Source organism: Kyrpidia sp. (assembly GCF_023512215.1).
Lineage (GTDB): Bacteria > Bacillota > Bacilli > Kyrpidiales > Kyrpidiaceae > Kyrpidia > Kyrpidia spormannii.
This window is the reverse complement of record NZ_JAILZZ010000001.1, coordinates 1-113644: the sequence shown is the minus strand read 5'-3', so window position 1 is coordinate 113644 and position 113644 is coordinate 1. Positions and strand designations below refer to the sequence as shown.

Annotated in this window: 116 protein-coding genes and 3 tRNA genes (1 of these 119 cut by a window edge); 21 read left to right on the top strand and 98 right to left on the bottom strand. The window is 59.6% G+C overall.

Going from position 1 to position 113644, the window contains the following annotated elements; all coding sequences use genetic code 11:
• Positions 1-482: the 5' portion of a DsbA family oxidoreductase gene (locus K6T64_RS00595; RefSeq protein ID WP_288008165.1), read on the bottom strand. 124 nt of this gene lie to the left of the window's left edge; 482 of the gene's 606 nt are visible here — the first part of the coding sequence; the start codon lies at positions 480-482; the stop codon falls past the left edge of the window.
• 341 nt (positions 483-823) lie between these two features.
• Between K6T64_RS00595 and K6T64_RS00590 the strand changes: the two genes are divergently transcribed.
• Positions 824-2302 carry an FTR1 family iron permease gene (locus K6T64_RS00590; protein ID WP_288008163.1) on the top strand — a complete coding sequence of 493 codons (1479 nt, stop codon included), beginning with the start codon at positions 824-826 and terminating at the stop codon, positions 2300-2302.
• Positions 2303-2322: 20 nt separating this feature from the next.
• Entirely contained in the window at positions 2323-2745 is a 423-nt protein-coding gene (locus K6T64_RS00585; RefSeq protein ID WP_288008161.1) for a hypothetical protein, read from the top strand.
• A gap of 566 nt (positions 2746-3311) precedes the next feature.
• On the opposite strand, the gene K6T64_RS00580 is transcribed toward K6T64_RS00585, so the two are convergent.
• The 14 genes from K6T64_RS00580 to nifB form a co-directional block, all read right to left on the bottom strand.
• Positions 3312-3566 carry a nitrogen fixation protein NifZ gene (locus K6T64_RS00580; RefSeq protein WP_100667703.1) on the bottom strand — a complete coding sequence of 85 codons (255 nt, stop codon included), beginning with the start codon at positions 3564-3566 and terminating at the stop codon, positions 3312-3314.
• Between the two features lie 97 nt (positions 3567-3663).
• Positions 3664-4008, bottom strand: coding sequence for a nitrogenase-stabilizing/protective protein NifW (locus tag K6T64_RS00575; protein WP_100667702.1), 345 nt, complete (start codon positions 4006-4008; stop codon positions 3664-3666).
• 137 nt (positions 4009-4145) lie between these two features.
• A complete protein-coding gene (locus K6T64_RS00570; protein ID WP_288008157.1) occupies positions 4146-4949 on the bottom strand; it encodes a HesA/MoeB/ThiF family protein in 804 nt (267 codons plus the stop codon).
• Positions 4907-5377, bottom strand: a complete 471-nt coding sequence (locus K6T64_RS00565) for a DUF269 domain-containing protein (RefSeq protein WP_100667700.1) — start codon at positions 5375-5377, stop codon at positions 4907-4909. Before K6T64_RS00565 ends, K6T64_RS00570 begins: the two co-directional genes overlap by 43 nt.
• Before the next feature lie 107 nt (positions 5378-5484).
• Positions 5485-5871 carry a nitrogen fixation protein NifX gene (gene nifX / locus K6T64_RS00560; RefSeq protein WP_100669310.1) on the bottom strand — a complete coding sequence of 129 codons (387 nt, stop codon included), beginning with the start codon at positions 5869-5871 and terminating at the stop codon, positions 5485-5487.
• Positions 5872-5915: 44 nt separating this feature from the next.
• Positions 5916-7244 carry a nitrogenase iron-molybdenum cofactor biosynthesis protein NifN gene (gene nifN, locus K6T64_RS00555; RefSeq protein ID WP_288008154.1) on the bottom strand — a complete coding sequence of 443 codons (1329 nt, stop codon included), beginning with the start codon at positions 7242-7244 and terminating at the stop codon, positions 5916-5918.
• Positions 7232-8635, bottom strand: a complete 1404-nt coding sequence (gene nifE / locus K6T64_RS00550; RefSeq protein WP_288008152.1) for a nitrogenase iron-molybdenum cofactor biosynthesis protein NifE — start codon at positions 8633-8635, stop codon at positions 7232-7234. The genes nifN and nifE overlap by 13 nt, the downstream gene beginning before the upstream one ends.
• 33 nt (positions 8636-8668) lie before the next feature.
• Positions 8669-10234 (bottom strand): nitrogenase molybdenum-iron protein subunit beta, encoded by a 1566-nt coding sequence (gene nifK, locus K6T64_RS00545; protein WP_288008150.1) that lies wholly within the window; start codon positions 10232-10234, stop codon positions 8669-8671.
• Positions 10235-10245: 11 nt separating this feature from the next.
• Positions 10246-11685 carry a nitrogenase molybdenum-iron protein alpha chain gene (gene nifD, locus K6T64_RS00540; protein WP_288008148.1) on the bottom strand — a complete coding sequence of 480 codons (1440 nt, stop codon included), beginning with the start codon at positions 11683-11685 and terminating at the stop codon, positions 10246-10248.
• Positions 11686-11736: 51 nt separating this feature from the next.
• Positions 11737-12648, bottom strand: a complete 912-nt coding sequence (gene nifH, locus K6T64_RS00535; protein ID WP_288008146.1) for a nitrogenase iron protein — start codon at positions 12646-12648, stop codon at positions 11737-11739.
• A 124-nt stretch (positions 12649-12772) separates the two neighbouring features.
• Complete coding sequence (locus K6T64_RS00530; RefSeq protein ID WP_288008144.1) at positions 12773-13525, bottom strand: winged helix family transcriptional regulator; 753 nt, start codon at positions 13523-13525, stop codon at positions 12773-12775.
• 46 nt (positions 13526-13571) lie between these two features.
• The gene (locus K6T64_RS00525) at positions 13572-14738 is read right to left on the bottom strand and encodes a cysteine desulfurase family protein (protein WP_288008284.1); all 1167 of its coding nucleotides are present in this window, start codon (positions 14736-14738) and stop codon (positions 13572-13574) included.
• A gap of 26 nt (positions 14739-14764) precedes the next feature.
• On the bottom strand, positions 14765-15940 hold the full coding sequence (locus K6T64_RS00520) for a homocitrate synthase/isopropylmalate synthase family protein (protein WP_288008142.1): 1176 nt from the start codon (positions 15938-15940) through the stop codon (positions 14765-14767).
• A 62-nt stretch (positions 15941-16002) separates the two neighbouring features.
• Positions 16003-17430 carry a nitrogenase cofactor biosynthesis protein NifB gene (gene nifB / locus K6T64_RS00515; RefSeq protein WP_288008140.1) on the bottom strand — a complete coding sequence of 476 codons (1428 nt, stop codon included), beginning with the start codon at positions 17428-17430 and terminating at the stop codon, positions 16003-16005.
• 365 nt (positions 17431-17795) lie between these two features.
• Here nifB and K6T64_RS00510 point away from each other — a divergent pair, with 365 nt between their 5' ends.
• On the top strand, positions 17796-19217 hold the full coding sequence (locus K6T64_RS00510; protein WP_170085567.1) for an NAD(P)/FAD-dependent oxidoreductase: 1422 nt from the start codon (positions 17796-17798) through the stop codon (positions 19215-19217).
• A gap of 36 nt (positions 19218-19253) precedes the next feature.
• Positions 19254-19391: a hypothetical protein gene (locus tag K6T64_RS00505; RefSeq protein ID WP_198592172.1), complete on the top strand. Its 138-nt coding sequence runs from the start codon at positions 19254-19256 to the stop codon at positions 19389-19391.
• A 13-nt stretch (positions 19392-19404) separates the two neighbouring features.
• Here the strand turns inward: K6T64_RS00505 and K6T64_RS00500 are convergent, their stop codons facing one another.
• The 4 genes from K6T64_RS00500 to K6T64_RS00485 are packed head-to-tail and all read right to left on the bottom strand — an operon-like array spanning position 19405 to position 23098.
• Complete coding sequence (locus K6T64_RS00500) at positions 19405-20109, bottom strand: ATP-binding cassette domain-containing protein (RefSeq protein WP_288008136.1); 705 nt, start codon at positions 20107-20109, stop codon at positions 19405-19407.
• 48 nt (positions 20110-20157) lie between these two features.
• Entirely contained in the window at positions 20158-21045 is an 888-nt protein-coding gene (locus tag K6T64_RS00495; RefSeq protein WP_288008134.1) for an ABC transporter permease, read from the bottom strand.
• A gap of 35 nt (positions 21046-21080) precedes the next feature.
• Complete coding sequence (gene modA, locus K6T64_RS00490) at positions 21081-21920, bottom strand: molybdate ABC transporter substrate-binding protein (RefSeq protein ID WP_170085564.1); 840 nt, start codon at positions 21918-21920, stop codon at positions 21081-21083.
• Positions 21920-23098, bottom strand: a complete 1179-nt coding sequence (locus K6T64_RS00485; protein ID WP_288008131.1) for a substrate-binding domain-containing protein — start codon at positions 23096-23098, stop codon at positions 21920-21922. Before K6T64_RS00485 ends, modA begins: the two co-directional genes overlap by 1 nt.
• A 265-nt stretch (positions 23099-23363) precedes the next feature.
• Here K6T64_RS00485 and K6T64_RS00480 point away from each other — a divergent pair, with 265 nt between their 5' ends.
• Positions 23364-23600, top strand: a complete 237-nt coding sequence (locus K6T64_RS00480) for a ferredoxin family protein (protein WP_013075670.1) — start codon at positions 23364-23366, stop codon at positions 23598-23600.
• A gap of 202 nt (positions 23601-23802) precedes the next feature.
• Here K6T64_RS00480 and K6T64_RS00475 read toward each other — a convergent pair whose 3' ends face one another.
• The 19 genes from K6T64_RS00475 to K6T64_RS00385 all read right to left on the bottom strand — a co-directional run bounded on the left by K6T64_RS00475 (position 23803) and on the right by K6T64_RS00385 (position 41280).
• On the bottom strand, positions 23803-24606 hold the full coding sequence (locus tag K6T64_RS00475; RefSeq protein WP_288008128.1) for a DnaD domain-containing protein: 804 nt from the start codon (positions 24604-24606) through the stop codon (positions 23803-23805).
• Positions 24607-24781: 175 nt separating this feature from the next.
• Positions 24782-26263, bottom strand: coding sequence for an AAA family ATPase (locus tag K6T64_RS00470; RefSeq protein ID WP_100669306.1), 1482 nt, complete (start codon positions 26261-26263; stop codon positions 24782-24784).
• 9 nt (positions 26264-26272) lie between these two features.
• Entirely contained in the window at positions 26273-26812 is a 540-nt protein-coding gene (locus K6T64_RS00465; protein ID WP_288008123.1) for a molecular chaperone TorD family protein, read from the bottom strand.
• Positions 26813-26945: 133 nt separating this feature from the next.
• The gene (locus K6T64_RS00460; RefSeq protein ID WP_288008121.1) at positions 26946-27476 is read right to left on the bottom strand and encodes a hypothetical protein; all 531 of its coding nucleotides are present in this window, start codon (positions 27474-27476) and stop codon (positions 26946-26948) included.
• Positions 27473-27646, bottom strand: coding sequence for a YpmA family protein (locus tag K6T64_RS00455; RefSeq protein ID WP_100667683.1), 174 nt, complete (start codon positions 27644-27646; stop codon positions 27473-27475). Before K6T64_RS00455 ends, K6T64_RS00460 begins: the two co-directional genes overlap by 4 nt.
• 341 nt (positions 27647-27987) lie before the next feature.
• A complete protein-coding gene (locus K6T64_RS00450; RefSeq protein WP_288008118.1) occupies positions 27988-29286 on the bottom strand; it encodes an amidohydrolase in 1299 nt (432 codons plus the stop codon).
• Positions 29287-29358: 72 nt separating this feature from the next.
• Positions 29359-30390, bottom strand: a complete 1032-nt coding sequence (gene mtnA, locus K6T64_RS00445; RefSeq protein ID WP_288008117.1) for an S-methyl-5-thioribose-1-phosphate isomerase — start codon at positions 30388-30390, stop codon at positions 29359-29361.
• A gap of 91 nt (positions 30391-30481) precedes the next feature.
• Positions 30482-31372 (bottom strand): beta-1,2-mannobiose phosphorylase, encoded by an 891-nt coding sequence (locus tag K6T64_RS00440; protein ID WP_170085557.1) that lies wholly within the window; start codon positions 31370-31372, stop codon positions 30482-30484.
• Between the two features lie 72 nt (positions 31373-31444).
• The gene (gene ligD / locus K6T64_RS00435) at positions 31445-32323 is read right to left on the bottom strand and encodes a non-homologous end-joining DNA ligase (protein WP_288008114.1); all 879 of its coding nucleotides are present in this window, start codon (positions 32321-32323) and stop codon (positions 31445-31447) included.
• Positions 32324-32368: 45 nt separating this feature from the next.
• Positions 32369-33265 (bottom strand): ATP-dependent DNA ligase, encoded by an 897-nt coding sequence (locus K6T64_RS00430; RefSeq protein ID WP_288008112.1) that lies wholly within the window; start codon positions 33263-33265, stop codon positions 32369-32371.
• A 77-nt stretch (positions 33266-33342) separates the two neighbouring features.
• Positions 33343-33972: a redox-sensing transcriptional repressor Rex gene (locus K6T64_RS00425; RefSeq protein WP_100667678.1), complete on the bottom strand. Its 630-nt coding sequence runs from the start codon at positions 33970-33972 to the stop codon at positions 33343-33345.
• A 139-nt stretch (positions 33973-34111) separates the two neighbouring features.
• On the bottom strand, positions 34112-35419 hold the full coding sequence (locus K6T64_RS00420; RefSeq protein WP_288008110.1) for a tetratricopeptide repeat protein: 1308 nt from the start codon (positions 35417-35419) through the stop codon (positions 34112-34114).
• Between the two features lie 74 nt (positions 35420-35493).
• Complete coding sequence (gene panD, locus K6T64_RS00415) at positions 35494-35889, bottom strand: aspartate 1-decarboxylase (RefSeq protein WP_170085553.1); 396 nt, start codon at positions 35887-35889, stop codon at positions 35494-35496.
• Complete coding sequence (panC, locus tag K6T64_RS00410) at positions 35864-36745, bottom strand: pantoate--beta-alanine ligase (RefSeq protein WP_170085552.1); 882 nt, start codon at positions 36743-36745, stop codon at positions 35864-35866. The genes panD and panC overlap by 26 nt, the downstream gene beginning before the upstream one ends.
• Positions 36742-37560: a 3-methyl-2-oxobutanoate hydroxymethyltransferase gene (gene panB / locus K6T64_RS00405; protein ID WP_100667674.1), complete on the bottom strand. Its 819-nt coding sequence runs from the start codon at positions 37558-37560 to the stop codon at positions 36742-36744. The genes panC and panB overlap by 4 nt, the downstream gene beginning before the upstream one ends.
• A 247-nt stretch (positions 37561-37807) precedes the next feature.
• Positions 37808-38794, bottom strand: a complete 987-nt coding sequence (locus tag K6T64_RS00400; RefSeq protein WP_288008106.1) for a biotin--[acetyl-CoA-carboxylase] ligase — start codon at positions 38792-38794, stop codon at positions 37808-37810.
• Complete coding sequence (locus K6T64_RS00395) at positions 38791-40059, bottom strand: CCA tRNA nucleotidyltransferase (RefSeq protein WP_288008104.1); 1269 nt, start codon at positions 40057-40059, stop codon at positions 38791-38793. Before K6T64_RS00395 ends, K6T64_RS00400 begins: the two co-directional genes overlap by 4 nt.
• Before the next feature lie 70 nt (positions 40060-40129).
• On the bottom strand, positions 40130-40933 hold the full coding sequence (gene dapB, locus K6T64_RS00390) for a 4-hydroxy-tetrahydrodipicolinate reductase (RefSeq protein ID WP_100667671.1): 804 nt from the start codon (positions 40931-40933) through the stop codon (positions 40130-40132).
• Positions 40930-41280, bottom strand: coding sequence for a nucleotide pyrophosphohydrolase (locus K6T64_RS00385; protein ID WP_170086863.1), 351 nt, complete (start codon positions 41278-41280; stop codon positions 40930-40932). Before K6T64_RS00385 ends, dapB begins: the two co-directional genes overlap by 4 nt.
• A 155-nt stretch (positions 41281-41435) precedes the next feature.
• Between K6T64_RS00385 and ylbJ the strand changes: the two genes are divergently transcribed.
• On the top strand, positions 41436-42692 hold the full coding sequence (gene ylbJ, locus K6T64_RS00380; RefSeq protein ID WP_100667669.1) for a sporulation integral membrane protein YlbJ: 1257 nt from the start codon (positions 41436-41438) through the stop codon (positions 42690-42692).
• A gap of 47 nt (positions 42693-42739) precedes the next feature.
• On the opposite strand, the gene K6T64_RS00375 is transcribed toward ylbJ, so the two are convergent.
• Positions 42740-43504, bottom strand: a complete 765-nt coding sequence (locus K6T64_RS00375) for an undecaprenyl-diphosphate phosphatase (RefSeq protein WP_288008283.1) — start codon at positions 43502-43504, stop codon at positions 42740-42742.
• A 148-nt stretch (positions 43505-43652) separates the two neighbouring features.
• Here K6T64_RS00375 and K6T64_RS00370 point away from each other — a divergent pair, with 148 nt between their 5' ends.
• Both K6T64_RS00370 and K6T64_RS00365 read left to right on the top strand, forming a co-directional pair.
• Positions 43653-44693: a YkvI family membrane protein gene (locus tag K6T64_RS00370; RefSeq protein WP_100667667.1), complete on the top strand. Its 1041-nt coding sequence runs from the start codon at positions 43653-43655 to the stop codon at positions 44691-44693.
• Between the two features lie 85 nt (positions 44694-44778).
• On the top strand, positions 44779-45606 hold the full coding sequence (locus tag K6T64_RS00365; RefSeq protein ID WP_232070064.1) for a YitT family protein: 828 nt from the start codon (positions 44779-44781) through the stop codon (positions 45604-45606).
• A gap of 82 nt (positions 45607-45688) precedes the next feature.
• Here the strand turns inward: K6T64_RS00365 and K6T64_RS00360 are convergent, their stop codons facing one another.
• The 7 genes from K6T64_RS00360 to K6T64_RS00330 all read right to left on the bottom strand — a co-directional run bounded on the left by K6T64_RS00360 (position 45689) and on the right by K6T64_RS00330 (position 52336).
• Entirely contained in the window at positions 45689-46468 is a 780-nt protein-coding gene (locus K6T64_RS00360) for a c-type cytochrome (protein ID WP_100667665.1), read from the bottom strand.
• Between the two features lie 42 nt (positions 46469-46510).
• On the bottom strand, positions 46511-47182 hold the full coding sequence (gene qcrB / locus K6T64_RS00355) for a menaquinol-cytochrome c reductase cytochrome b subunit (RefSeq protein WP_013075693.1): 672 nt from the start codon (positions 47180-47182) through the stop codon (positions 46511-46513).
• Between the two features lie 3 nt (positions 47183-47185).
• Positions 47186-47731 (bottom strand): Rieske (2Fe-2S) protein, encoded by a 546-nt coding sequence (locus K6T64_RS00350; RefSeq protein ID WP_100667664.1) that lies wholly within the window; start codon positions 47729-47731, stop codon positions 47186-47188.
• Positions 47732-47978: 247 nt separating this feature from the next.
• The gene (locus tag K6T64_RS00345) at positions 47979-48455 is read right to left on the bottom strand and encodes a hypothetical protein (RefSeq protein WP_133121258.1); all 477 of its coding nucleotides are present in this window, start codon (positions 48453-48455) and stop codon (positions 47979-47981) included.
• A gap of 173 nt (positions 48456-48628) precedes the next feature.
• Positions 48629-49210: a YpiB family protein gene (locus tag K6T64_RS00340; RefSeq protein ID WP_288008095.1), complete on the bottom strand. Its 582-nt coding sequence runs from the start codon at positions 49208-49210 to the stop codon at positions 48629-48631.
• 134 nt (positions 49211-49344) lie between these two features.
• Complete coding sequence (locus tag K6T64_RS00335) at positions 49345-50700, bottom strand: helicase-associated domain-containing protein (RefSeq protein ID WP_157935432.1); 1356 nt, start codon at positions 50698-50700, stop codon at positions 49345-49347.
• Positions 50675-52336: a DNA repair helicase XPB gene (locus tag K6T64_RS00330; protein ID WP_288008091.1), complete on the bottom strand. Its 1662-nt coding sequence runs from the start codon at positions 52334-52336 to the stop codon at positions 50675-50677. The genes K6T64_RS00335 and K6T64_RS00330 overlap by 26 nt, the downstream gene beginning before the upstream one ends.
• Before the next feature lie 230 nt (positions 52337-52566).
• Between K6T64_RS00330 and K6T64_RS00325 the strand changes: the two genes are divergently transcribed.
• From K6T64_RS00325 to K6T64_RS00305, 5 genes are all read left to right on the top strand, one after another.
• Positions 52567-53742 carry an ABC transporter substrate-binding protein gene (locus K6T64_RS00325; RefSeq protein WP_100667659.1) on the top strand — a complete coding sequence of 392 codons (1176 nt, stop codon included), beginning with the start codon at positions 52567-52569 and terminating at the stop codon, positions 53740-53742.
• 84 nt (positions 53743-53826) lie between these two features.
• On the top strand, positions 53827-54705 hold the full coding sequence (locus K6T64_RS00320; RefSeq protein WP_100667658.1) for a branched-chain amino acid ABC transporter permease: 879 nt from the start codon (positions 53827-53829) through the stop codon (positions 54703-54705).
• Positions 54706-54714: 9 nt separating this feature from the next.
• Positions 54715-55686 (top strand): branched-chain amino acid ABC transporter permease, encoded by a 972-nt coding sequence (locus K6T64_RS00315; RefSeq protein ID WP_170086861.1) that lies wholly within the window; start codon positions 54715-54717, stop codon positions 55684-55686.
• Positions 55673-56440, top strand: coding sequence for an ABC transporter ATP-binding protein (locus tag K6T64_RS00310; RefSeq protein ID WP_288008087.1), 768 nt, complete (start codon positions 55673-55675; stop codon positions 56438-56440). Before K6T64_RS00315 ends, K6T64_RS00310 begins: the two co-directional genes overlap by 14 nt.
• On the top strand, positions 56440-57144 hold the full coding sequence (locus tag K6T64_RS00305) for an ABC transporter ATP-binding protein (RefSeq protein WP_170086860.1): 705 nt from the start codon (positions 56440-56442) through the stop codon (positions 57142-57144). Before K6T64_RS00310 ends, K6T64_RS00305 begins: the two co-directional genes overlap by 1 nt.
• A 58-nt stretch (positions 57145-57202) precedes the next feature.
• On the opposite strand, the gene aroA is transcribed toward K6T64_RS00305, so the two are convergent.
• The 9 genes from aroA to aroC form a co-directional block, all read right to left on the bottom strand.
• Positions 57203-58504 (bottom strand): 3-phosphoshikimate 1-carboxyvinyltransferase, encoded by a 1302-nt coding sequence (gene aroA / locus K6T64_RS00300; RefSeq protein ID WP_288008085.1) that lies wholly within the window; start codon positions 58502-58504, stop codon positions 57203-57205.
• 66 nt (positions 58505-58570) lie between these two features.
• On the bottom strand, positions 58571-59689 hold the full coding sequence (locus K6T64_RS00295; protein ID WP_288008083.1) for a prephenate dehydrogenase: 1119 nt from the start codon (positions 59687-59689) through the stop codon (positions 58571-58573).
• A 13-nt stretch (positions 59690-59702) separates the two neighbouring features.
• Positions 59703-60524 carry a tryptophan synthase subunit alpha gene (gene trpA / locus K6T64_RS00290; protein WP_288008082.1) on the bottom strand — a complete coding sequence of 274 codons (822 nt, stop codon included), beginning with the start codon at positions 60522-60524 and terminating at the stop codon, positions 59703-59705.
• Positions 60521-61723: a tryptophan synthase subunit beta gene (gene trpB / locus K6T64_RS00285; RefSeq protein WP_288008080.1), complete on the bottom strand. Its 1203-nt coding sequence runs from the start codon at positions 61721-61723 to the stop codon at positions 60521-60523. Before trpB ends, trpA begins: the two co-directional genes overlap by 4 nt.
• The gene (locus K6T64_RS00280) at positions 61707-62348 is read right to left on the bottom strand and encodes a phosphoribosylanthranilate isomerase (protein ID WP_288008078.1); all 642 of its coding nucleotides are present in this window, start codon (positions 62346-62348) and stop codon (positions 61707-61709) included. Before K6T64_RS00280 ends, trpB begins: the two co-directional genes overlap by 17 nt.
• Complete coding sequence (gene trpC / locus K6T64_RS00275; RefSeq protein ID WP_288008076.1) at positions 62345-63142, bottom strand: indole-3-glycerol phosphate synthase TrpC; 798 nt, start codon at positions 63140-63142, stop codon at positions 62345-62347. Before trpC ends, K6T64_RS00280 begins: the two co-directional genes overlap by 4 nt.
• Positions 63139-64203 (bottom strand): anthranilate phosphoribosyltransferase, encoded by a 1065-nt coding sequence (gene trpD, locus K6T64_RS00270; RefSeq protein ID WP_288008282.1) that lies wholly within the window; start codon positions 64201-64203, stop codon positions 63139-63141. Before trpD ends, trpC begins: the two co-directional genes overlap by 4 nt.
• Positions 64204-64339: 136 nt before the next feature.
• Positions 64340-65473, bottom strand: a complete 1134-nt coding sequence (aroB, locus tag K6T64_RS00265; RefSeq protein WP_288008074.1) for a 3-dehydroquinate synthase — start codon at positions 65471-65473, stop codon at positions 64340-64342.
• Complete coding sequence (aroC, locus tag K6T64_RS00260; protein WP_288008072.1) at positions 65470-66630, bottom strand: chorismate synthase; 1161 nt, start codon at positions 66628-66630, stop codon at positions 65470-65472. The genes aroB and aroC overlap by 4 nt, the downstream gene beginning before the upstream one ends.
• Positions 66631-67096: 466 nt before the next feature.
• Between aroC and K6T64_RS00255 the strand changes: the two genes are divergently transcribed.
• Entirely contained in the window at positions 67097-68515 is a 1419-nt protein-coding gene (locus K6T64_RS00255) for an RluA family pseudouridine synthase (RefSeq protein ID WP_483306118.1), read from the top strand.
• Here K6T64_RS00255 and K6T64_RS00250 read toward each other — a convergent pair.
• From K6T64_RS00250 to K6T64_RS00205, 10 genes are all read right to left on the bottom strand, one after another.
• The gene (locus tag K6T64_RS00250; protein ID WP_170085535.1) at positions 68475-69620 is read right to left on the bottom strand and encodes an acyl-CoA dehydrogenase family protein; all 1146 of its coding nucleotides are present in this window, start codon (positions 69618-69620) and stop codon (positions 68475-68477) included. The genes K6T64_RS00255 and K6T64_RS00250 overlap by 41 nt on opposite strands.
• Before the next feature lie 23 nt (positions 69621-69643).
• A complete protein-coding gene (locus tag K6T64_RS00245; RefSeq protein WP_288008069.1) occupies positions 69644-70801 on the bottom strand; it encodes an acyl-CoA dehydrogenase family protein in 1158 nt (385 codons plus the stop codon).
• Positions 70802-71033: 232 nt separating this feature from the next.
• Positions 71034-72620: an AMP-binding protein gene (locus K6T64_RS00240; protein WP_288008067.1), complete on the bottom strand. Its 1587-nt coding sequence runs from the start codon at positions 72618-72620 to the stop codon at positions 71034-71036.
• A 1-nt stretch (position 72621) separates the two neighbouring features.
• Positions 72622-74193, bottom strand: a complete 1572-nt coding sequence (locus K6T64_RS00235; RefSeq protein WP_288008065.1) for a class I adenylate-forming enzyme family protein — start codon at positions 74191-74193, stop codon at positions 72622-72624.
• Positions 74194-74242: 49 nt separating this feature from the next.
• A complete protein-coding gene (locus K6T64_RS00230) occupies positions 74243-75814 on the bottom strand; it encodes an acyl-CoA carboxylase subunit beta (protein ID WP_288008063.1) in 1572 nt (523 codons plus the stop codon).
• Between the two features lie 82 nt (positions 75815-75896).
• Positions 75897-76331, bottom strand: a complete 435-nt coding sequence (locus K6T64_RS00225; RefSeq protein WP_170085532.1) for a MaoC/PaaZ C-terminal domain-containing protein — start codon at positions 76329-76331, stop codon at positions 75897-75899.
• The gene (locus K6T64_RS00220; protein ID WP_288008057.1) at positions 76318-76680 is read right to left on the bottom strand and encodes an AtuA-related protein; all 363 of its coding nucleotides are present in this window, start codon (positions 76678-76680) and stop codon (positions 76318-76320) included. Before K6T64_RS00220 ends, K6T64_RS00225 begins: the two co-directional genes overlap by 14 nt.
• A 3-nt stretch (positions 76681-76683) precedes the next feature.
• Positions 76684-78042 (bottom strand): acyclic terpene utilization AtuA family protein, encoded by a 1359-nt coding sequence (locus K6T64_RS00215; protein WP_288008281.1) that lies wholly within the window; start codon positions 78040-78042, stop codon positions 76684-76686.
• 25 nt (positions 78043-78067) lie between these two features.
• Entirely contained in the window at positions 78068-78853 is a 786-nt protein-coding gene (locus K6T64_RS00210; protein WP_288008050.1) for an enoyl-CoA hydratase/isomerase family protein, read from the bottom strand.
• Positions 78854-79121: 268 nt separating this feature from the next.
• Complete coding sequence (locus K6T64_RS00205; protein ID WP_288008043.1) at positions 79122-79754, bottom strand: copper amine oxidase N-terminal domain-containing protein; 633 nt, start codon at positions 79752-79754, stop codon at positions 79122-79124.
• Positions 79755-79993: 239 nt separating this feature from the next.
• On the opposite strand from K6T64_RS00205, the gene K6T64_RS00200 reads away from it, so the two are divergent.
• Positions 79994-80599 carry an MFS transporter gene (locus K6T64_RS00200; protein WP_288008040.1) on the top strand — a complete coding sequence of 202 codons (606 nt, stop codon included), beginning with the start codon at positions 79994-79996 and terminating at the stop codon, positions 80597-80599.
• On the opposite strand, the gene K6T64_RS00195 is transcribed toward K6T64_RS00200, so the two are convergent.
• Entirely contained in the window at positions 80533-81435 is a 903-nt protein-coding gene (locus K6T64_RS00195) for a thermonuclease family protein (protein WP_288008037.1), read from the bottom strand. The two genes, K6T64_RS00200 and K6T64_RS00195, sit on opposite strands and share 67 nt — an antisense overlap.
• A gap of 286 nt (positions 81436-81721) precedes the next feature.
• On the opposite strand from K6T64_RS00195, the gene K6T64_RS00190 reads away from it, so the two are divergent.
• A complete protein-coding gene (locus K6T64_RS00190; RefSeq protein ID WP_288008035.1) occupies positions 81722-82030 on the top strand; it encodes a hypothetical protein in 309 nt (102 codons plus the stop codon).
• 238 nt (positions 82031-82268) lie between these two features.
• Here K6T64_RS00190 and K6T64_RS00185 read toward each other — a convergent pair.
• Together K6T64_RS00185 and K6T64_RS00180 are read right to left on the bottom strand one after the other, a co-directional pair.
• Positions 82269-82344 (bottom strand) — tRNA-Gly (locus tag K6T64_RS00185).
• Positions 82345-82391: 47 nt separating this feature from the next.
• On the bottom strand, positions 82392-83198 hold the full coding sequence (locus K6T64_RS00180; protein ID WP_288008033.1) for a CheR family methyltransferase: 807 nt from the start codon (positions 83196-83198) through the stop codon (positions 82392-82394).
• Positions 83199-83255: 57 nt separating this feature from the next.
• On the opposite strand from K6T64_RS00180, the gene K6T64_RS00175 reads away from it, so the two are divergent.
• Positions 83256-84191: a patatin-like phospholipase family protein gene (locus K6T64_RS00175; RefSeq protein WP_288008031.1), complete on the top strand. Its 936-nt coding sequence runs from the start codon at positions 83256-83258 to the stop codon at positions 84189-84191.
• Between the two features lie 2 nt (positions 84192-84193).
• Here K6T64_RS00175 and ndk read toward each other — a convergent pair whose 3' ends face one another.
• The 24 genes from ndk to K6T64_RS00055 all read right to left on the bottom strand — a co-directional run bounded on the left by ndk (position 84194) and on the right by K6T64_RS00055 (position 104979).
• Positions 84194-84637 carry a nucleoside-diphosphate kinase gene (gene ndk / locus K6T64_RS00170; protein ID WP_041305484.1) on the bottom strand — a complete coding sequence of 148 codons (444 nt, stop codon included), beginning with the start codon at positions 84635-84637 and terminating at the stop codon, positions 84194-84196.
• A gap of 176 nt (positions 84638-84813) precedes the next feature.
• Positions 84814-85797, bottom strand: coding sequence for a polyprenyl synthetase family protein (locus K6T64_RS00165; protein WP_013075740.1), 984 nt, complete (start codon positions 85795-85797; stop codon positions 84814-84816).
• 81 nt (positions 85798-85878) lie between these two features.
• Positions 85879-86958 (bottom strand): cyclic dehypoxanthinyl futalosine synthase, encoded by a 1080-nt coding sequence (mqnC, locus tag K6T64_RS00160; RefSeq protein ID WP_100667633.1) that lies wholly within the window; start codon positions 86956-86958, stop codon positions 85879-85881.
• Positions 86958-87776 (bottom strand): menaquinone biosynthetic enzyme MqnA/MqnD family protein, encoded by an 819-nt coding sequence (locus tag K6T64_RS00155; protein WP_100667632.1) that lies wholly within the window; start codon positions 87774-87776, stop codon positions 86958-86960. The genes mqnC and K6T64_RS00155 overlap by 1 nt, the downstream gene beginning before the upstream one ends.
• The gene (locus K6T64_RS00150) at positions 87776-88744 is read right to left on the bottom strand and encodes a hypothetical protein (protein ID WP_288008023.1); all 969 of its coding nucleotides are present in this window, start codon (positions 88742-88744) and stop codon (positions 87776-87778) included. Before K6T64_RS00150 ends, K6T64_RS00155 begins: the two co-directional genes overlap by 1 nt.
• Complete coding sequence (locus K6T64_RS00145; protein ID WP_288008021.1) at positions 88731-89378, bottom strand: UbiX family flavin prenyltransferase; 648 nt, start codon at positions 89376-89378, stop codon at positions 88731-88733. Before K6T64_RS00145 ends, K6T64_RS00150 begins: the two co-directional genes overlap by 14 nt.
• Positions 89379-89448: 70 nt before the next feature.
• The gene (locus K6T64_RS00140; protein ID WP_100667630.1) at positions 89449-90234 is read right to left on the bottom strand and encodes a demethylmenaquinone methyltransferase; all 786 of its coding nucleotides are present in this window, start codon (positions 90232-90234) and stop codon (positions 89449-89451) included.
• Between the two features lie 3 nt (positions 90235-90237).
• Positions 90238-91083, bottom strand: a complete 846-nt coding sequence (locus K6T64_RS00135; RefSeq protein ID WP_288008018.1) for a heptaprenyl diphosphate synthase component 1 — start codon at positions 91081-91083, stop codon at positions 90238-90240.
• Between the two features lie 163 nt (positions 91084-91246).
• The gene (locus K6T64_RS00130) at positions 91247-91708 is read right to left on the bottom strand and encodes a hypothetical protein (RefSeq protein WP_100667628.1); all 462 of its coding nucleotides are present in this window, start codon (positions 91706-91708) and stop codon (positions 91247-91249) included.
• A gap of 63 nt (positions 91709-91771) precedes the next feature.
• Complete coding sequence (mtrB, locus tag K6T64_RS00125; RefSeq protein ID WP_100667627.1) at positions 91772-92017, bottom strand: trp RNA-binding attenuation protein MtrB; 246 nt, start codon at positions 92015-92017, stop codon at positions 91772-91774.
• A gap of 147 nt (positions 92018-92164) precedes the next feature.
• A complete protein-coding gene (locus K6T64_RS00120) occupies positions 92165-93748 on the bottom strand; it encodes an acetate--CoA ligase (RefSeq protein WP_100667626.1) in 1584 nt (527 codons plus the stop codon).
• Between the two features lie 162 nt (positions 93749-93910).
• Positions 93911-95389: a stage IV sporulation protein A gene (gene spoIVA / locus K6T64_RS00115; protein WP_100667625.1), complete on the bottom strand. Its 1479-nt coding sequence runs from the start codon at positions 95387-95389 to the stop codon at positions 93911-93913.
• A gap of 141 nt (positions 95390-95530) precedes the next feature.
• Positions 95531-96361: a lipoate--protein ligase family protein gene (locus K6T64_RS00110; RefSeq protein WP_483306117.1), complete on the bottom strand. Its 831-nt coding sequence runs from the start codon at positions 96359-96361 to the stop codon at positions 95531-95533.
• 7 nt (positions 96362-96368) lie between these two features.
• Positions 96369-96752: a glycine cleavage system protein GcvH gene (gcvH, locus tag K6T64_RS00105; RefSeq protein WP_100667623.1), complete on the bottom strand. Its 384-nt coding sequence runs from the start codon at positions 96750-96752 to the stop codon at positions 96369-96371.
• A gap of 60 nt (positions 96753-96812) precedes the next feature.
• Positions 96813-97862 carry an NAD(P)H-dependent glycerol-3-phosphate dehydrogenase gene (locus K6T64_RS00100; RefSeq protein WP_100667622.1) on the bottom strand — a complete coding sequence of 350 codons (1050 nt, stop codon included), beginning with the start codon at positions 97860-97862 and terminating at the stop codon, positions 96813-96815.
• 12 nt (positions 97863-97874) lie between these two features.
• A complete protein-coding gene (plsY, locus tag K6T64_RS00095; RefSeq protein WP_100667621.1) occupies positions 97875-98483 on the bottom strand; it encodes a glycerol-3-phosphate 1-O-acyltransferase PlsY in 609 nt (202 codons plus the stop codon).
• A gap of 39 nt (positions 98484-98522) precedes the next feature.
• On the bottom strand, positions 98523-99857 hold the full coding sequence (der, locus tag K6T64_RS00090) for a ribosome biogenesis GTPase Der (protein ID WP_288008005.1): 1335 nt from the start codon (positions 99855-99857) through the stop codon (positions 98523-98525).
• Between the two features lie 36 nt (positions 99858-99893).
• Complete coding sequence (locus K6T64_RS00085) at positions 99894-100436, bottom strand: DUF3189 family protein (RefSeq protein ID WP_288008003.1); 543 nt, start codon at positions 100434-100436, stop codon at positions 99894-99896.
• On the bottom strand, positions 100390-100872 hold the full coding sequence (locus tag K6T64_RS00080) for a hypothetical protein (RefSeq protein ID WP_288008001.1): 483 nt from the start codon (positions 100870-100872) through the stop codon (positions 100390-100392). Before K6T64_RS00080 ends, K6T64_RS00085 begins: the two co-directional genes overlap by 47 nt.
• Positions 100829-101461, bottom strand: coding sequence for a hypothetical protein (locus K6T64_RS00075; RefSeq protein WP_288007999.1), 633 nt, complete (start codon positions 101459-101461; stop codon positions 100829-100831). The genes K6T64_RS00080 and K6T64_RS00075 overlap by 44 nt, the downstream gene beginning before the upstream one ends.
• A 150-nt stretch (positions 101462-101611) precedes the next feature.
• Positions 101612-102763: a 30S ribosomal protein S1 gene (gene rpsA, locus K6T64_RS00070; RefSeq protein WP_288007997.1), complete on the bottom strand. Its 1152-nt coding sequence runs from the start codon at positions 102761-102763 to the stop codon at positions 101612-101614.
• A gap of 177 nt (positions 102764-102940) precedes the next feature.
• On the bottom strand, positions 102941-103564 hold the full coding sequence (locus K6T64_RS00065) for a lysophospholipid acyltransferase family protein (RefSeq protein WP_288007995.1): 624 nt from the start codon (positions 103562-103564) through the stop codon (positions 102941-102943).
• A gap of 3 nt (positions 103565-103567) precedes the next feature.
• Positions 103568-104251, bottom strand: a complete 684-nt coding sequence (cmk, locus tag K6T64_RS00060) for a (d)CMP kinase (protein WP_288007993.1) — start codon at positions 104249-104251, stop codon at positions 103568-103570.
• A 239-nt stretch (positions 104252-104490) separates the two neighbouring features.
• Positions 104491-104979 (bottom strand): hypothetical protein, encoded by a 489-nt coding sequence (locus K6T64_RS00055; protein WP_288007991.1) that lies wholly within the window; start codon positions 104977-104979, stop codon positions 104491-104493.
• A gap of 124 nt (positions 104980-105103) precedes the next feature.
• On the opposite strand from K6T64_RS00055, the gene K6T64_RS00050 reads away from it, so the two are divergent.
• Positions 105104-105838, top strand: coding sequence for an N-acetylmuramoyl-L-alanine amidase family protein (locus tag K6T64_RS00050; protein WP_288007989.1), 735 nt, complete (start codon positions 105104-105106; stop codon positions 105836-105838).
• Between the two features lie 26 nt (positions 105839-105864).
• On the opposite strand, the gene ypeB is transcribed toward K6T64_RS00050, so the two are convergent.
• From ypeB to K6T64_RS00035, 3 genes are all read right to left on the bottom strand, one after another.
• Complete coding sequence (gene ypeB, locus K6T64_RS00045; RefSeq protein ID WP_288007987.1) at positions 105865-107220, bottom strand: germination protein YpeB; 1356 nt, start codon at positions 107218-107220, stop codon at positions 105865-105867.
• Between the two features lie 27 nt (positions 107221-107247).
• Complete coding sequence (sleB, locus tag K6T64_RS00040) at positions 107248-107973, bottom strand: spore cortex-lytic enzyme (protein WP_483306116.1); 726 nt, start codon at positions 107971-107973, stop codon at positions 107248-107250.
• 429 nt (positions 107974-108402) lie between these two features.
• Entirely contained in the window at positions 108403-109632 is a 1230-nt protein-coding gene (locus K6T64_RS00035; RefSeq protein WP_288007986.1) for a Glu/Leu/Phe/Val family dehydrogenase, read from the bottom strand.
• Between the two features lie 207 nt (positions 109633-109839).
• Between K6T64_RS00035 and K6T64_RS00030 the strand changes: the two genes are divergently transcribed.
• The 3 genes from K6T64_RS00030 to K6T64_RS00020 all read left to right on the top strand — a co-directional run bounded on the left by K6T64_RS00030 (position 109840) and on the right by K6T64_RS00020 (position 112588).
• Positions 109840-111099: an MFS transporter gene (locus tag K6T64_RS00030; protein ID WP_100667608.1), complete on the top strand. Its 1260-nt coding sequence runs from the start codon at positions 109840-109842 to the stop codon at positions 111097-111099.
• Between the two features lie 52 nt (positions 111100-111151).
• Positions 111152-111982 (top strand): phosphosulfolactate synthase, encoded by an 831-nt coding sequence (gene comA, locus K6T64_RS00025; RefSeq protein ID WP_288007984.1) that lies wholly within the window; start codon positions 111152-111154, stop codon positions 111980-111982.
• 138 nt (positions 111983-112120) lie between these two features.
• Entirely contained in the window at positions 112121-112588 is a 468-nt protein-coding gene (locus tag K6T64_RS00020) for a DUF441 domain-containing protein (RefSeq protein ID WP_100667607.1), read from the top strand.
• A gap of 60 nt (positions 112589-112648) precedes the next feature.
• Here the strand turns inward: K6T64_RS00020 and K6T64_RS00015 are convergent, their stop codons facing one another.
• From K6T64_RS00015 to K6T64_RS00005, 3 genes are all read right to left on the bottom strand, one after another.
• Complete coding sequence (locus K6T64_RS00015; RefSeq protein ID WP_100667606.1) at positions 112649-113245, bottom strand: adaptor protein MecA; 597 nt, start codon at positions 113243-113245, stop codon at positions 112649-112651.
• Between the two features lie 176 nt (positions 113246-113421).
• Positions 113422-113496: transfer RNA gene (locus K6T64_RS00010), tRNA-Gly, on the bottom strand.
• Positions 113497-113567: 71 nt separating this feature from the next.
• A tRNA-Thr gene (locus K6T64_RS00005) sits at positions 113568-113643 on the bottom strand.
• Between the last annotated feature and the right edge of the window lies 1 nt (position 113644).

The window sequence follows — 113644 nt, the reverse complement described above, 5'->3', positions numbered from 1 at the left end:
ATTCGCGCATGTGCCGCGCGCTGGAAATCCGCCTGTAACTGCATGCGATACTTCTCCTGATCCAAAGCATTCCAATAGCCATCCCCGGACAGCCCGGCGGCTTCTGCACATTCTGTCAGAACTTTGCGGTCCGACACATCCAATCCTTTCAAAAACCGGGCATCAAAGACCTGCTGGTGATACGGCTCCTCAACGCCCTGTTCCCGGGCGTAATACATACCGGTGAGGGCATCCTGGGTGTCAACTGCCCTCATGAGGCGGATGTCGAGGCCCAGATCTTCAGAAGCCGCCTGGACATAGCGCTTCACGCCCTCCCGGTAGTCATCCGGTTTTGGCGGGGGAGAAGCATCCTCGGGCATTGCCCAGGCCACCCATTCGATGGACACACCGGCCCTGTTTGCGGCCTCCCGCAGGCGATATCGACCGATATAACAAAACACGCAATTATAATCGAAATAAGAAGTGATTCGCATGGTGAACATCGCACCCCCGTTTCTGCCTGTGCCCTGGGTATACTTTCGGCAGGGCACTTTCTTCTCGATAGCTTCACTTTACCCAAATTGCGGACGGGTGGCAAGATGGGGTCGCCACAGTCCTCATTACTCCGTCGCTCTGCGATAAAGATCCCCCTTGTACCCTTTCTCCGAGCATGATATAGTGATATACGCATGGGAAAATTGTAATTCTCAGTATCGAAAGAAGAGAAGGAACTCTATCTTTTTTGGTTCCTAAATGAGAATAATTTTCATATTCAATTCCGCTTGCCGAAGGCGAAGGCTCGTGAGAGTCCTTTTCCAACATAGAAAAAGAGAGGTGTGCAGGATTGATCAAGAGAATCCTGTTGGCCATGTGTTTTCTCTTCGCCCTAGCCATCCCTTCAGCTTTGCACATTGCGGCCGCTCCAGCGGACGATATGCGGCAGGCCCAAGACTGGGTCGCCCAAGCCCTTGATCGGGCGCGACAAGGGGACCTGGACGGCGCCAGGGAAAGCTACCGCCAGTTTACGGAAGTTTGGCTGGCCAAGGAAGATGGGGTGAGGGAGACCTCTCGCCAAGCATACAAAGACATCGAGGACGCTATGGGGCAGGTGCAACTATCCTTCGCCCAGGGAAAACCAGATCAAGTGGAGCACTCCCTGACCGCCGTGCAGGATACCTTGCGTAAATTCATCGAGGGCGGTTACTCGGCTGATGAACCGCGTTCCACGAGCGGTAAGGCCAAGGTGGCCACCTTGGTGAACCTGTTGCAACAAGCCCAGGAACAAATCCGCCAGGGCCAGGCAACCCAGGCGGCCGAAACCATCGATCGCGTGCAGATGTCGTGGATCGACGTGGAAGGATTGGTCCTGGCCAAATCCCCAGACGTCTACGGGCCGATGGAGCAGGATATCGTCACCGCGAAAGCTCTTTTGACCAAAAATCCTCCCGACATCGAGGATGCCCAGCAGGTGATCGAGCGCATGGAGAATCGGCTCGCTCCGCTGTCCGGCACCACCTCTTATACCTTCTTTGACGCCGCTCTGATCCTGCTTCGGGAAGGGTTAGAGGCGATGCTGATAGTCGTCGCTCTCCTGGCGTTTTTGCGTCGGTCCGGTCATCCGGACAAACAGAGGTGGGTCTGGACGGGCGTCGCGGGAGGGATCGCGGTCAGCGTTATTCTGGCTGTTCTGGTCCAAATTCTTTTCACCAGCGGCACCTTTGGCGACAACAATGCGCTGATCGGCGGATGGACCGCTTTGTTTGCCGCCGTCATGTTGCTATATGTCAGTTATTGGTTGCACAGCAACGCCAACATCGCGAAGTGGCAGCAGTATATTCGGGAGAAAACGGACCGCGCCCTGGCGAGGGGCAGTCTCGTCTCCCTGGTCGTGTTGTCGTTTTTAGCCGTCTTTCGAGAGGGGACCGAAACGGTACTCTTTTACATCGGCATGGTCCCCTCCCTCGGCATCGGGGGCCTCTTGCTAGGACTGGGCGTGGGGGCCGCCATGTTGCTCATCCTCGGTGGGCTAATGTTTGTGGCAGGTCTGCGCATCCCCGTGCGACCCTTTTTCTTGCTCTCAAGTATCCTTGTGTTCTACCTATGCTACAAGTTCGTCGGTGTGGGGGTAAATAAGCTCCAGGCGGGGGGGATCCTGCCGGCCACGCCGGGAACCTACCTGCCCAGCATCGACGTTCTGGGCATGTACCCGACCTGGCAAAGCACCATCCCACAATTGGCGCTGCTGCTTGCCGCAGTGGGTTGGCTCGTGTGGACACGGATTAAAGATCAACGTCTCCGCCGGAACATTTCTGCGGAACATTGAAACAAGGAGGATATCGAGACATGCGTTACTGCATCATTCCCCTCGCCATCGCGGCCTTGATCGTAGCAGCCGGTTGCGGAGCATCCCAGGGACAACCCGCCGGCACCGCTTCCGAAAGCCCTGAAAAACAGACTGAAGCCCCGTCCAAAGTCAGCGTGGCAGATGGCAAAACCCGTATGGAGAAATACCTCCAGGACTTCAGAGATGCCCTGACAGCCCAAGACCGAAATCGGGTCAGTCAATCCGCCAAGGAAATAGAAGAGGCATGGGAGTCCTTCGAAAACACGGTGAAGTCACAGACGCCGGATCTCTACAGCAAAATCGAAGACCCTCTGGGCATCGTCCAGGCGGGGAGCAAGGAAGAACCACTCGATGTCAAAACCCTGTCCGATGCGGCCACGAAACTGGAGAACGTTCTCAAAGAACTGCCCGCATCACCATGAATCTCGGGGAGAACAACAAGAAAAAAGGGGATTCCGCTTCTCTCAGCAGGCAAGTTTTCAGTCGGGCTGACGACGACAAACGGCCTTCTTCTGCTGGTTTTTTGAGTCCGATAATGTACATTATGTAAACTAAAAAAGCGGGGCAATACGTTTCAAGGTCTTTCACCCATTTTTCGGGTGAAGCGTAAACGCGGCAGATTCGGTTGTTTGACCTTTCACCCAGGTTACATTGACCGGCACTGACCTTGTTTCCAGCGGGAAAACGAGGTCCGGTAATTTCAGCACAACCGGGGAATTGGCGCCGGCGCCTGAAGAGACTGTTAAAGAGTTATCGAAAGTCACCGTGACACCGTGAATAGCCTCGTGACCCGTATACTGGATTTGAAGATCATACAGAACGCACACCGAACAACTGAATACGTCGCAACCTTTAAATCCCCCAAATATGGGGTCTGCGTGTTTATTCAGAAAACTGTTTCACCGAGATCTATACCACATTTTCATCAAAACATAATGACGCGCCGCCCATCCCCTTCCTTCTGGCGAGGTCGGCGGCGCGCCGTTCTTCATGTTTGGGCTGACTCGTCGACAGCATCGATTTTCTTCAACTCCGACTCCAGGCACCCGACGATGCGTCCGGTGGATAAAAAATAAACCGCATAAACGAGTCGATCCTGCAAAAACCATCCCCGGTCCACCACCACGCCGCGGTCGCCTCGCCGGGCGAGGATCGCTCCCCGGGACTCCATGGGGTACGTCCCGTCATTCCGGATATCCCTTACGCATTCCACGACGTCTTCCAAATTCAAAACCGATCCCATGTTCCATCCCACTCCCTTTCACAGGACCGACGTTTGATTGTCGTCCTCGAATGTGTTCCCAGCGGTGGACGGAGTTCATGGGGCCTGCCCCTGGCGTCTACCGATAACACGCATTTACCGAGGAAGTGGAGCACATCTGAGAGCAGCCGGCGCAACCGGTCCCGGCCTGGGCATCTTTGAACACCGAAAAAAGCCCCGCCTCCTGGGGGGTGCGCATCTGGAGTTCCCGGTAAGCCCGGATCAATGCTTCCCGGTACACCGGCCACCTTTCTTCCCAGCAAAGCGCCGCACACTCCTTCCCCATCTCGTTGAGAAGCTCCCCGTATCGCCGAAGGATGTGCAGTCGCTTCGCCCCAAGTACATTCCGGTCGTAGGCCACATCAAAAAAGGCAAAATAGTCCTCGGCGTCTGTCAGCTGCAAAAACTCCTCTTCGGTCTTCATGGCGTCCTCCCACCTTTGCCTTCAGCTGAAACTTGGTACCTTCCACGTGTGGGGTACCTGCGGGCGTCTACGGGGCAGAACCGCGGCCACAACGAGGTGTCCATTTTAGTCCTTCTGTTTGGGCCGCGCCTTGAGGCCTAGGCCCGCACATGAGGCCGGTCCCCGCATACCGGGCAATAGGGGTTTCTGGCCACCTGGATCACGTGGGTATCCATATAGAGTAGATGCAAAGAGAACAGCGTTCCCATAGAGAGCCCTCTCCCCCCGCCCGCCACCCGTTTTTGTGTGATCCATTTGACAGCTTCGGAAGCTGCCATGGCTCCGGCTGCCCCGGCTACCGCGCCCAGCACCGGAAACCCAAGGGGCTGCCACGCCTCGGCTGCGTCCCTCGCATGAAGGCACTCCAAACACGGTCCGAGTTTGGGAATGACCCAAAACAGGAAAATCTCCCACCCGTACATGGCCGCTTCCATCATGGGCACGCCCTGGCGGACACAAAGTTCGTTGAGTTTAAACCGTTCTTCCATATCGTACCGGGCATCGATGACCAGATCGGCCTGTTTCAACCAGGGGTCGAGGCTCACCTCCCCGACCTTGCCCTGAATGGTCGTCACTTTCAAGTCGGGGTCAAAGGCTCTCAGCGTTTTCTCTGCCTCCTCCACCCTCGGCCGGCCGAGGCTTTCCCAATTCATCAAGGTCTGCCGATTCAGATCGGGCAACTGGACCACGCCATCGTGCAGGAGAATGAGATGTCCAACCCCGGCGGCCGCCAGATACAAGGCGCAGGCGCCCCCGAGCCCCCCGATCCCCGCAACGAGCACCGTACTCTCCTTCAACCTTTGTTGGCCGTTTTCACCGATCAAGGGCAACTGACGGGCGTATCGGGAAGAGGAAGACGTCACGACGGTAACAGATGAGCGATCTTCGAGCACGTCTCCCATCGCGCCAACCCCTCCTTCACGATGGACTGCCCCAAAGCTTCTAACTGGTCCAGATTGTCAAACAGGTACCTTCGCGGGACATCCCTCAACCCTTCGCTCCACACGACAAACCAATCGGTGTAGAGCACGACTTGGCCGAATCCCTCGGGATCCAACTCCATGGCTACATTGATCACCTGGCCATTCTCGATCAATCGCTCCAACCGGCTGGCCACGGCCTCATAAAACAGATGCACCCTCTGGCGAACCGCGTCCGTCGTCTCCAACGCCAATTCTGCCATCAGATCCCTTTTTCCGCCTTTTCGCACATAATCTTGCAGAATATCCGCATCGGGCTTCCCGTCCAGTACCCCGTACGTGTCCCGGGCCCGAACCAACCGAGCCAATTCCGTCACAAATGAGCCCCGCTGCTCTCTCACCACCGCCACACTCCGTCCTCCTTCCTCTCCGCCGCGTGCCGCTACACCCGTTCCCCGCGTGGATAAAGGGGCTTCTCCTCCTGGACGCGGGCAACGAAGGCTTCACTCTTGGATGCTCACGGACCGGACGAATTCGCAGCACCGGCTTCACTCATCAGGATTTTCCGCAACCAAGGCGGAGGGTTGTGGGTGAGAACCCGGTGCATGTCTGCGAGGATCGACACCAAGGGCTCGCCTTCCCGCACCTTGACCGGGTGAATCCGTGCCCGGGTCACCCGGGCTGCCGCCGCCGCCCCGATGGCGTTGACATAGAGGATTGCGCAATCCCGGATGGCCTCGATCCGTCCATCGATTCGCTGCACCTCCTCCTCCCCGTCTTCGATCATCCGCCTTTCCAAAAACCGCGAACCCTCCGTGCCGATTTCGTAAATATCAAAAGACTGTGCATGGCCAAAATGACAATTGACCGTCACGCCATCCTCGGTGGCAAAAGCCACTTTCACGTCCATCACCCCCAAAAGACCCGTTATGCCCTCTGACCCAGGCATCACTCGCTCGGATGCACTTCTTCCCTCTGCATCAACCGGGAACCGACCCGGGCGAGCCACTCCCACAGCCCTCGATACCCCACCGATGCTTCATTTGGAACTCCGAGTCGGTCCCATACCGGCAAACCGCCGGAAAGAAACGGCACCCCCGTCCTCCGGGCAACCCTGGCGCCGTGGGAATTGCTCACCCAAAGATCCACCGAACATCCTTCCCAACGGGCCACACACTCTTCCAAATCCCCGTAATCCCCCTCTGGCCACCATGCTGAATACCCAAAGGCCTTCGGATCGTCCGCCGCCACGGCGGCGACCACCGACGCCCCCATCCCGACAAAGGCCGCTTCGGTCATGCAGAGCCAATCGGGTTCTCCTGCGAGCACCACCCGGATCCCCGAAAATAGCGCGTGCACATCAAGCATGCGGTCCATCAGGCGATCCCGCTGGATCCGCATCGACTCAGGGACCTTGCCGCCGCCAATTCGCAACAGCAACTCCAAGAAATCGTCCACCGCGTCCAGAGTGTTGAGATGCGGGATATTCACATGCCTGCCCTTGGCCCGGGCCGCCACGTCCTCCCCTGCCCGCTGGGCGGTGCGGCCAAAAGAGAACGTATACGCCGACCAACTCATCCGGGCCAGGTCGGACAGCGAAGTCCCCCCGTCCAGTCCGTCCAGCTCGCCATCGCCCAAATGTCCGTCCATGGACGTGGAGAGATCCGGCAGAGCGAGGGGCAAAAGCCCCATCGCCGCCACCATGTTCTTAACCTCCTCGACATCTCCCGGCCCATAGCCCGGCCCAAAAATCAAATTGACCTGTCCGGGTATCCAAGGCTGCCCGTCTCCCCGGGGCGGGACACATGCCTTTACCACCGCTTCCACCGCCGCGCGGTACCCCGTACTGAGTCCTCCGCGAAAATCCGGCGCGTGCACCACGACCACCGGCGGACCGCCCGGGTGGCTGACTCCGTATTCGATCACCGCGCCTTCCACGTCGTCCCCCGAGGTTTCCGTCAGTGCGGTGGTGATCATGCCGATCACCGAAGGGTTTTGTTTGCGAATCGTATTGTCCAGAGCTTTAAAGACCGCATCCTGGGCTCCGAGAATCACCGTCTCCTGGGACAATGCCGTTGTCCCCAGGGGAATCGGCTCCCGAAAATGCCGGGTGAGCACATTTTTTGCAAAAGCTGCACACCCCTGAGACCCGTGCAAGATGGGCACCGCCCGGTCGATGCCGAGAAACACCAGCGCCGCTCCCAGGGGGGCGCTCATTTTCAGTGGGTCGATGGACAGCGGCTTTTTCTTCGCCTGTCCTGGATTCAAACCTTGCATATCGCCCATTCCTCCGCAGCCGATTCCGCCTCCACGCCGCCCTTGCGGAACCGCCCGTCTCCCTCGGCAATTTGACGATACACCGGGTGGGTCAACTCCAACGCGAGATCCTGGGCGAGCCGGCGCATCCCCTCGTAACCCGCGTAGGGACGGTGGCGCTCTTGATTCACATCGATAAACGGCACCCTTCCTTTCACAGCCGTATATTGATTTCGCCCCCCGGCCAGGAGGATATGGGCCCCGCGTTCCCGCATGGTCTTCAAAATCACCTTGGGGCCACCTTCTTCCATGATCACGCCACTCTCGCCGAGGAGACTTTTCATCTTCGCCACATCGTCCATCGTACTTTTCCGGCTGGATGTGGCCACCACTTCCATCCCCAAATCCTGAAGAGCGGAAATAAACGCCCAGGATTTTACCCCGCCCGTGTACAGCAGCGCTTTTTTCCCCTTCAAAATCTCCCGGTACGGCCGCAGGTCATGGTCTAGCCTCGCTTCTTCCCGCTTGATCAAGCCCTCCACCCGTTCAGGAACCTCACCGCCGAGAATCCTCCCGAAATTGCGGAGCGCCTCCCCGGTTTCCCGAATCCCATAGAAGGAGCCTTCAAAATACGGGATTCCATAGCGATCCAACAACCCCTGGGCCAGGTTGATCAGGGCCCGGCCGCAGACCACCATTGTCGCTTTGGCCCGGTGGGCAGTGCGGATGTCCCCAAACCGCCCGTCGCCGGTGATAGAGGCGAGAATCCGGATCCCCGCTTCCTCAAAAAGCGGCTTCATCTGCCAGAGTTCTCCGGCGATGTTATATTCCCCCACGAGATTGACGTCATAAGGAGTGGAAACCTCCGGCTCCCGGGTGCCGATCACATACTCCAACAGCGCTTCCCCCGCCATGCGATTGCCGAGATTCTTGCTTCCAATAAAACCGGGGCTGTTCACCGGGACCACCGGGAGATCGAGCTCCCGGGACGCTTTGGCGCACACCGCTTCCAAGTCCTCTCCGATCAGCGCCGTCACGCAGGTACTGTATACAAAGACCGCCGGGGGCGCAAACTTGCGAACCGCTTCGTGAATGGCCGCCTCGAGTTTTTTCTCCCCGCCGAAAATGATCTCTTGTTCCGACAGATCGGTCATGAACCCTCTCCAGGTCATCTCCGGGCCTGAGCTCAGGCTGCCCCGGGCCTCCCAGCTGTTGGCCAGGCAGGCGGACGGCCCGTGAACCAAGTGCAAGACATCGGCGATGGGCAAAAGGGTGATTTGCGCGCCGTCAAAGGCACACCCTCCCATGGCGCTGCCCGGTTCGGGCTTGGGACAGCCGGCATTGCGCTTTTTCCCCTTCGCCCGGTTGTGCTCACAAGCCGGCTGATCAAAAATCTCGTGAAGCGGTTTCATCCCTCTCCCTCCCCCCGGCGAAAATGTCGGTCTTCAGCGGATTACGTCAAAACTGTGGGCCGGGGCCTTGCGGTCCAACTCTTCCAGGACGGTGTTCACGATCATCTGCAGCAGATTCAAGGCCCCCCGATACCCGACGATGGGATATCGGTGCAGATGATGCCGGTCAAAGATCGGAAACCCGACGCGCACGAGCGGAATATCGGCCTCTCTTGAGATCAGCTTGAGATAGGAATTGCCAATTAACAAATCCACGGGTTCTGTGAAGACGAGAGAGCGAAGGTGCCACATATCGTACCCGACCCACACTTTGGCGGACTGGCCGTAAGGACTCCCGGCTAAAAGACTCTCCATCTCTTCCTTAAAATCGTTGTCCCCGTTGGTACACACGATGTGAACCGGTTCTGCACCCACCTCCAACAAGAACGCCGTCACACCCAGCAACATATCCGGATCCCCGATCAAGGCCACCCGCCGCCCGTGGGTGTACGCGTGGGAATCGAGCATGGCATCCACCACGCGCCCTCGCTCTTCTTGAATCTGTTTCGGCACCTGTTTTCCGGTCAGCCGGCTCACCGTCTGCAAAAAGGCATCCGTACCCCGAACCCCGATGGGAGAGCTGACCACCGCCTCCTGTTTCCAGCGGCTGCTGACCAGTTGCATCGTCCGACGGGTGCTGTATCGTTGGAGGGCAATGGTCGCTCTGGCCCTCGCAGCATTTCGCAGCTCCGGTAGCGGCGTCCCGCCGGGATACATGTGGTACTCTCCAAGGGCCGGAGAGTCCAGGGCGTCCGACGTATCTCCCAGGAGCGTGTAGGGAACCTCCATGAGGTCCAGCAGACGCTTGATTTCCCGGAGATTTCCGGTATACGTGTCAAAGCCGGGTATAATATTGATCCGCTCACTGGTTTCGTCCCGTTTTCCTTTCGCTTGGTCGGCCAGAATCGCCCTCATCATGTTGTCATACCCGATGATGTGAGAGCCCACAAAACTCGGCGTATTGGCCCAGGGCAGCGGCAGGTCTTCGGAGATCACCCCCTCTTCCCGGAAGTCCTGAATAAACGACCCCAAATCATCACCGATCACTTCTGCCATACAAGTGGTACAGATGGCGATCATGTCCGGGCGATAGAGAGCCAACGCGTTTTGCAGCGCTTCTCGCAGATTTTTCATCCCGCCAAACACCGCTGCGTCTTCGGTCATGGAAGACGAAACGGCGGGAAAGGGCTCTTTATAATGCCTGGAAAAATGGCTTCGAAAGTACGCCACGCATCCCTGGGAGCCGTGCACCAAGGGTAAAGTGTTGCGAAAACCAAACGCCGCCAAGATTCCCCCCAGAGGCTGGCACGCCTTTGCCGGGTTAATGAGAAAATCCTTTCGCTCAAGATTCAGCTCCCGATATTCCCAACTCTTCGTCCATTCCAAAACTTCTTTGACGCGCTCCTCGGGGGTTGCATCTTCAAAATACTTTTTGTCCTCGAACAGTTGCCGGTAGTCCTCGCAACTGAACAGGGTGTTATGATCCCGCACCGCCACTGTGCCCGTTCCCGCCGGGGGGAACTCCCCCGGCGGCTGAACGTTCCTGGGCTGCCTTTGCATTTTCGATCACCTCACGACTCAAAGGGCGTTTGGATGAGATCCCAGCTGGGATTGTTGATCGCCATGTCCATGTCCCTCGCAAAAACCGGGAAACCGTCAAATCCATGGTACGGACCGCTGTAATCCCAGGAATGCATTTGACGGAAGGGCAGGCCCATTTTGTGATAAACGTACTTTTCCTTGATGCCCGACCCCACGAGATCGATATCCAGGCGTGAAGCGAATTGTTCCAACTCGTAGGCGGTGGGATCGTCGTAGATGATGGTGGCTTCCTGAACCTCCCGGGCCGTCCGCTCGTAATCGTCTTCATGGGCGAACTCATACCCGGTGGCCACCACTTCCATCCCCAGGTCTTCGTAAGCACCGATCGTATGCCTGGGCCGGAGGCCGCCCACCAGTAACATGACTTTTTTGCCTTCCAAACGAGGACGGTATTTCTCGATGGTCGCTTGCATCATCGGTTCATAGGCTTCAATCACTTTTTCCGTCTGCTCCTGGATCTTATCGTCGAAATACGAAGCGATTTTTCGCATACTTTCCTTGATCTTGGTCGGCCCAAAGAAGTTGTACTCCACCCACGGGATGCCGTATTTTTCCTCCATGTGGCGGCAAATATAGTTCATCGACCGATAACAGTGGATGAGATTCAGTTTTGCCCTGGGAGTATGAGCCAACTCCTGCATCGTCCCGTCCCCGGACCACAATGCCACCACCCGCAGACCCATTTCCCGGAAAATTTTGAGCGTCGACCACGCATCGCCGCCAATGTTGTAATCTCCGATCACCGCCACATCGTAAGGCGTTCCTTCATCGGGAATATCCCGGGAACCGAGCACCCAGTCGCGAATCGAATCGTTTGCGATGTGGTGTCCGAGAGACTGGCTCACCCCACGAAATCCTTCGCAGCGCACGGGGACCACGGGCTTCCCGATCTGGGCGGAGGTCTCCCGGGCCACCGCCTCGATATCGTCGCCGATCAGGCCGATGGGACATTCAGACTGGATCGTAATGCCCTTGTTCAGCGGGAACAGTCGATCGAGATCCTGGATCATCTTTGCCAATTTTTTGTCGCCGCCAAACACCACATCCCGTTCTTGAAAATCGCTGGTGAACTGCATGCTGACAAAGGATGTCACGCCCAGGATCCCGTTGTAATAATTCCTTCGGGACCACCAGCTGTATTGACCGCAGCCGACGGGGCCGTGAGAAATGTGGATCACATCTTTGACCGGGCCCCATACAACCCCTTTGGATCCCGCATAAGCACACCCGCGAATGGTCATGACGCCAGGGCGCGACTTCACATTATTGGCCACGGCACAGGATCCCGCATCTTCCGGATCACTGACACCGATGTGCTTGGCTCGCTCTTCCCGCGTTTTCTTTGGATAAACCGTCAGCACTTCGTCGACGATTTTGCGCTTTTCTTCAATCGTTGTTCCACTGCTCACACTCCGCGCCCCCTTTCCCCTGCGCCTTTTGGCTCCATATGGCCCGCATCGTCAGTTGGCCGCGAGTTTTTCCGCCTCTTGTTCTTCCTTCGCCGCTTGCTCCTGCTCCATCTGCTCGAGTTTGCGCAGCTGGGTCTCTTCGTCTTCGATGACGCCGAACTCCAGCAACAATTCCTCCAGCTCATCCATGCCAATGGGTGTCGGAATCGACAGTTGACGGTTTTTTTCGATTTTCGAAGCCAACTCTTCATACACTTTTGCCTGGGGATGATCCGGCGCGTATTCCACCACCGTCATCCGGCGCAACTCGGCGTGCTGGACGATGTTGTCCCGGGGGATGAAGTGGATGACCTGGGTGTTCAGCCGACGGGCCAACTCCTCAATCAACTCCAGTTCCCGGTCGACTTTTCGGCTGTTGCAGATCAGTCCTCCCACGCGCACCCCGCCGCTGTGGGCGTATTTCAGCACGCCTTTGCAGATGTTGTTGGCGGCGTACATGGCCATCATCTCGCCGGAGGTCACGATGTAAATCTCCCGGGCTTTGTTTTGCCGGATCGGCATCGCAAACCCGCCGCACACCACGTCGCCCAACACGTCGTAGACCACGTAATCGAGACCTTCATAAGCTCCTTGCTCTTCGAGGAAAGTGATCGACGTAATAATGCCCCGTCCGGCACATCCGACCCCGGGTTCCGGTCCGCCGGACTCCACACATTTGATATCCCGAAACCCCGTCTGCAGCACATCGTCCAGGACCAGGTCTTCCACCGAACCCCGGGCCGCCGCCAGATGCAACACCGTCTCCTGAGATTTTTGATGAAGAATCAGCCGCGTGGCGTCCGCTTTGGGGTCACATCCCACGATCATGATCTTTTTGCCCATCCCCGCCAGAGCGGCGATGGTATTCTGGGAGGTGGTGGACTTCCCGATTCCACCCTTGCCGTAAAATGCAATCTGCCTCATGGATACGACTCCTTTCCTTTCCACCCGGTGTGGTGGTTTTTCGGTCATATGATATCACTATAGTCGTTATATATCCTTACATATGAGAACCTGTTTTGTCAGATTTCTATCTTTGTGCAAACAATCACGTGCCTGAAGAATGGCAGTTCTCTCGTTCCAAGACCGATCGACTGAACAGATAGCCCTGGCCATACTTGTTCTCAATCGTACAGGCCCGACCAGGATGTACATGCAATTTTTTTCTCAAGGAGCGGACCACCACGTACAGACCGTCGTATCCCCCTTTGTCGGCACCCCAAATCTCCGTCAACAACGTGTCATAATCTACGACTTGGCCCTCTCGCGCCAGGAGGCATTCCATCAACCGGTACTCCCGGGGAGAGAGATCGATCCGCAACCCGCCCGACCAGAGGCACCGGAAAGACTTGTCGAGGAGCAGCCCGGGGGACAGTTCCACCAACGTGCCCTGCACGCCCATCGCATGAGAAGTATCCGGGGAGGGTCGGCAGGACGGGGGGACAACTTTGACGTTTTCCGCGACGTGACGAACCATATCGAGAAGTTCCTGCGGATAAAACGGGTCGGGCAGAACCTGCGAGCCTTGCCGGTTCAGATGTTTCCCCATCCGGGACTCCCGGGAGGGCCCGATGACCACGGTGGGAATTTTTTTCGATCGGGTCAAGATCAGGCAGCGAATGTCCGGAAAAGGACATGTCCCCGGACAGTCAAAAATCAACAAATCAAACAAGCCGTTTCGGGCACTCTTTTCAAAGACGGACCAATACTGGCTGTTGAACACCATGTGCCCGTCTTCCTCTGCCACTGCTGTTACAATCCGGGTGAGAAGACCTCTCGCACTCAGCAATCCCACATTCACGACCGTCACCCTCGCTTCCGCAGAGATGAACCCAAGAAGGACAGGGTTAAACCCGAACGGCGTGCAAAGTGGCTGCAAATCGTTTTGCGATATCCTCTACAGCGTGACTAGATAGCTCCTGTCCGAAACTGAAGCGAATCATGCCCATCGCCGCATCTTCCGGGAACCCCATCGCCAGGAGCACCGGGGAGGGTTGCCCTTCCCCGGAGCGGCAGGCGGATCCCGAGGACACCTGTAGGCCCCTCTGACTCAAAGCGACCACCAGCCCGTCCCCATTTTCACCGGGAACCCCCACCGTCAGGATGCCGGGATGGCTCTCCTGCTGGGGAGTGAAGCGCACCAGCCCGAGTTTGCGGATTTCCAGGGCCGACCACAGGCGTCTCCGCGTCTGTTCCAGGTGCACACCCCTGAGTTGGTATTCTTTTCGAAGTCCCCGAACGGCTTCCGCCAACCCCGCAATCCCCGGGACATTCTCGGTGCCCGGCCGTCTCCCGCGCTCTTGCCTCCCGGGACCAAAAGGAAATCGGAACGGCGTGCCCCGCCTCAGAAAGAGGATCCCTGTCCCTTGGGGGCCGTACACTTTGTGGCCAGAAATCGACAGAAGGTCAACCTCCGAACACGCGGCGGCGACATCGAAGACTGACGCGGCCGCGACGGCATCGGTGTGAAACAGCGCCCCCGCCTCTCGGGAAAGGCGTGCCAACTCCTTGATCGGTTGAACAGTTCCCACCTCGCTGTTCACCCATTGCACACTGACCAAAAACGTGTACTCAGACAGGGCTTGCGCCAACACATCGGGGGATACCCGGCCCTGGCGGTCCACCGGGAGAAACTGCACCTCATACCCTTGTTGGCGGAGGGCAGCCGCACAGGCGATGACCGAGTGGTGCTCGACGGCTGACAGCAAAATTTGTCGCCGCCGAGGGTACGCCTCCCGGGCCCGCATTCCCGACACCGTCCCCCACAGGGCCAATTGGTTAGACTCGGTTCCGCCAGATGTAAAGATCACTTCAGAGGGGCGACAGGACAACCAGCCCGCCACCTCTTCCCGGGCTTCCTCGACGATCTTTCGCGCCAGGGCACCTCGCCCGTGCTGGGAAGAGGGGTTGCCCCAGTAAGATTCCATAACCTGTGTCATTCTCTGGATCGCCGAATCGGAGGGAGGCGTGGTCGCCGCATAGTCGAGATAATAGAATACCGACGTTTCCGACATCGTCGTCACGCTCCTTCCGCCCGGGTTCACCCGGCCGTTTTTTCTTCATTCCGAAGCCGGTCGGCCACCGCTTGTTCGTCCTTGGAAGACTTGCACAGTTCGCGGTATAACCAGCACACCGCCTCTTCGCTGAGAAATCGCTTTTGGACGACGGCCAGAAAGCGGATTTCCTCAAGAAGAGCGTCGAGTTGGTCGGCGGTGGGGAGGTACCCGCGTCCTTCCAGAATTCGGCGCAGCCCATTTCGTCCCGAATGTTTCCCGAACACCACCGAGTGCGCCCGCCCGACCCACTCCGGAGGGTAGGGTTCGTAGGTTTCCGGGGATTTGAGTACGCCATCGACGTGAATGCCCGACTCGTGGGTGAATACTCGGTCACCCACCACCGGGGCCTGGAGGGGGATGTGCATCCCGGATGCTGCGGACACCTGTTCGGCCAGGCGGCGCAACAGAGGCAGCCGGATGTGCACCTCTTTGCCCAACAACCGCCGGACGGCCACAGCCACCACCTCAAAAGCCGCATTACCCGCCCTCTCCCCCAACCCGAGCACGGTGGTGCCCACCCAGTCAGCCCCGGCTTCTACAGCCGCCAGGGTATTGGCCACTGCCAATCCCAAGTCGTTGTGGCCGTGAAACTCAAGGCTTTTCGCACCTGCGTCTTTCAACCGCAAAATCAACTCCCGGGTCGAAAAGGGAGTCAGCACTCCCAAGGTGTCGGCCACCCGAAATCGAAGGATGGGGTAGGGCTCCAGGGCCCTGACTACCCGGGACAAAAACAGGGGGTCGGCCCGGGAGGCGTCTTCAAACCCCACCGAAATCTGGCTGTCCCTTGAACAAGCTTCCTCGACGACCGTCAGGAGCTGAAACAGGGCTTCCTCCCGGGACACGGACAGTTTTTTGTGCAGCATGACATCGGAGACCGGCATAGCCATATGGAGGCGGGAGGCCCCGCATCGAAGGGAAGCGGCAATATCCTCCCACCTGAGCCGGTTCCAAGCCACCGGGCGCGCCCTCATGGGCAGAGAGATCAATTCTGCCAGGTCCTCTTCCTCCCGTCCGCCCATGGCGGGGACGCCCACCTCAATTTCGTCAACCCCCACTTCATCTAAAAGCTGTGCCAGGGCGATTTTTTCCGCCCGGCGAAAAGCGACTCCCGGGGCCTGTTCTCCGTCGCGCAATGTAGAGTCGCAGAAGTACACTCTCACGATACAACCCCGCCTTTCCCCTATGGCCGTCACCCGGCACCCCTTCAACAGGCCGCGGCATGCTACGCTTCTATCCCAACCTGATCCTGAGCATGCAGATCGGCCAACCGAAAGAGCTCTTGTTCCACCGGCCCGTAGCCCGTCACCACCTGAATCCCCATCTCTTCCAGAGCCGACTTCGGCCCAGGCCCGATTCGGGTACACAACACATATCGGCAATCTGCAATCATGCGAGCGATCTCGTCGATCCGCCCTTCTCCTTCCCCACAGGTTTCGATGCCCGAACAATAATTCCCGACTTTGCGAGCCGTGAGAAACTTGAGCCCCGTAGGCGAGACTTCATAAATTTGAAATTCCTTGGTATGACCGAAGTGCAGATTCACCTTGTTCCCTCCGGAGGTGGACACCGCCACCCGAAACGGCAGAAATCCATCCGTTTTGGAAATCCGCAAATTGGCAGCCGCTGCCCTGCGGGCGGCGGACATCTTTTCAATCCGGCGGTCCAGCTCCATGTGCAGTTTTTTACGTTGTTCCGGATCATACTGAGCGGACATCTGACGGAATTTCTCCTTTGTAAATTCGCTGCTGCGGTCTTCTCCCAACAGCCCAACAGCATCCGCCCGGCATTGCCGGCAGTGGCGCATGAGACGGTCACCGGCGCCACTCCGCTCCTGGGCGGCCGCCACATCCTCCGGCAGTGCCGCCCTGCGGCCTTCTTTTTGAAAATCGGACCCGTCAGCGATGATCAACGGCATAATGTTGTGCAGAAAAGCTCCGCGTTTCCTGACCTCCGCGGAAATGTCCGCCATATGGACATCGTTCACACCCGGAATTAACACAGAGTTAACTTTAATGAGAATTCCGGCTTTCACCAGTTCCCTCATGCCCTCCATCTGCCGCTCCAACAGGAGCCGGGCCGCCTCAATACCTCTCAACAACTTGCCCTGCCAGGTTACGTATCGATAGATATGCTGGCCCACTTCAGGATCTACAGCATTAATGGTGATGGTCACGTGGTCGATCCCCAGCTCTCGGATGGTATCCACGTGGTCGGGGAGCGCCAGACCGTTGGTACTGAGACACAACTTCATGTCCGGCGCCGCTTGGCGGATCAACTCGAAGGTGCGGAACGTCTGTCGGGGATTCGCCAGAGGATCCCCGGGTCCTGCAATGCCCACGACGGTGGTATTGCGGATAACCGATCCCACCGCCAATACTTTTTGCGTCGCCTCTTCCGGAGTAAGAAGTTCACTGGTGACACCCGGCCGGCTTTCGTTCATACAATCGTATTTCCTGTTGCAATATTTGCACTGAATATTGCACGCCGGAGCCACCGCCACGTGCATCCGGGCGAAAAAGTGGTGAGCTTCCTCGCTGTAACACGGGTGGCGTTTAACCTTCTCGATTATCGATTCAGACAGCCCTTCCACCGATCTCCCCCGGGACGCGCTCCCTTCCACGCCGCAGGTTGCCGAGACTGAGCTCCCCACCCTTTCGCACCCTTTCAACGTCATCACTCCCCTGAGATTGGTCTTTTCCACACCTAGTGTTATGTTTACGTTAATTATAATTACTATATCGGGAAAAATCCTTACGTTTTTATTGGCTTATGATCAGACTTACAGCACGATCGCACCAGAGGACCATGATTGTAGGAAAACATGCCAATTTCCTTCCGCCACGGCTCTGTGTCCCGGCGTGGCGAATGAGATTTTTGCTGGAGACGACACAAAAATGGGGATAATCCCTGATTTCTTTTGCCGGTAGGAACGGCTATCATTAAGTTGATGTAAAAGCGTTCCTTCTTCCCGGGGACGATTCACCAGAGATGGCCATAGGCAAGGAGGTGTTCTTCATGGCAGAAGTCGTCATTCTCGGCGCGGGGTTCTCGGGTCAAACGGCGGCATTGTACCTAAAAAAAGAGTTGGGCCACGAACACGACGTCACCGTGATCAGCCCGTGGCCGCGGTTCACGTATATCCCCTCCCTCGTCTGGGTAGGCATTGGACGGATGGCTCCCGAGAAAACGATGTTTGAACTCGCTCCCATGTATCAAAGTCACGGCATTCATTTTCTTCAAGCCTGGGCGCGGGAGATCCATCCCGACGAACAGTACGTGCTGACCGAAGACAAGGAGGGAAACCTCGAGAAAGTCCCTTATGATTACCTGATCAACGCCACCGGTCCCCACCTTAATTTTGAAGGTACCCCGGGGCTGGGCCCGGACCAGGGCACCACCCAGTCCATCTGCAACATTCATCATGCCAAGCTCGCCCGGGATGCCTACCTGGAAATGGTGCAGCGCATGGAGAAAGGCGATCGGGTCAAGATCCTGGTGGGGACGGGACACGGAACCGCCACTTGCCAGGGCGCGGCACTGGAGTATATCACGAACATCCACAATGATTTGGTCAAACGCGGTTTACGCGATAAAGCGAAAATCATGTGGATCAGCAATGAACCCAAGCTGGGGGATCTCGGCGTAGGAGGAATCACCGCTCGAAAACACGGCTACATCATGGACTCGGAAACCTTCGCCCGCTCGCTATTTGCTGAACAAGAAATTTACTACCAGGTGCAAACCGCGGTCACCCACGTGGAGAAGGGGAAAGTTTACTGGGAGAATTACGAAGGAGAACAAGGAGAAACGGAATACGATTTTGCCATGCTGATCCCCCAGTTTCAGGGGACCAAGATTAAATATATCGACAAAGACGGCCAAGACATCACGGCGAAGATGACCAATCCCGGCGGATTCATGTTAGTCGACGGGAACTACGGCAAGAACCCCGCTGAACTCACCGCCGACGATTGGCCTGGCACGTATCAGTCGCCCTTGTACAAGAATCTCTTCGCCGCCGGCATCGCCTTTGCCCCTCCTGGGCCGATTTCAAAGCCCTATGTCAATCGCAACGGCGTTCAGATCACCGCCTCACCGCCGCGCACGGGAATGGCGTCGGGCATCATCGGCCGGGTGGCGGCCGAGAACGTCATTGACCTCATCCGGGGCAAGGAACCTTCCCATCACGAATCAATGGCCGAGATGCCCGGGGCCTGCATCGCTTCCATCGGCAAATCCCTGTGGGACGGGTCGGCGGCCTCCATCGTGATGTATCCGGTGGTTCCCGATTACAAGCGCTACCCGGAGTACGGTCGGGACCTGGACGTGAGCGTCATGGAAATCGGTTTGGCCGGCGCCTGGATCAAGCGGACTCTTCATACCCTGTTTCTCTATAAAATGAAAGGAAATCCGGGATGGAGCCTGATTCCCGAATAACAAGGGTCGGCCCACCCCGAAAGGAGACGGGCAACCATGGAACTGATCAAAACCATGAAACCGACACGACGAACCCTCTTCCTGCGAAAATGCAAGATCGTGCAGTTCATCCGATTCATCGCCCTGAACCTGCGCATTCTCAAAACGGCGTGGTTCCCGCCCCGGCGGCGGTAACCCCTCTCTGTGCTCACTCCCCTCGACGGGTGGAGGCAGGGATCCCCTGCCTCTCCCATTGTTCAACCCCACCATAAAAAATCATTCGCCCTTCATGGATCACCATCACCCGGTCCGCCAGCCGGCGCACGTCTTCCACATCGTGAGTAACCAACAAGACGGGGCAAGACGTATCACTCAACACGCCGCGAAGGAACTTCCGAACAGCCTCCCGGGTCTCTGGATCCAGGGCTGCCAAAGGTTCATCCAACAAGATATAATCGGGATCGATGACCAGTGCCCGGGCCAGGGCGACCCTCTGGGCCTCCCCGCCGGACAGGTGAGCCGGGAGGCGCCTGGCCAGATGTCCGATGCCCAGCCTGCGAAGTATCTCTTCCACCTTCACCTCTCGCCGGGCCTTGGGGACCCGCCGGGCTCGAAGCCCGTATTCGACATTGCGAAACACCGTCATTTTGGGAAAAAGGGCGTACTGCTGAGGAACATAGCCCACTCCCCGGTGTTCGGGTGGGACGAAAATCCGCCCGTTCGAAGAATACAGAATCCGCTCTCCCAAGCGAATGCGCCCCGAAACCGGGTGAGCCAGACCCGCTAAACATTGCAGCAACGTGCTTTTCCCCGCCCCGCTCGGCCCGAGGACGGCCGTGATCCCGGGATCCACCCGCCCCTCCGCGTGGAGCGTAAAGGAGGCCAACGGCATCTCCAATTCGAATTCCAACATCGTCGTCCCTCCCCTGTCTCCGGGCAACCTGGATTCCCCAATCCCCCGTCAGGCCATTCGCTGTCCCAACCGGAACAGCATCCACAACAACCCGAAGCCCACGATGACCAGAACGATCGCCATCGCCACCGCCGCGTCCATGTCTTTCTCCATCACCGTATAGATCGCCAATGGCATCGTCTGCGTCAATCCTTGCATATTGCCGGCGAATAGCATCGTGGCCCCGAATTCGCCCAAAGCCCGGGCCCAGGCCATCGCCGCCCCGGCGACCAAACCCGGCAGCGCCATGGGCAACTCCAGACGCAGCCAAGTCCTCCAAGGCCCCGCCCCCAAAGTTCGAGACACCTCCGCCAGCTGCCGATCCACTCCGGTGAAGGCCTGCCGGGCGCTCTGTACATAGAAGGCCGATCCCTCAAAAGCCTGGGCCACCACTACAGCCGCGGTGGTAAAGGGCAGTGCGATTCCCCAGTCTGCCAGCATTCTGCCGACAAGGCCCTCCCGGCCAAAGGCCATGAGCAAGGCCAACCCCGCCACGGCAGGCGGTGTAATCCAAGGCAGTTGCAACAAAGCCTCCACTATGGCCTGGCCGAAAAACTTCCTTCCCGTCGCCAGACGATGCGCCAAGGGAGTACCAAAGAGCACTACGAGAAACAGGGCGATCACGCTGGTGCGGAAACTCAGCCCCAAAGCGTCCCTGACCACCTCCTGCCCCAAGGCGGACACAAACCGGGAAGGCGTCACGGAAAGAAACAGGCTCAGGACCGGAAGGAATAAGAACAAGACCAGGACGAGACCAAAACTGCTCTGGACTGCGGTGAGAGAAAAGATGAGCTGCGGGTTCCAGGGTCGTTTCTCCCCACCGTCCGGGGAGGCGCGCAACTGGGAGTCCGGCCGTTGTGGAGCCGAACCGCTCGACATGAATGGACTGAATTTCATCCCTTGCCCCCCTCCCCTTTTCGCACTCCATCGCGTTATGAGGCCGGAAGAAAATGATGGTTTTGCAGGCTGGCCTGTCCTTCTTTCGACAAGACAAAATTGACAAATTCACCGGCCAGATCCGGGTGGGCAGACCGGGTCACCACCGCCATGGGGTAAGTGGCCGTCACGTTCACCGGGTTCGGTACCGGGATAATCTGGACCTTGGAACCCGCCGACCCATCAACATCCGTGGCGTACACAAAAGCCGCGTCCCCCTCCCCGAGGGCAATCTTGCTCACGATTTGTTTGACATCCGTCTCTTCAGAAACGACGTGCCCAAGCACTGCACTGGAAAATCCCGGCCCGTATACCTTATCCGCTTTTTGTAAAGATTGGCGGCCATAGCTCCCGGCAGGCAGATCTTTTACACCCAAAACAACACGTTTGGCTTTGGTGAGATCTTGATACTGATGGATACCGGCAGGATTTGATTTTGGCGTGATCAAGACCAAAGAATTCTTGGCGAAGATTTTATCCCCCTGCACCAGGCCCTTGCTCTTGGCTTTTTCCATGTTCGCCATGTCTGCGCTCGCGAACACGTCCGCCGGCGCCCCTTGGGCAATCTGGGTCAACAGCGTGGGGCTGCCCCCGAAGTTGAAGTGAACCCGGGTGCCGGGATGAAGTTCTTCGAAGCGCTTTCCGATATCTTGAAACGCCGCCGTCAACGAAGCCGCGGCAAAGACGTTCAGAGCTGCGGCCTGGTTCGAACCGCTCCCCCCCGAATCCGCTGAACTGCCAGCCGGTTGCGCCGAACCGCACCCGGCTACACCGACCCATCCTAAGAGGAGAAGCACCCCTAAGACAAGGCGAATGCCACCTCTGCCAATTCTCATCATGGACGTTCCTCCCCTGCCTCCATTTCATCCATGTCTCCCAAGTGGGAGACATCATATCCCCACAACGCTTCCATCTGCTGGCGGAACCCGCCACTGCGCAACACATCGACGAGAACGCCGATCAGTGGGTCCCGCAGCCTCGGCCGAGGTAAAAGTAAATCGAAATGGTGGACCTCCACGGGGACGAAGGAAAGTCCGAAGACGTGAGCCGCAAAAGAGGTGGTGAGACCGGCATCGGCCATCCCGAAGAAGATCATTTCCGCCACCCGGAGGTGGTCTTCTGCGACCGCCGCTGTCCAGGTCACCGGCTCCCGCCGGTCCTCTGTCACCCGGGCGTATACCCGTGCCACAGCAGTTCCCGCCGGCCGCCGCACCCAGCGCAGCTCCGGTCGGAACAAGTCCTCCAGCCCTTTCACCCCGCGAGGATTACCGGGTAATACTGCAATCCCAACCTCCCAGGCTGCAAATCGAATCCGGGCCCACGGAGGTGGTGTTCGTAACTCGCCTTTGTGAGCTTCGGCCGATCCGGTATCCAACCCTCCTCCCGGTAAACCGACCTCATCCTGCATGCCCGGCAAGGAAAGGAGATTCCCGGTCCCGTGGGCGCCCGCCACATGTACGCGACCCCCGATAAGCGCTTGCATCGAAGGCTCGCTCCCCCAGGGCAAAGTCGCCACCCTGAGCGGGCGACCGCGTTGGGCCACCCAATCCCGGAGCACCGTCAATGCCGGATCACACCCCGCTACGGCCACAGTGTGGTCCGCCTCCTCCACCCACTCCGGAGAAAACGCCTCCGCCCGGCCCGCCGGACTGATGGTGCCGTCCGCCGAAGACGCGGCCTCTCTCCCGTAAAGGGGATAGGCCACAACACGTTCATCGACCCGGGCGAACCGCACCCGGGTTCCCACAGTTGGCCGAACCTCCGGATCGCCCCACACGATATCCCCCGCCTCCTGGGGATCAAACAATGCCTCCACACTCGTGCCCAGAACCCTGGCCAACTCCAGGGCCACGGGCACAGAGGGCCAGCTTCGCCCCGCTTCCAGCGCGCCGATGAACTGGCGGCTCACCCCGAGCCGGTCCGCAAGGAATTCCTGGCTCCACCCCAAGGCTTTACGCCGCTCAGAAATTCGTCGTCCCACCCGCTCCAAATCCCAACGTTCCCTTTCCTTCACCTTTTCCCTCCCCTCCCTTCGATGCAACTACTCCTAGCATCATGGCTACCAATAATAGCATCGGCGTAATTATACTCCAACAATTCGGAGATATTCAAGGGTCCCGGTGAATTTTTGTGCTGCCGTTCGGCAGTCTTCCTCACCGAGGGCATGGGTACATGTTTCTGCAAACCCCGCGCGATAATACAGAGGAAACCCGTCGATATTCAGTCCCATTTTGCTATAATGAAGGTTGCAGTCCACTATAGATCAGGAGGGAACAGCGTTGGCATTCGTCATCACATCACCTTGCATCGACGAAAAGGCCGCCGAGTGCGTGGAGGTTTGTCCGGTGGACGCCATCCACGAAGGGGAAGATCAATATTACATCGATCCGGACACCTGCATCGACTGCGGAGCCTGTGAGCCGGTCTGCCCGGTCTCGGCGATTTATCAAGAGGACTTCGTTCCGGATGATCAGAAGGAGTTCATCCAAAAGAATCGGGATTTCTTTAAGAAGTAAGGGGTCATTGGGCAGCACCAAGAGGGTCTGGCGGGCCTTGGGATGAGGGACTGCCGTGTAGCCGTAGCCGGCTCTCGGACAAGGGCATAAGGAGCGGGGAGCGGGCGAAAGGGCATGGGCAGGGGCAACCTGCCGTCACCTGTCGCCCGTTCCGATTCCGCATAAAAAATTAGCGGCCCTTCGGCCGCCTCGTTTCTTCCCATCATCCCTGCGGAGTGGAATCATGGGTATCTCGTTTATACAGCTTGTAAAACGCCTCGTATTTCGACTGATTGCTGTCTGCGCCCGGGGCGAATCCCGGTTCCGCTTTTCGCGCCGCCTTGCCCCCTTCTCTCCCGGGGCGCCGGCGCTGCTGAAACTGCTGCCGATGCAGATGCAAATCCCGGGGTGAGCGTATGTTTTTTTTCTGCCACTCTAAAAGGATCCGGTCGATGTAGCGCAGACTCAGCGTCCCCGACAACACCGCCTCCCTCAAGGCCTCCTGAATCATCCATTCCGGGTAAGCGTCCTGATCGATCCACTGGATCAATTGTTCAATTTCGATCGCCGACAACGGGCGCCCGAACTCCTCCTCAAACAGCCGGAACAATCGGCTGGCCACATCCGCCGTCGCCCACGGCCGGGGCAACTGCTCGACATGGCGCTCCAGCCACAAGCGAGCCAGGCGCATAAAGAGCGGGGACAGGTCATAACTGTCCTGCCACGTACCGGTATGCTCGTCCAGACGGTGCTGCAGATCCAACAGACCATGACCGATCAACCGCTGCACCATCCCGGCGATCTCGTCCTCCGTGGCGGTCATGCGCCTGGCGAGTTCCGCATAAGTGGGAAATATCGTGTTCTCCCGCTCCTTCATGTAGACCAGGTGCAGGATGAGCGCCAGCTCTTGGTCGTACATGCCGATCTCTTTGTACCACGCCAGTAGATAAACGGGAATAGCCATTGCCGACTCTTGGAGCAACCGAGCGACAGCTCCTACCCCTGTTGGATCACCGCTTTGTGACACGCTGCTTGACCCCCTCTTTATTCCGCCGCACACTCGTCGCCACTTCAGCATACGACGAAGGAAGGGGGACTGCAAAGTCGTCCCGGAGGACTGGCGGCCTCCGAACGCGGCCTACGTTGACGAATTCTGTCGAAAGGGCGCCCGTCCTCCCATTTCTCCCGGCGCCCGCCAGGTGTCAGCCGACATTCGACAGATTCCCTTTTACCTCGGACAAACGTCGCCGGAACAGCTCTCCGTCCAAGTTTTCCTCCTGAACCAGGACTGTGCTCATCTCTTCCAGGATCGTTCGATAGGTCTTTAGAATCTCCCGGGTCTTTTGTTCCCTTTCCGCCAAAATCCGGCGAACTTCCTCATCCAGCAGGTTCTGGGGCAAATTCTCGGCATCCACGATCCCCAGTCCGGACAACCCGCACTCCACTTCGGTTCTGGCCAATCGGGAGGCCTGCTCGAAGTCGTTTTGCGCCCCAGTACTGCGGTTTCCGTACACCAATTCCTCCGCCACCGCCCCGGCGAGGGCCACCATGATCTGCCCATCCAGTTGATCCTTCGTATACAGATACGTATCACCTTCCGGCACCTGACGCACATAACCCAGAGCATTCCCCCGGGGAGAAATGGTGATGTGGGACACCGAGCCCGGCCGCACCGTCTCACTGACGATGGCATGTCCCAATTCGTGTACCGACACCCGGACCAATTCCTCTCGGCTGGGAATGCGTCCCGTTCTTTCCCCCATCAACACTTTGTCGACGGCATCGCGAAAATGGCGCTGTTCCACCTCATCCCGCCCTTCTCGCAATGCCATGATCGCCGCCTCGTTGGCCAAACTTTCCAACTGGGCCCCGCTGAACCCGAAGGTCTCCCGGGCCACCTGTTCGAGGTCCACCGACTTAGCGAGGGGCTTATTGCGCGTCTGAATCCGGAGAATATGCAAGCGTCCTTCTTTATCGGGCATGTCGACCTTGATGATCCGGTCAAACCGCCCGGGCCGAAGCAAAGCGGGATCGAGAATATCCACCCGGTTGGTGGCCGCCATGACCAAGACCAAAGGGTGGGCCGTCGTTTGCATCCCGTCCATCTCCGTGAGCAGTTGATTCAGGGTCTGGTCGTACTCCTGGTGGCTGTGATTTCCTCGCCGCCCCCCGATCACATCGATTTCGTCGATAAACACAATGGCGCTATCCTTTCCTTCCTTTCGCGCCGACTGTCGGGCCCGCCGGAACAGATCCCGAACCCGTTGTGCCCCTACACCCACGTACATTTCTACGAACTCACTTCCGGAGGCGGACACAAAGGACGAATCGGTATAAGTGGCCGCTGCCTTGGCCATCAAAGTTTTTCCTGTTCCTGGCGGACCGGTGAGCAGAATTCCCTTAAGGGGGCGAATTCCCAGTTGTCGGATCTTGTCCCGGTAGCGAAGAAAATCCAAAGCCTCCATCAGTTCCCGCTTCGCGTGCTCCTGACCGCCGATCTCATCAAAATTCACAGTATGCCGCACCGGGGCCTCCACCCGTCCTGCGGCGGTAGGCCCACGCCGATCCCACAGCAAATACGCCACACTGAGAAACACGCCCAACAGAATGATGGGAAGCACATTCACGCCCAAATACCCGAGAAAGAGAAGAAAGGCAACGCCCGCCCCAATCGCGATTTCCACCAATGTCCCTCACCCCTTTTGCACCGCAGACGGGAGAGCGGTGCCCATCATTCGGTACGGCACCACCTGATAGAGGAACGACCGCTGATCACTGACCTGCACATAAATGCGGTTCGCGTCCATCGTGACCCGGCACTGATAATGACGCCTGGCCGCACTATCCTCAAGGGCCTTTACCAGGTCCCGAAAACTCGATTTTTCGAGATCTTCGTACAGGAGGGGCTGTTGCTCGTCCCACCAACGGTCCAAGGCCGGGCTAGAATGACCCCGTACCTCCACCGTCGTCTGAACTCCGAGACGATCTGTCGCCGTCTGTTCGATCGCCCGGTACGTGGACTTTAAATCGTCCACCGCTCCCAAGGTCACCCGAACCACGGCCCCCTTCCCCTCCAGCAACACCGTCACCTGCTCCACCCCCGGAATTTCTTGCACCTGCTGTTCAACGGGTCGAATCAATCCGTAGGTTCGGTACAGATTCCACCCGGTAATAAAGATCCCGAGGGTCACAACAAAAGCAAGGCCGGCCACAAGAAAGCGAAATCTCGACATTCAGCCGTCTCCCTCATGATGGGTTCCTGGAAATCAACATAGTTAACATAAACAGTATGCCCAATTAGTATATCATATTTAGCCCGCCGCTTCATTACCAATTCGTTACATTCCACCCTGTGATCGCGGCTTTCTACGATTCCAACAAATAGGTCCGCACCACGGCTCCAGTATGAAAATCCACATAAACGTACTCGTAAGCCCCTTGGCGGGTCAGGCCGAACAATTCCCAGAGCACCCGTCGCTGGGAGCTGGTTCCAGGCGGATCCCCCGGTCCAGAAGCTCCCGGCTCCGTCAGGCCAGGCACCGCATGGATCAACTGCACCAAAGGCGGTTGGGCCGCTGCGGCAGCTCGCATCGCCTGGGTCGCACTCAGCCCGTCGTTGGCGTATTGCTTCATCACCGGCTGCCCGCCTTGAACCCAGACGTAGGCCACCCGACCGCTGTCGTCGACGCCGGTATACACGTAAAAGACCGGACCCGCCGAATAATAATCCACGCGATCAATTCGAGAAAGAAGTCCTCTTTTCACCAACATGTCCCCTGCGGCGTGCACGTCGGGCTTGGCAGCCAGGGACTGCTGCTCCGCATACCACAGACCGCTCCCGATCGCCCCGGCTGCGACAATCCCCAAGGCCAGAATCACCACAACCGAGCGTTTCACGTCTCATACACCGTGATGACGAATTGTCCCGGGTGATCCCCCCGGGCCATGCCGAACACCAGTCCGCGCTCCTTAAGGGTGCGGTTGAGAAAATCCACGAATTTATACAGTTCCTCGCCCCCCTCGGTGCGAAACACCCCGATCACCTTCAGTTGGTCTTGATCCCCCATGCTTTCCGCCTCACCATCCAAGCCTGGAAATCAAAATCGACATATCCGCGTCCCAACGAGTGATACTAAACCCACCGGGAGGGGGGATGAAGAAGTGGTCCAGTCACCCGTTCCGTCCTCTGAGCCGAGCAGCGCCCCTCCGGCGACCCGGGAATCCTCACAAGAGGGAACACCGGACGCCTTTGACACGTTGTCGTTACACCCGATTTATCACGGGTGGTCCTCGATCTTCGAGGTCAGCCTCCGGCCCCCGGTGCCGGGCACCGCACACCCCCATCGTTCCGATCGCGTATGACCCGCGGGTTCAACCGGGCCGCCACAAGCGGTCCGGCCCCCGTCCTTCAGCGGGTAAACCCTTCAACAATCCGACCTACATGAAACAGGATTTTATCCCGGTCCAAGGTTTGATGCTGGCGGTCGCGCAACAGCCAACGGCCGTCGCACATCACATCTGTGACATCCCCGGACTTGGCCGCGTAGACGACCTGGCTGATGGGATTGTACAGCGGCAACAGATGGGGGCCGGACCCGTCCATGAAGATCAGATCGGCCGGCGCGCCGGGTGCCAAGGTGCCCGCACCCTCTTCCAGAAATAGCGCTCGAGCCCCTTCACGCGTCCCCAAAGCGAGAGCGGTATCTGCGTCCACCGCAATCGGATCTTCCCCGACCCCCTTATGTATCAACGCCGCCAAACGGATTTCTTCCAGGAGATCGAGATTGTTGTTGCTCGCCGCCCCATCCGTCCCCAGTCCCACCACAACGCCTCGTTGTAACAACTTCGGCAAAGGAGCCACACCGCTCCCCAATTTTAGATTCGAACCCGGGTTGTGGGCCACCCGGACATCAAAGCGCGCCATAAGGTCGATGTCCGCCTCCGTCAGATGCACGGCATGGGCCACCACGGTGGGCCGCTCGAAAAGACCGGCTTCCGCACATACGTCCACCGGGGATTTTCCATGGGAGGCCGCGATCTGCTCCACTTCCGAACGGGTCTCAGAAAGGTGAATTTGGATCCCGACACCCAGTTCCGCCGACACTTCGGCGACCTGGCGCAACACCGCCGGAGGACACGTGTAGGGAGCATGGGGACCCAGCGTCACGGTGATCCGCCCTCCCTCAGCCCCGTGCCAGCGGCTTGCAAACTCCCGGCTTTCCCGGATGGCTCCCCGACCTTCATCCGGACCGGTCCCGATAATTCCCCGGGATAACACCCCCCGAACCCCGGCTTGGGCCACGGCCTCCGCCACTCGATCCATATGAAAATACATGTCCGCAAAAGTGGTAATTCCGCCCTCAATCATCTCCAACAGTGCCAACATGGTCCCCCAGTAGATGTCTTCCCCCGTCAATCGATCCTCGATGGGCCACACCTTTTTCTGGAGCCAGTCCATGAGGGGCAAGTCATCCGCATAACCCCGCAACAACGCCATGGCGGCGTGACCGTGAGCATTCACAAAGCCTGGCAAAACGTACTTCCCCGCCGCGTTTACCACTGCCTCCCCCGGCACCGGAGGACCCTCTCCAGGGCCGACAGCTACAATTCTCCCATCCTCCACCACCACGTGCCCATTCTCATACCACAATCCCGATTCCGTGACGGGTATCACCACCCCGCCTATGATCCGGGTGCGCACCACCATTCCACCCCTTTGTCACCGATGCCCGGCGTACCGTTCACCACCATTGTACGCCCATCGCTGTTCAAATATCTATCACGTTCCGCCCCGCAACAAGCCTTGAACGGCATCAGGAAGGGGTGGACGAAGCACTCCCTTTTCTGTGATCAGTGCGTCTATTAACGAATGCGGGGTCACATCGAAAGCCAAGTGCAAAGCCGACGCCCCTGGCGGAGCCATGCGGACTCCAGCCACCTGAAGGACTTCGTCCGGATTCCGCTCCTCGATGGGGATTGCCCGTCCATCGGCTAGTGACCCGTCGAAAGTCGATGTCGGGGCAGCGACATAAAAGGGGATCCCATGATACCGGGCAGCGATTGCCAACCCGTAAGTCCCGATCTTATTCGCGACGTCACCGTTGGCCGCCACCCTGTCGGCCCCCACAATTACGAGATCCACCCAGCCTTTTGCCATGAGGGCTGCCGCCGTGGAGTCCGTAATGATCGTCCCTTCAATTCCTTCTTGGACTAACTCATAAGCTGTCAGCCGGGCACCCTGAAAAAAGGGTCTCGTTTCGTCCACCCAAACCTGGACCTCTTTTCCCTCTTCTCGGGCGGCCCGAATTACCCCCAAAGCTGTTCCGTAGGCGGCCGTCGCCAAGGCTCCGGTGTTACAATGCGTCAGAATACGGGCCCGTTGGGGGATCAACTCCGCCCCCCAGCGGCCAATCCTTCGATTCACCCGCTCGTCCTCACGCATGACCGCTTCGGCCTCGCGCTCAAGCCGAGCCACGGCCTCTCGGCCTTCCCCGGCCACCTCGGCCACTTTCTCCATGCGGCTCAGGGCCCAAAAAAGATTGACAGCCGTCGGCCGGGTGGCGGCGAGCCGCGCCACCGCCTCGCGAACCGCTGCCGAGATCCGGCGACCTTGTTCCACGGCCTTTTGTGCCCCCAGCACCACGCCGAACGCTGCCGCCACTCCGATTGCCGGCGCCCCTCGAACCCGCATCGCTTCAATCGCTTCCGCCACTTCTTCGACGGTGCGACAGTGCACCCAGCGTTCCTCGAGCGGCAAGCGGGTTTGATCGAGAATCAACAGTTCTCCGTCATTCCATCCCAATGCTCGCAACCCCGGTCCCACCTATCTATGGGCATCGCCGATCAGATCCGCCTGTCGAACACATTTAATCAAGGCCACCTATAAAAGTCAAGGACGTCCCTCACGAAAAGCGGACGTCCTTCTTCGCCAATTTCGCAACCCCGATCACCGTATCCGCTCCGCCGTAATAGAAATAGTAGTCATCCGGCATCTCGGCGTGGCCACAGCTAAATACCACATTCGGTATCCATCCCCTGCATTCCCAATCCAACTCCGGTTCAAGAAGGGGGCCGTCCTGGCGGGCAATCACCCGGGTCGGATCTTTTAAATCCAACAACGCCGCCCCCAGTCGATAGACGTTTTGGTCATCCGCCGCATGGTACACCAGGAGCCATCCATGAACCGTTTTGATGGGCGGGCCCGCGACGCCCAATCGGGCCGATTCCCAGGTATGTGAAATCGGAGATAGGATCGAGACATGATCCGTCCAGTGAACCATGTCGTCCGAAAAGGCCAGCCAGATATCCGGAAAACGCCGATGCAGCATCACATAACGGCCACCGATGCGCTCGGGAAACAAGGAAGCGTCTTTATTGGGCTCATCCAGTACCACCCCGTGGCGCTCCCAATCAATGAGATTCCGGGAAGTGGCGAGGCAGATGCGATAATCCCCTGGAAAACGCCCGCCATACCCGGTGTACATCATGTAAAATCGATCATCGAGCTTGACGATCCTCGGATCTTCCAGCCCGCGCTGCTCTTGCCCCTCTTGAGGATCCAAAAGAGGTCGGTCGAACCGCCAAAATGCCAGTCCATCCCGGCTGACCGCATAACCGAGACGAGAAACGTAATCCCCATATTTTTGATGACAGGGCAGGTCTGTGGCGCGATAAATGAGATGAATCAGCCCTCGGTCCACCACCACCGCGCAGTTAAATACCGCCGACCGTTCCCAGTCATGATGGGGATTCGGTTTGAGCACCGGTTCTTTGGTCAGGCGTTCGAGTTTCATCGCCATCGCCCCTCAGCTTCCACTCCCATCTCTGTTTCACCTATCATTTGTATGCAGGAGTGACGAGGTTTGTCAAGGACTTCTTTTTGATGATAACTCGTCTAAATGTTGGAGCAACGGCCGAATATCCACTCCAGGATCGAGAACCGGGGCGAATAAATCTCCCATTTTTTTTAGCCGTTTGGCCATGGTCGCGATTGTCCAGTTTTCGGGTGCCATCCCTCGTTCTACCTCTTCCCACTGAAGAGGGGCGGAAACTGCCGCAGTCGGTACGGCCCGGGGGGAATACGGAGCGATCAATGTCTTGTTCGGCGCGTGTTGAAGATAGTCGATATACACTCGATTCCCCCGTGCTCTCACCCGACGTTCTGTCGTGATCAACTCTGGGGCACGGTGTTCGCAGTACTTGGCAATGGTTCTCATCAGTGGCCGCGTTTGCTCAAAAGTGACGGACCCGTGGATGGGAACGTATACTTGAATTCCCGTGGCTCCGGAGGTCTTGGGGTATGATGGGAGCCCGAGCCGGGTTAGAACATCCCGGATCATCAAGGCCACCCGGCAGACGGTGGCAAATCCTTCCACACTCGGGTCCAAATCAAACACCAAATAAGTCGGCCGGTCTACGGCGGGGAACCGGCTAAAGGTCACGTGGTATTCGATCGCACCGAGCTGCCCCAGCCATAGCAACGTTTCCAGGCGGTCGATAACGATGGCCTCCCCTTCCCCTATCGTTACCCGCGTCACCCAGTCCGGTGTTCCGGGGGGAGGATGTTTCTGAAAAAAACCTTCTTCTTCAATTCCATCCGGGTAGCGAATGACCGTGACCGGCCGATCCTTGAGGTGCGGGATCATAACAGTTGCCACGGTCGCCAAATATTCGAGAAGGTCCCCTTTGGTGAACCCACCGGGCCACAGAACCTTGCCCAGGTTTTGAGGCAGAACCTTTTTCACGCCCGTCCACCACACCTTCTCAACATCTGTACAGATCCCCTTGAGTCAGTGGCCTGACACAAACCCTTTTAAGGAGGGTTGACGCAGCCGCCCTTCCGGGGTCCATTCTGCATACTCGACGTCCGCCTGAAGCTCCGGCTCCCAAAAAATAACCCCTGGAAGATCCTTTTGGTTCACAAAAGGGGAATCTTTGCGCCACAGATGCCGGGATCCTTGGATCACCACATCGGCGTCCAAGGCCCCCAGCCCGGAGCCTACGTTGCCGATGTAATACAACCGGCCTTGCTCGTCTTTGCGTCCGATACAAAGACTGCGCACCTGTCCCTCGCGGATCACCACTCCCCCTACCCAAACCCGCAGGGTTCGCCGATGTTTCACCTTTTGCCACAAAGGGGATGCCCGGCCGGGCACATACGGACTGCCCTCTCGTTTCACGACGATGCCTTCCAATTCCCTTTGCTTCACCTCGGCCCACAGAAGCTCCGCCCCGTTCAGCCACGCCTGAGCCGGAACCACCCATGGTGACGCGGGAATATTTCTTAAATATTCGAACCTCTCTTCAATGGGTCGGTCCAACAGCCATTGACCTTCCCATCCCAGGACATCAAAAGGGATGTACTGAATCGGAATCACCGGCGCCAAACCAGCCGCCCGCTGGGGATCCGCCAGGTCCCGGCGGATCAAAGTCGGAAAATCCGGCCGACCCGAACCGTCCGGGGCGATCAATTCTCCATCGAGGTAAAACTCCTGTGCAATCTCTTTCATGCTTTGTAGTTCCGGATAATGGGCGGTTCGATCGCACCCCTTGCGGTTATAGAGGATGACCCGGCCCTCTCGGCTGGCGGCCATGAGACGAACCCCATCGAACTTCACTTGTGCCCAGTATCCTTTCTCCTCCACCCGCGTCCGGCGAACCGGTTCCATCGGCTTGATCCAGGCCACCCGCCCCTCACCTCGTCGGCGATTCCTTGCTTTTAGTCTCGCCGACAGGCACCCAGCCATGCCCAGAAACATATGGCTCAACGAACATAATATGCGAGAGCTTGAAGCTCACTGGTCACGTCTGAATAGCGCACATGTACCGTGGGAGGAGTGCGCAATGTTGCGGGTGCAAAATTCAGAATGCCCACAATACCGGCCTCCACCATGCGGTTTGCCACAGCCTGGGCTTCCGGCGCAGGAACCGCCACGATCCCGATCCGAATCCCTTGCTCTCGAACCCGGGTTTCAAAATCGTCCATCCCCTGAACGGTCAACCCCGCCACCGCCAGGCCGATCTTGCGGGGGTCTTTGTCAAAAATCGCAGCAATAGCAAGCTCACTCCGCCGGAGTCGGCTATAATTACTCAAAGCAATTCCAAGATGTCCGGCGCCCACCAAAGCCACCGGGAGGTTGCGATCCAATTTTAGGATCTGGCGAATCTTTTCAATCAAATAAGGAACGTGATAACCGATGCCCTTCCGTCCAAACTCGCCGAAATATGCGAGATCTTTGCGGATCTGAGCGGGATTGATATCGAGGTCCCGGCCCATTTCCTGGGAAGACACCGTATCCACTTCACGAGCCTGCAATTGTTGCAAATAACGCAAATAAATTGGCAATCTCCTGACGACTGCTTGGGATACAACCGGAGTCTTCCCTTGCAACACGTCTTTCCCTCCGATATATTGAGCAGTTTTGTGCTTTATTGTATCACAAGCTCCGAGATCTGGAATGAGCAGATTGAACCGGTGGGGGTAAAGCCCCACCGCCGTTCGAATCGGTTTGGTTTACATAATATATATTCTGTTAATACCCGTGTCCACTGGGTTTACTGTCCAGCTCCTGTGGGCCGACTTCCGCCGGCTCGTTCCGACAACTCAGAGAACCCGCCCCCTGGCCTTTGGCCTTTGCGATCCACCCCATCGCAGCATGGGCCGCATTTTTCACCGTCTCATCTTGTTCCGCTCGTTCCAGGTATCGCCAGGCTCCGATCCGGTCCCCGACTTCCAGGGCAGCCCAGCCCAAGTACAGCAAAACCTGACCCGCTTTTCCGTCCAGGGAGGCAGCTTTTTTCCAAGCCCCCCGGGCGCTGAGTCGGTCCCCTTGGCGCCAGCGGGTCCACCCCCAACCGCTCCACAAATCCGGATCCCGGGGTTGAAGCCGCAACAAACGCTTCCATATGCGGGCAGCTTCTTCCAAGCGACCAAAGTAGTCCAACAGGATCGCCAACTCTTTTCCAATTCTCCAGGAATCCGGCAACAACCGATATCCGTGAAGAGCCCAGGAGATCGCTAAGCGGAATCTCCCCAACCGTTTTAGAACGGCGATTCCCACCAACCACGCCTCTTCGTCTCGGGAATCCACTTCCAACACATTGATCAGTTCCTCAATGGCCCTCTCCCAATCGCCCACGCGAATCAAGGCCACAGCCAGATTGTAATGAAGGATCGGGACTCCCCGGCCTCCTTCCACCGCCAGAACCAGATCCTCGGCCGCTTCCCGCCACCGCCCTTGCTCGGCATACACATGAGCTCGGGCGTGACGGACGCTCGTTAGGATCCAGGGACTTTGTTCTGTGGAGAGCAGGATTTGCAAGTGAGGCTCTGCTTCGCGACCCCTCCCCCGAGCGATGTAGGCGAGGGCGAGGTACAGTCGCGCCACGGGAAAATCCCCGGTCTGCTTGAGCACTTTCTCCAGTTCTTCCGCAGCCTCCTGGTACATCCATAGATCAAAAAACCCGATTCCTTTGCGGAAAGTGCGCACGAGAGCCTCGCTGTCCAAGTGAGGTGGGATGTGCCAAACCATGGAAATCCCGTCGCTCCCCTCCGGCTTAGGGGGGTACGGTGCGGGTGAAATGGGTCCTGTCTCCGGTGCCACATTCGAAGGGGCGTTCTCGTGGTTGATCGGGCTCGCATCGAGATCCAGATCGAGACCAAACCGTTCGCAGAGCTCGGCAATCCGATCTTCCAAAACGAGCCAGTTTTCCATCCACTCGTCCGCCTGGGCCCGGAGAGCCCCGAGTTCCTCGACCAACTCTGGACCCGGCCCCTCATCGGACAAACGTTGTTCGATGCGCCCTAATTCATCAAAGAGTTCCGAAAAAGACTCGGACATCACAAACCCTCCCCCGGGTGACCATGGTTCCGTAAACCTTAGTGTCGCCCGGGGGGAGGAATTTATCCGAGTCCTTATCCAAACTTCACCGGTATTTCCCCGCCCGCCTCTTCGGCGATCCGCCCCAACACCCGGTTCTCCTCGTCCAAAACGACAACCTTCGGCCGGTGCCGAACTGCCTCTTGTTCGTCCATCCATCCGTACGCCATGATAATCACCACATCCCCGGGTTGGGCCCACCTAGCGGCGGCACCGTTCAGGCAGATATCTCCCTGGCCTCGGGGACCTGGAATGACATAAGTCTCCAAACGGGCTCCGTTGTGGTTGTTGACCACTTGGACCCTCTCTCCCGGAAGGATTCCCGCCGCGTCCATTAAATCCTCATCGATGGTGATGCTCCCCACATAGTTCAAATTCGCTTCGGTCACCCGGGCTCGGTGAAGTTTACCGATCAACATATGCCGCAACATGCTTCATCCCCTTCCCGGCCTCCAAAGCCACATTGTCGATCAGGCGGGTGTCACCTACCCGGACCGCCGCCAGGAGCCGACATGGTTCATCGATCTGATCCACCTGCCCGAGATCTTCCTCGCGCACCGCGGAGACGTACTCCACTTCCAGCCCAGCCGACGACAATTGCTGCGTCACGGATTGCACCAGTTCAGCAGCCCGGGTCGTCCCTTCCCGGCAACGACGGGCGGCATCGAACAAAGCCCTGGATAAAACGGCCGCCCTCCGACGCTCCTCCGGGCTCAAATACCGGTTGCGCGAACTCATGGCCAAGCCGTCGGCTTCCCGGACCGTGGGACAACCGATGACCTTGACCGGCAGATTCAAATCCTCCACCATGGTCTGGATGATCCTCAGTTGCTGATAATCCTTTTCCCCGAAAAAGGCTTCGTCCGGCTCAACAATGTGAAACAATTTCGCAACTACGGTCGCCACGCCGTCAAAGTGCCCAGGGCGCGACAGTCCGCACAATCGGTTGGCCAAATCCCCCACCCGAAGGGTCACCTGCAAAGCGCGGGGGTACATTTCCTCCACGGAAGGTGTGAATAAAAGATCCACCCCGGTCCCCTCAGCCAGCGCCCGGTCCCGGGCCATGTCCCTTGGGTAGCGATCATAATCTTCCCCGGGTCCGAACTGCAGCGGGTTGACAAATATGCTCATCACCACCGCGTGGCCGGCCGCCTTCGCCCGTTTCACCAGGGACAAGTGGCCATCGTGCAGAAATCCCATGGTGGGCACCAGCCCAATGGTTCTCCCTTCGCCCCGCCGCTGATTCACCCAGGTCCTCACTTCTGAAACAGACTCCGCCACCTTCACCTGACCGTCGCCCCGCTTTCGGGATCGTAGACGTGGGCGGGATCCGGAAACTGCCTTTCCCGAACTTCTGTCGCATACTGACGCACAGCCCCCACTGCCGCTTCGGCAAAATGAGCGTAGCGCTTCACAAACTTCGGTTTCGGCCCGTAGGACCACCCCAACAGATCATGAATCACCAATACCTGTCCGTCGCAGTACGCCCCCGCTCCGATCCCGATCACCGGTATGGAGAGGGCCCGGCTAATTTTAGCCCCGAGTCCCTCGGGGACGCCTTCCACCACTAACGAAAAGCATCCCGCCTCCTCCAGACGCCGGCCATCCTCGAGCAGCTTTTCCGCGGCCGCCGGCTCCCTGCCCTGCACTTTATACCCACCTAGCTGCTGCACCGATTGGGGAGTCAGTCCAATATGGCCCATGACGGGAATGCCCGCCTCGGTCAGGGCGGCCACCCGGTCCGTCACTTCACGTCCGCCCTCGAGCTTCACCGCGTCTGCCCCACCTTCCTGCAGCAGGCGCCCGGCATTGCGCAGCGTCTCTTCCAGGCTCAGCCGGTGGGCCAAAAAAGGCATGTCCACCACCAAAAGCGTATTTTGCAGCCCCCGCCTCACCGCCCGGGCGTGGTGAACCATATCGTCCATTGTCACCGGAATGGTGGACGTATACCCCAGCACTGTCATGCCGAGAGAATCGCCCACCAGGACGGCATCGACACCGGCCTCCTCCGCCACCCGGGCTGTCGGGTAGTCATAAGCTGTCACCATCACCAGGGGAACACCGCCTTTGCGTTTGCGAAATGCCATGGCCAAACCTTCCATACCTGTTCCTCCTCACCTCCGGCCGCCGACGGATCCCCCGGAACACCTCCATAAAAAAACCTTTCGGCCGAGGGCGCGAAAGGTCGTGGATCGGGAATGCCTTTGACACTTTCATCTGTCTCGGTCCGTCTCACGGCTCAGAGCAGATTATTCAGAACACGCCATTGCACCGGGAAAGTACAGCCCTTTGGGGTGCCGCCTTTCCACACCCAGTATACCGGTTTACAACGAGGAAATCTATATGCTCCTACGATCCGGGATCAAAAATCACTTCTGCGCTGATGATCTTCTCCAGGTTCCCTTCATCGGTCTCCACCCACAACGCCCCGTCATCGTCAATGCGCCGGGCCCAGCCAATTTTTTGCCCGGACTGTGTCTGCACGGCGATTCTCCGGCCGAGGGAAACGTTCAGCCTCTCCCATCTTTCGCGAAAAGCACGAAAACCTTCATTTTGGTAAATCCGATAATCCGTCTCCAGCCGCCCCAGAAGTCCTTGGATGAGCGCCGTCCGGGAGATCGGGCTGCCAGGCTCTGCGAGGGACCCGGCTACCCCTCGCAGTTCTGGTGGAAAATCTTCCACCCGGCCGAAGACGTTTACTCCAATGCCGAGTACGATAAACCGGATCTCCTCGGCTTCGGCGCTCATTTCGCTCAGGATTCCGCACACCTTCCTCCCGTCCGGCAAAAGAAGATCATTGGGCCATTTGATTCCCACGGATACCCCCGCCCTTTCCCGAATCACTTCGGCGACGGACACCGCTGCCATCAAGGTCAACTGAGGGGCTCGAAAAACTGGAAAAGTCGGCCTCAGAACGACGGACATCCAGATGCCATGGCCTGGGGGAGAAAACCATGGACGTCCTCGTCGGCCCCTCCCGGCCGTTTGCCGCTCGGCCAGCACCGTATAGCCTTCCGGGGCCCCGCCCTCCGCCTCGGCGAAAGCGTAGCGGTTGGTGGAATCCACCGTTTCCAAGACCGTCATGTGCCGCCCGAAAACGTTCGTCGCCAACCCCGCCTGAATCGCCTCCGGCCGGAGCTCCTCTCCTTCTTCCCGCAATCTGTAGCCCCGGTTGCGAACCGCCTCGATCGGGTATCCGACTCCCTGTAGCGCCTGAATGTGTTTCCAGACTGCGGTGCGAGAGATGCCGAATCGCTGGCCAAGCTCTTCGCCGGAAACAAAGCGGTCCCCGGCCTGGCGTAATGCCTGCAAAATCTCCCCGCGAATCTCCGTCACTGCCCACCCTCCATCTTCCGGCGCCCCCGGACCCAATGTGCGAGGTACTCCCCGAGGGCCCGGGGGTCATTCGCCACCTGACCGTTCAACAGAGCTTCTCGCAAAGCCCGCTCGGCCTCCCCCCACAGCGGACCAGGGGGGATGTGAGCCGCTCGGCACAATGTCTCGAATTCCGTTGCGAAATCCCGGCGGTCCCAAAGGGGCTGCGCCTCTACAGCCCGGCGAAACGCCTCCCGGCTCGCCATCTCTTCTTCTTCCCCGTATCCCCGAACCGCCTGCACCACCCGCAATCCCATCTCCGCTCGCTCCCGCCCGAGGTGGTACAGCCACCGGGCCCAATCCCCGGGCTCCGCCCGAAGGGGATCAAAATGGCACGCTTCCCACCACGTGATCACATCCCGTTGAAACAGGCGGCTCGCTCTCCAAGCCTTTGTCATCGCGGCCGCATGTTGCCGGGTGCAGCCCAACATCCACAGCAGCACCCCCGTCCGAAGGGCCGAATCCCGGGGGAGTCGGCGGCACGCCCGACCCCACGCCGCCGCGACCTGGAGACCCCGATCCCGACCCACCGGCATTCCCGTCCACCACTCCAGAAAGCCGCACGCCGCCAACTCCCTGGCCACCTTGTCCACGTCACCCACCACCAGGCGCCGCCACTCCCCCAGCACCCGTTCCACCGCGACATAGCGAACGTCCTTCACCTGTTTGTTCAGGGCCAAAACCACCGAAGGATCGAGATCGAAAGACAACTCTGCCGCCAACCGCAGGGCCCGGACCATGCGAAGGGCGTCTTCGGCAAAACGCTGGGCAGGATCTCCCACCGCACGGATCTGTCCGGCCAATAGATCTTCGAGGCCGCCAAAGGGATCGATCAGGCGAAACCCCCGACTCATCGCCATGGCGTTAATCGTGAAATCCCGGCGACCCAAATCCTCTTCAAGTTTTGGTGTATACTCCACCTGGGACGGCCGTCGCCGATCCCGATACCCGCCTTCCCGGCGGTAGGTCGTCACTTCTACGCCAATGCCCTGTCGGGGAATGGTCACTGTCCCAAAAGCCAAACCCGTCGGAACCGCTTCCGGGAAAACCTTCATGACAGCCTCGGGCGGAGCGGCTGTGGCGATGTCCACATCCTTGGCCCCCCGTCCGAGCAAAAGATCCCGCACTCCGCCCCCGACGTAAACCGCTTCCCATCCAGCGTCGGTCAAGGCGGCGATCACCTCCTCCGCCGCCCGCCATACCCGGATCCCCGCCACGGACTGCATGTCCTTTCCTCCCCGGATCCCGGCCTCGCCGAGGCTTTCCCCAGATCCCTGGCCGCCTCCCAGCTTTTCTTCAGCCGAGCAATTGTTCCAGCCCATACATCATTCCTACATAACCCATCACACCCCGCACCGCCAGTACCACCCCGGGCATAAAGGAGACCCGATCCAAGGAATCGTGCCGCACCGTCAAGATCTGCCCCGGCCCTCCGAGGATCACCTCCTGGTGCGCCACGAGCCCCGGTAAACGCACCGAATGGACCCTCACCCCCCCGATGGCCGCCCCCCGGGCACCGGGGAAAAGCTCCCGCTCATCCGGCCTGCCGGACGACAAATCGAGCCCGGCTTCCACCAGCTCCTCCGCCGTCTTCACCGCCGTGCCCGACGGGGCATCTAACTTCCCGTCGTGGTGCATTTCTATAATCTCTACGTGGTGAAGATACCGGGCCGCCTCCCGGACAAACCGCATCATCAACACCGCGCCCACGGCAAAGTTCGGCGCGACAATGCCCCCCACGCCCCTCTCTCGGCACAACCCATCCCAGCGCTGCACCTGCTCCCGGGTGACGCCACTCGTCCCCACCACGGGACGAACCCCGAGTTCCAAAGCCTCCTGAACGTGACGCTCCACCGCATCGGGAGTTGTAAAATCCACCAGCACGTCCGGTTCCGCGCTCACGAGCGTCTCGCGTAGATTCGCCGACACCGGGATCCCCAGGGGTTCCATACCCGCCGCCACCCCGGCGTCCTCCCGGGCCCGGGAGGCCACCGCTCCCACCAAACGCAAGCCGGTCTCAGCCACCATCGTGCGGATCACTTCCCGCCCCATTTTTCCCGTAGCCCCGGATACCACCACCCGAATCTCTCCTTCGGTCATTGCGCCATCCCCTCCGATTCCGCCGTCCCCCGATCCACAGGGGTCCACCGATCTTTGTCCCGGGTCCGAAATTTTTCCATCACCGCTCTGTGGACTTCCTCCAGATCGATCTGAAGCGAATTCGCCAAACAGGTCACGACAAACAAGATATCCCCGAGCTCCAAAGCCACACTGCCATCGGCCTCCCCGGGTTTTTTGGGCTTTTGCCCAAACCGGTGATTGACCTCCCGGGCCAACTCCCCTAACTCTTCCGCCAACCGAACCACTAAAGTCATCGGATGAAAATACCCTTCTTGATACTGCGATATGTACCGATCCACATCCTCCTGCATCTCCCGCAGGGTCATCCCGGCCAAGCCGCCTCGCTCCTTCCATCGATAAGCTTGTCTCCCTCGAGGGTACCACAGGCTCTCTCCCTTTGCCCAGGGCCCGGCTCATATTCGGACAACGGCCTCATATGAATGATGGTTGAGGACGCCGGTCGAAGGAGTGAGTTGCGCGTATGGGTAAATGGTCTCCCAATCGAACCCTAACGATCATCCTGGCCATCGTGGTGATCGCTTTAACCCTGGCCCTTGTCGTGTACCCGGAACAGGGATTCAACGCCGGTGTACATGGCATGAAAATTTTCTGGGACGTTGTCTTCCCCTCCCTTCTCCCATTTTTCATCCTGTCCGAAGTCATGTTGGGCCTTGGCGTCGTCCACGCCCTAGGGGTGCTTCTTGAACCCCTCATGCGACCGCTGTTCAGCGTTCCAGGGGTGGGAGCCTTCGCCCTCTCCATGGGGTTGGCCGCAGGTTATCCGATGGACGCGGTCATTACCGCAAAATTTCGGAAGACCGGCATGTGCAGCCGAGTCGAAGGGGAGCGCCTCCTCGCCTTCACCAACACGGCGGATCCCCTGTTTATGTTCGGCGCCGTAGCCGTCGGCATGTTCCACAAACCCGCCGTCGGCGTCCTCATCGCCTTGGCTCATTACGTCGCCTCTTTTCTGGTGGGCGTATCCTTTAAATTCTACGGATTGCGGGAGGAGCGTCTCGGACCGCGGCAAATCGAACCCGCCAAGGGCAAATTGTTTCGACGGGCATTTCAGGAACTGATGCGCGCCCGCAAAGAAGACGGCCGACCGTTGGGACAGTTGCTCGGCGACGCGGTGAATGACTCCATACGCACCCTGCTGATGATTTGCGGATTCATTATTTTCTTCTCCGTTCTTTTGGAAGTGATGAAACTAGCTCAGCTGACGGCAATTCTGGCTTTGCCCATTCGAGGTCTTCTCGCCTTGCTCGGTATCGACCCGGGTCTCGTGGGCCCGGCGTTGAGCGGACTGTTCGAAATCGATATCGGAACGGCTCAGGTGGCGGCTGCCAAAGCGCCGCTCATCGACCAACTGGTGATGGCCAGCGCCATTATTGCCTGGAGCGGCTTTTCGGTTCACGCCCAGGTCGCCAGCGTAGTCACAGGTACGGATATCCGCATCGGGCCGTATTTTGCCGCCCGGGGACTCCACGCCGGTTTGGCCGCTTTGTTCACAGCGGTGTTCTGGCAGATGGGCGTCGGCCGAACCGCCGCCGCGGAATCGAACCCCGTACTTCCCGCCTTCCTCCGCACTTCCGGCAGTGCCAGGGACACCCTCCAGTTGTCATTGGAATCTATCGCCCTCTGGGTTCTCCTGATTGCGGCCGCCATCGCCCTCTCCTTGTTGATCGATTTGCTTCGGCGGATTCGGGTCGTTCTCTGGACTGCGCGTATCAAATAAAAATAAAAAGCCGCGGGGATGGCCGTGCCAACCCGCAGCTTTTTTTGTCACAAGCGGCCGTTCCACTGCAGAGCGAGGACCACCGCCCCGAGAATCCACACATACCAGGCAAAGGGTTTAAGCGATCGGGTGGCGAGAATTTTAAGCATCCAGAAAATCGCCAGGTATCCCGCGATGGCGGCTGTTCCTGCCCCCAGCACCTCCGGCAAGCCGGGCGCGTGCCCCCCCGCCGAACTGCTCACCCACTGCTGGAGAGCCGCCCCGGCAATGGCGGGAACAGATAACAAAAAGGAGTATTTTGCCGCCTCAGTCCGATCCATTCCCCGCCAAAGGGCTCCGGCCAAGGTCAGCCCGGATCTGGACAAGGCCGGCATGACGGCAAGCCCCTGGCACACCCCCACCCACAGGGCGTCCGAAGTTCGCAGGTTTTCGATCCGCTTGTTGCCCCGGGGCAAAGATTCCGCCAAGTACAACACAATGCCCGTGATAGCAAATTCCCAGGGCAGGGAAGACCCGCTTTGAAAGAGGCTTTCCACGGGATCGTGGAGCAGGTACCCCAATACTCCGGTGGGAATCGTTCCAATGATCAACCATTTCCACACCAGGGACGTCGGATGTGCCAATAAGCTTTGTAAATCCTTCCGGTACGCGATCAGCACCGCGAGCAGAGTTCCCACGTGAAGCCAGATGTCGAAGGTCAGGTTGTCCTCCTCCACACCGAGGACCCGATGAGCCAGCACCAGATGTCCGGAACTGCTGATCGGCAGAAATTCGGTCAAACCCTGAATCGCCCCGAGAATCACGGCCTCCATGCCAGTCACTCTCATCCCTCCCTCTCTACAAACATATTGGGACAGGCAACCCGCTTATGCCCGGTCATGCCAACCGAGCTCGGCCCATAAAGTGAAGTAGGGCGTTGTCCAGACGGACGTGCGGACTTACCATCGAAGGAGCTGTCCCATGAACAGAACACAATGGCGAATGGCCCTGAGTGTGGGGTTTACCTTTATGGGCACCATCGTAGGTGCCGGATTTGCTTCGGGACAAGAAATCCTTGCATTTTTTACTCGTTTTGGGAAGGCGTCTTACGCAGCCATCGCATTGGCAATGGTCCTGTTCGGCGTCGTGGGCAGCCGGATTCTACTCCTTGGGGCCGCCCTGGACGGCCGTTCCTCCCGAAGCTTGACCCTTCATCTCCTCGGCCCCCGAATCGCCCCGGTGGTGGATGCGACCATGGGGCTCATGTTGTTCGGCGTAACAGTGGCAATGCTGGCCGGGGCCGGCGCCCTTTTTGAGGAGCGCCTTCGGCTGCCTTTTTCCCTGGGCGTCATCGTCACCGCGGTTCTGTGCTACTTGACGGTGTTATTTGGTCTCGGCGGCATCATGAAAGCGAACGATATCATCGTTCCCCTGATGATGCTCACCAGCGCATGGATCTCCTTCCATCACTTCGGCCCCCGCTCCATTGCTTTTGACCTGATCCCGCTGTCGCCCTGGTCTTCAGCGACCTCCGCCGTATCTTACGCCGCTTTTAACATCGGCCTGTCCGCCTCAGTCTTTATTCCTTTAGGGCGACAAATCCGGGATCCCCGGGTCCTTCGGGCCGGCGCGTGGATCGGCGCGGTGGGGATGGGGTTTATGCTCCTGTGCGCCAACGCCGCCTTGTCACGATACTGGCCGGGCATCGCGGATCTGGAGTTGCCCATGGGGCGATTGGCCAGTGAGCTGCACCCCGGGGTCCACGCATTTTTCATCGCGGTCCTCTGGGGTGAGATCTACTCCACCCTCATCGCCAACGTGTTTGGACTGATCCACCTGGTACAAGATTTGGGACGGCGGATCCACCCCGGAACCATCGCTGTGCTTTTGCTGGTGGCAGCCTTTTTCGTCAGCCGCGTTGGATTTTCGAATCTCGTGCACGCCTTGTACCCCTTCTTTGGCTATGTCAGTCTCCTGCTCCTGTTCCTCCTCCTCTGGCCGAGGCGATTGCCCAATTCCTGAGGGATCACACCCCCTGACGCCCGGAAACCGGCGCCCTTGTGAGGCCCCCTCCCGCTGTGATACGCTGATCCCGGGTGAGACGAGTATGCAAGCAATGACGTTCAAGTTTGCCGGCATCGCCGCGGGGGCACTGATCTTCTCCATCGGACTCAATAACTTTCTCATCGCCAACCACCTTTCCGAAGGCGGGTTCGTCGGTTTGGCCGTGATCGGCTGGTACCTCTTTCACATCCCGGTGGGGGTGACGTTTTTTCTCCTCAACGGCCCACTGCTGTGGCTGGGGGGAAGGTTGTTCGGCCGGGAATTCGTCCTCAAAACCCTTTGGGGGGTGGCCGCGGTTTCGATTTTTTCAGAACTCACCAAAGGACTTCAAACCCCGGTGGATGATAAGCTCCTCGCCGCCCTGTACGGAGGCGTACTCTCGGGGATCGGCCTGGGGATCGTCTTTCGCTTCGGTGCCACCACCGGGGGCGCCGATGTTATTGCCCGGGTTGTCAAGCATTTTTGGGGAATCAGCATGGGGAAAGTTCTTTTTTCCATCGACCTGGTGGTCATCGCCATGATCGCCGCCCTCATTGGTCGGCAAACAGCGATGTACTCCCTCGTCGCCCTTTTCGTTTCCGCCAGGGTCGTGGACTTCGTCCTGGAAGGCGTATCCGCCGCCCGGGCCGCCACCATTATTTCAAACCACAGTGACGAGATCGCTAAGCGGATTCATCGGGAACTCGAACGCGGCACCACCCTGATCCCTTCAGTCGGCGGCTTCACTGGAACCCACCGAACCATGATTTATACGGTGGTCAACCGAGATGAAGTCATCCGATTGCACCGGATTGTGAAAAGTGTAGACCCCGAAGCGTTCGTCGTCGTCAACAACGTCCACGACGTGCTCGGCGAAGGATTCACCCGCTGACACAAAAAGGCCCGGCGGACGCCGGACCTTCATACCTTTTGCCCTGGGCGGCGCCGACCGAGCCTCCTGACTGCACCTGCCATTACTTCTGCTTTTGTTTCGCCAGCCACGCTGCGACCTGCTTGACCTGATCGTCCGACTGCAAGCCACCCTTTGGCGGCATGATCTGTGGATAACCCGCCACCGGTTTCGGGTTATTGATGTAATCCACCAGTTGGGTCTCGTTCATCTTATTGCCGATTCCCAGCAATTTCGGCCCTACAGCTCCTTCGAGATTCGCTCCGTGACAGCTGGCGCAACTCTGGGAGAAGATCTGGGCGCCGGGATCGTTGGGATCGACTAAGGGACCCGCCGTACCGCCGGATTGGCTGCCCGGCGTCTGGGCTTGGGGTCCTTGTTTCGCCAACTCCGCTTGATGCTCCGCTTCAGCTACGTATGTAAGCCAGATCATGAAAAATACCGTCAACACCATCGTTGCTGTGGTGATGGGCCGCTGGAACGGCCGGCGGGTTTTTCTCCGGTCCAGCCAAGGTAGCAACAACAAGCCGATGGTCGCAATGGCGGGGATCACCACCGTACCCATCACCACATATTTGCCGGGAAAATATTTTAATAGTTGGTACAGAAATAGAAAATACCAGTCGGGAACCGGGATATACGAGGTATCCTCGGGATTCGCCACCTTCTCCAACCCCACCGGGTTAAACACCACCCAGAGGATGAAAGCAACGATGAACATGGCGCCGACAATCCATTCCTTGAGGAGGAAGTTCGGAAAAAAGGGCTCCGTCCCCGTGGGAATGTCTTTGTCGCGCTTAAATCTGGGGGTTCCCGGGATGCGTTCCCGATAATTCTCTGCCATATCTGAGACCTCCTTCTTTGCAATCCCCCGCCGCGCCACTCATTATAGCGGACCGGAAATCCCCTGTTTACGGATCATGTAAAAATGGGCCGCCAACAGGATCAGCAAGAACGCCGGGAGGAAAAACACGTGAATCGCAAAGAACCGCGTCAACGTCAACGCGCCGAGGGTGTCGCCCCCCACCAAAAGCGTCCGGATATACGGCCCTAGAATCGGGACAGTAGAGGCGATGTTGGTACCGACCGCCGTCGCCCAATACGCCTTTTGGTCCCAGGGAAGCAGATAACCGGTGAACCCAAACATCATCACCACGAGAAAAATCAGGACGCCGACGATCCAGTTCAGTTCCCGCGGCGCTTTGTAGGATCCGGTGAAGAACACCCGGAGCATGTGCAGGAACATCATGATAATCACGAGGCTGGCGCCCCAGAAGTGCATGCCGCGCACAATATTGCCGAGGAGGACGTCGTTGGTTATGTAATCGACACTCTTGTACGCGTTGACGATATCGGGCACATAGTACATGGCCAGAAACATTCCAGACAGGATCTGGGTTACGATGATCAGAAAGGTGAGTCCGCCAAAGCAATACACGAACGCTGACATCTTGTTCGCCGGATTGACGTGAGCCGGTACGTCGTAATCGGCGATGTCCCGCCAAATCGGCGTCACGTTTAGGCGCTCGTCGATCCAGTCATACAGCTTTTCGAACATGCATTACACCGTCCTCTGATGGATAGGTCCCAACAAGACCTTCCCATTGTCCACTTTAACCTCATATACGTCGAGAGGTCTCTGGGGCGGCGTCGTAGGATCGTTGATCCCGTATTTTGTATAGCGGCCGCCGTGACACGGGCAGTGAAACCACCACTGGCCGTCGGTGGAAGGGACCGGATTGCCTGCGGCATCCACCGTCCCGTTTACTTGGCACCCTAAGTGGGTGCACCTCGGGGACATGGCCAAAACTTCTTGCCCTTTGAGGATCACCCAGGCCGTCATTGTCGCCTCCCCCTGGATCCAGCCATCCGCCTGGGCTACCTTAAAATGAATCTGTTTCGGCAAATCCTGGTTAAATTCCCCGATGCTACCGACCTCCACGAATCGGGAACCGGTGCTTCTGCGCAAGGGATCGAGGGAAAACGTCACCAGCGGAGCGAGAATCGAGGCCCCGATGAACGCACCCGTCCCCCCCAGGGCATAGGTCAGGAACTGGCGCCGGGTCCACTCTCGGCCCCGGTGCGAGTGCACAGCTTCATCCCGCATGCTTCTCGAACCTCCTCAGGATTCGATCCGCACGCGCAGGCTTTCCGGCACACCCACAGAAATGGTGCAATCTCCCTTTCCCATGTTACCGCCGCCGTAATCTGGGTGTCAACGCACCCTCCGGATCCACCCGACTCCTCCCTCGTCCCTTATCATTGTAAACGGCGTGTTTCAATACGGGAAACAGGAGGCCGCCACAAGAATATGAACACTTTGTGCCAATCCGCCTGGCGCGCATCTGCTGTTTTCAGGATGTCAGAAACTGCCCCCATCTATGCACCACCGCCTCTGCCAAGCGGCCCTGCCACATTCCCACGGCGTGGTCGAGGCCCCCCGGAGCAGCCGTCTGGGCCAGGACCTGCTCTCCAGTCAAGGAAAGGAGAACCAGATCCCCCTCGTCCTCGGCGTTCACCCCCTCAAACCCCGGAATCTCCACCCCCACCGCCACCAAGGGGCCCGTGCAGCCGAGCCGCTGTTTCCACATTCGGGCCCGCCGCAAAAACTCGCCGCCGTGGACACCGTCTTCGAGCAACATGACCGGGAGCCGGAGCACGCGACCGGACAGACGTTGTTCCAACGCGATGACAATCTCCGACGCCACCCGGGCATAAAGCCCCACCTGCCCACGGGGATCGGTACATAGGGGAGCCCCGCCCACAGCCAGGGTATCGACGAGAGTTTTCATCTCTTCCCAACGCGCCACCTCGATGTCGCCTAAAAGCATCCCTTCCGCCTCCTTGAGTAACCTTGCTCCTTCCTCGCAGTGTACAGAAAAAAAGAGCTCGACAAAAGTCGAGCCCAAACGTTGTCCCGGCAGCGGGGTCATCCCTTCTCGGTTCCCGTGGATCTTTAGGCTTCACTCGGTTGCATCACGTCCGCTTCAACCCAGTGAATCGCTCAAATGTTCTCCTCCGTCCCCACTGATCTGATGACCGCGTCCGGGTCTCCGAGGCGGCGCAACTCCCGAGCCGCCTTTTCAAACAGTTCCCGATCACCCAGCTCCAAAGCCCGATCAGCCGCCTCCATCCAGTGCCGATACAAGACCTCCCGATGGATAGCATCAAGAATCCAATAAGACTGAAGTTCCAGAAAAAACACACTCTGCCGTTGGGTCGGTCGGATCTGTCGTTCCAACACCGCTGCGTATTCCGCGCAGGCGGAGCGATTGCGGAAAAACAGGCTGATGTAAATGTCTTCATTGGGAAACTGCCGAATGTCCCGGAACGCATCGGCGACACTGGTGGTCACCCTTCCATTCTTACAAAACCGAAAAGGGGCCGTGTCCACGCAGGTGGCGGAAATGAGCAACGTTTTCGGCAGGTTTCTCAGGTCGTCCGCAAAATGAACCCGCTGCAAAATGTGTTCCTGGTTAGACAAATACCGAAGAAGCCGCCCCGCCTCTGGACTTCGCAGTTCATAGCGTTGCAGAAACCATTGAAGAAACTGTTTTTTATCGGAGACCCGGATGACTTCCCCCATGCCGATCCCCTCCAATCCCACGGAATCCCCAGAGGACCTTGCCCCTAACACCCCGTGCCGTCCTGTCTCAAAAAGATCAAATATTCGCGCCTTGTATGAACCATTATATTCGACGAAGGCCGTCGATTTTCCTTCTACGACGGCCCTTTCGCCCATTGCAAAATTTGTGTTTCGACGTTGCCCGGAACCTCGTGGCGGCAGTGCCGCCGCAACCAGTTCACCATATCGGCCCCGCTCCACCCGCGATCAACCGCCCCCCGCACACTGCGGCGGGTCAGACGGTACACCGGAAACCCTTCTCCGCTCACGGGCTCGGCAAAGGTACCTAGATCAAGGGCCAGGCGCGCCACCCAGCGAGGCTCGACGAGGATTTCAAAATGCGGCTGAACGACGATACCCCGGCTTTCCTCCGAAACCCTTGGCTCGTCGCCGACCGTCCAGGGGCCCCCGGCCATCTCGCTTCTCCGATACACCCGCCTCCCGTCTTCCCCGGTCCCGCACTGCAAAAGTCCGAAGTGAACGAGCATGGCGTAAATCCTCCGGTGTTTCACAGTCTCGGCATCCTCATAGTAATAACCCTGTACATAAGGAACCAAAAGGGCATCGAGACGATCCTCCCGGACCCACCCCTGGGCGCAAGCTTCGGACAACCAGATCAGTGCCATAGGCAACTCCGGAATCGCCCGGCGATACAAGTGTCGCCAGAAAGAGAACATTTCTTTCCATTTTTCCCCGTCCGACCGGGCCAGCCATTCCCGGGCCCGGGCTCCCAGGGCCAAGCGCTCCGGGCCTTCTTCCACATAGCCCTTCGCGTAGCAGAAATCATAAATCATTGCAAATCGGTCGGGATAGTCGTAAAACCGCCGCCCGTATCCAAAGCGCCATGTGACCGGGGCGAGAGGTTCCTCCCGAATCTCCATCAACTGAAAGATCTGTTGTTGGTGTCTCCGGTACAGCACGCCCTCCCCGGTCAACTCTGGTTCCCGCCGGCCGACATAGGCCAAAAAGACTGCCGTATCCCGAACAATGGCCAAGCTTTCATCCTTCCACACCAGCGGTTCCGGGACATGCTCCGCTCCTTTTCGGCTCTTCTCCCGAAGCCACTGCCTCACCCCGTCCCGCACCTCATCCGGCAGATGGTACAAGACTTGAGAACGCGACGACCGCAGGGGAAACATCCAACCCCTCTCCATCACTCGGTCCGCCACTTCCCGCCATTCCACTCCTTGGCCGAATACCCGGCCCACTAGGGCCCGGAGGTCCTCCGCACTCCATACCTCCCGCTCGCAGGCCAGGGCGACCACCACGTCTTTCATCAACGGGGGAAAATCCTCAATCCGCCGGCAAATCTCTGTCCGGCGACCCATTCCGGCCACAATCCCTTGGATCAGGGACATTTTGGAACTCGAATGAAAATCCTCTTCGTAATGCGCCGCGATCCGCTGTAACGCCCGGACATCCGATTCATTGAGACACTCCGTCAAACGCATGCTCCACCCCTGCCCGCACCGCGAAGATTCGATATTCATACCCTTGCTCTGCCAAAAACTGCTGCCGGCGAACCGCCGTTTCCACCTCCTCGGTGCCCTCGGTCACCAACATGTACAACCGCGCTTCCCCTCCGTCTTTTTTCGGACGAAGAAGGCGCCCGAGGCGTTGGGCCTCTTCCTGCCGGGAGCCAAAATTCCCGGACAACTCCACCGCCACCCGGGCATCCGGGAGGTCCACCGCCGTGTTGGCCACTCGGGACAAACACAGGACGGGGATTTCGCCCCGGCGAAAAGCGTCATAAGTCTCCCGGCGCACCCGCTCGGGTGTATCCCCGGTGATATCCGGCGCACCGAGCCGATGGGCCAGTTCCCGGAGCTGGTCGAGATAATGTCCGATCACCAGCACCGGCGTACCCCGGTGCCGGGCCACCAACTCGGCGGCCACCTCAAGTTTTCGAGGGTTTGTCGCAGCAATTCGCCACCGTTCCCGGGATTCGGCCTGGCGGTACGCTTCCTCCGCCGCGGGGTCCAGGGGGACCCGCAATTCGTAACACTCCGCCCTGGCGATCCACCCCTCCTCTTCCACGGTGCGCCACGGCAAGTCAAAACATTTCGGGCCAATCAGGCTGAACACGTCGGCCTCCCGGCCGTCTTCCCGCACCAGGGTAGCGGTGAGCCCCAGTCGCCGGCAGTTTTGAATTCCGGCGGAAAAACGAAAGATCGGGGCGGGAACCAGATGCACCTCATCATAAATCACCAACCCCCAGGGGTGACGGGCGAGTTCCCGAAGATGCGGCATGGCCCCCCTGGGATTCTTCCACGTCATCATCGCGTAAGTGGAAATGGTCACAGGCTTGATCACCCGTTCATCCCCGGCGTAAACGCCGATCGAATCGGGGGCGATCTCACATTTGTCTTCGATCTCGCGCTTCCATTGATAAGCCGCGGTGGTGGTGGAGGTGAGAACGAGGGTCTGCTGGCGATACCGGGCCATCACCGCCAGTCCCACGATCGTTTTCCCGGACCCGCAGGGCAGGACCACGACCCCACTGCCCCCATGGCGACCCTCGTCAAAAAAGGCCTGCACCGCCTCGTCTTGATAGGGGCGAAGAATCACGGTCCCCTTCAGATCAATGTCGAGGGGTTCCCCCGGCGCGTGACCCGCCATGTCCAGCACGGGATAGCCCAGGGATAGAAGCTGCCGCTTGATTTCGCCCCTTTGTCGCGCGGGCACCATCCAGCGGCCGCCCCGCTCCAGGAGGCCGGACTGCTGAAGGGCTTGGCGCACGCCCTCGGACAGGGGTTGGCGAGCCACCAATTGATACCTGCGCCCGGATTTTTCGAGAACGAGCCCTCCCCATCGATTCATGGTGAGTACAATCCACTCCTGCACCGGATAGGGGATGGGCCCCATGGCTAAATCCCGAAGCGTGTCCAGCACTTCCCGGGACCCCCATCCCAAGGCGCAGGCGTGCCAAAGGCTGAGTTCGGTGATCCGGTACTCCCGAACCTGCAGTGGACTTTTGATCAGGTCGGCGAAAATGGCGAGGGCGCGGACAGCTTCTTTCGCCCGGGGGTGATCCATGTAACACCACACCCTGCGTTCGGTCCCAACGACCAAAGGACCCCTCCGCACCCTGATCCCCCCTCACAGTTCCCGTCTTAGGATGGCCCATCCCCTTATGGGTTATTCGAAAATGCCGAATATGGGCGTGATCCACCGATATGGGACATAAGGCCTACCCCTTGTCTAAATTCGCCCTTTTTCTTATTCTTTCAGCCTCTTACAATGCCTGCACTTTCATCTCCTAGTGCTGTATGATTAGAAATGGTATATGTCAGTATTTCCTTCAAGGGGGTCTCATGATGAAAAAGCCATGGTCAGTGGTCACGGCGCTGCTGTTGGGCAGTGCGCTGCTGACGGCCTGCGGTTCGGGATCGGGCACGACGGGTGCCGAAAGTGGCACCATCAATCTCGGCGCCAATCTCGAACTTTCCGGCCAAGTCTCAGCCTACGGGAGCTCGGCCAAAGATGGCATGCAGTTGGCCGTAGACGAAATCAACCAGGCCGGCGGCGTCCTCGGAAAAAAGTTGAACTTGATCGCGTTGGACAACCAGTCTGACACCACCCAGTCGACCACTATTGCGCAAAAATTAATCGAACAAAAAGTCGTCGCAATCTTGGGCCCGGCCACAACGGGCAACACCATGGCGGAATTGAACGTCGCCACCGACGCCAAGATTCCGATCATCACACCGACCGGAACGGCGGCCAAGATCACCGTGGATCCGAATACGGGCAAGGTGAACGAGTACGCCTTCCGCACCTGCTTTATTGATCCTTTCCAAGGCACGGTGGGCGCTGATTTTGCGAGAAAAGACCTGAACGCGAAAACAGCCGTCCTCTATGTGGCCCAAGACAGCGATTATGCCAAAGGTCTGGCGGACGCCTTTAAGAAAGAGTTCGAGAAGCAGGGCGGCAAGGTGATCGACTCCGAGCAGTATACCTCCACCGACTCTGATTTTCGGGCGACCCTCACCCGGATCAAGAGCATGAATCCAGATCTGTTGTATATTCCAAACTATTACCAAGACGTCGGCAAGATCATCAAACAGGCCCGGGAGCTGGGCATGAACCAGCCGATCCTGGGCGGTGATGGGTATGATTCCGACACCTTGGTCCAGATCGCCGGCGCGAAAAACACCAACAACGTATTTTTCACCAACCATTACTCCTCCGATGATCCGGACCAGAAGATCCAGGATTTCGTAAAGAAATTCCAGGCTAAGTATAATCGGAAGCCGGACGGATTCGCGGCTCTGGGCTATGATACTGTGCGCCTTGTGGCAGACGCCATCAAACGGGCGGGTTCGACCGATCCCGTGAAGATTAAAGACGCCCTGGCTCAGACCAAGAATTTCGATGCCGTGACCGGCACGATGAGCATCGACGCCCAGCACAATCCGGTAAAGGCTGCGGTGGTCATTGAGATGAAAGACGGCAAACAAGTTTTCCGGACCAAGATTCAACCCACTACCTGACCAAGGCACAGCCGGTGGGCGGAATGATCGATCTCGCGCGAGGGGGGGCAATCCCCCCTTTGCCGTGTGAAGAGGGAGGGCAGTATGACCACATTTATCCAACAACTTGTCAACGGTTTATCGGTGGGTAGCATCTACGCCCTCATCGCCCTGGGATACACCATGGTCTACGGGATTATCAAGCTGATCAATTTTGCCCATGGTGACGTGTTTATGGTCGGGGCCTTTGTGGCGTATTTTTCCTATACCGTGTTGCATCTTGGATTCTTGGGGTCTCTCATCGTCTCCATGGCCGCTTGTGCCGTCCTCGGCGTGGTGATCGAGCGGTTTGCATACCGGCCGCTCCGCAAATCGACGAGAATTGCGGCGCTGATCACCGCCATCGGGGTTTCCCTGTTTCTCGAAAATGCTGGGATCATCGCGGTGGGCGCCCAGGCCAGGGGTTATCCCAGCATGTTGCCGAGTCGTTCGATCAACGTCGGCGGGGTCACGATCAGCGTGCAGCAAATCGGCATCATCGTTCTCAGCGTGGTGCTCATGGTGATTCTTCAATACATCGTGCACCGGACGAAGATGGGCAAAGCGATGCGGGCCGTCGCTTACGATGCCGAAGCTGCCCAATTGATGGGGATCGACGTCGACCGCACGATCTCTTTTACTTTCGCCATCGGTTCAGCCCTGGCGGCGGCTGCCGGGGTGATCTATGGGGCTTACTACAGTGCCATTGATCCGTTGATGGGCATCATGCCGGGACTGAAAGCGTTCATTGCCGCGGTGCTGGGCGGGATCGGCATCATCCCCGGAGCGATGGTGGGTGGCCTGGTGTTAGGGATGATCGAGACCCTGGTTCAGTCCCTGGGCTTTTCTCTGTGGCGGGACGCGGTGGCCTTTGCCCTCCTGATCCTGATCCTGCTGATCAAGCCCGAAGGTCTTTTCGGCAAACACGCCAGGGAGAAAGTGTAGGTGAGGCCGATGCAGGAGAAAAAACGAGGCGCTCTGGCGGGACGATGGTCGTTTTGGGCGTGGATCGGCGTCGGCCTCGCCTTGTACGCAATCATCGGCCTTCTGATCGATAACGGCATCATCGACTCGTATATGGCGCTGATCGTCTATCAAATGTGTTTGAACGTGGTCTTGGCGGTCAGCCTGAATCTCATCAACGGATTTACCGGCCAATTCTCTATTGGACATGCCGGGTTTGCCGCCGTGGGCGCTTACGTGTCGGCGGTCCTGACGGCGAAGATGCAACTGCCCTTTTTCCCGGCACTCATCATCGCCGCCTTGGCCGCTGCAGTGGCGGGGCTGCTCATCGGCATCCCAACCCTTCGCCTGAAAGGCGACTACCTGGCGATCACGACCCTGGGGTTCGGACAGATCATCCAGGTTATTCTGATCAACTTGCAGTACGTGGGCGGGGCTGCGGGAATGACGGTGCACAAAGAAACGAATTTTACGTGGCTGTACTTCGCCGCGTTGATCACCGTGGTCGTCATCGCCAATTTTGTCCATTCCAGACATGGACGGGCCTGTATCGCTGTGCGGGAAAACGAAGTCGCCGCCGAAATGATGGGGATCAACGTCACGTATTATAAAGTGCTGGCGTTCTCCATCGGCGCACTTTTCGCCGGAGTCGCCGGCGCATTGTCCGCTCACACGTTTTACTTTATTAAACCGACGTCTTATGGGTTTTTACAGAGCTTCAACATCCTGGTCATCGTGGTGCTCGGGGGCCTGGGGAGTATCACCGGATCGATCCTGGGCGCCGTGGTGTTGACGCTCATCACCGCGTTCTTACAGGACTACCCTCAATGGCAAATGGTCATTTACTCCCTGATCCTCGTCCTGATCATGATTTTCCGGCCCCAGGGGCTCATGGGAACCAAGGAATTTCGACTCTCCGCCATCGGGCTCGGACGAAGGAGGGACGAACATGCCGCTCCTTGAGCTGGACAAAGTGACGTGTGAATTCGGAGGGTTGCGAGCGGTTTCCGAGGTTTCACTGCACCTGGAGACCGGGGAATTGGTGGGACTGATCGGCCCCAATGGAGCGGGGAAAACCACGGTCTTCAATCTGTTGACAGGGGTCTATGCCCCCAGCGAAGGGCGGATCCTGTTTGACGGTGCATCTCTTGTCGGGTGGGCGCCCTGGCGGATCAATCGGGCGGGGATCGCCCGGACCTTCCAAAATATCCGCCTGTTCAGTGACATGACGGTTTTGGACAACGTCAAAATCGCCTACCACAACCACGTGCGGCACGGGGTGATATCTTCCATTCTTCGCCTGCCCACGTATTTTCGCGGGGAGCAGGAGATCGAAGAGAAAGCGCTGGCCTTTCTGAGCTTGTTTCATTTGGAAGAGAAAAAGGACGAATTGGCCCGGAACTTGCCGTACGGGGAGCAGAGGCGGCTGGAGATCGCCCGGGCCCTGGCCACGGAACCGAGGCTTTTGCTCCTGGACGAGCCCGCAGCGGGGATGAACCCCCAGGAAACCCGGGAATTGATGGATCTCATCGCTTTTATCCGGGAACGGTTTTCCCTGACGATCCTCTTGATCGAGCACGACATGTCCTTGGTGATGGGAATCTGCGAACGGATCTACGTCCTCGACCACGGCATGGTGATTGCCCAGGGCAGCCCCGAGGAAATCCGGTCGAATCCCAAAGTGATTGAAGCCTATCTCGGGGAGGTGACCTCGTGATGTTGATGATCCGGGATCTGAACGTGTATTACGGGGTCATTCACGCCTTGAAAAATGTGTCGCTCACCGTGGATCAGGGGGAGATCGTCACCTTGATCGGGGCGAACGGCGCCGGCAAAACGACTCTTTTGCGCACCATTTCCGGGCTCATCACCCCCAGGAGCGGAGAGGTGCTTTTTGAAGGCCGATCCCTGGTCAAGACGCCGGCGAAAGAAATCGTCCGAATGGGCGTTTCTCAAGTGCCCGAAGGCCGACGGGTATTCGCCACCATGACGGTGGAAGAGAATCTCGAGATGGGGGCGTATCTGCGCAAGGACAAAGACGGGGTTCAGAAGGACCTGGAGATGGTTTACAGCCGCTTTCCCCGCCTTCAGGAGCGGCGTCGCCAGTCTGCGGGCACTCTTTCCGGAGGCGAGCAACAGATGCTGGCCCTCGGTCGGGCGCTCATGGCCCGGCCGAGGTTGTTGCTCTTGGACGAGCCTTCAATGGGGCTGGCACCGATCCTGGTCCAGGAGATTTTCTCCATCATCCAGGAAATCAACCAAGCGGGCACAACCATTCTTCTCGTGGAACAAAACGCCCACATGGCCCTTTCCATCGCCAACCGGGCGTATGTGCTGGAGACCGGACAGATTAAACACAGCGGACCCGCCGCTGAACTCGCCCAGAGCGACGAGGTGAAAAAAGCGTACCTCGGGGGTTAGATCCCCGGGGTACGCGGCACCTGACCTCTCCCTTTCCAGCCGTCCCCCTCTTCACTGCTCACTCCTCGACCCGGACCCGGGCTCCCAGTTCCCGAAGTAAATCAACGAATCCGGGGAAGGACACGTCCGCCGCCTCCCACCCTTCCACCACCGTCTCCCCTTCGGCCACCAGGCCCGCCACGGCCATCGCCATGGCGATTCGGTGATCGCCGTGACTGCGGCAGTGGGCGCCCTTCAGCGCCCGCCCCCCCTCAATAATGAGGCCGTCTTCCAATTCCGCCACCTGAACGCCGAATTTGCGAAGTTCTTCAGCCACGGTGCGAATGCGGTCCGTCTCTTTGACCCGTAGTTCCCGAGCATCCCGAATCTCCGTGGTTCCCTCGGCCGCGGCCGCCGCCACGGCGAGAATGGGAATCTCATCAATCAGCCGCGGGATCAAAGAACCGCCGACCGTCGTGCCGACCAGGGGCCCGGACCTGGCGGCGAGGCGGGCGGTGGGTTCACCGGCCTGGGGTTCCCCTTCCTCGATGTCAAACTGGGCACCCATGGCGCCAAGGACGTCGAGAATGCCCGTGCGGGTCGGGTTCACACCGACGTCTTCCAGGATCAACTCGCTCCCTGGAACGATCAGTGTCGCCACCAAGAGAAAAGCTGCGGATGATAGGTCCCCCGGGACCCGCATGTCCATCGCCTTCAACCGCGCCGGCCGACCGATCTCGGTGTAGCCGCTCCTTTTGGAAATCGGCGCCCCGAGGGCCTTGAGCATGCGTTCGGTATGGTCCCGGGATGGTGAGGGCTCTCGTACGCCGGTCACCCCGGAGGCAAACAGCCCGGCGAGGAGAATGGCCGATTTCACTTGGGCACTGGCGACGGGCATTTGATATTTAATCGAATGCAGATCTGCTCCTCGCACCGACAGGGGAGCCAGATCCCCGTCCCGGCGGCCGTCGATCCGGGCACCCATACTGAGCAATGGCCTGGCCACCCGGCCCATGGGCCTCCTGCGGATCGACGCATCACCGGTCAGGCAACTATGAAATGTCTGTCCAGACAATAAGCCCAGCAAAAGCCGAATGGTGGTGCCCGAGTTGCCCACATCGAGGACATCGTCGGGCTCCTGGAGTCCATGCATGCCCACCCCGTGCACAATCACAGTCCCATCCTCTATATCCACAGGGACGCCGAGAGCACGCATGCAAGCCACCGTACTTAAACAGTCCGCGCCGAACAAAAATCCCTCCACCCGGGACACCCCATCGGCCAGAGAGGTAAACATCACCGCCCGGTGAGAAATCGACTTGTCCCCCGGCACCCGGACTTGTCCCTTCAGCGCCCCGGCCGTTTCAACGATCAATTTCATCTAAGCCACCCCCCGTGCCGGTCCCGCCGCCCCGCCGGGGGAGGAACCTCTCATGGCTGTGCTCTCTCACATGCGCGGATCGACTTTGAATCCATGCTCTGCGAGTAGCCGAGCCGCCTGGTCCCGGCCGGCCTCGGTATCGAAGGTCAAACTGAGTTGGCCGTCCTCGTCTTCCCGGCTCTCGAGGATGGCAATGTTTCGAAGGTTAATCCCCGCCTCACCAAGCAGGGTGGCCACAGTGCCGATGATCCCCGGCTGGTCGGGCACGTCCACCGTACATTGAAAAGCCGGCCGAATCGCCCCCCGCCCCCGCACGGGAAGGGCATCTCGCCACTGGGCGGCCTGGCGGAAAAATGTCTCTAAGGCCTCGCCGTCCCGGCGGTTGATCCATCCGAGAAGCTCCTCAATCTGATCCTTCCACCGCTCAAACAGCGGTCTAAGACGATCCCCGTTTGTCAATAGGATATCTCGCCACATCACCGGATGTCCAGACGCAATCCGCGTGACGTCCCGGAAGCCCCCGGCCGCCAGAACGGCATATAGGGGATCGTCTTCTCCCAACTCGGCTACTTGATGGACCAATTGCGCCGCCACGACGTGGGGGAGGTGACTCACCGCCGCCACCAAACTGTCGTGGTGTTCGGGATCGAGGATCAAGACCTGGGCTCCCGCTGCCTGGACCAGATCCCGAAGTCGCTGAATCATCTCCGGTTTTTCCCCCGGGTTCGGAGTGAGTACGTAAACGGCATTCTCGTACAGCCGGGGCGACGCCGCCCGGATCCCCGATTTCTCGGAACCCGCCATGGGATGCCCCCCGATGAACGATACGCCTTCTGGCAACACCCGGGTCGCTTCTTGGCAGATCGCCCGCTTTGTGCTCCCCACATCGGTGATGAGCGTCCCCGCAGCCGGACGAAAGGCGGCGATCTCCCGCAGTAGGGCCATCGATTCCTTGACCGGAGTCGCCAACACCACCAGGTCGGCCTCTTGCATGGCAGACCGAAGGGTCAGCGCCCGATCGATCGCCCCGATCTCCAAGGCGATGTCCAGGTGCTCGGCCGATACGTCCACCCCGACAATCTCCCGAGCCACCCCGGCTCGCTGCCAAGCCAACGCCAGGGAGCCCCCGATCAAACCACATCCCACCACGGCAATTCGATGAAGCGCCGGCCCCTTTTCCGTCACCGTTTCAATCCCCTCATTTCTCGGCCCTTCGCAAGGGAGCGACCAATGTTCGGGCAAAAGTCTCCAGATCGTCCAGCACGTCGCCGGCATCTCTTCCTTCTTCGGTGATGGCGGCCAGGATGCGCACCAAGGCGCTTCCCACAATTACCGCGTCGGCCGTCTCGGCCACCGCAGCCGCCGCCTCCGGGGTTCCGATCCCGAATCCCACACCGATCGGCAAATCGGTGCACCGCCGGATTTCGTCAATGAACCTGGAAAGGTGCTCGGGCATCCGTTTGCGGACACCCGTGACCCCCGTTGAGGACACGGCATATACGAATCCCCTGGCCGTTCTGCAAATCCGTTCGATTCGCCCTTGGCTGGTAGGTGCGACAAGCGGCACCAGTGCCACCCCCGCCCGGTCGGCGGCCTCCCGTAAAGGAGTCGCCTCTTCCATGGGCAGATCCGGCACGATCACCCCGGCATATCCCGCCTTCGCCAGGTCCTCCGCGAACGTCTGCCATCCCCAGCGGTAGACGGGGTTTGCATAGGTAAAAGCCACCAAAGGCACCTCCCCCGCCGCCTCCCGAAGGATCGGTCCCAGCCGAAACAAATCGGGCATCTGAAACCCGCCGCGCAAAGCCCGCTCGGAAGCCGCCTGAATGGTGGGACCGTCGGCCAGGGGATCGGAATAAGGCATCCCGATCTCCACAGCGTCCGCCCCGGCCCGGACCAATCTCCGCACCGCCTCCACGGTGACCTCCATCGTGGGGTCCCCGGCGGTGATAAAGGGAATGAACCCGGTTTCCCCTCCGCGCCGTCGTCTCTCCAAGGCAACCTGCAAGGAGGTGCTCATTCCGAATCACCTCCAAGGCCGGACTGTTGCCGCATGAGGGTTTCCACATCTTTATCCCCGCGCCCGGACAGGCTGATCACAACCACCTGATCCGGATCCATCTTTCTGGCCAATTCCAGCGTATAAGCCACGGCGTGGGCGCTCTCCAGGGCAGGCAGAATCCCCTCCAACTCCGCCAATCGGTGAAAGGCATCCAGGGCCTGATCGTCTGTCACGCCCACGTACTTCACCCGGCCGGTTTCATAGAGGTAGGCATGCTCAGGACCCACGCCGGGATAATCTAGACCCGCCGAGATGGAATGGGCCGGTTTAACCTGACCGTAGCGATCCTGCAAGAGGTACGTGAAGCACCCGTGCAGAATCCCGGGCTCCCCCCCCTCCAAAGCCGCCGCGTGAAGACCGGTGGACAACCCCTTGCCCGCCGCCTCGACGCCGAACAAACGCACACCCTCGTCTTCGAGAAACGGATAGAAAATCCCCATGGCGTTGCTACCGCCTCCGACGCAGGCGACGATGGCGTCAGGCAGGCGCCCGACCTTCTCCAGGATCTGGGCCTTGGTTTCGTCCCCGATGACCCGCTGGAAATTCCGCACCATCACCGGATACGGATGGGGCCCGCCCACGGTGCCGAGCACGTAAAAGCTGTCCTCCACATGCTCCACCCAGTGCCGGATCGCCTCGTTCATCGCGTCTTTCAGTGTGCCAGTCCCCGACGAGACCGACACCACCTCCGCCCCTAAAAGGCGCATGCGAAACACATTCAACGCCTGACGCCGGATATCCTCTTCCCCCATGAACACGGTACAAGACAAACCGAGCCGGGCCGCCACCGTCGCCGTGGCCACCCCGTGCTGACCCGCCCCGGTTTCGGCGATGACCCGCCGTTTTCCCGTATAATGGGCCAAGAGTCCTTGACCGATGGTATTGTTGATCTTGTGGGCGCCGGTGTGGGTCAAGTCTTCCCGCTTCAGCCAAATCTGCGCCCCTCCAACATGATTGGTTAACCGCTCCGCAAAATACAGCGGCGTCGGCCGTCCGGCATAATCGGTCAAGAACCGGTGCAGGTCGTTGCGAAACTGTTCGTCATCCTTCCACTTGAGATAATCTTTTTCCAGCGCCTCCAGGGCGGACATCAACGTTTCCGGGACGTACTGCCCCCCAAACCGGCCGAACCGTCCCCGCTCACCGGGCTCCGTCATCCCATTCCCTCACCTTTCGAACAAACTCTTCCATTCTCGCCACATCTTTGACACCGGGGACCCCCGTCTCGATCCCCGAGGAAACATCCACACCATCCGGGCGGTATCCCCGAAGCAATTCCTGAACATTCTCCGGGCGTAACCCCCCCGCGATCCATAAAAAAAACCCTTCGGCACCCTTGCGCCATTCGGGAATGTCTTGCCACCGAAAGGTTTGCCCCCGCCCTCCCCGCTCCCCCGGAACCCCGGCGTCGACGAGCACGGCATCGACGGCGCCCTTGTACGCCGCTGCCGCCCCGGGTCTCTCCAGCAGAGCCGAGAAAGCCTTGACCACAAACAATCCCTCATCCCGCAACCGCCGGCAATCCTCAGGGGATTCCACCCCGTGCAACTGCACCCCGTCAAGACCCACCCGCCGGGCCGTCTCCCTCACCTTTTCAATCCCGGCGTCGACGAACACCCCCATGCACCGAAGACGGGTGCCAGCCCGCAAACGGGCTGCCTGTTCTACCTCGACCCGTCGCTTGCTCGGCGCGAACACCAAGCCGATCCAATCTACGCCCAGCCGTTCCGCCGCCGCCACATCCTCTGCCCGGGTAAATCCGCAGGCCTTGACTGTCGTCACCGGGAACCCACCAGGAACTCAATCCCTTCGATGACATCATGCCGGCGCATCAAACTCTCGCCCACGAGAATCGCCCGGGCCCCGGCTTCTCGAACCCGGCGCACGTCCTCGGGCGCCGAAATCCCGCTCTCACTTATAACGAAGGCCCCTTTCGGTGCCCGGGGCACCAACCGTTCCGTCACGCCGAGATCGACCTGAAAGGTCCGCAAATCCCGGTTGTTCACCCCGATCACATCGGCCCCCGCACCAGCTGCCCGATCCATCTCTTCCTCGGAATGCACCTCCACCAAAGGCGTCATGCCCCACCGACGGACCTCGGCAATCAACCGTTCCAACTGATCATTCGAGAGAATCGCGGTGATCAAGAGAACAGCATCAGCACCGAGGCAACGAGCCTCCCAGACCTGTCGCTCATCGATAATAAAATCTTTTCTCAGGAGGGGCACATCCGCATGTTTGCGGATCTGTTCCAAATACCCCGGGTCGCCCTGGAAAAAGGTCCGGTCAGTGAGGACGGACATACAGTCCGCCCCTCCGCGCACATAATCCTCCGCGATGGCGAGGGGATCGAAATCCTGGCGGATCACCCCTTTGGAAGGCGAGGCTTTCTTGACCTCGGCAATCAGCCCGACTCCGGCCCCCGCCACCCGGCGCATCGCCCCTTGCTCCAGTGCGGCGCGAAAATCCCTCACCGGCGGCGCGGCCGCCAAACGGGGTTCCCAGGCCGCCGCGTTTGCCTCCAGGGCAGGGACCTCCTGTTTCTTTTCCTCGACAATCCGCTCGAGGATGGTCACCCCGCCACCCCACCTTTCACCGCTGGGGCGCTCTCGTCCCGCCGCCCGGCCAAAGCTTTCGTGACTTCCACCAGCCGATCGAGCGTTTCCTTCGCCCGGCCTTCGTCCAACATCCGCTGGGCTAGAGTCACTCCCGCTTTCAGGGTCGGGGCAATCCCCGCCACGTGAAGGCCGGCCGCCGCGTTCAAAACAACGATGTCCCGGGCTCCACCACGTTTTCCACTCAGCACGTCCAGAATGATGGCTGCGTTTTCCCGGGCGTCGCCTCCCGCCACTTCACTGAGGGGCGACCGGTTCAATCCTGCGTCTTCGGGATTCAGGACAAAGGTGCGCACTGTCCCGTCCTTCACTTCAGCCACGAGGCTCGGCCCGCTGACGCTCAGCTCATCCAGGTGATCTTCCATCCCGTGCACCACCCAAGCGTGGTTCGCACCGAGCCGCAACAGCACCCTGGCCGTTTTTTCCACGAGATCCTGTGCAAAAGTTCCCATCACCTGCCGCCGGGCCCCGGCGGGATTCGTCAGTGGACCCAAAATGTTAAACACCGTCCGGAAACCCAATTCCTTGCGCGGCGCCATGGCGTGGCGCATCGCCCCGTGATAACTGGGCGCGAAAAGAAAACACAACCCCACTTCCTCCAGACACTGGGCCGCTTCCTCCGGGGAGAGGTCCACCTCCACCCCCAAAGCCGCCAAGACGTCCGCACTCCCGCTTCGGCTGGACACGCTCCGGTTGCCGTGCTTGGCCACTTTGGCCCCGGCTGCCGCAGCCACCAACGCCGCCGCCGTCGATACGTTGAAAGTCCGGGCTCCGTCGCCGCCGGTACCGCAGGTGTCAATGACCTTATCCCCATCCACGGGAAGGGGATGGGCAAACTTTCGCATGGCTTTGGCAAAACCTGCTATCTCTTCCACCCGTTCTCCTTTGATCCTCAGGGCAGTAAGAAACGCCCCGACCTGGGCGTTGGTCGCCTTTCCGCTCATGACCTGTTCCATGGCCGCTTGGGCCTCGGCTTCGGACAAGTCCTCCCCGCGGATCAACTGTTCGAGCACATCCCTCATCTCGTCTCCACTCTCCTTCACTTATCTCTGCTGCTCTCCCTCGGCTCACAGACGGCTCGAATCTCACGAACCTCCTGAACTTGGTTGCATTCTACTACGCCCGGGAAACCGCGTCAACCCCGGGAAAAATCCCGGTTCACCCCCGAGGGGGAAACTGCCGCCGATGCCGGTCCAGCACCTTCCGCACCGCCTCTTCCGGAATCCGGGTCACGGCCCGGGCCCGGCCCATGGTTTCTAGCAAGACGAAAGTCAAGTGCCCCCCGATCATCTTCTTGTCCTTGTACATGGGGCCGATCAGATCATCATCGGTAAATTCAGCGGGGATCCTCACGGGCAGGCCGATTTCTTCCAATAAACAGGCAATCCTTTCGGCGGTCCCGGGTGGGGCTCCCAGCCACTCCTCAGACAGGAGGGCGGCAAACACCATGCCTACCGCCACCGCTTCACCGTGGCGATAACGGCGGTAATCTCCCAATGTCTCCAGGGAGTGCCCCAGCGTGTGGCCAAAATTCAAATGAGCCCGGACGCCGCTCTCCTTCTCGTCTTCTTCCACCACCCGGGCTTTAATCGCACAAGACCGGGCCAAGAGCCGTCCACGGTCCGAACCCGCAAGGTGCAGTAACTCTTTCCCCCGCTCCGCCAGCTCATGAAACAATTCGGCATCTCGGATGCAGGCGTGTTTCACCACTTCCGCCAATCCCGAGGCCACATCCCGAGCGGAAAGACTGTCCAGGGCCGTGGGATCGTAAAGCACCAGCCGGGGCTGGTGAAAAGCACCCACCACATTTTTCGCCTCGGGGAGATTGATCGCCACTTTCCCCCCCACCGCGGCATCGTGGGCGAGCCACGTGGTGGGCACCTGGACAAAGGCGATCCCCCGCATGTAGGTTGCAGCCACAAACCCCGCCAGATCCCCGACCATCCCGCCTCCCACGGCCCAGATGGCCGACCGCCGGTCCAATCCCGCCGCCAGGGCCGCCTCCCACAACCGGGATGCCCATTCCAAGGATTTTGTCGGCTCCCCGGCGGGGACGACCGCCGTCTCCACCCGAACCCCCTCGGCGGTCAAAGCCGCGGCCACCCGCCGGGCGTATCCCGCCCGGTCCACCGTTTCATCGGTCACAATGAGATGAACCGACCCCGGGGATAACCCCACCTCGCGCATCCATTTTCCCGCCTGGTCAAGGGCACCGTCCGCAACCACGATGGGGTACCGCCGGTCCCCGAGCTCAACCCACACCACGTCCCATACCTCATCCCAAAGGCTCATCTGCGACTCACCATCTCCATGTACGCGCGGTACTGGGCTTCGACCTCTTCAAAAGAGTCCCCGGAGAACTTCTCCCGAAAGCACAAGGCCAGCACCCAGGCGACCATCGCCTCGCCCACCACCGCAGCCGCCGGCACGGCACAGGTGTCCGAGCGCTCCACACTGGCTTGAAACGACTCTTTACTGTGAATATCCACACTCCGCAGAGGCTTGTACAAAGTCGGGATCGGCTTCATCGCCGCCCGGACCACCACGGGTTGGCCATTGCTGACCCCGCCCTCAATCCCCCCCGCGTGGTTGGTGTCCCGGGTATACCCCTTCTCCGGATCGTACCCGATCTCATCGTGCACCTCGGACCCCGGCAGCCGGGCCGCCGTAAATCCCAATCCCACTTCGACGCCTTTGATCGCCTGAATGCTCATCAGTGCACCAGCCAGACGGCCGTCCAACCGCCGATCCGGGTGGGCGTAACTCCCCAGCCCCGGGGGCACTCCCAAAGCCACCACCTCAAACACGCCACCCAGGGTGTTGCCCTCCCGCCGGGCTTGGTCGATGGCCTCCACCATCTTCTCCGCAGCCTCGGGGTCGGCACACCGCACTGTGGACGACTCCGCCGCATCGGGAATCTGCTCCAGGGTTTTCGGAAACTTTTTGGCTTCCACCCCGCCGATCTCCACCACATGGCTAAAAATCTGGATGCCAAAAGGCGCGAGCAATTGCCGGGCCACCGATCCCACCGCCACCAACGTTGCGGTATTGCGGGCACTGGAGCGCTCCAGCACATTGCGCACGTCATCGTGGTTGTATTTGAGCACCCCGGCCAAATCCGCGTGGCCGGGCCGGGGTTTGGTGACGGGTTTCGCCTCTGGGGGCGGATCCCCTTCCACCGCCATTTTCGTTTTCCAATTCTCCCAATCTCGGTTTCGGATCCGCATCGTCAGCGGCGTGCCGAGGGTCAGGCCGAAGCGCAGACCACTGGTGATCTCCACCCGGTCGCTTTCAATGCGCATCCGTCCCCCCCGGCCATGCCCTTGCTGACGTCTTCGCAATTGTTCGTCAATCAGCGCCGACCGGATCGGCAGCCGGCTGGGTAACCCTTCAACAATCGCCGTGAGCTCCGGCCCGTGGGATTCCCCCGCCGTCAAAAAACGCAGCATCCTCAAAATCCTCTCCTTCGCGTCGGCGCGGTGGCGCGCAAACTCGTCATCGTCTCGTTTATTATATGTCGAGCTCCATAGGGCCGCAATGGCACTCCAGGACCTATCTCTCGCCAGTGTCCGAGACAAACATCGGACGCAACCGCAGGGCAGCCACCGGGTTGCCCTGGCGCCGCCGGCGTGTATATAATCCGTTACAGAATCTTTTGCAGCAAACGGAGATTTTGCGGCACTTGCCCGGGAACGCGTTCAGGCGCTCATCGGTCCGCATTTTTCCCGACCCTCGTCGGCGAAGCTTTTTTACACGGGCTAGACTGGACTTTTACCGCATCGTTTTGGATGTCGCTCATCGCCGCCGTCGTTTCCTTCTTTTTGGGGAAAACCCTATGTGCATGGGGAGAAACGCCCGCGCCGGGAGACGAATTCGCCCGTCCACCCGGTTTCCCGCAGAGGCGCCACGTCAAAGGTGCGAACACAAAGGAGGGAAGCGGCACGCGACCCGCAGCTCGGACCGGTCTTCTTCGGTTTTTACCGCGGGAATCGCTGCCGCCACACAATGCTCGGGAATGATCACCCGAACATATTCCGGTACACCGCGGGTCCTGAAGACCGCGGCCACACTTTAGAAGAAGTTTTGCGCCGGGCGGGGCTGTCCGGCCGCCGGATCCGCCGGTTGGCCCGGGAACGCAAAATTCGGGTCAACGGACGCCCGAGTTTTCTCGCCAAGCCCATGAAGCCCGGGGACCGGGTGGAGGTGGATTTGCGCGAGGCGGTCCGCCGGGTCCCGGGCGGCTCGCCCGGCCCTTCCGGGGTGTCCGGCATCCACACGAAGGCATCCGGCGCCCCCGCGGGCGGGAACCAGGTCTCAGCAGGGACGCATCAAGTCTCGACTGGGACACCACAGCTCTCGGCGGGGGCACCCCCCGTCCCGATCCTGTACGAAGACGAGTGGCTTCTGGTCGTGAACAAACCGGGAGGAATCGCCGTTCACCTCCCGGACAAACCGGGCCTTGCGGGTCGCGTTCCCGCCCTTACCTTGGCGGACCTCCTTCGCCGATGGGGGGCGGAGGCCAGCCCTCCTTGGGTCCCCCATTTGGTGCACCGACTGGACCGCGACACCGCCGGCGTGCTTCTCGTGGCCAAAAGCGCCCATGTCCATGCCCGGCTGGACGCGGCCCTGCGGGAGGGGCGCATTCATCGAACCTATGCGGCTTTAGTAGAAGGAGACGCCCGGGACCTGCCGGAGTACATCGACCTCCCCCTCGCCCCGGACCCCCGCCGGCCGGGACGTTTCTTGGCGGCGTCAAGATACCTTTCCCCCCAGGCCGGATCGCGAGCGGTGCCCGTATCCATCCGGGACCCCGCCCAGGAGCCCGGTCCTGGCTCAGGCCTTGGCGCCGGGGGAACTTTGAGTCAGGAACCCAACAGGCAAACCGAATCGGCCGGCGGGAACCCCCAAGCTGCAAAACCCGCGGCGACCCGGATCCTGAGAACCGTTTTCATCCCCGATGGCCGGCCAACCATGGGGTCCAGATCCACGTCGCCCGGTCCCGAGTCCTCTCCCCCGAACAGCCCCCGGGGGGTAACCTTTGTGGAGATGGAGCTCGAAACCGGGCGCACCCATCAAATCCGGGTCCACCTGTCGGCCCTCGGCCACCCGGTTCTCGGCGACCGCTGGTACCGCAGCCGCCACCCCGGGCTTTCCCTGATGCTCTTCGCCCGCCGAATCGTCTTTCCGCACCCTTCGGACGGCCGGCTGGCAGAAGTTTCGGCCCCCTTTCCCGAGGCCTGGAGGCCCTGGCTGGCCAGCGTCCCGGGGGAGAGCGACGAACGGAGGCCCGGGATCACACAATTCCCAGCCGTTTGGTCAAAATCTCATACATAATCTGGGTGGTCCCCCCGCCGATGGACATGATCCTCGCATCCCGCCAGTAGCGCTGGGCGGGATATTCCATCATGTAGCCGTTGCCCCCGTGGATCTGCAAGGCGGCGTCCGTCACCCGGTTGACCATCTCCCCGGCGTAGGCCTTGGCCATGCTGGCCGCCACCGTCACATCCTCTCCCCGGGCGCACAGATAAAGCGCCCGATAGGTCAGGCTCCTGGCCTTTTCAATATCCACCGCCATGTCCACCATTTTGTGCCGCAGCGCCTGAAACGTGCCGATGGGCCTGCCGAACTGGGTACGCTCGCGGCTGTAGCGCAGGGCGTCCTCCAGGGCTTTTTCCGCCGCCGCCACGCTGGATAGGGCCAACATGATCCGCTCCCATTGAAAATTGATCATAATGTAGCGAAATCCTTGGTTTTCTTCACCGATGAGGTTCTCCGCGGGCACCTGCACCCCATCCAGGACCAACTCCGCCGTGTCTGACGCCCGCCAGCCGAGTTTTTTCAGCGTCCGCCCGACGGAAAATCCGGGCGTCCCCGCCTCGACGATGAACATACTCACGCCCCGATGCCCCGCCGAGGGATCCGTTTTTGCCGCCACGCACACATAATCGGCCGACGCCCCGCCGGTGATGAACATTTTGCTGCCGGTCAAAACATAGTGATCCCCCTCCCGCCGGGCCACGGTGCGCATCGAGGCCACATCCGACCCCGCCTCGGGTTCCGTGATCCCCAAGGCGGCGATTTTCTCCCCCCGAATCGCCGGGACCAGATAACGGCGCTTCTGTTCCTCATTTCCAAACCGCCAAATGGGCGTCGCCCCGATCCCCGTCGTCGCCGTCAAAGCCGCCGCCACGCCCCCGGACCCGCAGCGGGCGATCTCCTCCACGAAGATGGCGTCGGCCAACAGGTCGTCACTGCCGCCGTAGGCTTCCGGAAACTTCAGCCCGAGATACCCCAGTTCCCCGGCCCGGCGGTACATCTCCCGGGGAACCCGGCCCTCCCGCTCCCACTCCTCCACCCGGGGGGCGATTTCCTTTTCCACCCAGCGTCGGACCGCCGGCCGGAACTGCTCGTGCTCCTTGGTGAACAGCCAGTGCTCCATCTCCCATCCCTCCGGTTCAGCCGTCACAGACCCATTTCCTTGCTGATGATCTCTTTCATGATCTCGTCCGTTCCGGCCCCGATGCGATTCAGCCTCACGTCCCGCCACAGGCGCTCGATGGGATACTCGGCCATATAGCCATTGCCCCCGAAAATCTGCAGGGCCCGGTCCACCACCCAAAAGGCTGTCTGACTGGCCGCCAGTTTGGCCATGGAGATCTCCTTGCTCGGGACCTCGCCCCGGGCAAACCGCCAGGCAACAGAATAGGTCAACTGCCGGCAGGCCTCGATCTCCACCGCCATCTCCACCAGAAGGTGCGACACCACCTGGAACCCGGCAATGGGCCGGCCGAATTGCCTACGTTCCTTCGCATAGGCCAGCGCCAGCTCATACGCGTACTGGGCGGTGGCCACGGCCCCGGCCGCGGCGATCATCCGCTCTCCCTGCAACTCCCACATGATCTGGTAAAAACCTTTTCCTTCCTCCCCCAGCAAACGGTCCGCCGGCACCCAGACATCATCGAACACCAACTCCGCCGTGTCCGAGGAGCGCATGCCGACTTTATCGAGCTTTCGACCCACCGAGACCCCGGGCCGGTCCATCTCCACCAAAAAGAGACTTATCCCACGATACCCCGGCTCATCCGAGGTCCTGGCCACTAATGTGATAAAATCCGCCCGGGGGCCATTGGTGATAAACAGTTTGCGCCCCCGGATCACCCAACCGTCCCCCTCCCGGCGGGCCCGGGTCTCGATCCCCGCCACGTCCGAACCGTGGTCGGGTTCGGTGATGCCGAGGCAGGCCAGCTTCTCCCCCCGCAGGGCGGGCTCCAGAAACTGTTTTTTCTGCTCCGGGGTTCCAAACTGCAGGATCGGCGGCGTCGCCATCTCCGTCTGGACGGCGACAGCCATGGGGAATCCTCCCGCTCCGCACCGGGCCAACTCTTCGGCCATGACGATACTGGAAAAATAATCTCCCCCTTGCCCGCCCACCTCTTCGGGGTACCGCAGGCCCAGGAATCCGAGTTCCCCCATGCGGCGCAGGATCGACTTCGGGAACTCCCCCTGCTCCTCCCATTGGTCCACATAAGGTTTTACTTCTTTTTCGACAAATCGGCGCACCGATTCCCGCAGCCGGTCGTGTTCTTCTGCAAAATAGGGCGGATACGGCATCCTGTCCATCTCCTTCTCCTCGTTGCCCTGCGGCGGGGTGACCTCATCCCCGGCGCAGGATGTTCTTCAGCTCCATCTGTGATCCCCGCACACGATGGCCACTTTTTCACCGCTGAGTTCCTCCCGCCGGGTCAACCATCGGCCGATTCCCATTGACGCCACAGTCTTTCACCCCCATCACCCGGGTGTGCCACCGCACAACCAGCACCCGGCATATGGCCCAGTTCTCATGAGGATGTTCTCACCCCTGCCCGTGAGACGGGCCTTCGGCGTACAGGTCCCGATACTGTTCCCGCAGCACGTGCTTCTGCACTTTACCGGTGGTGGTCAGCGGCAATTGGTCCACAAGGCGAATCACTTTTGGCACCTCGAAGCCACCGAGATGTTCCCGGCAGTGGGCGAGGAGTGCCTCTTCCGTCACCTGCGACCCCGGCTTTCGCACCACAAAAGCTGTTACCGCCTCGGCCCATTTCGGGTGGGGCAAACCCACCACCGCGGCGTTGGCCACCCCGGGGTGCGCCAAAAGAACGGCCTCCACCTTGATCGACGGTACATTTTCCCCGCCGGTTTTCACCATGTCTTTCTTGCGGTCGACAAAAATGAGCTGGCCGTCGGGATCCCACATGCCGAGATCCCCGGTGTGATGCCATCCGAACTTTCGACTTTCCTCCGTGGCATCGGGTTGCTTATAGTAGCCCATCATCACGTTCGGTCCGCGGTGGACCACCTCCCCCACCTGTCCGGGCCCGAGAATTCGGCCCTCGTCGTCCATCACCGCCGTATCGTTGATGATGGTGGACGCTCCCCAGTACGGGCCGAACCGGCGGAGCTGTTCTTCCGGCGCGAAAATCATCGTGCCGGGGTAGATCTCGGTCTGTCCCGTTCCAAGGGCGAAATTCGGGCACAACTCTCCGATGGCCCGGCGGAGAGTCCGCTCATCCATCGGCGCCATGGCATACAGACAGTATCGTAGAGAAGACAAGTCGAACCGTTTGCGCTCCGGGTGATCGAGCAAGGCCCGGTACATCATGGGCAGGGCAAACACCCAGGTGATTCTCTCTCGCTGCACCGCCTCCATAAACCCCACCGGATCGAAACGCCGGATGATCACGTTGGTGGTGCCGATGTGCAAAAAGCCTGTGGTCATGACGTGCTGGGCACAGTGGAAGAGCGGCATCATCGCCGTGGCGACATCGTCCCGGCGCACGTCCATTTCTACGAGATTGCTCAATGTCGCCACGAACACCGACAGGTGCGAATGCATGACCCCTTTGGGCCGGCCGGTGGTGCCGCTGGTGTACATGATCTGGGCCAGATCCCGGTCCGCAATGTCCACGTCCGGTTCTTTGCCGGGCTGGCCGTCCAGGGTCGACTCGAAGGAAATCCCCGCTCCGCCCGGGTCCAACCCCTCGTAAGGAATCACCAGCAGCCGTTCCACATTCCCGGCGATGGCCTCCCGCCGCCGGGGGTCCGCAAGAATGAGATCATCTGCCACCGCCACCCGGGCTTCGGAGTGTTCCAGGATATACCGAAGGTCTTCCGGCCCGAGACCGGGATTGATGGGCACCCACACCATCCCCGCTTTTTGAATCCCCGAATAAGCCATCACAAAGAGATGGGAATTCTGACAAATCGTCGCCACCCGGTCCCCGGGGGACAGACCGGACGACAACAAATAATGGGCGAATTGGTTGGTCCTCTCGTCCAACTCCCGATACGTCACCCGGGTCTGCCCGTCCACCAGGGCCGCTTTGTCCGGAAACCGCCGGGCGCTCCGCCGCAGGATATCCCCCAGGGCCACCCGATTGACCACCGATACCGCGTCCATCTCACGCACCTCCCGAGTGTTCTTTCAGGAACTGCTCCTTGAGAAGGGCTTTGTGAACTTTTCCGGCCGGGGTGAGGGGAAGCTCTCTTACAAAGACAAATTGTTTGGGTACTTTAAAATCAGCCAGCCGTTCCCGACAAAACCCTATCAATTCCTCCTCATCCACACCGATGCCCGGCTTTGGTATAATGTAATACCGCCCCACCTCACCGAACACCGGATCCGGTACGCCAATCCCCGCTGCCACCAACACGCCCGGGTGAGAGGTCAATACATTTTCCACCTCGACCGGATAGACATTAAAACCGCCCTGAACGTACATTTCTTTCTTGCGACCCATGACGTAGAGGTACCCGTCCGAATCGACATACGCCATGTCACCGGTCCGCACCCATCCCGGACTCGGGAACGCCTGGCGGGTTTCCTCTTCCATCCCGTAATATCCTTTGGCCACACAGGCCCCTCCGATCATCAATTCACCGACCTGGCCTTCGGGCAGTTCATTGCCGTCGTCGTCCACGATCCGGGCCTGGAAATCCCCAATGGCCACCCCGATGCTTTTTGCAACCTTTTCCGCCCCATCTCCCAATCGGGTCAGCACACACGCCCCCGAGGTCTCACTGAGACCGTACAGGTTCGCAACCTCACATCCGGAAAACCGCCGGGCCAATTCGCGAGCAAGTTGTGGCTCTACATTGGATCCGCCCGCCACAGTTAGCCGCACCGACGATACATCCCGGGAAGGAAATCCCTCCCAAGCAAACATCATTGTGAACATCGTCGGGACGCCCCCAAGTACGGTCACCCTTCGCTTTTCAATCGCTTCCAAGACGGTATCGGGTCTAAAACTCGGAACCAGAACAACCGCCGCCCGGGCCCATAAAGCCTCCATCACCGTGCACGTGACTCCGCCAACATGATTCATCGGCAGATGTCCGGCAAACACATCATCTCTTTCAATTTTAAAATGCTCCACTGCAGCTCGGGCAGAAGCGAGGATGCTACGATGCGTGATCATCGCCCCTTTGGGACGGCCAGTGGTACCAGAGGTATAGATCAGAATTACCAAATCTTCGGGTCCAACACGCCTTTCTGCGTCACCCAGCATTTCGGGATCTGGTATGGTGCGAATCAGGCGCTGAAATGAATGTTCTTCATCGGCTCCGTCTCCAATGAACCAAGAGTGTTGGAGGGTGGGAAAGAGATCTCGGTTCTGATCAAAGAATTCGACAAAATCGAAATCAGGGGTTCTCTCGATTCCGATAAAAGCCTTTGCTTCAGCGTTGTTGATCATATACTCCAGTTCCGCCTTCCGGTACCGCACATTTAGGGCCACCACCCCGATCCCCGCCTTTGCTGCCCCAAAAAACGTGTACAACCATTCCGGTTGATTCCAAGCAAGCAGCGCCAAACGGTCCCCGGGTTTAAGCCCAGCCTGTAGCAGCCCGGCCGCCACCCGGTCGGACCGCTCGTCGACCTCCCGGTAGGAGATGGCTTCATCGCCGAAATATAAAAAGGTCTTTTCCGGCCACTCCGTGGCCGCATCGTGCAGTACCCCGCCTACTGTTAGCATTTTCATCCCCCCTTTCCGTCTTCGGCCCCGGTTGGTTTCTACGTCGGTCTCAAAGAATTGTCGCGTGTTTTCGGGGAGGCAGTGAAATTTTCTTGTCGGTGTAGATTTCAAAATACCGCAACAGCTCGTTCCGCAACTCCCGGGGTGGGATCAGTTCATCCACCACCATCTGCCCCGCCAGTTTGAAAATGTCATATCCCGCCCGGTATTCCTCCCGCAGACGAGCAACTAAGCGCTCCCGTTCAACCGGGTCTTCGACGGCCTGCAACTTATTGAAATAGACCGCGTTGATCGCCGCCTCGGGCCCCATGACCGCGATCTCCGCCGAGGGCAGAGCCAAAGTCAGCTCCGGATCGTACGCCGGCCCGGACATGGCATAAATCCCCGCCCCGTAGGCCTTGCGAACCACCACGCAGATCCTGGGGACCGTGGCGCAGGACGTGGCAAAAATGAACTTGCGTCCCCGCCGGAGGATCGCATTTTTCTCCACCGCCGTTCCCACCATGAATCCCGGGGTGTCGACGAGAAACAGGAGCGGGATGTTATAAGCGTCGCACATCCACACGAATTCCGCCCCTTTATCCGAGCTCTCCGGAAAGAGCGTCCCCCCTTTCACCGCCGGCTGGTTGGCCACCACCCCGATCACCCGCCCCCCCAGGCGGGCAAAGCCCGTCACCAGTTCATCGGCGTACCCGGCCTTGACTTCAAGAAAACTGTCCTGGTCCACGACAGCATCGATCAGAAGGTGTACGTCGTAGGGGCGGTTCGGGTCGGCGGGAATGATCTCGTCAATATCTGCCGGATCGAGTGCCGGCTCCCGGAACTCCCCTGGAGGAGGGGAATTTTCACTCGAATCCGGAAGATAGGAAAAAATCCGCCGAACCAAGGCCCCGGCCTCTTCTTCGCTGTCCACCACAAAATGGGCCGATCCGTTTTTCAGATGAACCTGGGCTCCACCGAGTTCCCGAGGTCCAACCTTTTGTCCGATCGCCATCTCGACCATCCGGGGCGATGCAATGGCCATGGCCGAATCGCTCATCATCACCAAAAGATCGGTGAACACCGGAGTGTACGCGGTACCCGCAAAACACGTTCCGTAGAGGACGCCTACCTGGGGCACCGATCCAGACATGATGCTGTGCATATAAAAGAGCTTCCCCGCGCTGCCCTTATCCACGTGATGGCCACCGGTCTCATCGATCCGGGCCCCGGAAGAATCCACCAAGTATAACATGGGCTTTCGCGCCCGCAGGGCCGCCTCCTGGGCGCGGACCAGTTTTTCCCCGTGGTACCGGCCGATGGACCCGGCCTTGACGGTAAAATCATTCGCGGCAAAAAAGACGGTCCGCCCGTCGATCCGGCCGGTTCCCGTGACCACCCCATCCCCCGGCAGCTCTTCGTCCGGCCAGCGGGCGAATTGACCGAACTCCGTATACGGCCCCCCGTCGTCGAAAAACAGGGCTAGCCGATCCCGAACAAACTTTTTGCCCGCCTCGGCCTGTTTCTGATGCCCCCTGGGGGGACCGCCCCGCTGGATGCGCCGCCTCTCACGAATCACTCGCTGCTCCCGTTCACCCATGCCCTTGCTCCTTTCTCCTTCCACCTTGACGGCAAAACTCACCTGCCAGCTCGCCGCATACTACGGGATATCAGCCGGATCCATCTCGCCCCCGGAACCCGGGGGTTCACCGGCCCATTGATCGTCACCCTTTTGCCACCAACACTTTCATCACTGCGCTCGCCACCACGTCCCCGGTCTGTTTTTTCACCTCCTGCCGGAATGTCACCACCCCGCCCCTCGCCCCTTTGTCCTCTTTTTCCACCACTTCGGCTTCCACGTGGATCGTGTCCCCGATGAAGGTCGGGTTCACGAATCTTACCCGGTCCATCCCATAAAACGCCACCACCCAACCCGGCTCAAGCCTCGCCAAGCCCGTGGCCACCGACAACACGAGCATGCCGTGGGCGATGCGCTGCTTGAAAGGCGTCTGCTTCACATATTCCACATCGGTGTGCAGGGGATACCAATCTCCCGTAAAAGCCGCAAACATCACCAGATCCGCCTCGGTAATCGTCCGGGCCCGGGACACAAAGCGCTCCCCGATTTCGAAAGCATCAAAGGGTTTATCGATCACCATTCTCCACCCCTCCGATCTCTTGCAGCATCTCGTCTTCCACCTCAATCTCCATCCGTTGGAGGTTCGTGCCAAAACATTTGCCGAGATTGTCCACCCGAATCGACCCCGCCCCCCCGCCGCCCAGGGCATCCCGGCACACAAAATTCAGAGCCAAAAGGTTGGGCACTTCGTGGCGGATTACCTCCCCCTCGATCCACCCGCGAAAATGCGCTTTGACCCGCTCGGGGGTCACTTCCCGGAGAAAGACGCGATACAGAGATTCACTCGGCGCAAATAGCGCAATATTGACGGTGTTGCCCTTATCTCCACACCGCACCTGGGAGACAGCTCTCAGCCTCACCCGGGCCATCTGTCACACCTCCTCGATACGGATCTCCACCCGGTCTTCCACCAGGTTCCGGGGTACAAGACAAGACCACATCCCGAGGAGCTCCCGGGGCGGCATCATGCCCCCGAGGCCCGCCACCGAAGGCGGTCCGTCGAGGCCGAGGGGTGGAAACAGCCGGCCAAACTGCGCCGCGTCCCTCAGGGTCTTTGCCCGCACCGCCATGCGCAGGTACACTTCGTTCAATTCTTCTTTGGGTTCAGGGACTGTCGGGCCGTGAAGGGAGTTGTACCCCAGGTAATCCGCCCGCACTTCATCATAGGTCAGACCCCGGCGCTCGATCTGTTTGCGGATGATCTCCTCGGCTTTTCGGGCCTTTCTCAGGGCATCCGGCCAGGAGTACCCGAGAATCGCCTGGCCCATATAGCCGTCCCGGTAACCCATCACCACCTTGAGCGTCTCCGGCCGGGGACGCCCGGTGGCCCCGGCCACCCGCACCCGGTCCTCACCGTCAGGCTCCAGCCGGGCGGTGGTGAAATCCGCCACCACATCCGGCGTGACATAGGCGGCGGGGTCGTGAATCTCGTAAAGCATCTGCTCTTTGACCGTATCCACGCTCACCCGGCCCCCGCTGGTGTGAGTCTTGGTCAGCACGAACTCCCCGTCTTCCCGCACCTCGGCAATGGGATAGCCGATCCGGTCCATGTCGGGAATCTCCCACCATTTGCCGCTAAAATTCCCCCCTGTGGACTGGGCGGAGCATTCCATGAGATGGCCCATGAGGATCCCCTGGGCCAGCGCGTCCCACTCGTCCTCCTTCCATCCGAATTCATAGACGAGGGGGGCGAGAAACTGGGCCGTATCCGTGGTGCGTCCCGTGATCACGATGTCCGCCCCCATCTGCAGCGCCCGAACGATGGGCCGCACCCCGAGGTAGGCGTTGGCGAAAAGCAGCCGGTCGCGCACCGTCTCTAGAGCGGCCCCGGTATCCATGTGATCCAGGGACACCCCTGCGTTCCGCAGTTCGTCGATGCGGTCGATCAGGTTGTCGCCGGTGACCACCGCCACCCGGATCCCCGTGACCCCCTTTTCCCGGGCCACCCGGATGACCTCCTGGGCCGCGCCTTCAGGATGAATGCCCCCCGCGTTCGTCAGGATCTTGATGCCCTTCGACTGGACATAGGGAAGAAGGGCGTTCATGTAGAGGGTGATGTCCTTGCACCACCCTTTCGAGGGATCTTTTTGCTTGTCTTTGACGAGAATGGCCATGGTGAGTTCCGCCAGACAATCAAAACAGAGATACTGAACATCCCCGTTTTTCGCAATATCCACCGACGGTTCCACCGCGTCGCCGTAAAACCCTTCCGCCGCGCCGATCCGCACCATTTTCACCGGCGTCCCCTCCCTTCTCTTACCGGCCCTTCCACTCGGGAGGCCGGCGCTCGAGAAAAGCCGTCGCTCCTTCCCTCAGATCCTCACTGAGGAACGAGACAATGCGCTGGGTGCTGAGCACATCAAAAGATTTCAGCAGGTCGATCTGCTCGGTGGTGTAAAAGGCATCCAACCCCAGCCGCACGGCCAGAGGGCTCAGGGAAGCAATCCGCCGGGCCAGGGTCAGCGCTTCTTCTTCCAGTTGATCGTGGGGGACCACCCGGTGCACGAGGCCGATCCGCTCGGCCTGTTCGGCTGTCAACACCTCCGCGGACAGCATCATCTCCAAAGCTTTGCGGTGGCCCACCGCCCGCCGGACCCACGGTAGAATCACATAGGGCACCAGACCGAGCCTAAGCTCGGTGGTCCCCAGCGCCGCCCGGTCCGAGGCCAAGGCGATGTGGCACATGGCCACCAACCCGCATCCGCCCCCCAAAGCCGGACCGTTCACTGCGGCGATCAGCGGGGTCCGCACCACCGCCCCCAGTTTGAACAACTCGGTGGACCACAGGCCTTCTTCGTACAACTGGGGAGCCGATTTGTCGAGATTCTTCTTGAATTCGTTCAAATCTCCGCCGGCGCAGAACGCTTTACCCATGCCCGTCAGCACCATGGCACCCACGTCGGGATCTTCGTCCATCCGGCGGATAGCGTCGATCAGCTCCCGGGTGAGGTCCTCCGTCAGGGCATTTCGCATCTCCGGTTTATTCAGCCGGATGACCGCCACCCGGTCTTTGACCTCCGCAAGGATCGATTGATTGTCCAATTCACTCCCCCCTCTGCCCTTTCAATGCGATCAGAGCAAGCAAGTTCTATGCCAACCTCCGCCGGGACCGAAAAATCCGGTCAAGTTCAATGGCCCGGGGAAGGCTGCAAAATCATCGAAGCCTCACAGACGTCGAAATTTTAGTCAATATGTACGATAATTACACATATGTTCAGTTATTCGGACACACGGTCATACAGTGAGCAACCGGTATAGTGTGCGGCCGCACTGTCCCACTCCCGCCGGCGGCCGCCCGACCCGTTTGCCGTTACCTCGGTGCGTTGACGACATACCAGTGTTGGTCCACCTGCTGCACCGTCACCGGGATCGAAGGGATTTTGCTCCAGTCAACGGGGTTTTGAATGTCCACCGAGGTGCGCCAGTCAAATTGAACGGGGAAGGTCCGGGTGCCATCTGCGTTTTGTGTACCTTGGCCGATGCGGAACTCCTTCACCCAGGGGCTGGAGACGCCGGTGACCCAACCCACCTGTTCGAATTCAGCTTTTCTCTGCTCTCTCAGGGCCGGGGCCAGAACAGCATATTGCAGGGCGCCGTTTCGGGTTTGTACCCCCCTCGCCCAGGTTTGCACGGCCTGCTCCGCAGTGTCGGGCGCCAGGGCTTGTTCGAGGAGAGCGATCCTACGGTTCGACGCATCGGATTGAGGAGTGTCGATGCGGACAGTCTGGGTTTGGTCGTCCCAGGTGACGGTGGCTCCGAGCGCCTCGGCGACATCCCGGACCGGGGCCACCACCCGCCCATCCACCATCTGGGGAGACACGGATGGAGAGAACACTCGGTGATTGACGATGATCTGCACGCCTGATCCCGCCAGAACCGCACCTGTAGACACACTGCTCCCGACAAACAAGGTAAAACCTAAAAGGATGAGTTTTCGATTCATTCCGACATCACACTCCATATTTCGTGTAGGTACAGCTCTAGTATACAGTGGATCGTTAACCCCCGCCACGGGGTTTCCACCTCCGCGCCTGAGGCAGACCGCACCTTATCAGATTGAGCAGAAAATTGTATCTGTCCTCCGCGCGATGATTCGGCTTGTGATTCTCCTTCGTGCCGGCCCGTGTGCTATTCTGGAATTAATCGCTGCCCGGCAGGCCGGGCGGAAAGGAGAGAGAGGCCGTGTGGGGTGGTTCTGTTTTCCAATATGGGATGTGGCGGGCTCACCACGTTTGGCAGCTCGTACGCTCTCTCCCGGCATGTCCAGCGATTCTCGCTTATTCTCTCGTGTTCTCCGGCGCCCTCTTGATCTTCCTTCCGTTGGCCGGGCGGCTCTACGACCGGCGGGGACTCGCCGCGGTGCTCGTCCCCGTCTTGGTGATCCTGGCCGCCGGGTTCGGGGTGCTGGCGGCAGCCAAGGATTTGACGATGTTTCTCGTCGCGGCGTCGCTGACCGGCGTGGGGTATGGGGCCGTCCAACCGAGTCTACAAGCCATGGCCGTGCAGGATGTGGCCCCTGACCGCCGGGGCGCCGCCAATGCCACATTTTATACCGCCTTTGACCTCGGCATCGGGATCGGGGCCATGGGTCTCGGGCTGTTGGTGGGGCGGTTCAGTTATCCGTCGATTTATCTCGTTTCCGCCATCTTGACGCTGGTCGCCCTGGGGATCTGTGCGGTCTCCTTCAAGAGGACGCCGGGCCCCGCAGTAAAGGGCCCGGCTCATTCGCAGGCGATCCCGTCCCCATCGCGATCCAGCTGGGTCCGATACCCCGGATCCCCGCGATGAAGCGGGGCCTTCCCCGCCGCCCTCACCTGGGCGCAGTTGCGGTAGTAGACCGAGGCTGTATTGTCGTTCGGCGCTGGGGCACTGCTTCCCGCAGTGTTCCCCATTGATCCCGCAGCGGCGGGATTATAACCCTCATCCGTCACATAGCCCGGAATCGACCAAATGCCGATGCCAGCGTTCTTCGCCTTTTGTTCCGCCGCCAGCAGTTCATCGTAATGTTTGTACGGCGGGTCGTATACATAGGCCACCCGGGCATAGCCCTTCTCGATCTGCATTTTGTTGAACAGTTGGTCCCCAACCCACAGATAGCAGAGGAGCCGGCCGTATTTGTCCCGCTGGGGGCCGTCGAGTTCGAGCTTCACGTCTCGACCGGCGAGAACCTGCTCGGCGTAGGCGGACGCCTCGGGACCAAAGGGCTCCACAGGAGTGTCCGGTTTGTGCGTTTCCGGCGTGTCAATCAAAAGCAAGCGGATCGTATCCTGTTTTCCGTTATACGACACATCCATGGTGTCGCCGTCCACCACTTTGGTGACATGGGCCGCGATCCATCCCTGGGCTGCCCCCGACTGCGGCGACGGAGCCGAAGTGGTCGGCGCGGCAGGTCTCGGGACGGTCGCGGCGGCAACGGGTGTCGAAGAGGTCGAAGGGGCGGAGTTGCCGGCGGCCTTCTCGGTAGACTGGGTGCCCGAGGGCGCTGCCGCGGCGCTGGGTGGTACTGTCGCAGATGGCTCGGCAGCCGGAGCGCCACAGCCGATCAAACCAATGGAAACGAATAAGGCCAACAGGGCGGAGACGAGAGCGGGATACCGTTTTTGCCACCTGTGAACCATGCTCATCCCCCACGTCCACATTTGGTCCTGCGATGATGGTTTTATTTTATTATAAAATCAAGCCTCATTAAACCCTTTAAATCTGACTGAAAGGTAAAATATGCGAGGGGAATGTCTGCCCTCGCCAGGCATTTGCTTGTACAATGGATCCGAAACGGGAGGTGTACCCCGCAGTGCATTTCGTTGTACAATGAGTCCAAGGACAGGCGGAAGGCCCGTTACCGAGACGTTGGCATGTTCATACATCGGCCGCTGCCTGCACCCAGATGATTACGAAAGGCGGGATGGGGTCGTGGCCGATCGAACGTTGGATATGTTGTTCGACACGGTGAGGGACCTGGCAACAGCGGTGTACAATCTACGACAAGAAGTCAATGCCGGCTTCCAGCGGATGCAGGGGGAATTTGAGAACGTCAATGGAGAATTGGCACAACTCAAAGGAGAGTTTCAGGAAATGCGCAGCGAGCTTCGGCAAATGAACGAACGTCTCGACCGGATCGAGAAGCGGCTGGCCAAACTCGAAGGCGAGTCCAACCACGCGAAGATCCGGCTGTTCGACGTGGAACGCGAGTTGGAGGAAATCAAACGGCTGCACCTCTAACGTTCCCGACGCTATGCACGACACACCCGAGTCGGCGCGGGCCACGGTGCCACCCGCATTCCCTCATTCTTTCTTTAGACTTCCGCCGGGCTCCGCGCCGCGCTCCGCATGCCGTTCTCTCCGAGTATTGACCGATTGCGCCCGGTAGCCATGAAACGGTCAAAGGGTACACCCCTTGGCCCTCCGGCATCCCACCTCTACATACGCCTGAACGACCTTGGAGCATACCCTTCTTTTTTGGAGCGGATGACGGGACTCGAACCCGCAACATTCAGCTTGGGAAGCTGACGCTCTACCAATTGAACTACATCCGCACAGTTCCTTTACGCATTGTTTATGATACACGACTCGCCCGCCCTTGTCAACGGCCGGGCGAGGGTGAGATTTTTTCGTAAAAAAACGTATCGAACACCCGGAACCCGAACCGTTCGGGTTGAAAAATCGGCTCGGTGCTGCCCACAAACAGCACGCCCCCCGGCGCTAGGGCGTCCCGGAACTTTGGGTAGATCCGCATTTTCGCCTCTTCGGTAAAATAGATCATCACGTTCCGGCATACAATGAGGTCAAAGCCGTGATCATAAGGGTCTGCGAGGAGATTGTGCCGCCGGAATCGCACCGATTGTTTCACGATGGGCCGGATCGCCCATCGATCCTCGCCCAATTGTTCAAAATATTTGGCGGCGGTGCCCGACGGAGCGTGCTCCAGGGAGGCAGTGCGGTAAATCCCTTGTTTCGCCCGCTCCATGGCGCTCTCGTCGATGTCGGTGGCCAGGATTTCAAACCGGTTGGGGGAAAGGCCGCTCTCCATCAGCACCATGGCCAGGGTATAGGGTTCTTCTCCGGTGGAGCAAGCGGCGCTCCAGCACCGCACCGGGCGGGACAGTTTGAGATACCTGGGCGCCAGCCGACGGCCCACCACCTCCCAACGCCCGGGATTGCGATAAAACTCCGAGACATTAATGGTCATTTTATCGAGGAACTCCTGGTACACCCGGGAATCCCGACGTATGAGCGCAAAAAAATCCGCCCAGTTGTCGCAGTTCCACCTCTGCCTGAGCGACGTCAGCCGCCTCTCCATCTGGGGGCGTTTGTATTCGGTCAAATCCACCCCGATCCACCGCAACACCTGAGCCGCAAACCATAGATATTCGTCTTTTTCCCTCTCCACCCGATGATCCTCCCCATTGCTTTCCGCCCGGTGCGATGACTGAAGGGAGGGGTGCTCATGAAGGGATACCGGCCGGTCCACCGTCCTTTTCGCCTGGGCTTGGCCTTGAGCGGTGGCAGCCTCCGCGGGGCCGGCCACCTGGGGGTATTGCAAGTCCTTGAGGAACACGGCATCGTCCCGGATATCGTTGCCGGCGTCAGCGCCGGGGCGGTGGTGGCCGCCCTGTACGCCCGGGGTATGCCCGTGGCTGAGATGATTGAAGAAGCCAAACACCTGGCCAAAGCCCGTCTCATCGACTGGGACGTCCCCCTCCGCACCGTTCTGCGTTTTCTCCTCCGATACCCGCTTTACCGCTTGGGACTCTCTCCGAACCCGAAAACCCTTCTGCCCCCGGGCTTGATCCAAGGCGCCCGCCTGGAGGCCTACCTGCACCGCCTGTTCCTTATGTATCCGCGCCGATCCCTGCCCTGCCTGATCTCCGCCACCGACCTGTACCATACCGAGACGGTGGTCCTCGGCTCCCTCCCGTCCCTCTCCCTCTCCCCGGCACATCGGTACATCCGGCTGGGGGAGCACGAATGGCCCCGGGCTGTTCGGGCCAGCTGCGCCCTTCCCGGCGTCTTTCAGCCCGCCCGCCTGCGGGAACGCCACCTGGTGGACGGCGCCGTGCGCAACACCCTGCCCGCCGACCTTTTATTCCGGGCAGGCGCCCGGCGAGTCATCGCCGTCGATCTGCACCTCGGGGAGTTGGTGGACCGGGACATGAAGACCTTTATCGACGTCATCGACCGGTCCCTCACCCTGATGTTCGCCGACCTGGCTGCCCTGCGCCTCTCCAGCTACCCGGAACTCCGGCTGGCGCCCCCCATCCCCGACATTGGGTGGACCGATTTTGCCCGCATTCCGGAATGTATCGAGGTTGGCCGCGTTTACGCTCTTCACCAATTGCCCCTTATCCGCGAGTACCTCCAGAGGCCCCGGACCCCGGCGTAACCTCAAATCCAGCGATCCATGGACCGTTCGTACTTCAGCGGGGTTTCCCCGCCGAACCACAGGGCGATCTCCCTGGCCGCGCTCTCCGGGGAGTCCGAGCCGTGCACCACGTTCATCCCGATGGACAGCGCCAAATCTCCCCGAATCGTCCCCGGCGCCGCCTCCTGGGGATTGGTTTTTCCCATCATCTGCCGGACCACGGCGATGGCTCCCTGTCCTTCCCACACCATGGCGAATACCGGCCCCGATGTGATGAAGGACACCAGTTCGCCGAAAAATGGTTTGTCCCGGTGTTCTTCATAATGTTTCTCCGCCAACTGCCGGGACACCTGCATCAATTTCGCAGCTACCAACCGCAGGCCTCGCCGCTCCAACCGAGACACGATATCGCCGATGAGGCCCCGTTGGACGCCGTCGGGTTTAATCATCACAAAGGTCTGTTCCAGTGCCATGACGTTCACTCCTCATCCTGGGTTGAATATCCCCATCTTGTCCAATCTTCTGGAGTACCGCATTATGATACCAAATCGCCTCAGCGGCGGACAAGACGCACCCTCGCCCGCCGTATCCCGGATCACCAAAGGGCCCCCGCCTCAGAAGGTAGCGCCCCGTGGACCACTCCCTACCGGTCTCGGGCGGTCACAAACCCCAGCACCGCCTCCAGCGCCTCCCGTGCCCATCCATCGGGAAGAGCCGCCAAATCCCGCCGGGCCCAGGTCACGTATCGCTCCGCCACCCGCCGGGCCTCGTCGATCCCCCCGGACTCCGCCACCGCTCGCACGACCTCCGCCGCATCCTCCTGGGACATGCCGGGGTGAATCCGACCCGCCAAACGCCGACTGGCCGCCTCGTCCCCCGAGGTCCTCCCGCGCAGCGCGAAAAGTACCGGCAGCGTTAGATTTCCCTGCAGGAGATCACTCCCCACGGGTTTCCCCATAACGGCCTCATCGCCCACTAAATCCAGCACATCGTCGACAATCTGAAAAGCCATGCCCAGATGCCCGCCAAAGCGCCACAGCGCCCGGGCCGTCTCCTCGTCAGCCTCCGCCGCCCGGGCGCCCACCAGGCAACTGACCGCCATCAGGAGGGCTGTCTTTTGCCGGATGCGACGATAATACCGGAAGAGCGGCTGGTCAATCCGGTACAAGTCGTGCATCTGTTCGAGCTCCCCTTGGCACATCCGGGCGATGGCCCAAGCCGTCACCTCGTGCAACCGCCGGTCTTCCATCTCGGACAAAAGTTCCAGAGCCCGGGCAAACAAAAAATCCCCGGTGTAAAGGGCCAACTGATCCCCCCATGCCGCTTTCACCGTGGGCCGGCCCCGTCGGGTGTCCGACCGGTCGATCACGTCGTCGTGCACCAAGGTGGCCATATGAATCATCTCCAGGGCGGCCGCCGCCCGGACCAGGGCCTCGGTGTCCCTTCGGGGGCCAAACCGGCCGGAGACCAGCACCACCAGGGGCCGCAGGCGCTTCCCCCCCGCCCGAAGAAGATACAAGGAGGCTTCCTGGAGCGCCGGTTCCCGGCTGGCCACTTCCTCTTCCAACAGGTCTTCCACCCGGCGAAGTTCACCCCGCATCGCTCCGTACAATTCCGTTACTCTCATCCCGCTCCCCTCTGTGCCAGGCCCCGCCACCCGCGGACCTTTGTTGTTCTCGCGCGGGAAGTCCCGGCCGATCCAGTCCCATCAAAAATACCGAAGGATATCGTAATAGGTATTGCGCTGGGCCGCCGTCCGCCCGGCGTCCCGGATAAGCCGCACGATGTCCTCCCGGGTCATGCGATAATGCGCTCCCGCCGCCCGTACGACATTCTCCTCAATCATGGTGCTGCCGAAATCGTTTACCCCGAATTCCAGCGACAACTGCCCGATCTTCGGCCCCATGGTCACCCAGGACGCCTGGAGGTTCGGGATGTTGTCGATCACCAGCCGGGCAATCGCCACGGTCTTCAAGTATTCCGCCGCCGTGGCCCGGGTCCCCCGGAGCGCCGTGTTATCGGGCTGGTACGTCCAGGCGATAAAAGCCGTGAATCCCCCGGTTCGATCCTGGGCCTCCCGCACCCGGAGCATGTGCAACACCCGCTCCTCGTCGCTCTCCCCGAAACCCACCACCATCGTCGCCGTGGAGGGCATGCCCAGCCGGTGCGCCGTGAGGTGCACCTCCATCCAGTCTTCCCAGGTTCCCTTCAATCGGCTAATCCGACGCCGGGTCCGGTTGTCCAGGATCTCCGCCCCGCCCCCGGGCAGAGAGTCCAGCCCCGCATCCCGGAGGGCCCGCACCACATCCTCCAGGGACAACCCAGAGATCTTTTTCAGATTCTGGATCTCCGCCGAGGAGAAAGAATGCATATGCACCGGGAACCTCGCCTTGATCTTCCGCAACAACTCCGTGTACCACTCCAGGGGCAGATCCGGGTGAGTTCCGCCTTGCATCAGGATCTCTGTGCCCCCGAGGCGCACCGTCTCTTCGATCTTTTGAAAAATCACCTCGTCCGGCAGGACATAGGCTTCGGGATGGCCCGGCCGCCGGTAAAAAGCGCAAAAGGTACAATACGTATCGCACACATTGGAATAATTGATGTTGCGATTCACCACAAAGGTCACGACGCCCTCCGGGTGTAGCCTCCGGGACACCTCTCGGGCCGCCCGGCCCAGGGCCACGATGTCCGCCGATTCATACAGCTGAACCCCGTCCTCCAGGGTCAACCGCTCCCCGGAAAGCGCTTTGTTCAGAATCTCCTCCGCCGCCCCCGTCCGCACCAACATCAGAGATCCCCCCATAACTGAACCCGGGCGGCTGTTGGCAAAAGCCCCAGGTCGTGCGCTTCTTGGTAGTACCGATGAAGTCCGTCCAAAAGATCCTCCCCCAGATCATAGGACAGACACCGATAATAGTCCCGCCAAAACTGCTCCTCCCCGCCGCAGCAATCGGCGGCAGCCCGGATCACCGCGTCAATCTCCCGCAGACCCCGATCCCGGGCCTCCCGAAAGGTCCGGTGCACCGAATGGAGCAACTCCGGAGCTTCCTCCGCCACCGCCCTGCGCACCGCCCACACTGCGAACACCATGCCAAGCCCTGTCCATTCCCACCACGCTTCGCCGAGATCCAACATCATCAGACCCCGGGGGTTCAAGGCTGCCTCCAGGGCATCGTCTCCGATCAAAAGAGCGGCGTCCGCCCGCTCCAACATTCGGTCTAAATCTGGATCCATCGTAACATATTTGGGAGCAATCTCAAACCGCCGGGCAAACAAGATCTTAAGTAACCGCACCGACGTGGCGGAACTGGAAGTCAGTGCCACCGTCCGGCCGTGAAGGGACGGAATCGGCAGGGTCGACACGAGAAAAATCGAACCCACCGGCCCCCGGCTGCTCACCGACAAATCCCTCAGCACCACGTAGCGCTCCGGGTGCAGCCCGTAGGCAAAACTGGACACCGGGCCCAGATCCACGGCTCCTTCTTCCAACCAAGCGTTGAGCTGACTGGGGACAGCCGGTTTAAACTCCACCCGATCATGCTCAAAGAAGTGATACACTGGCAAAATGTTCGCATACTGGATGCGACCGATCCGCAGGACCTCCATCACGCCGCCCCCTGTTTCGGACCTTTTAGGTCCCCATCTCCTGCCCACACCGGCAAAAGACCCGTCTCCCGGACCAGCCGTTCCGCCTGGCCGGGATCGCCGATCTCCGGCCCGGATAGGGGTGATGGTTCATCCCAGCACCGCCACGGGGCCCCCGACAGACTGTCCGCGCCAAAGCGCAGGGCCGTTTGGGCGAGTTTCTCATCCCCCGCTCTCCAGGACACCTCGAGATGCACGGTGGGAAAAACGAGCCGGGCTGCGGCCAACGTCAACAAATCCTCCAAACCGGTGGTCGGAGGCAGGTCCAACCGATCGCCCAAGGGCCAACGCACCGGATCCCAAGGCTCTAACCGGACCAACGCTAAGCGCCCTTCCGAAGCCCACTGCCGAAGCCGAGGCCAGGCCCGCACCCGGGCCTCCCGGGTCTCTCCAGCCCCGTAGCGTAGAACCACGTGACTTGCCATTCCCCGTTCGTGCGCCCTTCGGTGCACCTCAAACCAGTCGTCCAACGGGAGGACCCGCCGGCTCCGGCGCCAACCCTCGTCGAGGACCTCGGCATCCTCTCCCCGAAGGAAATCGATCCCCGCCTCTTTCAGGCGGCCGAGCACCTCCGTCACCCGCTGCAGATTCCCTTGTGCCCATCGCCAAACATCCCCGGCCGACGGCCCGCTGAGACTTCCCCGAAACCCAGCCATCCGAACCTCCGCCGAGCGCTTAAGAATCGCAGCCTCTTCTTCCCCGACCGAGTCGAGAACCACAGTCCTGGGGAACTCCTCCCGGCCTTCCGCCGGCACGTACCGGTTCAGTGCCGGTGTCGCCGCCGGTTCGCGCCCCGGTCCTGTGGATATCCAAAAGCGTTCCATGAGGAACACCCGGTCCCCAAATCCCTCGGTTTTGACCCGGTGGGCCTCCGCCCCGAGATCCAGGACATCCCGGTCGAAAAGTGACCATAATTCACGTTCTGTCAACTTCCCCCACCTCCTCCCCGGTACTTCCCCAGCGCCGAAACAGCCCGTGCGGCAATCGAAGTTGGTCAAGAATCTTCCCCACCACAAAATCCACCAAATCCATCAAAGTTTCCGGACGGTGATAAAACCCGGGCATCGCCGGGACAATTCTGGCCCCGGCCCGGGCCGCCCGGACCATATTTTCCAGGTGGATCAGATGAAGGGGCGTTTCCCGGGGGACCAAGATGAGCGGCCGTCCCTCCTTCAGGTGGGTATCGGCCGCCCTCTCCAACAGGTTGTCCGAAGCCCCGGTGGCCACCGCCGCCAGGGTCCCCATGCTGCACGGGACGATGACCATGGCCCGGGTCAAATAGGAACCGCTCGCCACCGGAGCAGAAAAATCCCCGAGGTCGTGCACGGACACCCGGTCCGAAACAATTCCGGCCTTCTCCCGGAACAGTGGCCAGTCACCGGCTTTGACCGGCCATCCCATCTCAAGGCGCAGGACTTCCCAGGCCGCTCCGGAGATCAGAAGGTGGACCCTTTGGTTCAGCCGGACCAGCTCCTGCAGCAAACGAATGGCATACACCGCGCCGCTTGCCCCGGTTATGCCCACCACCACAGGTAGATCTTCTTCCACTCGCTCCCTCGTCATCCGCATCGCTCCGATTCCCGGCTCCCACGGGGCATCTTCCCTGTCCATTCCGCCGCCATCGGCGTGAAGCTCATTTCTCGACATCCGCCGCCCGGGATGGAACTGCGTCTCCCTCCGACTCAACACCCTTGGGTTTGCGCCCGATGTGAAGGGCGGCCACGCCTCCGGAGAACCTCCAGAACCGCACATCTTCAAGCCCGACCTCCCGAAACACTTGGGCCAGTTCTTCCGCCCCCGGAAAATGGGTCAGGGAATTGGGCAGGTACTGATAGGCCGGCGCTCCTTCTCCCACGAGCAGCCGGGCCACAAAGGGCATGACCTTGTAAAAATAGAAGTAATACACCGTGCGAAAAGGCTCCCAGGTGGGCTTGGACAGCTCCAAGGACACCACCAGCCCTCCAGGTTTGACCACCCGGGTCATCTCCCGCAGCACCTGGCGATAATCCTTGACATTGCGGAGCGCAAAACCGATCGTGGCAAAATCAAAGGTGTTTTCCGAATAGGGCAGTTCCATGGCGTCTCCTAAGACTAACGACGTCTGCCGGCCGACCCCTTCCCGGCTCACCTTCTCCTTGGCCACATCGAGCATCTCTCGACAAAAATCGAGCCCCACGACCCGGCCTTCGGCTCCCGCCGCTTTCGCCAAGGCCACAGTCCAATCCCCGGTACCCGCCGCCACATCCAGCACCTGGGCCCCGGGGAACACCGCCATCTGTTTCATCGTAAAGGCTCGCCACGCCTTGTGGCGCTGAAAACTGATCAAATCGTTCATCCGGTCATAGTACCGGGCGATCCGGGAAAAGATCGACTGAACCAGTTCAACTTTGCTCGGCTGTTGGTTTGACTGATTCGGCAATCGTTACCTCTCCTTCGCCACGGGCACCCAGGATGCCCAGGCCGCTTCCCACTCGGAACACATCCTCTCCAACCCCTCGGCCCCTAACCGGGGAAGGGATGCAAGCCGACTCCTAATCGAACTGCAAACCTCCGTCAACTGGTCGGTCACCCAATCCCCGGCATTGTATTTTGCGTAGAGCGCCCGTACCCGACCGGACCCCTCCGACTCCTCAAGGGCTCGCCGTTCCTCCGCTGTGGTGGAAGCCCAGACATGCAAATCCATCAGAGAGGGCAGCGCCCCCCCGTGTCCCCATTCCCCGCCCCGGACCAGAGCAAAGCCGCGCCCGGCGGCCCGTACTACCTCTGGCCAAGGATCCCGCAAGGAAAGCCCCCTCAACAATCCGCGAACAACCCCGGTTTCGATCTCCGCGCACAAGGCCACATACCCCTCGGGATCCTCGTCCCACCGCCAGGACCGACGCCGCACCTTGAGCTCATTCACCCGGCGCACCCCGCCCGAGAGCACGCCGACCAGAGAGACCAACCCGTACTTCGCCAAGAGAAGATAATATTTACTACTGAAAAAGTCCCCTGCCAACACCGCCGTTGCCGACACTCCACCACCGCCCGGCTGAGCGCGCTCCACCTCGTGCACCTCCAGCCCCCGGTGCACCAGATACACCGCCGCGGCCACCGCCGCCCGAAGCGCCGGACCCAGCCCAGCCGACGCCCCCATGCTCCAGATCAACCAAATCAACGAGCGATCCAACGGCTCCGATGACCACTGGCGAAGCTCAGGGTGATTCATCTCCCGGGCGATCATTTTCTCAATACAGCGCATTTCCATTTCCCAGTCTGTCAACAGCACGCTCTATCCCAACTCCCTATGGTGCGGCATCTCCCGGCCGAAAAGAAAGGCCGCCGGCAAACCGGAGACTCCCATGTCCGACGGCTTTAACTTTATCATATTTATGCCCCTGGGGCTATGCATGGGTTTTCAGCGGACATGCCGAATAATTGAAGCTGAAGAATTATTGTTGATGAAAACGATGTTGTACGAAGGCCGGCACGGCGTCGGTTCCGGGCGGAGGTCCGTGGTCCAGGGCGGGGCGGTCGGCCGTATAGGTGCGCACCGTCCGGCCCGATGCGTCGATCAAGTGAATCCTGGCACGATCCACCCCTTCTGCATCCACCAAAAAGGTGTAAGCCAGCGCGTACACATCCTGCATAGCGGACCCATCCCCTCCTCCGCCGGGCTCTGCCAACTCGACGGAAACGGTACCCGGAGACCAATCGACTTTTTCCAGCCGCCCCCGAAGGACAAGCCCATCCAGTCGATCCACCGCCGCCGTCAAGGAATCCACCCGGCCCGGCCGATGCCACAGTACCGGAAGAGACCCGTCGGCGAATCGATCGAACGCCCGCTGGGGAATCGCCGCCAGCACCCCCGCCACGGCAAACGCCGCCACCGCGATCCACCACCAACTTCTCATCCCCCGCGTCCCTCCACCTGCCGTTTCGGGACCATATCTATGCAGGTTCCGAGAGTTTTACGATCAACCCTCTTCCAAAGGCTCGATGACGCCAAACTTTGTGTAAATCCGACATTTCCCCCTGACTTTAATCGCCGAGGTGTGTTCGGTAAACTGTGCCAGCATGACCTCTCCCCGGTCCAGGCGTTCCGTGTGGTGAAACCTGGTGTCTGTGCCCCGGGTGAGGCCGATGACCGTCACACCGTTTTCCTTTGCCTGGATGGCAAAATAATCCCCCAACACCGACGCCGCTTCATCGCTGATGATCATCCCGCAGACTTCCCTTCTTCGTGTCGATCCGTCGCCCTTCATTGTAACCGAAACGGTCGAATTTCGACACCGTGCGACGCATGTTTCAAGCCCGGGGCGGCGATTTGTCGAAAGAGGCGATTTTTTTCATTTCCGGGGCAATACCGATTACTCGCTCAACTTACGTTCTCTTTCCTGAGCCCGCAGTTCCACCCGGCGGATCTTGCCGGACGTCGTCTTCGGCAGACCGTCCACATATTCAATCTCCCGAGGATATTTATAAGGGGCCGTTGTGTTTTTCACATGCTCCTGCAGCTCCGCCGTCAACTCCGGGGATCCGGTATACCCTTCCCGGAGCACCACGAAAGCTTTGACAATGTGCCCCCGCTCGGGATCCGGGCTGGCCACCGCCGCGCACTCCGCCACCGCCGGGTGTTTCACCAGGGCATCTTCCACCTCAAAAGGCCCGATCGTGTACCCCGCACTGATAATGATGTCGTCCGCCCGCCCTTCAAACCAGAAATATCCGTCCTCGTCCATCTTCGCCTGGTCTCCGGTGATATACCACTCGCCGCGAAACGCCTTCTCCGTGCGTTCTGGATCGTCCAAATATCCCTTGAACAACGTCGCGGCATCCCGGTGAATGGCGATATCCCCCACTTGGCCCGGGGGCACTTCCCTCCCATCTTCGTCCACCACGGCGATGCGATAGGCCGGGAATGGCCGGCCCATGGAACCCGGGCGCACCGGGGTATCCACCGTAGTCCCCACCATCAGCGAGTTCTCCGTCTGGCCGTATCCGTCCCGAACCAACACGCCGAAATGCCGTTGAAACGTGTCGATCACTTCGCGGTTCAGGGGTTCTCCGGCGCTCACTGCGCTGCGCAGTGCCCGAGGACGATAATTCTCTAGACCCTGGACCTTGGCCATCAATCGGTATTCCGTCGGGGTCGCGCAGAAAAGCCCGATGGGATACTCGGACAAAAGGTCGAGATAGACCTTCGGGTCAAACCGCCCCCGGTACACGAAAGCTGTTCCCCCTTTACCGAGAATGGACACGAAGGGACTCCATACCCATTTCGCCCATCCCGGCCCCGCCGTCGCCCAGGCGATCTCCCCCGGCCGCACGTCGAACCAATAGGTCGCCGCCACTTGTACATGGGCAGCCGGCCAAGAATGGGTATGCATCACCCCTTTTGGACCCCCCGTGGTTCCCGAGGTGTAGGACAAAAAAGCCAATTCGTCCGACCGGGTGGGTACGGGCTCAAAGTTTCGGTCAGCCTTAACCATCTCAGCCCGAAGGTCCACCCAACCCGGGGCCTGTCCGAAAAGCAGATGCCGCTCCACCGTCGGGCACTGGTCCCGGATAGCTTCAAACTCGTTCCGAATCCCCTCAAAAGCCACCACCGCCTTGGCCCCGGCGTGTCGAATCCGGTAGGCCAGGTCCTTCGCCCGCAACATCTCAGAACCGGGCATGACCACGGCACCGACCTTCAACAACCCCAGGTACACCACGTAGGCATCCACCGAGCGAGGTAATGTCACGATCACCCGGTCCCCGCGACCGATCCCTTGGGCGGTAAGAACGTTGGCGAACCGATTCGACAGATCTTTCAGACGCCAGTACGGGACGTATTCCTCTTTACGGTCCTCGGTGACGGCGACAATGGCGATCCGGCTCCCGTCTTCTGCGTATTCATCCACCACTGCGGCAAAATTATAAATCTCCGGTATCTCGATGGACGGTTGCATCAATAGACCCCCTTCAGAAAACTTGGCCTGCTTAGATGGATTCGACACACCGCGGCCAAATTCCTTTCCTCCGGCGGGTTTGTCGATCAGTTGACATAAAAAACGGAGAAGTCCACAGACCCCCCGTTTTGCCTCTGCCCCCTCTATCCACGAGTGGCCGGCCTATAGAATGATGGCGATCAATCCCCCGCTGCCCTCGTTAATAATCCGCTCTAACGTCTCTTGAAGTTTATACTGGGCGTTTTCCGGCATCATCGCCAATTTGGCCGAAATCCCCTCCCGGACGATGGCCGCCAGGGATTTCCCAAAAATATCCGACTCCCAGATCTTCAGCGGATTCTCTTCAAAATCCTGCATGAGATAACGCACGAGTTCCTCACTTTGTTTCTCCGTTCCGACAATCGGGGCGAACTCCGACTCCACATCTACCCGGATCATGTGGATGGAAGGCGCCGTGGCTTTTAGCCGGACCCCGAATCGCGAACCCTGGCGGATGAGTTCCGGCTCATCCAGGGTCATCTCTTCCAGAATGGGCGAGGCGATCCCGTACCCCGTCGTCTTGACCATTCTCAGGGCATCCGCCACTTTGTCGTATTCCCGTTTCGCGTAAGTAAGATCTTTCATGAGTTTCAGCAGATGGTCCCGCCCCCGGATCTCCGTTCCGACGATCTCCGTCAACACTTGGTCGTACAGCTCATCCGGAGCTTCTAGATCGATATCCGCGACCCCGTGCCCCATATCCATATGGGACAAAGCTGCTCGGGTGACAAATTCGTAATTTTGAAATTGCCCCACCACCCGGTCGATGTCCCGCAGGCGCCGGACATCCCGTACACTCTCCCGAACGGCCTGCTCAAACTGGGAACGAAGCCAGTGGTCCGCATCCAGCACCATCACCCAACTGGGCAAATTGACGTTGACTTCGTGGACCGGGAATTCGTACAGGGCTTCCCGAAGGATTCCCAGGATATCCTCCTGGCCCATGGTGGCACAAGAAACGGCCAGGACGGGGATATCGTATTTTTCCGCCAGGGCGGACCGCAGTGCCCCGGTCTCCGGGTGGTAAGGATGGGCGGAATTGAGAATCATCACAAAAGGTTTCCCGAGTTCCTTGAGCTCCCCCACAATGCGCTCTTCCGCTTCAATGTAGGCGCTGCGGGGAATTTCGGCGATGCTCCCGTCCGTGGTGATCACCAGGCCGATGGTGGAATGGTCCGCGATCACCTTCCGCGTCCCGATTTCCGCCGCTTCCTGGAACGGAATGGGCTCCTCAAACCAGGGGGTGCTCACCATCCGAGGGCCGCTTTCGTCCTCATATCCCCGGGCGCCATCCACCGCATATCCCACACAATCCACCAGGCGGACATTGATGTCGAGACCGTCGGCGACGGTGATTTCCACGGCCTGGTTGGGGATGAACTTCGGTTCCGTCGTCATGATCGTGCGTCCGGCGGCGCTCTGGGGCAGCTCGTCGGTGGCCCGGACGCGGTCTGCGTCGTTCTTGATGTTTGGGATGACAATCAATTCCATAAACTTCTTGATGAACGTCGATTTTCCCGTTCGAACCGGGCCGACCACGCCGAGGTAGATATCTCCGCCCGTGCGCTCGGCAATATCTTTGAACACGTCGAACTTTTCCACAGAGGTCCCTCCCTCAGGCTGCCCGTCGATAGCACGGTCTTTGGACGGTACATATTTATGAACCCGAAGGAGAAATATGACCACGAATCCGACCCGGGGCCCAAAGAAGCAAAAAAAACGGCCCGGGCAACCCGAACCGCGTCACTTCCGATAATTCCACTCGTCTCCGAGATATTTGGCCATCAACTGTTCCGCCGTCTCCCGTTCTTCCGCCGTGAGTTCGCCGGGCTCGAGACGGGCGCCCAGCGCCTCCGCAAACCCCTCGGCCAGGGCTTCTTCGACGCGCTCCGCCGAGACCGGCGCCCCTGCAAGATCCCGGAGGGACACGGCGTGCTCCTCGAAGGTCCGCCGCAGCCGTTCCCTGACCCGGTCCGAGGGAAAGCGCAAGACCGCGAAAAGCGCCTCCGGGTCCAGATCCAGAAGAATCGAGCCGTGCTGAAGGATCACTCCTCGCTGGCGAGTTTGCGCACTACCGACCAACTTCTTCCCCTCCACCACGACCTCGTACCAGGACGGGGAATCGAAACAGGCCGCCGAACTGGGAGCTGCCAACCTCTGGCGCCCCTCTTCGTCGGGCCGAGCAAAGTGGGCATCAAAGCCGAGCTTTCGCAAGCCCCGAACCAATCCTTCGCTGATCACCCGGTACGATTCGGTCACCGACCCCGGCATCTCCGGATAAGATTCGGACACGACGACACTGTAGGTGACTTCCTTGTCGTGGAGGACCGCCCGGCCTCCGGTCGGCCGACGCACAAACCCATACCCCCGGGCACTGAGGGCCTCGAAATCCACTTCTTTCCCCGCCCGCTGAAAATATCCGATGGACAAGGTCGGCGGATCCCACCCGTACAGCCGGAGGGTCGGCGGCACCTCCCCTTTGGAATGGGCGATCATCACCGCCTCGTCCACCGCCATGTTGAAAGCCGCCGAACCTTTCCCCGTATGTAGCAGTCGCCAGTTCTGCATCCTCATCGCCCCATCAGGCGTTGATATGGGCGTTGTAACCGTTCGCATCCAATAATGAGGCCACTTCCTGCGGATTCGACATTTCCACGGCGATCATCCACCCATCGCCGTAGGGGTCCTCATTCACTTTTTCCGGGGCATCTCCCAAGTTGCCGTTGACCTCCACGACTTTCCCCGAAACCGGGGCATATAGGTCCGACACGGTCTTCACCGACTCCACCGTACCGAAGGTCTCCCCCGCCTTGACCTCGGCGCCGATCGCGGGCAATTCCACGAACACAATATCCCCCAGTTCCGACTGGGCAAAATCGGTGATCCCGATAACCGCGCGGTTCCCATCAACCCGGACCCATTCGTGCTCCTTACTATACTTTAACTCCTCGGGAATCTGGCTCATTCCGCAACCTCCTCTCGTTGCCCGCACCGCATACGGACGGCGGGGTACGTCTCCATTGTATCAAAGGTCGCCGCCTCGACTCCAGTCCGAAGGTCCTTGCCAGAGGTCGGCCACCCATTCCTGTTTTGGCGTGCGGCCCATGAGTTCCTCCACCGCCCGCCGGGGATTCTCCTTTTCGAAAAGAACCGCGAAAGTGGCCTTTGCGATAGGCATCTCCACCCCGGCCTTTTCACTCAACTCCACCGCCGCCCGGGTGGTATAGACCCCTTCCACCACCATGCCCATGCCCTGCAGCACTTCATCCAAAGGCCGTCCTTCGGCCAGCATTAACCCCGCCCGCCGATTTCGGCTGTGTCGGCTGGTGCAGGTGACGATCAAATCCCCCACCCCGGCAAGTCCGGCAAACGTCAAGGGAACAGCCCCCAGGCGAAACCCGAGCCTTGCAATCTCGTGGAGACCCCGGGTCATCAACGCGGCCTTCGCGTTGTCGCCGAACCCCAGGCCATCGGACAGCCCCACGCCGATCGCGATAATATTTTTCAGACTCCCCCCCAGTTCCACCCCGACAACGTCCGAGTGAGTGTAAACCCGAAACCGTAGATTCATCAAGAGACGCTGCCACACCTCGGCCCCTTGGGGAGAAAACCCTGCCACCACCACCGTGGTCGGCAGCCGGCGGGCCACTTCCTCGGCGTGGCTGGGGCCGGAAAGTACCGCCAGACGCCGGTGTTCGAGCCCCGGGCAAGCATCGAGAATCACCTCGGACATCCGCCGCCCGGTCTTGACGTCAATCCCTTTCACGGCATGAAGCACGTAGGCGTCCGGTTCCAACTGACCATTTAACTGGGTGGCGACCTCCCCCACCGTCTGGGAAGGCACCGCCAACACCACGTGGCGAACGCCGTGTACGGCTTCGCCCAGATCCGTATAAGCCTGAACGCTTTCGGGCACCGTACATCCAGGCAGGTACCGTTCGTTGGTGCGGCGCCCATTGATTTCCGCCGCCAGTTCTTTCCGGCGCGCCCACAGGTGGACCCGGTGTCCGTTGTCCGCAAGCACAAAGGACAAGGCCGTACCCCAGCTGCCGGCCCCCAGTACCGCGATGTCCACAAAAAGGCCCCCTTATAATCGACTTTTGCCCTGGCCGAGACGGTGCTCTTCACCCCGGATCAATCGACCGATATTATCCCGGTGGCGCCAGACCGCTAACGCTGCAATGGCGATCGTCAACCAGATTTCAACCGCGGGATAGTGAAACACCACCGCGAACACGGCGGTCAACAGGGTGAAAAGCAGGGAGCCCAGGGAGACATACCGGGTCAAAGCAAGGGCAATCAGGGCAATCCCCCCCGCCACCAGCGCCGGAACCGGCACAAGAGTCAACAAAACCCCAATTGCCGTAGCGATGCCCCGCCCTCCGCGAAACCCGAAAAAAATCGGCCAATTATGTCCAACGATGGCGAATAAACCCGCCACCGCCCACACTCCCGTGCGGTCGGGCGCCAGGGCCATGGCCACGGCGATGGCAATCAACCCCTTTGCAACATCTGCCACCAAAACCGCCGCTGCCGCCCGCTGTCCCAAAACCCGTAAGGTATTCGTCGCGCCGGCGTTCCCGCTCCCGTGTTGGCGAATGTCAATCCCGGCCATCCATCGACCCACCAACACACTTGAGGAGATGGAGCCGAGTAAGTAGCCGATGACCGCAGCGAGAATCCCTTGTCCAATCATATGATCAACCCCTGTATCCCAGACGTGGAGGCAAAACTCTCATCTTGGCGGCCGGGCCCCGGACTTGCGCTGTCGAATGAGGAGGCGAAGCGGTGTGCCTTCAAATCCGAAAGCTGACCTCAGTTGATTCTCCAGGTACCTGACATAGGAAAAATGCATGAGTTCTGGATCATTGACGAAAAATACGAAGGTCGGAGGCTTCACTCCCACCTGGGACGCATAGTACAAACGCAACCGGCGCCCCTTGTCGGAAGGGGGCGGAACTCGCTCGACAGCATCCTCCACCACGCGGTTGACTGTAGCTGTGGACATGCGCATGGCGTGCTGTTCGGCGATCTGCACCACCAAATCCAAGATCCGTCCCACCCGCTGCCCGGTCTTCGCTGAGACAAACACCACCGGGGCCCAGGTCATAAAGGCAAACTCCTGGCGGATCTCCTCTGTCATGCGGACCGCCGTTTTATCGTCCTTCTCCACCAAATCCCATTTGTTCACCACCACCGCCACCGCCCGGCCTGCATCCACCGCATACCCCGCCACGCGTTTATCTTGCTCGGCGATGCCCTGTTTGCCGTCGATGACCAACAAGCACACGTCACTGCGATCAATGGCCCGCAGCGCCCGAAGAACGCTGTACTTTTCTGTACCTTCCCATACCCGTCCACGTTTTCGCAGCCCGGCGGTGTCAATGAGAATGAACGAATGGCCTTCCCGTTCGAAAAAGGTATCCACCGCATCCCGAGTGGTCCCCGGTATCTCGCTGACCAGAACCCGCTCCTCGCCGAGGAGTCGGTTGACCAGGGAAGACTTGCCCACGTTCGGGCGACCGATCACCGCCACCCGAATCGCATCATGATCCGGTTCCTCAGTATCCTCCGGAGGCAACAGGCGGACAACGGCATCGAGCAGATCGCCAATCCCCAACCCGTGTTCAGCCGAAATCGGGAAGGGCTCGCCCAAGCCCAGCTGAAAAAACTCGTAGTGGGCAGTCATTCGGTCCGGGTTGTCCAACTTGTTGACCGCAAGAACCACCGGTTTCCCGGCCCGGCGTAGCCGCCCGGCGATTTCTTCGTCCGCCGGAGTGACCCCGGAGATTCCATCCACCAGAAAAATCACCGCATCCGCTTCTTCCAGCGCCAATTCAACTTGGGCGCGAATCGATTCCACGATCGTATCCGAACCGCCGAAGTCCAACCCTCCGGTGTCAATAATGCGAAACCCCCGGCCGTTCCACGACGCCAAAGCGTAGAGCCGATCTCGAGTTACCCCGGGTTTATCTTCGACGATCGCGATCCGCCCGCCCACAATTCGATTAAACAAAGTCGATTTCCCCACATTCGGCCGGCCGACGATCGCAACCAGTCCTCCGGGCATGGCTTTCACACCTTTCGCACCTCTGATCCATCTGGATTATGACAGAAGCGGCGCCGGTGCGTCAATCGCAGCCTGCCGCTCCGCTTCCCGCACCCGGTCGACAAAAGACCGCATCTCATCAATACGTCGGGCAATGGCCCAGGCACTCAGAGGCCGCCCCCATTTGACCATCCCGTACCGCCGGGACAGGGCCCCTCCCAAACGAGCCACCGGCCCAATTTGAGACAGGGCCTCGGCAAACAGGATCGGCACCGTTTGAAACCCCGGGAGCGCCAAAAGAGCAATCACCGCCTCTAGAGCCGCTTTGCGCCGCGGACCCAAACCAAGGGTATACACGGGGTGGCCCAAATCATCCACGCCCTTAAAATAGACCGTTCCAATCGACCAAGGCTCAGTGGCGTCATAGTCAGCAAGTTGGACAATGTCCCGGCCCCGGACCCGGTTGCCGGTTAAGCGCCCCAAATGTATAGCCGCACAGACGATCGAGGAATGAGCACTGCCGTAGCAATAGTAGACCACCCGGAGACCTGGCTCAGCCGGGCCAGACGGATAGACGAGCTTGATGCCAGAGTTCGACATGTCCCACCGCCTCCTTGGCCGCCCGATCGACCTCGGCCCTCTCCCGCCATGCCCGCTCGACCCGGCGCCACCGCCGCGTACGGGGCACGGAGACGGGAAGAAACACCACGGAATCCTGGGGGCGGGGGGAAAAAGCGAGAAATTGACGCCAAGCCCGCACGATCACCGGGGCATCTGGGCCGAGTCCGCACCAATACGCGACACCCCGGCGTCCCCGAAGGGAAAAAATTCCCGAACCCGGACACAAGGTTTGCAACAGGTCGCGAACCGCCACCTCGTCCCAGGGAAGATCTTCGGGAAACCGCCCCACGTCCAGCGCCGCCGTCAATGCCGCCCCAAGGCCTACCCCTTCGTCATAAAAGAGGCGGAAGACCGGCCTGGTTTCCATTCCGTCAGGGGGACCCGTCCACCGTTCCCGGACGCCTACCGGCACCATGTAACAGCCCCCCCACAGCGAGATGGATCGCCAGCGCTATCCACCCGGCCGCCATCATTTCGTCCACGAGGTCGGTATCGAACCACACGATATCCCGCAACACGACATCGTATTGAACCATCAAGACCTCGTAGATCCCGCCCACGACACCCCAACCAGCACAGGCGGCGGCAAACAAGGACGAAGGTGCAACAAGCCCCGCCACCGCCGCCCCGATCCCGGCACAGACCAGATCTCGAAGCGGCCATGTCACCAAAGGGGTATAGGGCATCCCCGCCCAAAGAACGGCCATGGTGGCCGTGGTGAGCATCATGCCCGCAATTTGCCGAATCCACCCTCGCAATCCCAAAGGCGAGGACAAAAGGATCGCCGTCGCTAAAACCATCAAAACCAATCCGCCGGCGTTTGCGCGGATTCCGAACATTCCGATGAGACAGCGATTTAAGAACCAAGCCATCCCCAAGCCAATCACCAAGGCCCGACGACCTGTTCTCGATGGAACAACCCGGCGGTTTCCCCAGCCGGTGGCTAAGAGAATCGCCCCGACCGCCATCAGCACATCCGCCAGAATTCCACTGGCCACGGGCATGAACATCACCTTCCGTGACACTAGTGTCGCCGCCGAGACGCGCCGGTATACCTTGAACCTTTCTCATCAAGGACACAAAAAACAGCGCCCGGGGTCTGTCCCCGGGCACCGATAGACGCGCCGCCTGTCGCCTGCGGCGAGAGAATTCCATTAATGGCGGTTCTTGAACAGATCTCCGAACATCTCCCCAAGCGTCACCCCAGAACCGGTGGACGGCCCCTGGCGCTCGTTGTACCGTTCTACATCCCGACGATTGCGATCTCCCTCGGCCTCGCGGATCGACAGGGAAATCCTCTGGTCCTCCTCGTTGACGTCCAGGATCTTCACGCGAACCTCCTGTCCCGGTTCCAGTACTTCTTGGGGCGTGCCGATTCGCCGGTTGGCGATCTGGGAAATGTGCACCAATCCTTCCACACCTGGCTCTAACTCCACGAATGCCCCGAAGGACACCAAGCGTCGGACGGTACCGGTCACCACGTCACCCACATGATACCGCTCGGACACGCCGGACCATGGACCAGGGGTCGCCTCCTTGATCGAGAGAGACACCCGCTCCCGCTCCGGGTCCACCTTAAGGACCTTGACGGTAACTTCATCCCCTTCTTTGACCACTTCGGAAGGGTGTTCTACCCGGTGCCAAGCCAATTCCGAGATGTGCACGAGCCCGTCGACGCCGCCGACATCCACAAAAGCCCCGAAGTTCGTCAACCTCTGCACTTTCCCCGTGATAATATCCCCGGGTTGCAGGCGATGGAGCACCTCTTCTTTCTTTTGCTGATACTCCTCTTCCAGAACTGCCTTTTGAGACAAAATCACTTTGTTGTCCGAACGGTCGAGCTCCGCCACCTTCACCCGAAGAGTCCGCCCTTTATATCCGGAAAAATCTTCGACAAAATGTCGTTCAACCAAGGAAGCGGGGATAAAAGCTCGCACCCCCACGTCCGCGACGAGCCCGCCTTTGACCACATCGGCGACCTGGACTTCGAAGGTCTCCTGACTTTCAAACAGTTGCTGCAGTCGTTCCCATGCTTTCTCGGCATCCACCGCTTTCTTGGAAAGCACGAGCTTGCCCTCTTCATCGTTGATGCGCTGCACCCGGACCTCCACTTCGTCCCCCACCTGAACGACGTCAGCAGGCGATTCTACCCGGAGTGCCGACAATTCGCCGATCGGAATGACCCCGTCGAACTTGTAACCCACGTCGACAAACACTTGGCCATCTTCGATCTTGGTGATTCGGCCCTTCACCACGTCCCCTTTGTGCAACGCCACCAAATCGGTCATGTCGCGCATTTCATCCATAGGAAAAGACCTCCCTGTTCCTCAGACAGCGACCCTGGTCAACCCCAACCGGACGTTAGAACCCTCTATCCTTCACCCGGTTATTCCAACTTTCCGGGGTCCACGTGACTGGCAAATTCTTGCTCATGTTCAGTATGACTACCCAGCATCAAAACCATGCAAAACGGTGGGTTTTGGCTACCCAGACCCCACCTTGGTGACAGGCGGGCCTTCTTCTGGCAACCGGTAGACCGCGTCCATGATCGCCCGGGCCACCTCCGCGTACTCCCGAGACGAGAGCCGCAGGTGGACCCACGGTGTCAAATCGAGGGGCAGGCCGATGCGAACGACGACAGGCGACCTCCACCGGTAGTCGGCGTCGATATGAACGGGAATGACCGGTACCCCGCTTCGCAAAGCGACCATTCCCGCACCTGGCATCGGGTGAACTTCCCGTCCAGGCCGCCGCCGGGTTCCTTCCGGGAATAATCCCACCACTTGACCTTCCTCCCGGGCCAGATGAACCGCCGTCTTCAGGGCGGCGCGATCCGCCGTACCCCGGCGCACAGGAAAGGCTCCCAAGCCCCGAATCAACCAGGAAAGACCCGGGATCCGAAACAACTCTTCCTTTGCCATAAAGTGAATCGGACGGAGGACACTCAGGCCCAACAACACCGGGTCCCAATTACTGCCGTGATTCGCGCAGATTAACACCCCACCCCGTTCCGGTATCCGCTCCCGACCCATGACCTGGAGGGGAAATGCAACCCGCAGAGGCTCCCGGATTAACACCCGCGCCACACGGTATACCCGATCTGCCATCCGCTACTCTTCCCCCTTTGGGAGACGGGTTCGGCACAAGGTCAGCACTTCCTGCACCACACTCTCCACGTCGCGCCCCGTCGTATCGATCACCCGGGCATCCGGGGCCTTCACCAAAGGCGAGAATTCCCTGGCTGCATCGGCCCGGTCCCGTTCTGCCAGTTCCCGCCCGACTTGATCAGGGTCGATGCGGTGACCATATCCCCGAAGCTCCTTCATGCGCCGCTTCGCCCGTTCCTCCAAAGACGCTGTCAGGAAAACCTTGACTTCAGCATCGGGCATGATCGCCGTCCCGATGTCCCTTCCATCCATCACCACTCCGCCTCGGCGAGCCAAATCCTTCTGCAACTCCATCATGCGCATCCGAACAGCCGGCACCCCGGACACTGCGGGTACCGCCCGGCTCACCCGGGGATCCCGGAGAAAAGGCGTTATATCTTGCCCATCGATCCACACCCGTACCCCGTCTTTCTCCGGACGTAGTTCCACGTGGACATCCCTGGCCAGATTCGCCAAAGCGGCCGCATCCGCCGGATCGATGCCTTTTTGCAAGGCGACCCACGTGATCCCCCGGTACATGGCCCCGGTGTCCACATACAGAAGGCCCAACGATTCGGCCACTCGCCGCGCAATGGTGCTTTTCCCGGCCCCGGCAGGACCGTCAATCGCTACTCGCAATCCCTTCATTCACGCCCTCCCTCACCGTGCTCCATCATGGCCAAACATATAAAAAGCAGGCAAGAGCCCGCTTTTCCTACGTGCAGATCTATTCAGGCCAGGGAAAAGAGAGGTCGCTCACCGTCGCATCCATCACGCAATCCTGTGACTTCACGTTGTCGGACATCGGCGCATCTTTATCTGTGTTGATCTAGGAACATAGTACCACAACCCTCTAAAACGGCGCAAGGGACGGATTCTGTCGAATCTTAGGGGTTTATGGCGATAAAATGGACCTGAACGGCGGGAGATTTTTTTCCTCCGTCGACATCCCATTCCAGTCCTGCGACCGGAGTCAGCAGACTGGGGGATTCGTGGTCGATCAGAATCCTGCGGCTGCCTTGGGCTTTCGTGGCATCCACCTGCACCGTGTCGCCTTCTCGAACGGCGAGCCATACCTGGGCCTGGCCGAAGGCTTCCACCGGTTTCCCATCCACCGTCACATAGGCCCCTGGCCAAGCATTGGCCCCCTCCAGACTCAACGAAATCTGCGCTTGTTGAACGGGGGGCATCCCTTGTACCGGCACTCCCTCTAGCCGCTCCACCGGTACCAAAACGGCCCTGGCCTGGGGCAGTAACAGCAGCGCCTGGACCGCGGTAAGGGCGAACAGCCCGAAGACTGCCATCCGAAACGTCCATTCCGCACTTTTTTCAACAAGATGTGCCAAAGGATTCTCGTTCCGTTCCACCCGGCGCATTCCTTCGCCTCCTCTTCCTCCAGCTTACGCCAATCCTGTCCCATCCATGCCCCATTTCGCATGCTGAGTTCTGCCCTCGCATAGACATGGGGGAGAACATGGATGAGGACGGGGATGACGTGCAGTGAGAAAGAGAAGAGCGACTTTGATCGTGATTCGTCCGCCGTGGAGGCGCTGGGCCGCCGCCGTCGCCCTGCTGCTTCTGTGCGCCCTTCTCCTGCTTCCGGCGGCCGGCCTGCCCATTGGCGCCCCCGCCTGGTGGCCCACTCCCGTCGTGGTCATCGATCCGGGACACGGCGGTTACGACCCCGGGGTGGAGACCGACTCGGGAATCTCTGAAAAGGACATCACCCTTCAAATCTCTCAGACCCTGGCCGCTTCCCTGAGGACCCGAGGGTACACTGTCCTTCTGACGCGCACAGACGATCGGGGCTATGCCCTTCCGGGACAACGAGGCCGCAACGCTAAACGCACGGACCTCGACGCCCGGATTGCTTTGGCCGAAGCTCACCGAGCGGTGGCGTTTATCAGCATCCATTGCAACAGTTCCCCCGAAGCCACCCGGGGCGGAGCAGAGACCTTTTTTAATCCCTCTCTAACCGGGTCGAAGGTCCTGGCCCAGGCCATCCAGACCGAGCTTCGGAAGATCCCAGGGATGTCCCTTCGGGAAGCCCACGATGGATCCGCTTACTACCTTTTACAACATCTGACCATGCCCGCCGTCATTGTGGAGGCGGGGTATCTGCTCATCCCCTCGGACCGGGTGAAACTGGTCAACCCCGCTTACCAACGCCAAGTGGCCGAGGCCGTGGCCGCGGGCCTGACCCACTTTTTGAACAGCTGGTCCAGAACTTCGTGACCGGGGCGGCTCCGTCGCCCCCGAAACTACCAACTCTGAGCCGTTCCAGACGGCTCCCGGCGCATTTTTTCTACCCCTTCTTCATCTCCGTTCTGAGCGTTGATGTAGATGCGATAGGTGTCCCGATCGATGGTACCCAGGAATTCGTAGGCCAAAACCTCTTGCTTTTCATCATTTGGAATCAAAGCCAAATGATGTTCATGCACGGTAACATGGGGACTCAACCGTTGTTGAGCCTGGGCCAAGGATAAGGTCGGTACCGGAAGGTTTCGAGGACGGTGGTGATAGACATAATCTTTGGCGGACAAGCCGATCACCTCGCCGTTGTCCAGAGCGACTTTCACGGTCACCTTATCGGGATACAAACGAACCCCGCGCTCCACCGGAATAAACTCATAAACCCCAACATTGTCCGTCTGGTCCGCCTGGATCATCTCCATCACCGGGTACCCGTGGGCCCGAAGCCAACTGGCCGCTCCCGCAGCCCCCGTGGACAAATCCACCTTCTCCCCGTTCACTGCCCGATCATTCATGTACCACAGAACATGGCCACCCTGTTTGGTGACATCCAAGAACATGTGACTCGCCTGACCGTCCTGGACGGTCACGCTATAACTGGGAGTGGGGTTGCCTTTGCCGTTTTCCTGGACCTTGACCGTCTCTTTACCCGCCACGCCTAAGAACTGCTTCACTTTCGCAGCGACTTGTTGCGGACTGGCTTCAGGGCCTAAGGCTTGCATCGGTTGTTCCTGTATGCGCGATTCCAGTGTCCGGTTGGTCGGGCCAAAGGAGACCTCCGGGAACTCTGTCACCTGCTTCTCTAATTTTTGAAATCCGTCGATGATCTGGTTATCGCCCTTTTTCTGGGTGTCGGATATGGCCATTTCCGCATCCATCCAACGGAGGTTGTGGCTTAACACGTTACTTTGAACCTGGCGCAGGTCCGTTTCCACCTGTGCCGCTTGGCCGTAGAGATTTTTCAACGTCGCCCAATCTTCGGCCCCCAGGGGCTTTTGCGGATCCTTCACACCCAACCGATAGCTGAACTGGCCGATATTGTTCAGGAACTCCTGGGTCTTGTGAAAGGGCATTAAGGTGAGAGGCAACTGACCGACATCCGACTGAGCCGCAAAAGCGAGGCGCCAAATGTTCGTCATGCACGGTGTCTGTTGGCGGACACTGTTGATCGCCATCGCTTTGCCCAACTCATCCTGCAGTTGGTCAACATGGGTCGTCAAATCATGAAAAGCCCGCTGATACTGGTTTTCGGCTTTCAGGAGCACCGCTTGTTTTTGGCGGTGTTCCCGGTATCCCCAAAACCCGGTGATGACGAGGGCCACGGCGAGGATTGGCGTCAGGACTGCAGCCACGCGCGTGTACATCGTGTTTCGACCTCCTCTGACCACGCCTTACCGGCAGAAGATGTGTTTCCCGATCTTTTTAATTTGAGGCCTGGACCAAATCCATTTTGACGTCGCCGTCGCAGGGTTAAAGTAATACACCGCTCCGTCAGTGGGATCCCATCCTTGAATGGCGTCCATGACGGCTTTTCTCGCTTCGGGCTTGGGCGTCAGCCAGATTTGGCCGTCCGACACAGCGGTAAAAGCGCCAGGTTGAAAAATGATCGCGGGGATGCTCTTCGGAAATCGCGGATCATCCAATCGGTTCAGGATGACCGCAGCCACCGCAACCTGGCCGATGAGAGGCTCACCCCGAGCCTCTCCGTAAACGGCGTTGGCCATCAGTTTAATGTCGTTAGCCGAGAATTTGCCCATCCCGCCTGCCACGTGGGTGCTACTGTGATGCCGGGGTTTGTACGCTTTTGTCGCTTCCAGCAAAACCCGGCGCGTACGATCATCCACTTGGCCGGTAGCGGAGAATCCGTGACCGCTCTGAAACGAACGGACTGACCAATAGGTGTTCCAGCCGAAAACACCGTCTACGGCACCGCGATAAAGTCCCAGGAATTTTAAGCGATCCTGTAATTCGTAGACGTCTTCTCCCCGGCTGCCTTTCATCAAAGTCTTATCCGACATCGCCCATACTGCAGTTCCGGGGGCCAGCAATGACCACGCCACCGCTGCCGAGAGGATGAGATGCATTAGCCATCTGGCGCTCTGACTCGGCCTTGCCATAAGTGCCCACACCTTCCCCTCAAAAGTCGGTTCTAGTCTGCCTGGGAGGAATGGTTTTTATGTCAAGGCGCACAAAAAACACCGGCCCATGAAGAGCCGGCGCTCGGTCGATCGCCCCCGTGATCAGTCGATCGTTTCGATGTCGAAATCCCGATCGTTGTCGCACAGACAACGTTTAAAGCCCGTATCGATTTCGCCGCTTCGTTTCCGTGAACCTCGAAGGATGAAACTTTCACCGCAGTGGCGACATCGAATGTGCACTTTGATGCGACGGGGTGTCTGCAGCGGCATATGCTCCACTCCTTGTGGATGTCCACTCATGTGTCCGCTCATAATATGCCCCCAAACTACCGTCCATTGTCCCCCAGTATATACCTTCTCGCCTGGGGCTATGCGGCCTTGTCGATCCGCGTGCCGGTACCGGAATCGTTAGAGTAAACCCCGGATGCGAATCGCTTCGGCCGTTGGCTTGAGGCCCACCATGAAGGTGGCCAAGCGAGGATCTCCTCCCGCCTCCGGAAGGGACTCCTTTAGGCGATGGTAGGAGTCGATCATGCGCTCTTGTAGGAGCATAATCAGGTGATCCGGAGCAAAGCGGTACCCCTCCCGGTTTTGCACCCACTCGTAATAGGACAAAATGACGGGGCCGAGGGAACTGAGAACTCCCGGGATCGTCAAAATCCCCTTTTGACGCAGGATGGGATACGCCCCAGGATCCACCGCTCCGGGCACAGCCTCAAACACCAATCGACCGCCCAGGGCCCTTGCCCCCTCTTCCCCCAGGGACGGGGCGACAGTGGCGCCGATAAACAGGTCGTGGGGATGGTTTAAAATCTCGTCGTGACCCATTCGCGTGCGAAAAAGCCGGGTCACGGTGCCGAAAGAATCCCTGCGGTCCAACAGCGTTTCGACATCCAGGCCCTCCTCCTGGTACAGCGCACCATATCTGTCCGACAGGCCGACAACCACGCCACCGCTTCGGTGAATCTCCCCGGCCAGGTATGCGCCGAGTTCCCCGAACCCCCGAAGGATCACCCTCAGACCCGACATGGATCGACCCGAATCCCGCACCGCCTCCTGGATCAAAATCATGACACTTTGATATAACAGCTTCTCCCGGTCAGAGATGCCACCGAGAACTTCCGGTTTCCCGGTGATCACCGCCCGGGCGTCTGACTCCCTCAGACGGCTATACTCATCGGCCATCCAGGCCATCACCCGGGAATTGGTAAAGCCATCTGCGGAGAGAATGTCTTTCGCTTGTCCCACCGTCTGGCTGACGGCCCGGACATATCCCCGGGCTAACCGTTCCAGTTCTCGGAAGGACAACTCCCGGGGATCACAGACAATCCCACCCTTCGCGCCACCAAAAGGAACTGCGGCGAGTCCGCACTTCACCGTCATGATCGCGGCTTCCGCCTTCACGTCTTCGAGACCGATCTGGGGATGCAGTCGAACTCCGCCTTGGGTGGGACCCACCGCCATGTGGTGCTGCACCCGATAAGCGGAAAAGATGCGCACGGCGCCGCTGTCCATGGTGACCGGAATCTGTACCGCCAGGCAGAGCTGCGGCTCAATCAATTGCTCAACGATAGCCTCTCCGTACCCCAAACGGCTGAGAGCCGTCCGAATCCAATCTTGTGTCTGTTGTATCTCCATCGCCGCCCCACCTCGTTCGATTCACACACCCTGACTATAACGGTTCGCCGCGTCGGCCGCAAAATCCTTTTTTCGTCCGCCGGCCCCATCCGCCCGTGAATTCCCCGCTGATCCCCGCCCATCGTCTTTGGTATGCGAACGTCTATCGCATATTCATAGCACTGCGGGACGACACTACCCAAGGACACGCGAGAGAGGTGAAATTCGGTGGCAGAATCGCGGAGCCCGGGGGCGGGAGCACTGTGGGCGATCAGTTCAGTCCCTTTCATTATGGTTTTGGGGAACTCGATGTTGATCCCGATCTTACCGACAATGCAGTCCGTCTTGGGGATTAGCCAATTCCAGGCCAGTTTGGTGGTAACTCTCTTTTCCGTCCCGGCGGGACTCATTATTCCTCTGGCAGGTTTTCTCTCCGACCGGCTCAAGCGCAAATGGATTATTATCCCGTCTCTCGGCCTCTACGCCCTCGGAGGGCTCGTGGCGGCCATCGGTGCTTGGATCGGCCAACGGGTGTTTCTCGTCATTCTCATCGGACGGGTCATTCAAGGGTTCGGTGCAGCCGGCACCGCGCCCATCGCCATGGCCCTCGTCAGCGACCTCTTCCAAGGCGGGGAACGGAGCCGGGCCCTTGGACTCAATGAGGCGTCCAACGGACTGGGTAAAGTGGTGAGCCCCATTCTCGGAGCCTGGGTGGGCAGCCTCTTGTGGTACGGGGCGTTCCTGTTATTTCCGATTTTGACCATCCCCGTCATGATCGGTTTATGGCTGGCGGTCAAAGAGCCTCCCCTTCGAAAGGGCATGTCTGCGACCCGCTACTGGCAGTCCTTTGTAACAATTTGGAAAAGAGATGCACACTGGCTGTTAGTCGGGTATTTTAGTGGGGCCACGGCTTTGTTTCTTCTTTTTGGCGTCCTTTTTTATGTTTCGGAAACCTTGGAAGCGGTCTACCACCTGGGGGTGTTCGCCCGGGGCACAATCCTGGCCGTCCCACTCACCGGCATGTGCACCGCCTCGTATCTGACTGGGCGCTGGATCAAAAAAAATCGCCCCTTGATGAAGGGAGCGGTGGTCGGTGGGCTCGGGGTTGTAGCTGGGACGTTATTTCTCTTGCCATTTCTTCGCTCCCCGGGGTGGCAGCTCGGTGATCTCGTACTCTCCGGCATCGGCACGGGGGTGGTCCTGCCTTCCCTCAACACCCTGATCACTGGCACCGCCGAGCGGGAAGAACGGGGTATCATCACCTCCTTCTATGGGAGCGTTCGCTTTCTCGGCGTGGCCGCCGGGCCACCGGTTTTCTCTCAACTGATGAAGCTGCCCCCCATCTGGATGTTCGGACTCTGTGCCGGTTTGGCCGCTGTAGCCGGGGGGTTGGCCTTATGGTTTATCCGCGTTTCCGGCCACCCACCCTCCCGCCGGAACACCCCCTTCCCTCGTCCCTGGGGAACCGCCCAAAAGCAGCGGGCATAAAATGATGACCGTGAGGCGGCGATCATGAGGGGAAGGGAGAGATTGCGTCACGATGACACCGTGGATCGACATTGTAAGGGATCCGCTGCCCGGACGACGGGGCAAACCCAGGACCTCCGGCTTGACGATGGTGATCGACACGGGGCTGGCGCCGGGCACAGTCCGGGATATTGTGGAATCGGCGGGCGACTGGATCGATTATTGGAAGTTCGGATTCGGGACATCCGCCCTTTACTCGTTGGATGTGTTACGCTCAAAAATGGATGTTCTTTCCACCAGCGGCATCGTTCCTTATCCCGGGGGAACTCTTTTTGAAATCGCGCTCCATCAGGGAAACGCAGACCGGTTGTTAGAGAAAGCCCGGGAACTTGGTTTTAAATGTATTGAAATTTCCGACGGTACCATCGAAATGGATGCTCCAATCCGGCGCAAATGGATTCGGGAAGCGAAACGCCGGGGTTTTTTGGTTTTGACGGAAACCGGAAAGAAGCGAGCGGGATTGACGATGAGCGTCGAACAGTATGCCACCCAACTGGCGGAAGACTTGGCATGCGGTGCGGATTACGCCATCTTGGAAGGCCGGGAATCCGGTCGCAATGTCGGGTTCTATCGTTCGGACGGCAGTATCCTGGAAGAAGAGATCGGCCGCCTGATGGAGCGTCTTCCTTCCCCAGACCGGGTGATCTGGGAGGCACCGCAGAAATCACAACAGGAATTTTTTCTCCGCAAGCTCGGGGTCAATGTCAACCTCGGGAACATACCTGCCACTGAGGTGATTGCCCTGGAGGCCCTGCGCCGGGGCTTGCGCAGTGACACTCTTCGCCTGGTGTTGGAGCCGGACGGACGCTCGCACAGTCCCCTCATGGCTGGGATTCAGTTCTAAATCCACAGAGGTCCTCCTGCACACGCCTGCGCCCTCCCTCTGGGTTCGCCACATGAGAATAACCGACAGCTGGGATAGCGATGTCCTCCCGCCCATAAGCATATACTGTCCTGTCGGACAGGGCGGGGGGAGATCGAGGTGCTAACCGGTGAATTGGTATTGGTGGTCCTGATTGTAATCGGCCTGATCGGGCGTTCCCACGTACTCACCACCGCAGCCTGTTTCTTGCTCATCCTGAAACTCTCTCACTTAGAGCGATATTTTCCCACCCTGGAGCGAAGGGGCCTGGAGTTGGGGCTCCTCTTTCTCATGATTGCCGTGCTCGTTCCGCTCGTGGATGGCACTCTGACCGTTTCAGATCTGGCCCGGGTGTTCATCAGTCCGGCCGGCATCGCCGCGATGATCGGAGGCTTGGTCGCCACCTATCTCAACGGCCAGGGGCTGCATCTGCTGCGCCAGGATCCTTCACTCATGATCGGTCTCGTTCTCGGCTCGATTTTCGGGATCGTCTTCCTCCGCGGCATTCCTGTCGGGCCACTCATGGCTGCGGCTATCGCCGCCATATTGGTGGAAATATGGCAATGGCTGCGGTTTCTCTCCCGCTGAACGTGAAAAACCCCGCCGATGATGGCGGGGCGTTTATAACCTTCTGGCAGGCCCGTTCCTTCACTCTGCGAATGGGAATTTCGAGCACAACTGCCCCACTGCTCTCTCCGAAAAGACCTCAGTTCCATACTCTTCCAGAACTGCCGGCGTCGTTCTAGCGCGTTCTCCGTATTCCTCGGCCAAGGCCGCCACAGATTCTTGTTCCGATTCCGTCAGCTCGTCCGCCGGAAAATAAAAGTAGAACCTGGCGTTGTAGGCAAATAAACGCCCTTTCTCTGAAAACTTCGGGCACAGGGCGTGGGCCGCTCGTACCGCGTCTTCAAAATCGTGAAATGCGAAACAGAGTTCGGCTGGTTCGATCTCCTCATCTATCGCGGGTTCGGCTTCATCGTCTTCTTCTTCCTCATCGGTGACTGAGGAGACCTGGCTCACAACCACCACCACGCCCTCAGCGGGCATCGTGAAGGCCTCGACGGCGATGGGCCCAACCACCTCGAAACCCACTTCTACGTAGGCTTTCTCCATCATGTCCCAAAACAGTTCCTGGATCTTGCGGCCGTTTTGCCAAATCTCTTCCCGGCCGATTCCCCTTTCCTCAAGGTCGTCGTAACTGATAAAAATGCGTACCTTGGTGTCACTGATCCGCTCAATACGCATGCCCATCACTCCTCAACGGAGAAGGGGAAAGTCGACCACGAACCTCCCCCGAGGTTAAACCTCTATCTCTATCCTAATACGAGACACTCGGCGAAATCAAATCGAATCTCGCAATGAAAAAAGCAGGACAACGGTCCTGCTTGCCACAACCGTGCGGTCTTCCCTTTCAGTGGGTCTGGAGCGGAAGACGGGATTCGAACCCGCGGCCCTCGCCTTGGCAAGGCGATGCTCTACCCCTGAGCTACTTCCGCGAACCATTGCCGGCAACCTTTTGCTTGCCGACCTGCCCTTGATCCGGCCTGCCAGCTATGGAGAACGCGCATGGAGCTCCCAACCAGGCTCGAACTGGTGACCTCATCCTTACCATGGATGCGCTCTGCCAACTGAGCTATGGGAGCA

Excerpts from the sequence above, each read along its gene's own strand:
- K6T64_RS00585 (WP_288008161.1), top strand. The coding sequence starts at position 2,323 with ATGCGTTACTGCATCATTCCCCTCGCCATCGCGGCCTTGATCGTAGCA.
- K6T64_RS00580 (WP_100667703.1), bottom strand. The coding sequence starts at position 3,566 with ATGGGATCGGTTTTGAATTTGGAAGACGTCGTGGAATGCGTAAGGGAT.
- K6T64_RS00575 (WP_100667702.1), bottom strand. The coding sequence starts at position 4,008 with ATGAAGACCGAAGAGGAGTTTTTGCAGCTGACAGACGCCGAGGACTAT.
- K6T64_RS00570 (WP_288008157.1), bottom strand. The coding sequence starts at position 4,949 with ATGGGAGACGTGCTCGAAGATCGCTCATCTGTTACCGTCGTGACGTCT.
- nifN (WP_288008154.1), bottom strand. The coding sequence starts at position 7,244 with ATGCAAGGTTTGAATCCAGGACAGGCGAAGAAAAAGCCGCTGTCCATC.
- nifE (WP_288008152.1), bottom strand. The coding sequence starts at position 8,635 with ATGAAACCGCTTCACGAGATTTTTGATCAGCCGGCTTGTGAGCACAAC.
- nifK (WP_288008150.1), bottom strand. The coding sequence starts at position 10,234 with ATGCAAAGGCAGCCCAGGAACGTTCAGCCGCCGGGGGAGTTCCCCCCG.
- nifH (WP_288008146.1), bottom strand. The coding sequence starts at position 12,648 with ATGAGGCAGATTGCATTTTACGGCAAGGGTGGAATCGGGAAGTCCACC.
- K6T64_RS00525 (WP_288008284.1), bottom strand. The coding sequence starts at position 14,738 with ATGTCGGAAACGTCGGTATTCTATTATCTCGACTATGCGGCGACCACG.
- K6T64_RS00510 (WP_170085567.1), top strand. The coding sequence starts at position 17,796 with ATGGCAGAAGTCGTCATTCTCGGCGCGGGGTTCTCGGGTCAAACGGCG.
- K6T64_RS00505 (WP_198592172.1), top strand. The coding sequence starts at position 19,254 with ATGGAACTGATCAAAACCATGAAACCGACACGACGAACCCTCTTCCTG.
- K6T64_RS00500 (WP_288008136.1), bottom strand. The coding sequence starts at position 20,109 with ATGTTGGAATTCGAATTGGAGATGCCGTTGGCCTCCTTTACGCTCCAC.
- K6T64_RS00495 (WP_288008134.1), bottom strand. The coding sequence starts at position 21,045 with ATGAAATTCAGTCCATTCATGTCGAGCGGTTCGGCTCCACAACGGCCG.
- modA (WP_170085564.1), bottom strand. The coding sequence starts at position 21,920 with ATGAGAATTGGCAGAGGTGGCATTCGCCTTGTCTTAGGGGTGCTTCTC.
- K6T64_RS00465 (WP_288008123.1), bottom strand. The coding sequence starts at position 26,812 with ATGTCGAGATTTCGCTTTCTTGTGGCCGGCCTTGCTTTTGTTGTGACC.
- K6T64_RS00455 (WP_100667683.1), bottom strand. The coding sequence starts at position 27,646 with ATGGGGGATCAAGACCAACTGAAGGTGATCGGGGTGTTTCGCACCGAG.
- K6T64_RS00450 (WP_288008118.1), bottom strand. The coding sequence starts at position 29,286 with ATGGTGGTGCGCACCCGGATCATAGGCGGGGTGGTGATACCCGTCACG.
- K6T64_RS00440 (WP_170085557.1), bottom strand. The coding sequence starts at position 31,372 with ATGAAACTCGAACGCCTGACCAAAGAACCGGTGCTCAAACCGAATCCC.
- K6T64_RS00420 (WP_288008110.1), bottom strand. The coding sequence starts at position 35,419 with ATGTCCGAGTCTTTTTCGGAACTCTTTGATGAATTAGGGCGCATCGAA.
- panD (WP_170085553.1), bottom strand. The coding sequence starts at position 35,889 with ATGTTGCGGCATATGTTGATCGGTAAACTTCACCGAGCCCGGGTGACC.
- panB (WP_100667674.1), bottom strand. The coding sequence starts at position 37,560 with ATGGAAGGTTTGGCCATGGCATTTCGCAAACGCAAAGGCGGTGTTCCC.
- K6T64_RS00395 (WP_288008104.1), bottom strand. The coding sequence starts at position 40,059 with ATGCAGTCCGTGGCGGGGATCCGGGTATGGCGGGCGGCGGAGGAGGTG.
- dapB (WP_100667671.1), bottom strand. The coding sequence starts at position 40,933 with ATGACCGAAGGAGAGATTCGGGTGGTGGTATCCGGGGCTACGGGAAAA.
- K6T64_RS00385 (WP_170086863.1), bottom strand. The coding sequence starts at position 41,280 with ATGACCCTGCGGGAGATGCAGGAGGATGTGGATCGGTACATATCGCAG.
- ylbJ (WP_100667669.1), top strand. The coding sequence starts at position 41,436 with ATGGGTAAATGGTCTCCCAATCGAACCCTAACGATCATCCTGGCCATC.
- K6T64_RS00375 (WP_288008283.1), bottom strand. The coding sequence starts at position 43,504 with ATGGAGGCCGTGATTCTCGGGGCGATTCAGGGTTTGACCGAATTTCTG.
- K6T64_RS00370 (WP_100667667.1), top strand. The coding sequence starts at position 43,653 with ATGAACAGAACACAATGGCGAATGGCCCTGAGTGTGGGGTTTACCTTT.
- K6T64_RS00365 (WP_232070064.1), top strand. The coding sequence starts at position 44,779 with ATGCAAGCAATGACGTTCAAGTTTGCCGGCATCGCCGCGGGGGCACTG.
- K6T64_RS00360 (WP_100667665.1), bottom strand. The coding sequence starts at position 46,468 with ATGGCAGAGAATTATCGGGAACGCATCCCGGGAACCCCCAGATTTAAG.
- qcrB (WP_013075693.1), bottom strand. The coding sequence starts at position 47,182 with ATGTTCGAAAAGCTGTATGACTGGATCGACGAGCGCCTAAACGTGACG.
- K6T64_RS00350 (WP_100667664.1), bottom strand. The coding sequence starts at position 47,731 with ATGCGGGATGAAGCTGTGCACTCGCACCGGGGCCGAGAGTGGACCCGG.
- K6T64_RS00345 (WP_133121258.1), bottom strand. The coding sequence starts at position 48,455 with ATGCTTTTAGGCGACATCGAGGTGGCGCGTTGGGAAGAGATGAAAACT.
- K6T64_RS00340 (WP_288008095.1), bottom strand. The coding sequence starts at position 49,210 with ATGGGGGAAGTCATCCGGGTCTCCGATAAAAAACAGTTTCTTCAATGG.
- K6T64_RS00335 (WP_157935432.1), bottom strand. The coding sequence starts at position 50,700 with ATGCGTTTGACGGAGTGTCTCAATGAATCGGATGTCCGGGCGTTACAG.
- K6T64_RS00325 (WP_100667659.1), top strand. The coding sequence starts at position 52,567 with ATGAAAAAGCCATGGTCAGTGGTCACGGCGCTGCTGTTGGGCAGTGCG.
- K6T64_RS00320 (WP_100667658.1), top strand. The coding sequence starts at position 53,827 with ATGACCACATTTATCCAACAACTTGTCAACGGTTTATCGGTGGGTAGC.
- K6T64_RS00315 (WP_170086861.1), top strand. The coding sequence starts at position 54,715 with ATGCAGGAGAAAAAACGAGGCGCTCTGGCGGGACGATGGTCGTTTTGG.
- K6T64_RS00310 (WP_288008087.1), top strand. The coding sequence starts at position 55,673 with ATGCCGCTCCTTGAGCTGGACAAAGTGACGTGTGAATTCGGAGGGTTG.
- K6T64_RS00305 (WP_170086860.1), top strand. The coding sequence starts at position 56,440 with ATGTTGATGATCCGGGATCTGAACGTGTATTACGGGGTCATTCACGCC.
- aroA (WP_288008085.1), bottom strand. The coding sequence starts at position 58,504 with ATGAAATTGATCGTTGAAACGGCCGGGGCGCTGAAGGGACAAGTCCGG.
- trpA (WP_288008082.1), bottom strand. The coding sequence starts at position 60,524 with ATGAGCACCTCCTTGCAGGTTGCCTTGGAGAGACGACGGCGCGGAGGG.
- trpB (WP_288008080.1), bottom strand. The coding sequence starts at position 61,723 with ATGACGGAGCCCGGTGAGCGGGGACGGTTCGGCCGGTTTGGGGGGCAG.
- trpD (WP_288008282.1), bottom strand. The coding sequence starts at position 64,203 with ATGAGGGATGTGCTCGAACAGTTGATCCGCGGGGAGGACTTGTCCGAA.
- aroB (WP_288008074.1), bottom strand. The coding sequence starts at position 65,473 with ATGAGCCTTTGGGATGAGGTATGGGACGTGGTGTGGGTTGAGCTCGGG.
- aroC (WP_288008072.1), bottom strand. The coding sequence starts at position 66,630 with ATGCTGCGTTTTTTGACGGCGGGGGAATCCCACGGGCCGGAGCTCACG.
- K6T64_RS00250 (WP_170085535.1), bottom strand. The coding sequence starts at position 69,620 with ATGGAGCACTGGCTGTTCACCAAGGAGCACGAGCAGTTCCGGCCGGCG.
- K6T64_RS00245 (WP_288008069.1), bottom strand. The coding sequence starts at position 70,801 with ATGGACAGGATGCCGTATCCGCCCTATTTTGCAGAAGAACACGACCGG.
- K6T64_RS00240 (WP_288008067.1), bottom strand. The coding sequence starts at position 72,620 with ATGGACGCGGTATCGGTGGTCAATCGGGTGGCCCTGGGGGATATCCTG.
- K6T64_RS00235 (WP_288008065.1), bottom strand. The coding sequence starts at position 74,193 with ATGCTAACAGTAGGCGGGGTACTGCACGATGCGGCCACGGAGTGGCCG.
- K6T64_RS00225 (WP_170085532.1), bottom strand. The coding sequence starts at position 76,331 with ATGGTGATCGATAAACCCTTTGATGCTTTCGAAATCGGGGAGCGCTTT.
- K6T64_RS00220 (WP_288008057.1), bottom strand. The coding sequence starts at position 76,680 with ATGGCCCGGGTGAGGCTGAGAGCTGTCTCCCAGGTGCGGTGTGGAGAT.
- K6T64_RS00215 (WP_288008281.1), bottom strand. The coding sequence starts at position 78,042 with ATGGTGCGGATCGGCGCGGCGGAAGGGTTTTACGGCGACGCGGTGGAA.
- K6T64_RS00205 (WP_288008043.1), bottom strand. The coding sequence starts at position 79,754 with ATGAATCGAAAACTCATCCTTTTAGGTTTTACCTTGTTTGTCGGGAGC.
- K6T64_RS00195 (WP_288008037.1), bottom strand. The coding sequence starts at position 81,435 with ATGAGCATGGTTCACAGGTGGCAAAAACGGTATCCCGCTCTCGTCTCC.
- K6T64_RS00175 (WP_288008031.1), top strand. The coding sequence starts at position 83,256 with ATGAAGGGATACCGGCCGGTCCACCGTCCTTTTCGCCTGGGCTTGGCC.
- K6T64_RS00165 (WP_013075740.1), bottom strand. The coding sequence starts at position 85,797 with ATGAGAGTAACGGAATTGTACGGAGCGATGCGGGGTGAACTTCGCCGG.
- mqnC (WP_100667633.1), bottom strand. The coding sequence starts at position 86,958 with ATGTTGGTGCGGACGGGGGCGGCGGAGGAGATTCTGAACAAAGCGCTT.
- K6T64_RS00155 (WP_100667632.1), bottom strand. The coding sequence starts at position 87,776 with ATGGAGGTCCTGCGGATCGGTCGCATCCAGTATGCGAACATTTTGCCA.
- K6T64_RS00145 (WP_288008021.1), bottom strand. The coding sequence starts at position 89,378 with ATGACGAGGGAGCGAGTGGAAGAAGATCTACCTGTGGTGGTGGGCATA.
- K6T64_RS00130 (WP_100667628.1), bottom strand. The coding sequence starts at position 91,708 with ATGAGAAGTTGGTGGTGGATCGCGGTGGCGGCGTTTGCCGTGGCGGGG.
- mtrB (WP_100667627.1), bottom strand. The coding sequence starts at position 92,017 with ATGATCATCAGCGATGAAGCGGCGTCGGTGTTGGGGGATTATTTTGCC.
- K6T64_RS00120 (WP_100667626.1), bottom strand. The coding sequence starts at position 93,748 with ATGCAACCGTCCATCGAGATACCGGAGATTTATAATTTTGCCGCAGTG.
- K6T64_RS00110 (WP_483306117.1), bottom strand. The coding sequence starts at position 96,361 with ATGAGGATGCAGAACTGGCGACTGCTACATACGGGGAAAGGTTCGGCG.
- gcvH (WP_100667623.1), bottom strand. The coding sequence starts at position 96,752 with ATGAGCCAGATTCCCGAGGAGTTAAAGTATAGTAAGGAGCACGAATGG.
- plsY (WP_100667621.1), bottom strand. The coding sequence starts at position 98,483 with ATGATTGGACAAGGGATTCTCGCTGCGGTCATCGGCTACTTACTCGGC.
- der (WP_288008005.1), bottom strand. The coding sequence starts at position 99,857 with ATGCCCGGAGGACTGGTTGCGATCGTCGGCCGGCCGAATGTGGGGAAA.
- K6T64_RS00085 (WP_288008003.1), bottom strand. The coding sequence starts at position 100,436 with ATGTCGAACTCTGGCATCAAGCTCGTCTATCCGTCTGGCCCGGCTGAG.
- K6T64_RS00080 (WP_288008001.1), bottom strand. The coding sequence starts at position 100,872 with ATGGTGCCGGTAGGCGTCCGGGAACGGTGGACGGGTCCCCCTGACGGA.
- K6T64_RS00075 (WP_288007999.1), bottom strand. The coding sequence starts at position 101,461 with ATGCCCGTGGCCAGTGGAATTCTGGCGGATGTGCTGATGGCGGTCGGG.
- rpsA (WP_288007997.1), bottom strand. The coding sequence starts at position 102,763 with ATGGATGAAATGCGCGACATGACCGATTTGGTGGCGTTGCACAAAGGG.
- K6T64_RS00065 (WP_288007995.1), bottom strand. The coding sequence starts at position 103,564 with ATGGCAGATCGGGTATACCGTGTGGCGCGGGTGTTAATCCGGGAGCCT.
- cmk (WP_288007993.1), bottom strand. The coding sequence starts at position 104,251 with ATGAAGGGATTGCGAGTAGCGATTGACGGTCCTGCCGGGGCCGGGAAA.
- K6T64_RS00055 (WP_288007991.1), bottom strand. The coding sequence starts at position 104,979 with ATGCGCCGGGTGGAACGGAACGAGAATCCTTTGGCACATCTTGTTGAA.
- ypeB (WP_288007987.1), bottom strand. The coding sequence starts at position 107,220 with ATGTACACGCGCGTGGCTGCAGTCCTGACGCCAATCCTCGCCGTGGCC.
- sleB (WP_483306116.1), bottom strand. The coding sequence starts at position 107,973 with ATGGCAAGGCCGAGTCAGAGCGCCAGATGGCTAATGCATCTCATCCTC.
- K6T64_RS00035 (WP_288007986.1), bottom strand. The coding sequence starts at position 109,632 with ATGGAGATACAACAGACACAAGATTGGATTCGGACGGCTCTCAGCCGT.
- comA (WP_288007984.1), top strand. The coding sequence starts at position 111,152 with ATGACACCGTGGATCGACATTGTAAGGGATCCGCTGCCCGGACGACGG.
- K6T64_RS00015 (WP_100667606.1), bottom strand. The coding sequence starts at position 113,245 with ATGCGTATTGAGCGGATCAGTGACACCAAGGTACGCATTTTTATCAGT.